Source organism: Gilliamella sp. B14384G10 (assembly GCF_016101685.1).
Classification (GTDB): domain Bacteria; phylum Pseudomonadota; class Gammaproteobacteria; order Enterobacterales; family Orbaceae; genus Gilliamella; species Gilliamella apis_A.
In genome coordinates this window covers 173,015-288,357 of record NZ_JACFQA010000002.1, presented here as the reverse complement: position 1 = coordinate 288,357, position 115,343 = coordinate 173,015, and the positions used below count along the sequence as shown (strand labels likewise).

Annotated in this window: 96 protein-coding genes, 3 tRNA genes, 1 other RNA gene and 3 pseudogenes (2 of these 103 running past the window's edge); 47 read left to right on the top strand and 56 right to left on the bottom strand. The window is 32.5% G+C overall.

Translation table 11 applies throughout. The features are described 5' to 3' along the window. Window positions 1-230, bottom strand: the start of a protein-coding gene (locus H3T54_RS05585; RefSeq protein ID WP_198221366.1) for a hypothetical protein. It extends 349 nt beyond the left edge of the window; 230 of the gene's 579 nt are visible here — the first part of the coding sequence; its start codon is at window positions 228-230; its stop codon lies beyond the left edge, outside the window. Between the two features lie 34 nt (window positions 231-264). After that, window positions 265-1,005, bottom strand: a complete 741-nt coding sequence (locus H3T54_RS05580) for an Imm52 family immunity protein (RefSeq protein ID WP_198221364.1) — start codon at window positions 1,003-1,005, stop codon at window positions 265-267. 518 nt (window positions 1,006-1,523) lie between these two features. On the opposite strand from H3T54_RS05580, the gene H3T54_RS05575 reads away from it, so the two are divergent. From H3T54_RS05575 to H3T54_RS05560, 4 genes are read left to right on the top strand one after another with little or no spacing between them, the layout of a single operon-like run. Beyond that, window positions 1,524-2,411, top strand: coding sequence for a substrate-binding domain-containing protein (locus tag H3T54_RS05575; RefSeq protein WP_198199847.1), 888 nt, complete (start codon window positions 1,524-1,526; stop codon window positions 2,409-2,411). A 51-nt stretch (window positions 2,412-2,462) separates the two neighbouring features. Then, a complete protein-coding gene (locus tag H3T54_RS05570; RefSeq protein WP_198199849.1) occupies window positions 2,463-3,956 on the top strand; it encodes a sugar ABC transporter ATP-binding protein in 1,494 nt (497 codons plus the stop codon). Further along, window positions 3,953-4,936, top strand: coding sequence for an ABC transporter permease (locus H3T54_RS05565; protein ID WP_198221362.1), 984 nt, complete (start codon window positions 3,953-3,955; stop codon window positions 4,934-4,936). Before H3T54_RS05570 ends, H3T54_RS05565 begins: the two co-directional genes overlap by 4 nt. A 16-nt stretch (window positions 4,937-4,952) precedes the next feature. After that, window positions 4,953-5,885, top strand: coding sequence for a sugar kinase (locus tag H3T54_RS05560; RefSeq protein ID WP_198221360.1), 933 nt, complete (start codon window positions 4,953-4,955; stop codon window positions 5,883-5,885). 354 nt (window positions 5,886-6,239) lie between these two features. Here H3T54_RS05560 and H3T54_RS05555 read toward each other — a convergent pair whose 3' ends face one another. Then, on the bottom strand, window positions 6,240-7,061 hold the full coding sequence (locus tag H3T54_RS05555) for a DeoR/GlpR family DNA-binding transcription regulator (protein WP_198221358.1): 822 nt from the start codon (window positions 7,059-7,061) through the stop codon (window positions 6,240-6,242). Between the two features lie 309 nt (window positions 7,062-7,370). Between H3T54_RS05555 and H3T54_RS05550 the strand changes: the two genes are divergently transcribed. Beyond that, window positions 7,371-7,796 (top strand): hypothetical protein, encoded by a 426-nt coding sequence (locus H3T54_RS05550; protein ID WP_198221356.1) that lies wholly within the window; start codon window positions 7,371-7,373, stop codon window positions 7,794-7,796. Window positions 7,797-8,008: 212 nt separating this feature from the next. Here the strand turns inward: H3T54_RS05550 and H3T54_RS05545 are convergent, their stop codons facing one another. Next, on the bottom strand, window positions 8,009-9,217 hold the full coding sequence (locus H3T54_RS05545; RefSeq protein ID WP_110447888.1) for an MFS transporter: 1,209 nt from the start codon (window positions 9,215-9,217) through the stop codon (window positions 8,009-8,011). A gap of 138 nt (window positions 9,218-9,355) precedes the next feature. Between H3T54_RS05545 and H3T54_RS05540 the strand changes: the two genes are divergently transcribed. Beyond that, entirely contained in the window at window positions 9,356-10,267 is a 912-nt protein-coding gene (locus H3T54_RS05540; protein WP_110447887.1) for a helix-turn-helix transcriptional regulator, read from the top strand. A 63-nt stretch (window positions 10,268-10,330) separates the two neighbouring features. Here the strand turns inward: H3T54_RS05540 and H3T54_RS05535 are convergent, their stop codons facing one another. Next, entirely contained in the window at window positions 10,331-12,547 is a 2,217-nt protein-coding gene (locus H3T54_RS05535) for a TonB-dependent receptor (RefSeq protein WP_110447886.1), read from the bottom strand. A gap of 824 nt (window positions 12,548-13,371) precedes the next feature. Between H3T54_RS05535 and H3T54_RS12065 the strand changes: the two are divergent. The 3 genes and pseudogenes from H3T54_RS12065 to H3T54_RS05520 all read left to right on the top strand — a co-directional run. Next, window positions 13,372-13,693 (top strand): annotated as a pseudogene (locus H3T54_RS12065) (carboxymuconolactone decarboxylase family protein); the annotation flags it as partial. Between the two features lie 269 nt (window positions 13,694-13,962). Next, on the top strand, window positions 13,963-15,054 hold the full coding sequence (locus H3T54_RS05525; protein WP_198221354.1) for a hypothetical protein: 1,092 nt from the start codon (window positions 13,963-13,965) through the stop codon (window positions 15,052-15,054). A 207-nt stretch (window positions 15,055-15,261) separates the two neighbouring features. Continuing rightward, entirely contained in the window at window positions 15,262-15,492 is a 231-nt protein-coding gene (locus H3T54_RS05520) for a LysR substrate-binding domain-containing protein (protein WP_110447884.1), read from the top strand. 236 nt (window positions 15,493-15,728) lie between these two features. Here H3T54_RS05520 and H3T54_RS05515 read toward each other — a convergent pair. The 12 genes from H3T54_RS05515 to sbcB all read right to left on the bottom strand — a co-directional run bounded on the left by H3T54_RS05515 (window position 15,729) and on the right by sbcB (window position 25,278). Next, window positions 15,729-15,804, bottom strand: a tRNA-Gly gene (locus H3T54_RS05515). 17 nt (window positions 15,805-15,821) lie between these two features. Continuing rightward, window positions 15,822-15,909 (bottom strand) — tRNA-Leu (locus H3T54_RS05510). A 213-nt stretch (window positions 15,910-16,122) separates the two neighbouring features. Beyond that, window positions 16,123-16,677: a CDP-diacylglycerol--glycerol-3-phosphate 3-phosphatidyltransferase gene (pgsA, locus tag H3T54_RS05505; protein WP_110447883.1), complete on the bottom strand. Its 555-nt coding sequence runs from the start codon at window positions 16,675-16,677 to the stop codon at window positions 16,123-16,125. Between the two features lie 107 nt (window positions 16,678-16,784). Then, entirely contained in the window at window positions 16,785-18,620 is a 1,836-nt protein-coding gene (uvrC, locus tag H3T54_RS05500) for an excinuclease ABC subunit UvrC (RefSeq protein WP_198221352.1), read from the bottom strand. A gap of 1 nt (window position 18,621) precedes the next feature. After that, complete coding sequence (gene artM / locus H3T54_RS05495) at window positions 18,622-19,299, bottom strand: arginine ABC transporter permease ArtM (RefSeq protein ID WP_086354161.1); 678 nt, start codon at window positions 19,297-19,299, stop codon at window positions 18,622-18,624. Between the two features lie 9 nt (window positions 19,300-19,308). After that, window positions 19,309-20,085, bottom strand: a complete 777-nt coding sequence (gene artQ / locus H3T54_RS05490; protein ID WP_216819478.1) for an arginine ABC transporter permease ArtQ — start codon at window positions 20,083-20,085, stop codon at window positions 19,309-19,311. Between the two features lie 83 nt (window positions 20,086-20,168). Then, on the bottom strand, window positions 20,169-20,903 hold the full coding sequence (locus H3T54_RS05485) for a transporter substrate-binding domain-containing protein (RefSeq protein ID WP_086360009.1): 735 nt from the start codon (window positions 20,901-20,903) through the stop codon (window positions 20,169-20,171). A 29-nt stretch (window positions 20,904-20,932) separates the two neighbouring features. Beyond that, window positions 20,933-21,661 carry an arginine ABC transporter ATP-binding protein ArtP gene (artP, locus tag H3T54_RS05480; RefSeq protein WP_086360008.1) on the bottom strand — a complete coding sequence of 243 codons (729 nt, stop codon included), beginning with the start codon at window positions 21,659-21,661 and terminating at the stop codon, window positions 20,933-20,935. A gap of 298 nt (window positions 21,662-21,959) precedes the next feature. Next, window positions 21,960-22,607: a vancomycin high temperature exclusion protein gene (locus H3T54_RS05475; RefSeq protein WP_110447880.1), complete on the bottom strand. Its 648-nt coding sequence runs from the start codon at window positions 22,605-22,607 to the stop codon at window positions 21,960-21,962. 1 nt (window position 22,608) lies between these two features. Then, window positions 22,609-23,298, bottom strand: a complete 690-nt coding sequence (locus H3T54_RS05470; RefSeq protein ID WP_198221350.1) for a CidB/LrgB family autolysis modulator — start codon at window positions 23,296-23,298, stop codon at window positions 22,609-22,611. Beyond that, the gene (locus H3T54_RS05465) at window positions 23,295-23,738 is read right to left on the bottom strand and encodes a CidA/LrgA family protein (RefSeq protein ID WP_110447878.1); all 444 of its coding nucleotides are present in this window, start codon (window positions 23,736-23,738) and stop codon (window positions 23,295-23,297) included. Before H3T54_RS05465 ends, H3T54_RS05470 begins: the two co-directional genes overlap by 4 nt. Window positions 23,739-23,844: 106 nt before the next feature. Beyond that, on the bottom strand, window positions 23,845-25,278 hold the full coding sequence (gene sbcB, locus H3T54_RS05460) for an exodeoxyribonuclease I (RefSeq protein WP_198221348.1): 1,434 nt from the start codon (window positions 25,276-25,278) through the stop codon (window positions 23,845-23,847). A gap of 425 nt (window positions 25,279-25,703) precedes the next feature. Here sbcB and H3T54_RS05455 point away from each other — a divergent pair, with 425 nt between their 5' ends. The 3 genes from H3T54_RS05455 (at window position 25,704) to H3T54_RS05445 (ending at window position 27,930) form a co-directional block, all read left to right on the top strand. Beyond that, a complete protein-coding gene (locus H3T54_RS05455; RefSeq protein WP_110447876.1) occupies window positions 25,704-26,096 on the top strand; it encodes a hypothetical protein in 393 nt (130 codons plus the stop codon). 575 nt (window positions 26,097-26,671) lie between these two features. Further along, on the top strand, window positions 26,672-27,544 hold the full coding sequence (locus tag H3T54_RS05450; RefSeq protein ID WP_198221346.1) for an endonuclease: 873 nt from the start codon (window positions 26,672-26,674) through the stop codon (window positions 27,542-27,544). Further along, the gene (locus tag H3T54_RS05445) at window positions 27,544-27,930 is read left to right on the top strand and encodes a hypothetical protein (RefSeq protein ID WP_198221344.1); all 387 of its coding nucleotides are present in this window, start codon (window positions 27,544-27,546) and stop codon (window positions 27,928-27,930) included. Before H3T54_RS05450 ends, H3T54_RS05445 begins: the two co-directional genes overlap by 1 nt. Before the next feature lie 309 nt (window positions 27,931-28,239). Here the strand turns inward: H3T54_RS05445 and H3T54_RS05440 are convergent, their stop codons facing one another. The 3 genes from H3T54_RS05440 to H3T54_RS05430 all read right to left on the bottom strand — a co-directional run bounded on the left by H3T54_RS05440 (window position 28,240) and on the right by H3T54_RS05430 (window position 31,667). Then, complete coding sequence (locus tag H3T54_RS05440) at window positions 28,240-29,301, bottom strand: alpha/beta fold hydrolase (RefSeq protein WP_198221342.1); 1,062 nt, start codon at window positions 29,299-29,301, stop codon at window positions 28,240-28,242. A gap of 230 nt (window positions 29,302-29,531) precedes the next feature. After that, on the bottom strand, window positions 29,532-30,038 hold the full coding sequence (locus H3T54_RS05435; RefSeq protein WP_110447872.1) for an SCP2 domain-containing protein: 507 nt from the start codon (window positions 30,036-30,038) through the stop codon (window positions 29,532-29,534). Beyond that, window positions 30,039-31,667 (bottom strand): Na+/H+ antiporter, encoded by a 1,629-nt coding sequence (locus tag H3T54_RS05430; protein WP_198192049.1) that lies wholly within the window; start codon window positions 31,665-31,667, stop codon window positions 30,039-30,041. A gap of 150 nt (window positions 31,668-31,817) precedes the next feature. Here H3T54_RS05430 and recO point away from each other — a divergent pair, with 150 nt between their 5' ends. Further along, the gene (recO, locus tag H3T54_RS05425) at window positions 31,818-32,510 is read left to right on the top strand and encodes a DNA repair protein RecO (protein ID WP_198221340.1); all 693 of its coding nucleotides are present in this window, start codon (window positions 31,818-31,820) and stop codon (window positions 32,508-32,510) included. Between the two features lie 73 nt (window positions 32,511-32,583). Here recO and H3T54_RS05420 read toward each other — a convergent pair whose 3' ends face one another. Continuing rightward, window positions 32,584-33,321, bottom strand: coding sequence for a hypothetical protein (locus H3T54_RS05420; RefSeq protein ID WP_198221338.1), 738 nt, complete (start codon window positions 33,319-33,321; stop codon window positions 32,584-32,586). 119 nt (window positions 33,322-33,440) lie between these two features. Beyond that, window positions 33,441-34,535, bottom strand: a complete 1,095-nt coding sequence (locus H3T54_RS05415; protein WP_198221336.1) for a GntR family transcriptional regulator — start codon at window positions 34,533-34,535, stop codon at window positions 33,441-33,443. Between the two features lie 252 nt (window positions 34,536-34,787). Here H3T54_RS05415 and H3T54_RS05410 point away from each other — a divergent pair, with 252 nt between their 5' ends. The 19 genes from H3T54_RS05410 (at window position 34,788) to H3T54_RS05320 (ending at window position 54,836) form a co-directional block, all read left to right on the top strand. Continuing rightward, window positions 34,788-35,732 carry a sugar ABC transporter substrate-binding protein gene (locus H3T54_RS05410; RefSeq protein WP_198221334.1) on the top strand — a complete coding sequence of 315 codons (945 nt, stop codon included), beginning with the start codon at window positions 34,788-34,790 and terminating at the stop codon, window positions 35,730-35,732. Window positions 35,733-35,784: 52 nt separating this feature from the next. Beyond that, window positions 35,785-37,275, top strand: a complete 1,491-nt coding sequence (locus H3T54_RS05405) for a sugar ABC transporter ATP-binding protein (RefSeq protein ID WP_110447866.1) — start codon at window positions 35,785-35,787, stop codon at window positions 37,273-37,275. Window positions 37,276-37,309: 34 nt separating this feature from the next. Continuing rightward, on the top strand, window positions 37,310-38,293 hold the full coding sequence (locus H3T54_RS05400; RefSeq protein WP_370527360.1) for an ABC transporter permease: 984 nt from the start codon (window positions 37,310-37,312) through the stop codon (window positions 38,291-38,293). 61 nt (window positions 38,294-38,354) lie between these two features. Beyond that, window positions 38,355-39,761, top strand: coding sequence for a hypothetical protein (locus tag H3T54_RS05395; protein ID WP_198221330.1), 1,407 nt, complete (start codon window positions 38,355-38,357; stop codon window positions 39,759-39,761). Beyond that, entirely contained in the window at window positions 39,754-40,641 is an 888-nt protein-coding gene (locus tag H3T54_RS05390) for a carbohydrate kinase (protein WP_198221328.1), read from the top strand. The genes H3T54_RS05395 and H3T54_RS05390 overlap by 8 nt, the downstream gene beginning before the upstream one ends. A 320-nt stretch (window positions 40,642-40,961) precedes the next feature. Next, on the top strand, window positions 40,962-42,887 hold the full coding sequence (thrS, locus tag H3T54_RS05385; protein WP_110447863.1) for a threonine--tRNA ligase: 1,926 nt from the start codon (window positions 40,962-40,964) through the stop codon (window positions 42,885-42,887). Between the two features lie 27 nt (window positions 42,888-42,914). Further along, complete coding sequence (gene infC / locus H3T54_RS05380) at window positions 42,915-43,454, top strand: translation initiation factor IF-3 (protein WP_065612958.1); 540 nt, start codon at window positions 42,915-42,917, stop codon at window positions 43,452-43,454. Between the two features lie 84 nt (window positions 43,455-43,538). Continuing rightward, window positions 43,539-43,736 carry a 50S ribosomal protein L35 gene (rpmI, locus tag H3T54_RS05375; protein WP_065557738.1) on the top strand — a complete coding sequence of 66 codons (198 nt, stop codon included), beginning with the start codon at window positions 43,539-43,541 and terminating at the stop codon, window positions 43,734-43,736. Window positions 43,737-43,768: 32 nt separating this feature from the next. Beyond that, window positions 43,769-44,122, top strand: coding sequence for a 50S ribosomal protein L20 (gene rplT / locus H3T54_RS05370; protein ID WP_024496189.1), 354 nt, complete (start codon window positions 43,769-43,771; stop codon window positions 44,120-44,122). 204 nt (window positions 44,123-44,326) lie between these two features. Beyond that, the gene (gene pheS, locus H3T54_RS05365) at window positions 44,327-45,310 is read left to right on the top strand and encodes a phenylalanine--tRNA ligase subunit alpha (RefSeq protein WP_110447862.1); all 984 of its coding nucleotides are present in this window, start codon (window positions 44,327-44,329) and stop codon (window positions 45,308-45,310) included. A gap of 16 nt (window positions 45,311-45,326) precedes the next feature. Continuing rightward, window positions 45,327-47,714, top strand: a complete 2,388-nt coding sequence (gene pheT / locus H3T54_RS05360; protein WP_198221326.1) for a phenylalanine--tRNA ligase subunit beta — start codon at window positions 45,327-45,329, stop codon at window positions 47,712-47,714. A 5-nt stretch (window positions 47,715-47,719) separates the two neighbouring features. Then, a complete protein-coding gene (locus tag H3T54_RS05355; RefSeq protein WP_034882129.1) occupies window positions 47,720-48,013 on the top strand; it encodes an integration host factor subunit alpha in 294 nt (97 codons plus the stop codon). 139 nt (window positions 48,014-48,152) lie between these two features. Beyond that, window positions 48,153-48,248: signal recognition particle sRNA small type (gene ffs, locus H3T54_RS05350), an RNA gene on the top strand. Window positions 48,249-48,449: 201 nt separating this feature from the next. Further along, complete coding sequence (htpX, locus tag H3T54_RS05345) at window positions 48,450-49,319, top strand: protease HtpX (protein ID WP_110447860.1); 870 nt, start codon at window positions 48,450-48,452, stop codon at window positions 49,317-49,319. Between the two features lie 111 nt (window positions 49,320-49,430). Continuing rightward, window positions 49,431-51,365 (top strand): U32 family peptidase, encoded by a 1,935-nt coding sequence (locus H3T54_RS05340; protein WP_198222002.1) that lies wholly within the window; start codon window positions 49,431-49,433, stop codon window positions 51,363-51,365. 411 nt (window positions 51,366-51,776) lie between these two features. After that, window positions 51,777-52,082: a DUF1870 family protein gene (locus tag H3T54_RS05335; RefSeq protein ID WP_198221324.1), complete on the top strand. Its 306-nt coding sequence runs from the start codon at window positions 51,777-51,779 to the stop codon at window positions 52,080-52,082. Between the two features lie 446 nt (window positions 52,083-52,528). Then, window positions 52,529-52,729 carry a phage/plasmid replication protein, II/X family gene (locus H3T54_RS05330; protein ID WP_198223313.1) on the top strand — a complete coding sequence of 67 codons (201 nt, stop codon included), beginning with the start codon at window positions 52,529-52,531 and terminating at the stop codon, window positions 52,727-52,729. 297 nt (window positions 52,730-53,026) lie between these two features. Further along, the gene (locus tag H3T54_RS05325; protein WP_110447856.1) at window positions 53,027-53,740 is read left to right on the top strand and encodes a helix-turn-helix domain-containing protein; all 714 of its coding nucleotides are present in this window, start codon (window positions 53,027-53,029) and stop codon (window positions 53,738-53,740) included. Between the two features lie 46 nt (window positions 53,741-53,786). Continuing rightward, on the top strand, window positions 53,787-54,836 hold the full coding sequence (locus H3T54_RS05320; protein ID WP_198221320.1) for a YdgH/BhsA/McbA-like domain containing protein: 1,050 nt from the start codon (window positions 53,787-53,789) through the stop codon (window positions 54,834-54,836). A 66-nt stretch (window positions 54,837-54,902) separates the two neighbouring features. Here the strand turns inward: H3T54_RS05320 and hrpA are convergent, their stop codons facing one another. Next, window positions 54,903-58,772 carry an ATP-dependent RNA helicase HrpA gene (gene hrpA, locus H3T54_RS05315; RefSeq protein ID WP_198221318.1) on the bottom strand — a complete coding sequence of 1,290 codons (3,870 nt, stop codon included), beginning with the start codon at window positions 58,770-58,772 and terminating at the stop codon, window positions 54,903-54,905. 75 nt (window positions 58,773-58,847) lie between these two features. On the opposite strand from hrpA, the gene H3T54_RS05310 reads away from it, so the two are divergent. The 4 genes from H3T54_RS05310 to H3T54_RS05295 all read left to right on the top strand — a co-directional run bounded on the left by H3T54_RS05310 (window position 58,848) and on the right by H3T54_RS05295 (window position 64,712). Further along, entirely contained in the window at window positions 58,848-59,264 is a 417-nt protein-coding gene (locus tag H3T54_RS05310) for an META domain-containing protein (protein WP_198221316.1), read from the top strand. Between the two features lie 332 nt (window positions 59,265-59,596). Then, window positions 59,597-61,009 (top strand): pyruvate kinase PykF, encoded by a 1,413-nt coding sequence (gene pykF, locus H3T54_RS05305; RefSeq protein ID WP_086358947.1) that lies wholly within the window; start codon window positions 59,597-59,599, stop codon window positions 61,007-61,009. 111 nt (window positions 61,010-61,120) lie between these two features. After that, complete coding sequence (gene ppk1 / locus H3T54_RS05300) at window positions 61,121-63,178, top strand: polyphosphate kinase 1 (RefSeq protein WP_198221314.1); 2,058 nt, start codon at window positions 61,121-61,123, stop codon at window positions 63,176-63,178. Window positions 63,179-63,188: 10 nt separating this feature from the next. Next, the gene (locus H3T54_RS05295; RefSeq protein ID WP_370527348.1) at window positions 63,189-64,712 is read left to right on the top strand and encodes an exopolyphosphatase; all 1,524 of its coding nucleotides are present in this window, start codon (window positions 63,189-63,191) and stop codon (window positions 64,710-64,712) included. Window positions 64,713-64,792: 80 nt separating this feature from the next. Here H3T54_RS05295 and H3T54_RS05290 read toward each other — a convergent pair whose 3' ends face one another. The 3 genes from H3T54_RS05290 to H3T54_RS05280 all read right to left on the bottom strand — a co-directional run bounded on the left by H3T54_RS05290 (window position 64,793) and on the right by H3T54_RS05280 (window position 70,090). Next, on the bottom strand, window positions 64,793-66,253 hold the full coding sequence (locus H3T54_RS05290; protein WP_198199896.1) for a DASS family sodium-coupled anion symporter: 1,461 nt from the start codon (window positions 66,251-66,253) through the stop codon (window positions 64,793-64,795). Window positions 66,254-66,340: 87 nt separating this feature from the next. After that, window positions 66,341-67,303, bottom strand: coding sequence for an FAD:protein FMN transferase (locus tag H3T54_RS05285; protein WP_198221312.1), 963 nt, complete (start codon window positions 67,301-67,303; stop codon window positions 66,341-66,343). A gap of 18 nt (window positions 67,304-67,321) precedes the next feature. After that, window positions 67,322-70,090: a flavocytochrome c gene (locus H3T54_RS05280; RefSeq protein ID WP_198221310.1), complete on the bottom strand. Its 2,769-nt coding sequence runs from the start codon at window positions 70,088-70,090 to the stop codon at window positions 67,322-67,324. Between the two features lie 524 nt (window positions 70,091-70,614). Between H3T54_RS05280 and H3T54_RS05275 the strand changes: the two genes are divergently transcribed. Next, window positions 70,615-71,667 (top strand): hypothetical protein, encoded by a 1,053-nt coding sequence (locus tag H3T54_RS05275; protein WP_198199901.1) that lies wholly within the window; start codon window positions 70,615-70,617, stop codon window positions 71,665-71,667. Window positions 71,668-71,751: 84 nt separating this feature from the next. Here the strand turns inward: H3T54_RS05275 and H3T54_RS05270 are convergent, their stop codons facing one another. The 3 genes from H3T54_RS05270 to dnaQ all read right to left on the bottom strand — a co-directional run bounded on the left by H3T54_RS05270 (window position 71,752) and on the right by dnaQ (window position 73,383). Then, window positions 71,752-72,117, bottom strand: coding sequence for a YbaN family protein (locus H3T54_RS05270; protein ID WP_198221308.1), 366 nt, complete (start codon window positions 72,115-72,117; stop codon window positions 71,752-71,754). 341 nt (window positions 72,118-72,458) lie between these two features. Beyond that, a tRNA-Asp gene (locus tag H3T54_RS05265) sits at window positions 72,459-72,535 on the bottom strand. A 113-nt stretch (window positions 72,536-72,648) separates the two neighbouring features. Then, window positions 72,649-73,383, bottom strand: coding sequence for a DNA polymerase III subunit epsilon (dnaQ, locus tag H3T54_RS05260; RefSeq protein ID WP_198221306.1), 735 nt, complete (start codon window positions 73,381-73,383; stop codon window positions 72,649-72,651). A 196-nt stretch (window positions 73,384-73,579) separates the two neighbouring features. Here dnaQ and rnhA point away from each other — a divergent pair, with 196 nt between their 5' ends. Genes rnhA through H3T54_RS05245 form a run of 3 tightly spaced genes read left to right on the top strand, consistent with a single transcriptional unit; the run spans window position 73,580 to window position 76,101 of the window. Next, window positions 73,580-74,053, top strand: coding sequence for a ribonuclease HI (rnhA, locus tag H3T54_RS05255; RefSeq protein WP_110447845.1), 474 nt, complete (start codon window positions 73,580-73,582; stop codon window positions 74,051-74,053). 26 nt (window positions 74,054-74,079) lie between these two features. After that, window positions 74,080-74,808: a hydroxyacylglutathione hydrolase gene (gloB, locus tag H3T54_RS05250; protein ID WP_198221304.1), complete on the top strand. Its 729-nt coding sequence runs from the start codon at window positions 74,080-74,082 to the stop codon at window positions 74,806-74,808. Between the two features lie 42 nt (window positions 74,809-74,850). Continuing rightward, window positions 74,851-76,101 (top strand): transglycosylase SLT domain-containing protein, encoded by a 1,251-nt coding sequence (locus H3T54_RS05245; protein ID WP_110447843.1) that lies wholly within the window; start codon window positions 74,851-74,853, stop codon window positions 76,099-76,101. Here the strand turns inward: H3T54_RS05245 and H3T54_RS05240 are convergent. The 6 genes from H3T54_RS05240 to rlmC all read right to left on the bottom strand — a co-directional run bounded on the left by H3T54_RS05240 (window position 76,088) and on the right by rlmC (window position 84,639). Continuing rightward, window positions 76,088-76,861: an endonuclease/exonuclease/phosphatase family protein gene (locus H3T54_RS05240; RefSeq protein WP_198221301.1), complete on the bottom strand. Its 774-nt coding sequence runs from the start codon at window positions 76,859-76,861 to the stop codon at window positions 76,088-76,090. The two genes, H3T54_RS05245 and H3T54_RS05240, sit on opposite strands and share 14 nt — an antisense overlap. Before the next feature lies 1 nt (window position 76,862). Continuing rightward, window positions 76,863-78,425 (bottom strand): glutamate--cysteine ligase, encoded by a 1,563-nt coding sequence (gshA, locus tag H3T54_RS05235; protein ID WP_198221299.1) that lies wholly within the window; start codon window positions 78,423-78,425, stop codon window positions 76,863-76,865. A 230-nt stretch (window positions 78,426-78,655) separates the two neighbouring features. Then, entirely contained in the window at window positions 78,656-79,180 is a 525-nt protein-coding gene (locus H3T54_RS05230) for a HugZ family protein (protein WP_110447840.1), read from the bottom strand. Between the two features lie 51 nt (window positions 79,181-79,231). After that, window positions 79,232-80,878, bottom strand: a complete 1,647-nt coding sequence (locus H3T54_RS05225) for an ABC transporter ATP-binding protein/permease (RefSeq protein WP_232351544.1) — start codon at window positions 80,876-80,878, stop codon at window positions 79,232-79,234. Between the two features lie 119 nt (window positions 80,879-80,997). Further along, complete coding sequence (locus H3T54_RS05220; RefSeq protein WP_198221295.1) at window positions 80,998-83,193, bottom strand: TonB-dependent hemoglobin/transferrin/lactoferrin family receptor; 2,196 nt, start codon at window positions 83,191-83,193, stop codon at window positions 80,998-81,000. A gap of 300 nt (window positions 83,194-83,493) precedes the next feature. After that, the gene (rlmC, locus tag H3T54_RS05215; RefSeq protein WP_198221293.1) at window positions 83,494-84,639 is read right to left on the bottom strand and encodes a 23S rRNA (uracil(747)-C(5))-methyltransferase RlmC; all 1,146 of its coding nucleotides are present in this window, start codon (window positions 84,637-84,639) and stop codon (window positions 83,494-83,496) included. Between the two features lie 214 nt (window positions 84,640-84,853). On the opposite strand from rlmC, the gene map reads away from it, so the two are divergent. Next, entirely contained in the window at window positions 84,854-85,642 is a 789-nt protein-coding gene (gene map / locus H3T54_RS05210; RefSeq protein WP_110447836.1) for a type I methionyl aminopeptidase, read from the top strand. A gap of 203 nt (window positions 85,643-85,845) precedes the next feature. On the opposite strand, the gene H3T54_RS05205 is transcribed toward map, so the two are convergent. Next, entirely contained in the window at window positions 85,846-86,715 is an 870-nt protein-coding gene (locus tag H3T54_RS05205; RefSeq protein WP_198199924.1) for a co-chaperone YbbN, read from the bottom strand. Between the two features lie 28 nt (window positions 86,716-86,743). Beyond that, a complete protein-coding gene (locus H3T54_RS05200; protein WP_198221291.1) occupies window positions 86,744-87,514 on the bottom strand; it encodes an SDR family oxidoreductase in 771 nt (256 codons plus the stop codon). Window positions 87,515-87,613: 99 nt separating this feature from the next. On the opposite strand from H3T54_RS05200, the gene H3T54_RS05195 reads away from it, so the two are divergent. Next, window positions 87,614-88,306 (top strand): 5'-methylthioadenosine/adenosylhomocysteine nucleosidase, encoded by a 693-nt coding sequence (locus H3T54_RS05195; protein WP_110447833.1) that lies wholly within the window; start codon window positions 87,614-87,616, stop codon window positions 88,304-88,306. 71 nt (window positions 88,307-88,377) lie between these two features. Here the strand turns inward: H3T54_RS05195 and rnd are convergent, their stop codons facing one another. Both rnd and H3T54_RS05185 read right to left on the bottom strand, forming a co-directional pair. Beyond that, window positions 88,378-89,466 carry a ribonuclease D gene (rnd, locus tag H3T54_RS05190; RefSeq protein ID WP_198221289.1) on the bottom strand — a complete coding sequence of 363 codons (1,089 nt, stop codon included), beginning with the start codon at window positions 89,464-89,466 and terminating at the stop codon, window positions 88,378-88,380. Window positions 89,467-89,490: 24 nt separating this feature from the next. Next, a complete protein-coding gene (locus H3T54_RS05185; protein ID WP_198221287.1) occupies window positions 89,491-90,645 on the bottom strand; it encodes a metallophosphoesterase in 1,155 nt (384 codons plus the stop codon). Window positions 90,646-90,731: 86 nt separating this feature from the next. On the opposite strand from H3T54_RS05185, the pseudogene cmoA reads away from it, so the two are divergent. Next, window positions 90,732-91,448: pseudogene (cmoA, locus tag H3T54_RS05180) on the top strand (carboxy-S-adenosyl-L-methionine synthase CmoA); the annotation flags it as partial. Window positions 91,449-91,483: 35 nt separating this feature from the next. Next, window positions 91,484-92,452, top strand: a complete 969-nt coding sequence (gene cmoB / locus H3T54_RS05175) for a tRNA 5-methoxyuridine(34)/uridine 5-oxyacetic acid(34) synthase CmoB (RefSeq protein ID WP_198221285.1) — start codon at window positions 91,484-91,486, stop codon at window positions 92,450-92,452. Window positions 92,453-92,584: 132 nt separating this feature from the next. On the opposite strand, the gene H3T54_RS05170 is transcribed toward cmoB, so the two are convergent. The 5 genes from H3T54_RS05170 to dsdC all read right to left on the bottom strand — a co-directional run bounded on the left by H3T54_RS05170 (window position 92,585) and on the right by dsdC (window position 97,929). Further along, window positions 92,585-93,484, bottom strand: coding sequence for an endonuclease/exonuclease/phosphatase family protein (locus tag H3T54_RS05170; RefSeq protein WP_198199931.1), 900 nt, complete (start codon window positions 93,482-93,484; stop codon window positions 92,585-92,587). Window positions 93,485-93,723: 239 nt separating this feature from the next. Next, window positions 93,724-94,650 carry a hypothetical protein gene (locus H3T54_RS05165; RefSeq protein WP_146208323.1) on the bottom strand — a complete coding sequence of 309 codons (927 nt, stop codon included), beginning with the start codon at window positions 94,648-94,650 and terminating at the stop codon, window positions 93,724-93,726. A gap of 152 nt (window positions 94,651-94,802) precedes the next feature. After that, window positions 94,803-95,732, bottom strand: a complete 930-nt coding sequence (locus tag H3T54_RS05160) for a hypothetical protein (protein ID WP_198221283.1) — start codon at window positions 95,730-95,732, stop codon at window positions 94,803-94,805. Window positions 95,733-95,979: 247 nt separating this feature from the next. Continuing rightward, window positions 95,980-96,804, bottom strand: coding sequence for a MetQ/NlpA family ABC transporter substrate-binding protein (locus H3T54_RS05155; protein ID WP_198221281.1), 825 nt, complete (start codon window positions 96,802-96,804; stop codon window positions 95,980-95,982). A gap of 162 nt (window positions 96,805-96,966) precedes the next feature. Further along, window positions 96,967-97,929, bottom strand: coding sequence for a DNA-binding transcriptional regulator DsdC (gene dsdC, locus H3T54_RS05150; RefSeq protein WP_198199938.1), 963 nt, complete (start codon window positions 97,927-97,929; stop codon window positions 96,967-96,969). 214 nt (window positions 97,930-98,143) lie between these two features. On the opposite strand from dsdC, the gene dsdX reads away from it, so the two are divergent. Together dsdX and dsdA are read left to right on the top strand one after the other, a co-directional pair. After that, window positions 98,144-99,481 carry a D-serine transporter DsdX gene (dsdX, locus tag H3T54_RS05145; protein WP_198221279.1) on the top strand — a complete coding sequence of 446 codons (1,338 nt, stop codon included), beginning with the start codon at window positions 98,144-98,146 and terminating at the stop codon, window positions 99,479-99,481. 19 nt (window positions 99,482-99,500) lie between these two features. After that, window positions 99,501-100,832 carry a D-serine ammonia-lyase gene (dsdA, locus tag H3T54_RS05140; protein ID WP_198199953.1) on the top strand — a complete coding sequence of 444 codons (1,332 nt, stop codon included), beginning with the start codon at window positions 99,501-99,503 and terminating at the stop codon, window positions 100,830-100,832. A gap of 66 nt (window positions 100,833-100,898) precedes the next feature. Here the strand turns inward: dsdA and H3T54_RS05135 are convergent, their stop codons facing one another. Further along, on the bottom strand, window positions 100,899-101,861 hold the full coding sequence (locus H3T54_RS05135; RefSeq protein WP_198221277.1) for an aldo/keto reductase: 963 nt from the start codon (window positions 101,859-101,861) through the stop codon (window positions 100,899-100,901). Window positions 101,862-102,021: 160 nt separating this feature from the next. Between H3T54_RS05135 and H3T54_RS05130 the strand changes: the two genes are divergently transcribed. Next, a complete protein-coding gene (locus H3T54_RS05130; RefSeq protein WP_198221275.1) occupies window positions 102,022-102,903 on the top strand; it encodes a LysR family transcriptional regulator in 882 nt (293 codons plus the stop codon). Window positions 102,904-103,137: 234 nt separating this feature from the next. Here H3T54_RS05130 and H3T54_RS05125 read toward each other — a convergent pair whose 3' ends face one another. The 11 genes and pseudogenes from H3T54_RS05125 to H3T54_RS05080 form a co-directional block, all read right to left on the bottom strand. Further along, window positions 103,138-104,535, bottom strand: a complete 1,398-nt coding sequence (locus tag H3T54_RS05125) for an FAD-binding oxidoreductase (RefSeq protein WP_110447818.1) — start codon at window positions 104,533-104,535, stop codon at window positions 103,138-103,140. 177 nt (window positions 104,536-104,712) lie between these two features. Continuing rightward, on the bottom strand, window positions 104,713-105,504 hold the full coding sequence (locus H3T54_RS05120) for a phosphatase PAP2 family protein (protein ID WP_198199962.1): 792 nt from the start codon (window positions 105,502-105,504) through the stop codon (window positions 104,713-104,715). 630 nt (window positions 105,505-106,134) lie between these two features. Next, the gene (locus tag H3T54_RS05115; RefSeq protein ID WP_198221273.1) at window positions 106,135-106,449 is read right to left on the bottom strand and encodes a hypothetical protein; all 315 of its coding nucleotides are present in this window, start codon (window positions 106,447-106,449) and stop codon (window positions 106,135-106,137) included. An 80-nt stretch (window positions 106,450-106,529) separates the two neighbouring features. Continuing rightward, window positions 106,530-107,765 carry a M20 family metallo-hydrolase gene (locus tag H3T54_RS05110; protein WP_198221271.1) on the bottom strand — a complete coding sequence of 412 codons (1,236 nt, stop codon included), beginning with the start codon at window positions 107,763-107,765 and terminating at the stop codon, window positions 106,530-106,532. Beyond that, window positions 107,758-108,243 carry an L-2-amino-thiazoline-4-carboxylic acid hydrolase gene (locus H3T54_RS05105; RefSeq protein ID WP_086363667.1) on the bottom strand — a complete coding sequence of 162 codons (486 nt, stop codon included), beginning with the start codon at window positions 108,241-108,243 and terminating at the stop codon, window positions 107,758-107,760. The genes H3T54_RS05110 and H3T54_RS05105 overlap by 8 nt, the downstream gene beginning before the upstream one ends. Window positions 108,244-108,296: 53 nt before the next feature. Next, the gene (locus tag H3T54_RS12060) at window positions 108,297-109,811 is read right to left on the bottom strand and encodes an amino acid ABC transporter permease/ATP-binding protein (protein WP_370527359.1); all 1,515 of its coding nucleotides are present in this window, start codon (window positions 109,809-109,811) and stop codon (window positions 108,297-108,299) included. A gap of 90 nt (window positions 109,812-109,901) precedes the next feature. Continuing rightward, window positions 109,902-110,678, bottom strand: a pseudogene (locus H3T54_RS12055) (transporter substrate-binding domain-containing protein); the annotation flags it as partial. A 1,268-nt stretch (window positions 110,679-111,946) separates the two neighbouring features. Next, a complete protein-coding gene (locus tag H3T54_RS05095) occupies window positions 111,947-112,282 on the bottom strand; it encodes a hypothetical protein (protein ID WP_110422434.1) in 336 nt (111 codons plus the stop codon). Between the two features lie 12 nt (window positions 112,283-112,294). Then, window positions 112,295-113,140, bottom strand: a complete 846-nt coding sequence (locus H3T54_RS05090; RefSeq protein ID WP_198221267.1) for a VENN motif pre-toxin domain-containing protein — start codon at window positions 113,138-113,140, stop codon at window positions 112,295-112,297. A 718-nt stretch (window positions 113,141-113,858) separates the two neighbouring features. Next, window positions 113,859-114,323 carry a hypothetical protein gene (locus H3T54_RS05085; protein WP_086362890.1) on the bottom strand — a complete coding sequence of 155 codons (465 nt, stop codon included), beginning with the start codon at window positions 114,321-114,323 and terminating at the stop codon, window positions 113,859-113,861. Between the two features lies 1 nt (window position 114,324). Next, window positions 114,325-115,343, bottom strand: the end of a protein-coding gene (locus H3T54_RS05080; RefSeq protein ID WP_198223312.1) for a hemagglutinin repeat-containing protein. 10,498 nt of this gene lie beyond the right edge of the window; 1,019 of the gene's 11,517 nt are visible here — the last part of the coding sequence; the start codon falls outside the window, past its right edge; its stop codon occupies window positions 114,325-114,327.

Here is a 115,343-nt window from a genome sequence, read left to right as displayed (position 1 = left end):
GCTAATTTTTCAGCAAAGTCTTGAGTTATTTTAGCTTTTTGTTCTACCGTTAATCTTGAGTTGCTATTAATTGTTTTCTGTCCGTCTTCGATCGCTTTCATCGCTTCAATATCACTGCGTGAAGGGTTGAGATCAGGATCATATTTTATTACAGCAATAATTGCCGCAGTATTAACTAGAATTTTAGTTGCATCTAACAAAGTAGATTTATTGTTTATAATTTTAACCATTTTAATTCTCAAATTTTTATATTAATGTCATAGATTATAAATCGTGTTTCATTGGTAAAAGATCTGCTTCTCGCAATTTCAATTCCACACTATACATAGTTTTAATATCATTAATATTTTGTCTATTAGGAAAATGATCGAATAAAACAATGACAGTACCAACATGGGTATTCTCTTTTATAATTGGTATTAATTGATAAACTTCTGGATAATCCTTATGTTGTAGTGGACTAGGTATGTAAGCCATTAAAGATAAGTTTATGCGTGGAGGAAAGATATAAATTGAACTAGGAATTTCTCTACTATTCATAGTAATAAAGTTATGGCTAAATTTTTGCGCTAATCCAGTTATAAACGATGCCATTTTATCAATAATTTGTTTACTTTCAGGTAAATTAAAATAGAAACCAACGGAAGATTCACCCGCCTGAAAACCTTCGATAGCTTTGTATCCGGAATAGGACATCAGATTACAATTAGATAATTTTTGACTATCGGCAAAAAAAAATAAAACACTGCCTCTTGTGTCGATTTGTTTACAAGCACGCGATAGTTTTTTTAATCCATATTCGGTAAATCCTTCAGGACTATAAATTAAAGCTTTGGGCTTACCTTTGGCTGTACTTCGATCTGGGTACCAATGGGCATTGTCATCTATACAGTATTGATAAATATTTAATATGTCATGTAGTTGTTGATTAAGATCGGTAAATACAATTTGCTGCATTCTGGGAAGATGAATTTTAATATCAAATTGCGTCTTGTTTATTTCCATGTAAACATCCTTATTTTTTATCTTTCATTTTTACAAATTAATCATAACATTATTTATCATTAAAAATGAAAGTAGTTTTACTTATCATTTTTTAAGTTTGATAAGCTAAGATTTGACGATTGAATCGTTTTAATTAGGTTTAGATAGATTGATTTGTCTGTTTCGAATTAAGTTTGTCGTAGTCAATATTGATGTTGCTAGCTTACTTTTAAATCTTCTATAAATAACGATTAACTTTTAAAATGAAAATATATTTTTATATTTTTGCTTTTATTTTGAAAATTTGAGAGCTTCGTCACAATAAAATTTGTTTCAAAAACTATACTAATAATACGTAGCGTAAAGTTACGAATATTGCAGTAAATAGAGAAAAATTATGGTTTCAAATCTTTTTAAAAATATTTTTCTTTGTATTGTATTTTGATAGTTGCATGATGATAAAGAATAAAAGATTGGATGATTTATTCTTTCTTTCCTATAAGGTTAATTATCATGCTTAAAATTAAGGAGCTCTTTCTATGAAAAAAATATCTAAACTCTTTTTTGTGTGTTTTCTATTTTTTTTCACTTTCGGCGCACATGCTAAGCAATATCATATAGGTGTTTCATTATTAACCCAACAACATCCTTTTTATATCTCATTAGCAGATGCTATAAAACAAAAAGCTCAACAGGAAAATGTTGATTTATCACTATCTATCGCTAGCCAAGATCTTAATAAACAAATTTCAGACATTGAAGATTTTATTATTAAAAAAGTGGATTTAATTATTTTATCACCAGTTGATTCAAAAGGTGTACAAGCTGCGATTATGAAAGCTGAAAAGGCGAATATTCCAGTTATTACTGTTGATGTTCCTGCCGTTGGCGTCAAAGTCGTTAGTCATATTGCGACCAACAATTATGCTGGTGGTGTTACTGCCGGTGAGTTAATGGGGCAATTATTAAACGGTAAAGGAACGGTTGGTGTTATTGATTATCCAATGGTGCAATCAGTTGTTGATCGTGTTGATGGATTTAAAGAAGGATTGTCTAAAACTCCAGACGTGAAAATAGTGTCTATTCAAACCGGAATTACCCGTGCAGAAGCGCTTGTTGTTGCACAAAATATGTTACAAGCATACCCAGACTTAAATGGAATTTTTGGTTTTGGTGATGATGCTGCATTATCAGCGGTTATCGCGGCGAAATCTGTTAAAAATAATGATATAAAAATCATTGGTTTTGATGGCATGGATGAAGCAAGAAAAGCTGTAGATAAAGAAAAAACATTCGTAGCTGTAATCCAACAATATCCAAATAAGTTAGGTGAAATCGCTGTAGCTACTGCAATTGACTACTTAAATGGTAAAAAAGTCGATGAAGTAATCCCAGTCACTCCTGGCGTATATACAGGAAAAAAATAATTCACAATAAGGGATAGGGTAATATCTATCCCTTCCACAAGGAATCAACTAATGAATAATATCATATTATCTGTGGATTCTATTGCCAAAAATTTTGGTCCGATTCAAGCTTTGAAAAATGTTAGTTTAGACATCTACCAAGGTAGAGTTCATACGCTATTGGGCGAAAATGGCGCAGGAAAATCTACATTAATGAAAATCCTAGCCGGTATTTATCCGCCAAGTAGTGGAACAATTACCTATCAAGGCAATGTTATCACTATAAAGAATCCAACAGAATCAAGAAAGATAGGGATTGCTATAGTTTTCCAAGAATTGAGTTTAAGTAATAACCTAACGATTGCTCAGAATATTTATGCCAATAATGAACCAAATAAATATGGCATTATTTCTGATAATCAAATGATTAAAAATTGTAATGCATTATTTGCGGAGTATGGAATCAAATTAAATCCAACACAAATTGTCGGAACCATGTCTATGGCGCAACGGCAATTGGTTGAAATTGCAAAAGCACTTAGTTATGACGCGAAAGTATTAATTATGGATGAACCAACTTCGTCATTAAGTGATAATGAAGCAGAACTACTCTTCAATATAATAGAAAAACTTAAACAAAAAGATGTTGCAATTATATATATTTCGCATCGAATGGATGAGATCATGCGTATCTCTGATGATATTTCAGTTATGCGTGATGGCGAGTATATTGCCACCCACCAAAAAAACGAAACCACCATAGATCAGCTGATTGCTGAAATGGTTGGCCGTGAAGTACAAAATATTTATCCACCAAAATTACCACACCAAATTCAGGAAGATCCGCCTTTATTAGAAGTTAGAAACTTAGATCATTTTAGAGAATTCAAGAATATTAGCTTTAAGGTGCATTCTGGTGAAGTAGTTGGTTTTTTTGGTTTAGTTGGTGCTGGTCGGTCAGAAGTGATGAAAGCATTGTTTGGGGTAACTAAATACCAAGGTGAAATTTTTATTTCAGGTAAAAAAGTCAATATTAATTCACCAACTCAAGCCATTGAACATGGCCTTGCTTTTGTTACCGAAAATCGTAAAGAAGAAGGCTTGGTTTTGATGCATGATGTTCATTCAAATATTAATCATATTGCCTTTCAATATGAGCCATCATTTATCATCAATAATAGAAAAGAATTATTAAATTCGACTAAATATATAAAGAAGATGGCTATCAAAACCAATAATCCATTCCAAGTAACCGGTAGTTTAAGTGGTGGTAACCAACAAAAAATCGTTATTGCCAAATGGTTAGTGAAGCCACCTAAAATTTTGATTTTAGACGAACCCACTCGGGGAATTGATATCGGTGCCAAATTGGAAATTTATAAATTAATAAGAGAACTATCATCAAAAGGTACTGCAATCATTATGATCTCATCAGAACTACCCGAGGTGATGTCTATTAGTGATCGTTTATTTGTTATGCGTAATAAAAAAATTGTAAAGGAATTTAATACTGAAGGGTTAACTCAACCAGAAGTAATGAATATAGCAACAGGAGCATGTGCATGAATACAAAAGAAAATACCTCGATGAATAATAGTAATTTTAAAGAATCTATTTTTAAAGTATTCCGTCAATATGGTGGAATTGTTATCGGGCTAATTGCTTTATTCATTCTGTTTTCATTTATGAATAGAAACTTTTTAACTAGTACCAATATTATGAATATCGTCTTGCAAGTATCGATTATTGCGATTACGGCATTTGGTATGACATATGTATTGTTGCTTGGCGATATCGATTTATCCGTCGGTTCAACTATAGCGTTAACTGGCACATTAGCGGCACTTGCTTTACTTTGGGGATTGCCATTTTATCTTGCCATAGTTATAGCTTTGTTACTTTCAATTGCGGTTGGTTTTATCAATGGTAGTTTAACGGCACTTGCTGGTATTCCATCGTTTATTGTGACTGTAGCAACTATGGGGATTTTCCGTGGGATTGCTTATATCATTACAGATGGTAAACCAGAAATGATTATGGATGATGTATTTCTTGAATTAGGTAATGGTGATATTTTTTCAATACCGAATCCAATATGGGTGCTATTAATATTGTTATTAGTCAATCATTTCATCTTATCTAAAACGACATTTGGTCGAAAAATTTATATCACTGGTGGCAACAAAGAAGCCGCTGTATATTCAGGAATTAATGTTAAAAAATTAAAAATACAAGTTTTCATGATAACTGCATTAATGGCAGGGATTAGTGGATTATTGTTAGCATCAAGACTTTATTCAGGCCAACCAAGTACTGCGCAAGGTTATGAATTAGATGCTATTGCTTCAGCTGTTTTGGGAGGAACAAGCTTAAATGGCGGTCACGGCACAATTATTGGAACAATGATAGGCGCTCTAATCATCGGTGTTATTAATAACGGCATGAACTTGATGAACATTCCTTATTTTTATCAACTAGTTGTTAAAGGATTAGTCATTCTATTAGCTGTATATATTGATGTTCGTAATAAGAAAAACAGAGTTTAAATGGAGTTGAATTAATATGAAAAAAATATTTACACTAGGTGAAATTGTTGTCGAAATTATGGCTAACCAAAAAGGGCAATTATTTACACATGATGGACTATGGAAGGGCCCATTTGCCAGTGGTGCTCCAGCAATTTTTATCGATCAAGTGGCGAAATTAGATGAACCAGCAGCGATGATAAGTTGTGTTGGTAATGATGGCTTTGGTGAGTTAAATATAAAAAAACTGGCTGATGATGGTGTTGATATCTCTCATATTAAAGTTATGGATGACCAAACTACGGGAAGCGCATTTGTAACTTATCATGAGGATGGTAGTCGGGATTTTATTTTTAATATAAAAAATGCTGCTTGTGCTCTGATTAATGAAGACATGGTTAGTCAAAAGATTTTAGAAGATTGCGATCATCTACATATAATGGGATCTTCGCTGTTTTCTAAACAAATTCTTGATACCGCTAAGAAAGCTATAGCAATAGTTAAACAAAATAAAGGTATCATTTCCTTTGATCCTAATATCCGTAAGGAAATGTTAAATCTGCCAGGCGTTAAAGAGGCGCTGTTAGCAATATTACAGCAAACCGATATTTACTTACCAAGTGAAAGTGAAGTCACACTGTTAGCCGATACGGATAATGAGAAGCAAGCGATCGATTATTTTTTAAATAATGGTATATCTTCTATTGTTATAAAAAAAGGTAACAAGGGCGCGAGTTATTATTCGGCAAATGAATCTTTTGATGTGCAACCTCATTTAGTTACCGAAATAGATCCGACTGGTGCAGGGGATTGTTTTGGTGGTGCATATGTCGCTTTAATTCATAAAGGGTTTTCAGCCAAAAAAGCCTTAACTTATGCTAATGCTTGCGGTGCGTTGGCGGTGACAAAACAAGGACCAATGCAAGGTACGTCAACATTAGAGCAGATTGAAAAATTCCTACAAAAATAGTTGATTTCAATCATGATTAAGCCCCTAATTAGGGGCTTTTTTTATTAAATTTGCCATAAAAAACATTACATTATTTAAAATTTTCAATAATTTTTTATATATTGTTTTATGCCTTCAGAAATCAATAATATTGAAAATAGCGATTTAAATTTTTGCTTATTTGTGTGACGTTGTCACTAATTTTAAGGCAAATCTTAACTAGAATTAGCTTACAATATTAAATAAAAAATCTAGTTAAATAATAGTTGATATTATACTATTCAAAGTGTTGTTAATTATAGAAAAATCAATAGTATAGTTTTATTCTAACTATTTATTTGGTAAATATTTATAAACATAAATTGTGAATTAATTTTATTTTTTCATTGAGTTTTGATAAATAACGCTATCTTTATTAACACTAGATTGTTTAAATGAACAATTAGTTATCTGCTGATGATATTCTGCCATTGTTGAGTTAGAAAGAATGATGACATCAATTTGCTGAAGTGAAGCAAATCCAAAAGTATCATTTTCTTCCATTCGACTGGGGAGAAGGGCGATGCGACAATTAGCGTTGTTTAATAATAATTGATAACCTTCCATCAATTGACTATTCGATATTGCAATTTCATCATCGGTATTGATTGCCTCTATTTCAAATATTACGGTAGATAACTCATATTTTACTAATAGAGTTTGCACATCATTTTTATCAAAATTAGTATATTTTTGATTAAATACTCCACCAATTAACACGATTTCACCTTGAATATAATCTTTTGCTAACATAGCGAAGCTTAAATCATTAACGATCAAAGTGAGATTTTTTTTATTATATAAATATGGTATGAGTTTTCTGGTTATTTTACCATTTAATAAACATAGCGTATCGCCATCATTGATGAATGATAAACATCGCATAATCAAACTAATATCAGAGTAAGCGTTTTGGGCTTCATTGTTTGATTCTTGATGGGATTTATCAAAACTATCTTTAGGTTGTAAATATATGGCTCCACCAAAGGATCGTTTAAGATAACCTTGTTGTTCTAAATAATTTAAATCTTGTCGTATAGTGACACCAGATACATTTAATAATTCAGATAATTCATCAACTTTCACTTCACCTTGCTTTCTAACTATTTCGGCAATATCTAATCGTCTTTTTAACAGTGAAGTATTTCCTTTAGCCAATTTTATTTACCTCTTTAAAAATTATGTGTTAATGAACTATACAAAAACAGATGATTAAATACTTGTGCAAATAAAATTTAAAGTTGAGATATCTTGCACGTTACTAAATCAGAAATAATCTTTATTAATATCAGTATAATGAATTTGTTGATTATAATGATGCATACATAAAAATAATATAAAGCAGATTATTTCACTTATATTATTACTAAATTGAAAGATTAAATATATATTTAGCTTTATTATCTGCTTTATTTTGTATAAATGGTGAGCTAACATTAGTTAGAAGCTAATAAAAGTGAATGCGTTATGATTAAAAAATTAACCAATATACAAATTCATAACAATACAATCATCATTGATGGCCATGAAAGTAAGATTCATGTTGATGGAACTTGCTTAGAGGCGGCTCTACTAGTAAATGACAATTATATTTTGTTATTTGTTACTTTTGATTGTCCATTTGAAGAAATTTTAGCTATTTATTTATTAGATTTACAACAAAATCGAATAATTGATAAAGCGAAAATATATCAAATGTATTATACAGATTTTTTTAGTGATTTAGTGATTCTTTCAGAAAATAGGATTTCTTTTGATTTTCTGATCAAAGGTGGTTGGACATTAGAATTATTTGATAAACCGAAAAAATCGCTAACGTATTTATTTCCAACATTATTGGTGAAGCGACCATTTTCATTAACGAGATACTTTAGTATAAAAAATAATGTTTAATACGATTCAAAACTTTATATGATTGATATCGTCATTTAACTAATATTTTAATTAAATCAATTTATTAATTATTTTGGTGTAAAAATTAGTAGAGTAAGTTGTAATACATTTTTATCATTAATCAAACAATAATTTAAAGTTATGTATCAATAGATTAAAACGTACTGTTATACTCAAGAGACTGTACAAAGATATCAAAAAATTACAACTTATTATTTATTTCTAATCATTAAGTTAATAACAATTATACTTATTAGCGCCAATAAAAAGGCAATGAGATAATTAAAGTATTCAGCGATTGTCATTGAAATTGAGGAACCGATTATTTCAGAGAATAATAAGCTACTTTGAAAAATAGCATAATCTGTAGCAGTTTGCTTTCCTTGTTTGGCAAAAATCATTGTAATGGTGTAAATACTAACATTAATCGTTCCAATACCAATACCTAAAATAGTCATCATAATGGTAGTCGTAATAGGATTAATATAGTCAGGCATATTGTAAAGTAAACACCAAAACAGAATTAGAAAAAAGAGTAGAGCAAAACCAATTTTTAGTGTTTGATAAGGTTGTTTAGTTTTTAATAAATAGGCTGCAATGGCACAACCTAAAAGCATGGTTAAATAACCACCAATACCTGTATAAATACCAACATCACTCACAGAGAACCCATGATCCAGTAAAATAAATTTAGTTGTGGTTAAAATTACCGAACCAGCAAAAGGTATCATGATCGCAAGAAATAGCATATGGTAAGCATTTTTTCGTTTAAAAAAATTGTGGATTCTTGCTCTGGAATTGGATCGCGAATTGTGGCCTAAATTAGGCTCTGTCCATATAGTGAGTTGTATAATCGATACAAAAATAATTACAACTAACAGTAAAATACTATAGGTTTTTCCTAAATAATCATAACAAACGGTTACTCCAGCCCCGCCAATAAGCATACCAGTAATATTGCCCATTACTTGAATACTATTTATCTGGCTAATAGTGTTGTTTTGCGATAAATCTGCTGCAAGCCCGTCAGTTGCAATATCGAGTGTTGCAGAAACGATACAAGAAAAGATGATTACTATAAGAAGATAAGTAGTGGTTTCTGATGTGAAAGGGGTGAAAGCAATAATGGTTATCAAAATTGCTAATAGACATTGCATTGGTAGTAACCAACTTTTTCGATAACCTATTTTAGTTATCCAGTGATTTTCGACTAACGGAGCCCATATAAATTTGATAACCCAAGGCAAACCCGCTAGTGGAATCATTGCTATCACGGCTAACGAAACACCTGAATCACGTAATAAGATAGGGTAGGCGTCAAAAGCTAATCCAACGGGAATACCTTGTATGATATAGAGTTGCGCAATAATAAATAAAAAATAACTTTTCTGCTTATAATAAGGAATGGTTTTATTATCCATGAAAATTTCTATATGTATATATAATAATTATCTTATTACATATTCTATACTCCTAAGCATTACAACTTATAAATAGTAGCTTTATTATGTTGTAAATGCAAATGATATTTGTTATCTTTTGCATTGTTTGGAGGATGTATGTGTTTTGATAATCAATTAACCAATAAAAATCTAAATTATAGCGGTAAAGGTCTATCATATATTGAGTTACAACCAGGCTTAGCTATATGTATTAACAGTGCTGCAGATCTAAATGCTGTGGATGTTAGTAAAACGTTTTCGAGTAGTGAAAATTGCTTATGCTTTAATTGCCAGTTACAAGGTAAATTGAGTGTACAGATTAAAGATAAGAAATTTGTAAGTAAAGAAGGCGATTTAACCTTTGGTTTCGCTGATGGTGAGATTTTTCATTTACAACATTCCAAGGATTTTTGCAATATTGAGGTTATGATAATGCCAAAATTATTGGATGTTTTAATTGGTGATATGGATTTTCAATTTTCTTGTTTAGATGAAAAGATCAATTTCTTTTTGCAGCATTATCAGATACAGCAAAACAAAAATGTATTATCTTGTGCTCGACAACTATTTTATTTAATGCAAAACACTGATTGTAAAATCACCAACCGTCTATTGTTATATGCCCATGTTTTAAAGTACTTAAATTGGTATTTTAAGTCTTTTGAACAACAATCTACTAAACATGAATTTACGCAATGGGAATATCAACAACTTAACCATGCTCGTAATTGTTTAATAAGTGATTTAACCTGTCCTCCTACTATCAATTGTTTAGCTAAACAAACAGGTCTCAATCAGAGTAAGTTAAAAAAAGGTTTCAAGCAGATTTTTGGTAAAAGTATTTATGCTTATTTTTTGGCAGAAAGGATGCATAAAGCTAAACAGTTATTAGCCGAATATAGTGTTACAGAAACGGCAATTATGATGGGTTATAGCAATATTAGTCATTTTAGTTCAGCATTTAGAAAACAGTTTGGGGTATTACCTAAAGAGATACGCCGCCAGTATTCGTCTAAGTTTCTCGAATAATGACGGCATGGTTAAGCTATTATTTAACTGATTTAAAGTGTATCCCTTTAAAATTAAGTATTGTTAATAGTTATAAATAAAACCAACTCCTAAAGTTCGGCCTCTACCAGGCGAACCAATTGTTGCATCAGGGCCATCATGAGACAGTGCTGGAATATGATATCCCCATAAATCGTAGGATTTATTTAGTAGATTGTCACCCCACACATAAAACTCAGCATTTTCTGTTTTGACAGCAATTCGAGCATCAAGTTTGTTATAAGCTTTTAAGCCAAATTTATTTTGCACATCAGCTTGGCGAGAACCAATATAACGATCAGTTATTTGCGTTTCTAATGATATTCCTGAAGCTAAATTTAGTGGTATAGAGTGTAGAATGGTTAAGTTAGCATTCCAATGAGATGTATCCGGCACTTCGTTATGTTTTTTTACATGAGCTAAACTTTTGTTAGGCGTACCGACTATTTTAGCATTGGTGTAACCTATGCCACCTGAAAAGTCTAAATTTCCTGGTGCCTTCCAAAAACCATCTAGCTCTACACCATAACTTCGGATATCATAATTTTCAACCACAGAAACAAACGTCGCTGGATTATAAGCCATTAGATGTTCACGTTTAGTATCGTTATAAAAGAATGCCGTGTTTAATCCTACCGTATTATTTTCAGTTTTTAACCCTATTTCATAAGCGTTTACATACGCTGATTTATAGGCTTGATCTGAACGACCAATAGTAGCAAAATCCGTACCTTCATCATTGAAACCACCTGTTTTATATCCTCTTGAGTAAAGACCATACAGGGTAGCATAATCATTAAGTAAAAAATTCAAACCTAATCGGCCAGTAGTAAAGTTATCGGTTATCTTTTGCTTATCAAAAGCCATGGTTGGTTTATCTTTATTATTTTCAGCATAAATTGAGTTAGCTAGCCATTTTGCATGATAATTCTTCTTTTCGTAAGATTGACGAAGACCTGCTGTTAATTTGAGTTTTTCGGTAACAGGGTAGGTGACTTCACCAAACACTCCGACATTATCTGTTTCGAACTGTCTTCTAATGTTAGCATTCAATGCATTACTTGGATAAAACACATCCATAACATCATAAGTATTTCTATGACGATCATTGGTATAGTAGTTTATACCTGCTACCCAAAATATTGGTGCTTCAGGTTTAGATGAAATTCTAAATTCTTGAGTGAAAAGATCTTCTTTGGTTAAATAAGACCAATTAGATGGTGGTGACATACCGCTCAAATGGTGGTATAACCTACCTTCATAAATTGGTGATCTTCTGTCACTTTTGCTATACGAATAACCGGTAATAGAACTCAATAAGCTATTATCCAACTCATGTTCCACTTTTAAATTGAAACGATAAATATTTTTGTCATTCTTGTCACTGCTATTTGGAATGTCAATCTTAGGGTGATGTCCATATGGGCGCATCATATACATATCGTCCATACCCATAGCTTCTTCTATTTCGGTAATAAATGAGATAGAAGTGAGTTCTGAAGCTTCCCATAATAATGTGCCTCTAGCGATTTTATTTCTAAGAATACTCACCGGTTTATGGTCATTAACATTTTCTAGAATGCTATCTGCTTCATCATAACGGACAGCAAATCGAGCACTTAATTGATCGGATAAAGGGCCACTGATGACGCCTTCGGTTAATATTTGATTATTTTGTCCGAATTCGGTTCTAAAAGCTGATTCAAAATAGCGAGTTGGTTTTTTCGAAATAACGTTGATAGCACCAGCCTCGCTATTTCGGCCAAATAATGTCCCTTGCGGGCCTTTTAATACTTCGACACGTTGAACATCAAGTAAATTTAAGGTCGTATTACTTTTTGATTGTGGCATCCCATCCACGTTAATACTAACCGAGCTGTCATCGCCACTCATAGGTAATACAGAACCGACACCACGCATTCGAATAGATTTCGCTGCCCCCATATTACTAATTACTTGTACACCGACAGTATCATTTAAAGCTTTTTCTAAAGTGGTCTCCCGCCGGTCAACCAGTTTTTTGTCGTCAACAATATTGACCGTAAATGGAATATCCTTGGCTGACTCTTTTACATGTCTAGCAGTAACTATCAATTGTTCTACTTGATCACTATCGTCTTTTTTTTCAGCTGTATCTGCCATTGTGTTAAACGATAAACATAAAATACCGGCCATTAACCACGGTGAACCAATAATGCTTTTGTTAGAACAAACTAATGCTTTATTAGTTATTTTATTGGTAAAAACTAATTTGTATCTCATATTATTTTCCTAAATTCAACCATAACCTACATAATCAATAGGGAATACTTTTGGTAAATTAATAAATGATTATTAAATGTGCTAGCTAGTAGCATCATTAACATATTTAATTAAGAATGATTATCATTTATAATGTAAATGTTTTGCTAGCAAAGGACTCCCCATATTGGGCAAAAATAACCGAATCAGTTCTAAATTCTTTTAAATTTAATTTTTTTTTAATTAATAAATTAATTTTTAAGGGAAAATATATTTGATACTCTTTAAATATTTAACGATATTAAGAATATTATTTAACTAATTCGTATTAGGTAATATTGTAAAGTAAGTGATTTGTATTCACTATAAATGGCGGATAGTGGATAATTTTGCTAATTAATTTGCAATGAAATTGGTTGGGGAATAAGTTAGTTTGAGTTCTAGTGTTCTATTAGTCTATTTTTATAGAGAGTGGAATATGGCTACCCGTTATTTTCAATTTACTTATAATTGAAGATAATGTTTTAATATTTTTGTGTTAATAAAAAGATGAAAATCCTAACTATGGATAGCGAGAATATAACTTAATTAATCCATAATTTTTTTAAGAAATTAGATATTGATAGTTAGGCAGAATACGAAATTAGGCGATTAAAGACCGAAGAGAGAAAATGAACAAACTGTAATTAACTGAAAAGATTTATTGATAATAATTGTTTTCCTCAGTTATTTCTTCATTAAGATAATTATTCATTATGATTAAAAGAGAACAATATCTTATTGAAATCTCCAAATTTGTTAGATTTTTTAATTTGATTTTTTCATAATACAAAATAAAAGAAAAAATTAAGAACAAAGTAACAGCGGGAAGAGATGTACTAGGCGAATTCGTTCCTAAGTTTGCTGAGCTTAATGATGTTATATTATTTGGCGAAGTTTGGTCTAGAGAAAAAGAGCTCTCAGCAAGAGATAGAAGTTTAGTCACAGTTACGGCATTACTTGCCAGTAGTATCTTAGATAGTTCTTTACAATTTCATTTGCAGATTGCAAAAAAATAACGGTATCACTAAGCAAAAAATAGCAGAAATTTTAACTCATGTAGCATTTTACGTTGGTTGGCCTAAAGCATGGGCTGCGTTTCGTATAGCAAAAGAGATTTGGAAAGATTAGTTTTTACTACAGAATTACAAAGAAATTGTAAAATAAACTTGAATAAGATAATTAAATCCATTTTTTAGAAAAGATAGTGTTGAATTAATATGTATTGAATACTATTCGTATTTATATCATTACTGACCTGTTAAATTTGAAATAAAAGGTTAAAATAGCAAATAATATTTACTATGAAATTATGTAATGCCACAATTTAAACAATGCTGATACATTGATATACCAACGAATAAGTGGATTGCGTTCTAAAAGACTAAGAACACAAAATGAAAGATAATTGCCAATTTATTACTAATAAATTTTATCGATATGACTACATTCCCTATGGACATACTGATTGTTATCGTATTATTACCAATGAGGGAGTTTATTTTTTTTATAAAAACCAATTTATCGATGTAAGTGTCTTAGATAAATTAAATGAAGGCGATGTTATCCATATTGCTTCTCACGCACTTAATGATGGCACTTTTTGGCTCCACTGGTTAGTTTCATGGAAAGGAGACTTGGCTATTCGTAATAAATTACATTGTGCTTTCCCTCATCCTTCTACATTAATTTTACCATTTTTGATCTTGATAGGATTTTGGCTGGATCTTCAATTTATAACACTATTTTTAGCCACTGGGTTGTTTCTAATTTTGATATGGTGTATTTGTTCAACGCTATTTCGTTTAATAAATTTGGTTTTACCTAAACAATTTTTTTTACGTCAGCGATATCATAAATTAAAAAAAGGCGATCTTAGTTTTATGAAAACCTCGTTTTTAGAACATCGTAAAACCGTTAATTGTTCATCAACAGACTTACCTGTATATGAAGGAATTGCAACTAATATAGATAGACAATTAATTTATCGATCGGAACGAAGGAAAATATTATTTGATTTTAGCGGTGTTAGACTATTTTTCGATGAACTTGCTTTAGATAATGATCATATACCGGTTGTTTATTCTTTTTGCCATCCGACGTTTATTGCATCAGGAGATAAACTCAGTTTAATATTTGAAAATAATAAAATACATGGGATTATTAATCATACCGATGGTTCAAGCTATTTAATTCCTCATTGTATTTGGATAAGTAAACAAAAAGCGAAAACGTTATTACGTAATTGGTATTTTTATACTATTTTTGCCCCAATTGCATTTTTATTATTACAGATAATTATATATCCAATTAAAGAGTTTGATTTTATAATGAATGGTTTTTTATGGATAATATCGGGAGCACAAATTATTCCTTTACTCCTGTTACTATTTTATACACTATTTTCATATCTTAATGATCGTTCCTATGCCAAACGAGTTTTAAAATGGTTATATCAAACCACAGGACATTGGCCGAAAGAGCTCTGAATAACAACAACTAAGCCAATATAGTTAAGATGAATTAATCTATAATTTTCGGCATGGTCTACCATTATTCAAAAATTATATACTTCATGTATGCTAAGGTTATAGTCACATCTGTAAAACGCTGTATATGGGCAAAATAATTCTTGAAAACAGTGAATTATAAGAATAAATACTAATGTGGTTCTTTGATTACATAAAACACAGTTGATGATAAATGCTTCTAAGCAGGATTTAGGTATTTGTTTTGTTTCTGAGCAATTTGTTCATGATGAGATTCAGAATGGAGAGTTAATTCCAATTTTAACCGAGTGGGTTGGTATCCCTCGTCCAGTTTATGTGATGGTTAGAGATAGATGCTATATCCCTAATAGAGTAAAAATATTTAAACAATATATAGAGCAATACATTAAAGATGAAAATGTTAATTATCAAATTTAACATCTTAAATATATCCATCTGACACTTTAATTATAAAGGTTAATTGCAGTATGTTATTTATTATCTAGGTGGACATTGTATGCTTTCATAGTATAAAGATATTTATAAATACAATGTCTATAAAGCAATAGATATAACTGTATTTTTTTGTGGCTCTATATGATTTTATACTACTAAGTGAAATATATAGTTTATCATAGATAATAGTATGTTATGAACATCGATTGAATTTAAATTGGAGCGGGAAACGAGGTTCGAACTCGCGACCTCAACCTTGGCAAGGTTGCGCTCTACCAACTGAGCTATTCCCGCATGAGAAGTGTTTTAAATGGTGCCCGGGGCGAGACTTGAACTCGCACGGCCAAAAAGGCCGAGGGATTTTAAATCCCTTGTGTCTACCGATTTCACCACCCGGGCTCAAAACTTAGTACCGAAGGGTAACTGCGCTTTGGATGCTGTGCATTTTACCTATCTTATCATTTCAGTCAATAAAAATTTTAAATTAATCGTTTGATTGCTCAATGTTTGACTGATTCGAGGTTAAATTGCTCTATTTTTTCGTTTTTAACTAAAGTGCAATGCTATTTTTTTAATTTGAATATTTAGACATTACACATCAAATTTATTATGTTAATCGTTATCTAATAAATCGACTTGAGCAACCCATAAATATTGAATCATCGATAATAGGGTTAATACTGTAGCAATAAACAAGGCTGCAAGTCCGGCATAAATAACTAGATCGCAAGGTCTCCAAAGTAACCATGTTAATGCAGTCATTTGAGCAATAGTTTTTATTTTACCAATTGATGAGACGGCAACATTATTTCGTTTACCAATTTCAGCCATCCACTCTCTTAATGCTGAAATGATGATCTCTCGAGAGACGATGATGATTGCTGGAATAGAAATCCACCATGTTTGATAATATTGGGTTATTAAAACTAAAGCGATAGTGACCATAATTTTATCGGCAACAGGATCTAAAAAGGCACCAAATTTAGTAGTTTGGCCTAATCGACGAGCGAGGTAACCATCAAAAACATCTGTTACTGCAGCTATTAAGAATATTAATGATGAAAAAAAGCCAGACCATTCATGAGGAAATAGATAAAATGCCAACACAAAAAAAGGAATAAGTATTACTCGAAATAATGTTAAAAATGTAGGTAAGTTGATTTTCATGTGACATTAGCTCATTTTGTTTTATTAATCAATTGGTTAGTGATAATTAAAAAAACAGTGTTTTCTTACTGATTATGTTGCCTGAAAAATGTTAATTTTTCAATGTGTTATTGCTGTAAATTTAGATAAATTTTTTCAGCTAGCGATTTGGATATGCCTTGTACTTGGGCTATTTCATCTATACTAGCATTTTTTAGCTCTCTAAGTCCGCCAAAATGTTTTAATAATGCTTGGCGTCTTTTTCCGCCAACGCCTTCTATATGTTCTAATGCACTATCAGTTAATTGTTTAACACCTTTTTTACGCTGACCTACAATCGCATGGTCATGTGATGCGTTACGGATTTGTTGAATTAATAATAGAGCAGGGGAATGATCATCTAAATAATAACCTTTACCATGGGCTTCAAAGAAGAGTGTTTCTAAACCTTCTTTACGCTCAGCACCTTTAGCCACCCCGATTAAAATAGGATGATGTTTATCCCAGTTTACCTGTAACTTCTCAAATACTTGTAAAGCTTGATTAAGTTGTCCTTTACCACCATCAATAAAGATAATATCAGGGATTTTATCTTCAGGGAGATCTTTTTTACTATAACGGCGAGTTAATACCTGTTCCATTGCTGCATAGTCATCACCTGGGGTGATACCGCTAATATTATAGCGACGGAATTCAGATTTAACCGGTCCTTTATCATCAAACACAACACAAGAAGCGATAGTGTTTTTGCCCATAAAATGGCTGATATCAAAACATTCCATTCTATTGATTTTCTCAATACCCAAAAAGGCTTTTAAAGCATCATATCTTTGTTTAATGGTTGAGTTTTCTAATAGTTTATTTTTAACTTCCGTTTGAGCGTTAACTGTTGCAATATTTAATAATTTAAGATTATCACCTTTTGGTTCATCAACTAATTTAACGTGATGTTCGGCGACGATGGATAAAGTTTCTTCCATCGCTTGTTTATCTGACAACGAAAAATTCAGAAGAATTTTCTTTGGAATATTCCTGTTTTGATTACCTTGTAGATAAAATTGTCCTAAAAATGTCTCAATAACTTCTTCAAGTTCAGTGTTAGAGGGAACTTTAGGAAAATAAGAACGATGGCCAAATGTTTGTCCATTACGGATAAAAAGTACATAAATACAAGCTAGGCCGAGTTCATAATGAAAACCAATTACATCTAAATTATCATTATTATTGTAGATAGCTTGTTTTTCATTAATGTGTTTGATTGCTTGTAACTGATCACGTAGCGCTGCTGCTTTTTCAAAATTAAGCTCACTACTAGCTTTCAACATATCAGCAGTGATTTTTTTTAAGATTTCATCTGACTGTCCAGATAAAAATAATCTAACATAATTCACTTGTTCATTGTAATCTTCATCGCTGACTAAACCCGGTACACAAGGGCCTAAACAACGCTTAATTTGGTACTGCAAACAAGGACGTGTTCGATTACGATAAGTACTATTAAGACATTGCCTTATCGGAAAGGTTTTTTGTAATAATGCAAGAATTTGTTTAACTGCATAGCCACTAGGGTAAGGGCCAAAAAACTCATCTTTTTTACGATTAACTGCTCCGCGGTATAAAGATAATTGTGGATGGCGTTCTTTACTTAATTTAATAAACGGATAGCTTTTGTCATCTTTAAGTAAAACATTATATCGTGGTTGATATTTTTTGATATAAGTCTGTTCAAGTAAAAGTGCTTCTGTTTCGGTATTGGTGATGGTAAATTCTACGCGATGAATATGACTCACCAATCGATCGGTTTTGATGGTTTTTTTACTACTATTAAAGTAACTTTTTAAACGATTATTGAGGTCTTTCGCTTTTCCCACATAAATGATGGTATCTTTATCATTAAACATTTGATAGATACCTGGTTTATGTGGGACAGTTTTTAAGAAAGATACAGAATCAAATTGGCTCATATTAGTTTTCAAAGGTGAGGGCTTTTTTCTCTATTATCCTCATAATGGTGCTTAAAATACCATTTATCAAGAGGTAGATAAGCCCTGCAACAACAAAAATTGAGAAGTCATAGTATTCACCATTTAGTGTATTACTATATCCCATAAGATCCATAACAGGAATCATTGATGCCAGTGCAGTTCCTTTAACCACGAAGACAACTTCATTAGAGTAAGTAGACAGTGCTCGTTTTAATGCATATGGCATTACAATTTTAAGTGTTTGTCTTTTATTCATGCCTAATGCACTACATGCTTGCCATTGTCCTTGTGGAACAGCTTTTAAAGCACCATAGAAAATTTGAGTAGTGTAAGCTGCACTATTAAGCGTTAATGCTAAATAAGCGCAAAACCATGGCGATGAAATAAATTCATAAAAAGCCGGTACTTTACTTAAAATTTCGCCAAATTGTGAAGGTCCATAATAGATTAAAAAAAGTTGTACCAATAAAGGTGAACCAGTAAAAATAACAATATAACCACGTATCGTTTTAGTTAAAAACTTCGAATTTAAAGATAAAAGACAAGAAAAAACGATAGCTAAAAAACCAGCTGATAATATGCCTGCAATACTTAAGCTTAAAGTATCAGGTAGACCTTGAAGAATGATTTTTAGATAGTAAATAAAATTATCAGACATAAAATGACCTTACTGACTATTAGCTGATGACGGTTGTTCAAATTTGGTAGAGCGTTTTTCAATACGAGAAATAACTCGTTGACTTAAAACTGATATCACTAAATAAACAAGCATAGCAATAAAATACCATAAGAAAGGTTGGTTGGTTCTTGCAACAATTGTTTTGGTTTGCATCATTAAATCATCAATCGCTATCGCAGATACAAGGGCGGTATCTTTTAATAAAATTAACCATTGATTACTCAAACCAGGTAATGCATGGCGCCACATTTGCGGCATTATTATGCGGAAAAAAGTACGAGATTTACTAAGGCCTAATACTTGAGCGGCTTGTTTTTGCCCACTTGGTATCGCTTTAAATGCTCCACGTAAAGTTTGAGATGCATAAACAGCATAAAGTAAGGATAAAGCAAAAACACCGCATAAAAATGGATCTGGCTGAGTATTTTCAATATTCATTTTTACGGTAAATGATGTAAAACCAAGTGGAATGGTAAAACCATCATCTAATGCCATCAATAACAGCGGTAAACCTGTATAGATTGCCACCACAATTAATAATTCAGGTAAAGCTCGAATAGTTAAATTAAATAGTGACATTAACCATGCAACAGGTTTGAAAGGAACTGATTCTAAAATAGTAAAAATGAACGCAAAAAACATGCCGACAATTAACGATACAAAAGCTAGTGATAACGTTATTGTGGTTGCTTTAGTTAGCGGCAAAATATACCCATCCATAGAAGAGAGTAACCAGTCGATACCGTGTGCAAAAAAGTCTGACATAAAAAAACCGTAATTAATTTAAAAAATAAACTCGCCGCAGAGTATGCGGCGAGATCTCAAAATACAGATTTTAGTAAATAATATTATTTACTAAACCATTTTTTATAGATAATATCTAATTCACCATTTGCTTTTAATTTATCAATTGCTTGGTTGAATTGTTCAAGTAATTGATCATTTCCTTGACGTAAAGCGATACCTAAGCCTTCACCAAAAAATTCATGATCGGTAATTTTGTCACCTAAAGCAACAATGTCAGCATCTTTACCTAACCATTCTCCAGCAACAAATGAGCTTGAGACAATGGCATCAATACGTTTTGCTTTTAAATCTAGAAAAGCAAATTGATAGCTGTCATAACTGACTGCTTTAACATCAGGGTACTTTTCATTTAAGTATTTTGAATAGGTCGTACCTTTCTGGATGCCAACTTTTTTACCTTTCAATTGATCAAGACTGGTTAAAGAGTCTTTTAAAGTAATGAATTGGATTGAGCTGTCGTCGTAGTAGATTTTAGTAAATGCGACTTGTTTTTGACGCTCTGGAGTAACATCAATACCTGCAATTGCTGCATCAATTCGGCGAGTTTTAAGGCTAGGAATTAAACCATCGAATGATTGGTTAACAATTTTGCAAGATACTTTCATTTCTTCACAAAGTTTATTCATAACATCGATATCGAAACCAACAATTTCATTTTTATCGTTAGTAAATTCGAATGGCGCATAAGTTGCTTCGGTACCAATAGTTAATGTTTCTGCTGCTTGAGCTGCAAAAGCAGATCCAGCAAATAAAATCGCTAGTAATGTTTTTTTCATATTTCCACCCAATCTGGTTTTAATTAATGTTAGTGTGATAGATAAGCTTTAAACTCTTCGGTTTTTGGATGAGCAAAACACTCAAGTTGTCCCTGCTCAATAATCTTACCTTGTTCCATGTAAATCACTTGTGAAGCAACTTTACGCGCAAAATCAACTTCATGAGTAACAATAATTTGTGTAATTCCGGTTTGTGACAGTTCATTAATAATCTCAGCAATTTGTGATGTAATTGCTGGATCTAATGCCGCTGTTGGTTCATCAAATAACAAAATTTTCGGTTCCATCATTAATGCTCTGGCAATAGCAACACGTTGCTGTTGACCACCAGAAAGATGGAGAGGGTAGCGATGCGCCATTTCATCAATTTGTAAACGAGCTAAAATTGACATTGCTTTATCACTAGCTTCTTTTTTCGATAATTTTAATACTTGGCATGGTGCTTCAATTAAATTTTCCAAAACAGTTAAATGTGGCCATAGGTTGTAATTTTGAAAAACCATGCCAACATTTTTGCGTAATGTCCGAATAGTGGATTCACTTATCTTTTGCGAAAAATCGAAATGTGAATCGGCAATCGTCATTTCACCTGATGTGGGAATTTCAAGTAAATTAAATACTTTCAACAAAGAACTTTTGCCTGCACCACTTTGACCAAGTAAAACAATTGTTTCACCCAAAGGGTAACATAAAGAGACGTCATTCAATGCCTGATGAGTACCATAAAAACAGTTAATATGGCTTAATTCAATATTCATTAGTATTAGGTAAATTATTTAAATTTTAATTGACTAAATATTACTTTTTTTTGCATAAAAATGCAATCTAAATTATTAGACAATCAATTTTATGATAGATTGTTAGCCAAAAAATATTAGTTTTAAATTTTTACTGCTTAGTTTCATATTCAATCAATGAGTTATAATTAAAAATATCTACTAGGCTGATATATTATGGTAGGAAAAGGCGACATTCAGTAATAGCTTAACCAATTCGCATCAATTAATAACTTAAAAAAACCCCTTTCCTCAAAATTTTTATAGGTTTTAAGTAAATTTAATCATTATTACTTATGATAGGGATAATAGGTCCAAGATATTTAGGTTTTTTATTCATTATATACAAATCAATAAAAGCACTAACACGAGCGAACATCTCGCGGATACGAACTAACTTCATGCTCTTTGGGGCAGGAACGGCAAAACACTGTGCTTGAATATCTTGCGCAAGAGCAATAAAAATGGCTCGTTCACAATGGAACTCTTGCGTAATTATAGTAAAATCATCAGCATTAAAAACTTTATTAGCCCGAACAACTGAATCGAAGGTTCTAAAACCAGCATAATCTAATACAATTGATTCTCTAGGAATACCAGCTTTAATCAAATCTTTTTGCATTGTGATTGGTTCATTATAATTTAAATGCGCATTATCACCACTGACTAATAAATAATCTACTTTTCCTTGCCAATATAGATCAATAGCGCCATCGATGCGATTGCGATAAAAGCCGTTTATACCACCACCTTTTACATATTTAGATGTACCTAATACTACACCAATTGTTCGATAGGGAAGTTTATTTTCATCATGATAAATGTAGGGGGCCGTTTTATAGCTTATCCAATAGTCGAGACTGAGTATTACCGTTATTAAAAACAATAGGAAGGTAATTAAATAAGTTATTAACTTTTTTAATATCATGCTAAAACCAATTTAAAATAAGTACCATTATTGGAAATAAAAATGGTGCTGTCAATGAAGTCATAATACCACATAGTACCAGTGATAAAGAGCTATAAGCTCCTTCATTATAATCTACTTCAATACAGCGAGCTGTACCAACAGCGTGTGATACAGCACCGATTGATAAACCTCTGGCAGAGGCTGTTTTGATTTTAGCCCAATTTAGCAATTGATGAGCAAAAATTCCTCCTAAAGTTCCAACAAGTATTACACATAATGCGGCAATAGATGGAACACCACCTTGATTTTCTGCGATAGTTACCGCTATGGCAGTGGTAACTGATTTAGGCAGTACCGAGGCGGCAATTTCATTACTACCTCCTAACCAAAATGCAATACAAACACCTGTCACCATAGAAGCAATTGAAGCGGTAAAGGTGATTATCATGATGGATTTCCAACGGGCTTTTATTTGTGGGATTAATTCATACAAAGGGTAAGCCAAAGCAACAACTGAATAAGGGAGTAAATCATTAATAATTTTGACGTTTTTTACATATTCAATATAACTAGTCTGTGTAATTAATAAAATAGGAATTAAAACAATAACCGAAATCACTAATGGATTAAATAGTGGATTTTTGATTTTAAAGGAAATTTTACGAATCACAAGAAAAACTAAAATAGTTAATGGTAACATCCATATCATGATTGTTTCCCCTTATTATCAGACGATTTTACCGCTGGTTTATGCAAATGCTCTGTAAGATATCCGGTTAAAAATAAGACAATAATTGAACCGCCAACACTGGCAAAAATAATCGGTACCCAATTAGCTAAAAGTAGTGAATAATTATCCATGATCCCCATTGCAGCAGGAATAAATAGCACAGTCATATAGCGCATAAAAAGATTGCAACTGTTTTTGATCCAACGCGTTGGTATAAGTTGAAATGCTAATAAAAAAAACAAGATTAATAGACCAATAATACTACCAGGGATCATGATTGGTAAGATTGCCGAAACAATATTACCAGCCCATAAACAGAGGGTTAAAATAATTAAGCCCCGACCATAACTAAATAGTGTGTAATATAAAGAATAAAGTCGATGCTTAATTGTTGCATGTTTGGCTAAAAAATGTTTCATAGTTTATATACTAATTGTCTTAAAATTAAATATTGACGGTATGTCCGTCGTTTAGAAAGGGCGGAGAACTAAAATCAGAAACATATAATACGCCCCTGTAATTCAATTATCCAACTAAATAATGACAATATTGGTAAAGTTGCTTTAATAAAGTGAGCTTTTCCGGTTTCTGTATATAAATTTCGGCTAGTTGTTCAAGTGATTGTAAATAATTTTGTATCTCAATGGTATTGAGTTTATCTCGACAGTGATCTTGCCAAATGCGTTGTTCTTGTTCGGTTAATGCTTGCGGATAATTTCTCGCTTTGTAGCGAAAGAATAATGTGGTTAATCGTGGATCATCGAAAGTGATTGATAAAGTTTCTAATAAATGAACTGGCGTGGTTCTTATAGTTTCACAACGTAATAGATCTTGACCATTTAAAAATCCACTATAAATTTGTGCATCAACATCACTGTTAACTGGATAATCATTATTGATACTAAATAGCTCACGCATTTTATCCTGTAATTTATTTTGGTTTTGTAGTAGTTTTTGTTGATTAATTAAACATTGTTGTTTATCTAAATTAAAACGCTTTGCGTTATCAGCTAATAATGTGCTTAATGGCGCAATAATTGGACATTTATTTATATGAATCAGTTTTAATGGAATACGCTGTTCGTCTAACTCAAGATCGGTTGTTTTGGTGTAAAGTTTTTCCTGAATAGTCTCGACTGGTAAATCAATAATTGAATCAATATCTCCAGTTAGATCACAGACTATAACTGCATTATTTTGCGTTGGATGCCATGCAATAGGGCAGACTAATGACATATTGCCTCTATGGCTACCTAACATTCCAGATACATGAACAATAGGTGTCATATTTACAACGTCAATAAGCTCGGCAACTCTGTTTTTGTTACGTAATGTATAGAAATAATTGAATAACTTTGGTTGGGTTTGTTTGATAAGTTTTGCCATAGCTATAGTTGCATAAACATCTGACATTGCATCATGGGCATGCTCGTGGGCTATATTATTTGCTTTAGTTAAATCTTCTAAACGAAAACTCGGTAAACCAGCATCATTAGTTGGCCAGTTAATACCTTCGGGTCTTAATGCATAACATGCTCTAACGACATCAAGCAGATCCCACCGTGAATTACCATTACGCCAACTATAAGAGTAAGGATCATAAAAATTACGATATAAAATATTGCGAGTCACTTCATCATCAAAACGAATGTTGTTATAACCTAAGATGCAAGTATTCGGTCGACTAAATTCTTGATGAATTAGTTTGCTGAATTCAGCTTCACATAACCCATTTTGATTTGCTTTTTGTGGTGTGATGCCGGTAATAAGTACAGCTTCAGGATTGGGTAAATAATCTTGCGCAATTTGGCTATAAATGACTAATGGTTTTTCAATAATATTAAAATCGCTATCTGTTCGAATGCCGGCAAATTGTGCTGGACGATCTAAAGCGGGGTTGATACCAAAAGTTTCGTAATCATGGAAGTAAAAAGTAGGCTGTATTTGATCGTTTTTCATTCCGTTATTTTGCTCTTAAGTTTTCATTTTAATTTCAATTGATTATATCATTATTTAGCTAATCTTATTTATGAACATTACAATGATGTAAGAATAGATAAATTCCAATAGTTAATCTTTAAACTGACTTTACTGTGAACTATAAAAATTTATTTTAATTAACTTTATTTATAATAATATTCAAAACAAAGGTTTTGTGATAATTTTATTAGAATAATTAATTTGTTACCCTGTCACAAATATAATGTTTTAATCATTACTAATCGAAAGATTGATAGGTTAATAAATAGCTAATGTGCTTTTTATCTTATTTTATTTTATATAATATTTGTTGTTATTAACTAATCATCTAAATTTATTTTATTTGTATTAGTATTGAACAAAGAGTTTAGAATCGTAAGAACAGTTAATTTGGATGAATAATTATGTTATTAGTTTATCTTCGAGATGATGTAGTGATTGATGGAAATATAAAATTATTTCATTTTATTTTTACCGAGATTAAAGTATCAGATGATGTTGTCAGTATCGAGTTTGTTCCTGATCTTATTGAAAAAAATGAACAAACTTCAGATATTGATAAGCGAAATAAAGGTATAGCTCACTACTTTGGTTTTTATTTCGAAGAAGATGATGATAAGGAATTAATACATACTTATTTTGATTCAGCTATAGAAGCACATGTTGATAGAAGTTTTTATGATATATTTATACGTTTAAGACCGTTTATGATTGAGCACTATAAAGGAAATGATGTTAATCTTGTTGATTTAGCTGAAGATGGATTTAATATAAAAATAACACATATCAAAAAATAGATTTATCATTATTTTATATAAAAATTGTATGAAAACTAAAAGCTAAGGACGACAGCAAGAACAACGTTCGATATTGAATTATCAGGAAAGCCTTTTATAAGGCTTTTTATTGTCTTTAAAGAAATTAGTCGCTTCTACCGATCAGGTCGGCTCCTTATATATTAATATCAATAGCAGTTTGTTTGATCACCGCTATTTTATCGATACTTAATTTAAATCTTTTATTTTTATACTACAATTTTCGCTACTATGTAGATTTATTTCAGCTCTAATTAAAACCAATTAAACCATCTTGATTTTTTAGTTAAATTATTGTTATAATTAAATTAAATTTATAAAAAAACAACCTTTTGGCTATATTGTAAGCTATCAAGCTTACTATTAGTAGCAGTAGTAGCAGTAGTAGCAGTAGTAGCAGTAGTAGCAGAATTAAAATAACTATTTCACTGTAATTCTTCTTAAGTCGTTATCTAAAAAATAGTGTGATGTTATCAGCCATCTTGTTGATGATTATGCTTTTGAGCTAGCTTACATGGAATGTAAATAATTTATTATTTTAACATTGGTATTTTGAAATGGATTTCGCAAAAAAAATTAGTCTAGCTTTAGCTATTTGTTTCGTTTTGACCGCAAATTGTTATGCTAAAAACTGTAAAAAGGGTATACCTTGTGGTAACTCATGTATATCAGCCAACAAAACATGTAGGATTGATTCTTATCCTGTTTCTGGTAGATCGCAACCAAAATCTGCTTCAACTTCAACTTCAACTTCAACTTCAACTTCTGCTGAAGTTGAATCTTCAATAGTTGCAATTAGTAAGCAAAATTTTAACACCGCCAAAACTCATTTAGTTAAAATCTATAAAGAAAATCCTGAGCAAACAACATTTTATTGCGGATGTAACTTTTCATTTGACGGTAAAAAAGGTTCTATAGATTTTAGTCAATGTGGTTATAAACCAAGAAAAAATGAACAAAGAGCATCTCGTATCGAATGGGAGCATGTTATGCCTGCTGAAAATTTTGGTCGTCATTTGCAATGTTGGCAAGAAGGGGGGCGTAAAGGGTGTAAGCAGGATACTATATTTAATGCAATGGAAGGTGATTTGCATAATTTACAACCAGCTATTGGTGAGGTGAATGGTGACCGATCTAATTATAGATATTCACAATTTACCAAAGAATTTAGTCAATATGGCCAATGTCAATCTGCAGTTGATTTTAAAGCACGAGTTTTTCAACCTAGACAACAAATTCGAGGCGTAATAGCACGAACATATTTCTACATGCAGAATAAATACAATATAAATTTATCTGATTCTGATAATAAGTTGATGATAGCGTGGAATGAGATGTATCCACCTAAACAATGGGAATGTGATAGAAATCGACAAATAGAAAAAATTCAGGGTAATGACAACAAGTTTATTAGTGAACAGTGTAAATAATGAAAACAAAAATTATCTTAGTTTTGGTCTTTTTTATTACAGTTATACAAAATGCTTATGGTGCTGCTCATTATAGAACATATGTTCCTCGGGTTCGTACCTATTCTTTTCATACTTTCCATTCTAGTAGAGGAACGGGCAACGAAACACCGTTAGATAATATTTTTTTAAGTATTTTTATCATTTTCTTTCTTGGTATATTTTTTCTATCAGCAATATCGGTAATTCAAGAGTGTAAAGAAGCTAAAGATAAATTATTAGCAGAAGAGAAAGAAAAGCGTAATGAACTTGAGCGAATAAAATTAGAGGAAGCTAGAGCAATTAAAAAAGCGATGGATCCTAAAGTCGAAGTGTATAAACTTAAGAAATATAGAAAAAAAAGATAAAATGTCTTGATTACTATTGATGTTTTAAGGTCATTATTAGCTAATAAATCGCTATATGCTTTTATTCGACATTATGTCTGATAACTATAACTTGAATAAAATCACTTTATATTTTATTTTAAATTATCTATAGCAAAAGGTATTGTTTGATCTTTCAATAAGACTATATTTGATATAGTTAAAACATGATGAAATTTATATTGTTACTTTATTATGTTTGTTTTTGAAAAGTTATACTATCTTTGCATTACTAATCAGAATATTAAAAGTGAATATAGGGATATATTCACCTTTAATCGTTGTTTTAATTTAGTAATAGGTTTCAATTTCTTTTAAGAATATTTTTAATTCCTCAATCCAAAAGTTTGCATTCATCGTTGTACTATGGCCACTTGTTTTGTTACTGGCAGGAATTAGATAATATTTTGCTGCTACAATATCTTTTAACGCTTTCTGCATCACTCCTGTATTTGGAGGATTTCTTTCATCATCTTCTGAATTAATGACTAAAATAAAAGCTTTTATCTTAGTTAAATCTTGAGTTGGATCAAAGTTTCTTGCCGCATCCCATTGATATAAAAAGTCATTAGCATCCATGCTAACACGTTCTTTTAACTTGTCTGATAATATTTCTTCTGTTTTTGCCGTATTATAGGCTTTATTTTGCCAAGCAATATCGCCACCATTAGTTGCTATGTCATAATAATGATAAACAGTTTGAAATTTTTCTGGTTGTTTAGTATAAAAACCATTGTTCCAATCAGGATCTTCTTTAATTGAATTGATAAGCATTTTTCTCATAATCCAATTTCGACTAGACATTGGAGCAGGGGTTGCTGCCATTGGAATTGCAGCTGTCATATAGTCAGGATATTTAGTTATCCATAACCAGGTGTTCATGCCTCCCATTGAGTTACCAATAATAAGTTCAAGGTGATTTATGCCTAATCCATTTTTCAATAGTTGGTATTGAGCATTAACCATGTCACCATAATCATAATGAGGAAAATTTCCTTTTAGTTCATCAGAAGGTTTTGATGATTTTCCCGTACCAATTGCATCAGGTAATATAATAAAATATTTTTCAGCGTCTAACGGTTTTCCTTTATCAAATAATGCATGCCCGAAACTATCATTAAGCATAGAATTACTATCACCAGTTGTACCATGTAAAATTAAAACTGGTTTGCCCTTAGGATTTCCAAGTGTGACATAATGAATTTTTAAATTTTTGACCGTATTACCATCATTAAATCGAAAGTTTTTAATAATATAATCACCTTCATTTCTATTGTAAAAATCAGTACAAAATCCTGGCGGAACAATGATAAAGGAAATAAAAAATAATAGTGCTTTTGTTATATTATTCATAATTGGTTCTCTCCATTATACTTATGCAAAGCTAACATTGTTTTAACGGTAAGAGATGGGGCAGGTAGATAATAATTAACGAAGTATTGATCCATCGTTAATATGCATTATTAATTTAATCAATACTAATTTTTCAATAAAAAAATGATTACTATTTACTCAAAATAATTAATATCTAAATAATATCAGTTAATAAAAAAGGGAATTTATTATTCCCTTTTTAGTGTGATTCAGTTTTTAGGTGCACTTTCAATAATATCTGCTAATTTTTCCAGTGTTATTCTCAAAAACTTTGGCATAGCTTCTATTTCAATTGAATCCATTAGGTTTTTTACATAAAGACCTAATTCTGTATCACCTTCAACAATTAGTCGACGTTGGAAAAATAGTGTGTCAGGATCTTGTCTTCTAGTCGCAATCATAATCAAATCGTTAGCATTACCAATGAAACTAACATCAGGAATTTCTTCACGACTCACAACTAGTTTGTTATCAATTAAACTCACAAACCAAACTAATTGCAGATCTGTTACTTGTATTTTAAGCCAACGATTTTCTAAAAAGTCGAGATCACCATCATCAAGCGAATTTTTGAACTGTAATTGCAACAATTGTTCAATCGTTCGTTTTTTCAAATCGAAAGGTATACAGCGTAAAGTTAAACCTAACACTTGTGGTGCTTTATCGACAAATTGAGAATGAATTTTGCCAAGTAATTGGTGTTTATTGCCAATCATTTATGCATCTCCAGAAATCATCTTCTCATAAATATCTAAATCAGTGTTCAGATGTTCATATGTTTCTTCACTTACTTCATTGCGAATTTTCATTTGAAGTAATGCTGTACGTTCAGCTCCAATCGCCACCAAACGCATACGTCTTTCTAGGTTTTCAGCCTCAAGTGCTTTTTGTTCTAAATCTTTAAGTCCTGTTCTACGTCTTAATGAACCAATTACCCGCGATCCGACTTCATGAATAATCTCTTGATCTAAACCTTCTTCTGAGGTTTCTTGTAAAAGACTGGTTTGCATTTTTTCTAGGCTAACGATAGCTTCTTCTGCCATTTGTCCTTTAACTGTTAAAATCTCATTATCTTGTTCAGAATTGTCCAAAATAACACTACCACGTAATAGGATAGGTAATATGATTACAGCTGAAATTAATGATACTAATATAATCCCTGCAGCAATAAATACTAATTGGTAACGACCACCGATAGTCATTGGAATTGATAATACACCAGCTAAAGTTATTGCCCCACGGACACCAGCAAAGGTGGAAATCCAAAGATCACGATTGGTATAGGCTCTGAATGCTAATGGGCGTTTTGTGCCGAAAGGCATTGTTGGCATATGTTTCATTGCCCATAACCATGCAAATCGAGTACCCATTAAGACTACGAAAACAAATAAAACAATCAAACATAATTGCCATAATTCAATTGAAGCATCGGTCTGATTTTCAGTAAAGGTAGTTGATAAGATACTTGGTAATTGAATACCTAATAAAAGGAATACAAAACCATTAAAAACGAAGGTTAACATTGACCATGTGCTATCAGATTGTAGGCGAGCAGTTAATGGTGCATTGCGCATCATGCCTGATTGGTTTACTGTCATACCTGCACTAACAGCAGCTAAAATTCCAGAACAATGACATTCTTCCGCTATGATATAAGCCGCAAATGGTAGTAAGAATAGTAATACAATTTGAATAGCGGGATCATTATGAGTTAATTGGTTTATTTTACGTAAGATACGTGCATATAACCAGGTAAATAAAACCCCAACCGCAAGTCCACCAATTGCAACAACGAAAAATGAAATACTGATTTGTAATAGGTTAAATTGCAAAGCGCCTGCTGCTATTGCGATGGCAAATTTTAATGAAACGAGGCCAGAAGCATCGTTCATTAATGCTTCTCCTTCAATGATTTCCATTTTTTCTTTTTCAATTCTTCCTTTACCAACAATTCCACTAAGAGCAACGGCATCAGTAGGAGATAGTACTGCTGCTAATGCTAAAGCTGCTGGTAATTCAACATTTGGAAGCATCCAATAAAGCAGATATCCTAATGCAATAATAGAAATTACGACTAACACCAGCGCTAGTCCGACAATTTCTCTAAAATTGTAGACAAAATCTTTCACCGAAGTTTTTCGACCATCAGCAAATAGTAAGGGAGGTATGAATAATACAAGAAAGAGTTCTGGATCGAATTTCAAATACACACCCAAAGCAGCTAAGAGACAACCCAATAGTATTTGCATTAACGGCAAAGGAATTTGGATCGGCAACATTTTTATAACAACACCAGAAAGTGATACAATTAAGACCAGAAGTAATATTGTTGAAAATAGTTCCATAGTTACTCTTTTGTTATTATCCTATAATTAACTATTGATTATATCGGATTTTTAACAAAATTTCAGATTAAAATTGCCTAAATCACACAATTTTTAATCACTCTCGTTTTTTGAATAAAAAACAAGCATTTTAATTGACGGAAATTATTGATGGAAAACTGGCAAAGAGCATTTGTTCTTCATACACGTACCTATAGCGAAAGTAGCTTATTAGTTGACTTATTTGTTGAGAATGTAGGAAAAGTAACTATCCTAGCTAAAGGGGCTAGACGTAAAAAATCAGTATTGAAGGGAATTTTACAACCTTTTACACCATTGATTGTTCAGTATTCAGGTCAAGGGGAAATTAAGAATTTACGTCAGGTTGAAGCAATATCTCTGACATTACCACTTGTATCAGTTTTTCTATACAGCGCTTTTTATTTAAATGAGCTATTACATAGAGTCTTATTGGCTGAAACCGAAACTAACACGCTATTTGATGATTATTTGATAAGCCTACAACAATTGGCACAACAAGTGCCGGCTGAAAATGTGTTGCGTGCATTTGAATTGGCATTACTTGAGAATTTAGGCTATCACGTTGACTTTTTTCATTGCAGTGCAACGGGCGATGATATTGTTGAAACCATGCATTATCAATATCAATCAGAAAAAGGTTTTATTAGTAGTTTGCTACAAAATAGTACCAGTTTCACTGGCGAACAAGTCTTAGCTTTGGGTAAAAGAGAGTTTCTAACTATTGATACACTTAAAGCTGCTAAACGTTTTACTCGAATGGCTTTAAAACCTTATGTAGGTACAAAACCTTTTAAGAGTAGAGAGTTATTCTTGAAAATTTAGCTTTTTTTATTTCACTATTCCACCAATGATTATTGGTGGAATAGTTTATTAACTTTAATTTACTCGATTACACTTAGTATCTTGGTGGTTTAGCATATTTGCTATTATAACTATCGGCAGGAAAAGCGTTAGAATTCGGTGATTTCTTATATTGATTACTATTTTCCAATTGGAAAATTGCTGTACCAATCACCCCAATATTGTTCGCTGAACCTTCATCGGTATGATTCGCATAAGCTTTAGATGCTTGCGAAAATGTAAATGAGGCAACTTCACGCTCATTTTTTCGAAATCCTTTAATTGATAGCGTACTATACGGTCTTAAAATATAACCATTATTGTTCAATGAACCTGCTTTTCCGTTGATAACATCTAGTCCATCAACAGTTGCTACAATTTCATAAGTATTTCTTGAATAATTGACATAATAAAGTTGATAATTTTTGCCCGCTTCACCAGACATATTGATTTCATCATCCTGTTTAAAAAGCGACCATTTATTATTGTTATCATCAATTATTGACATACCAACATCGCCATTAAGCATAAGTTCTTGAACTTTTTTTCCATGCACAAATGCTTTCTTAGAATAATGAATTACTGCAACGTCTATTGGTGTGTTATTAATACGTGCTAATTTAACTTCTCGAACATGAGATTCGACCCCATCGCCCCATTGCGTTCCAATACCTCTATCATTTGAAGTATTATTTAAAGTATTATTTGTATTGATTGCCTGTTGACATCCACTTAAAATTAAACTGATTAAGCCAATCACTAATACATTATATATGTTATAAAATTTATTCATTAAGATTTCCTTTTCTAATTATGTTCAGTAATTATATATATTATTATATATTTGAATATTATATAAATATATAATAATTTTGTAGACTGTATTTTATCGATTGATTAAAGAGTTCTTTATTATGCTCCACTTGATGCACGGATAACTAATTCACCATTTACATATATAGTACGAATTGGTAAGGTTGGATTATTTATCCTTTGGATTAAAGTTTTTACCGCAGTCAAAGCTATACTTGCTAACGGTTGTTTATAAGTAGACAGTGGGGTAGATAGATGACCGGCATAATCAGCATCATCAAAGCTAATGGTAAATAATTTTTGTTTTGGATTTATTCTTTGATTCAATGAGATTAATTGCATTGCTGTAAAGTCATTACCACAAACTACATGTTTAATGTTCAATTTTGCTAATTGATTAATTACTTTCTCATCAATTTGTGGCACTTGAATTATCCAATCGTTAATTTTTGTAATTCCTGCATCATATAATGCTTGTTTATAACCAATTGTTCTTAAAGCAACAGTATTAGCTGAATCACTTTTTGATACAAATGCTATTCGAGTATTTTTCTGTTCAATGAAATGATTTGTGACAACGTAACCTGCGGCAATGTTATCAATACTGACTAAGTCAGCTTTACCTCGTGAAGGGAAAACACAATAGTCTCTCTCTAACAATATACAAGGAATATTGTAGAGTGTCAGATAATCCATTATTCTTTTATTTATGATATTCGCGTAAGGGTGAAACTCTAAAGGCGTGAAAAATATTCCGTTAATATTATTTTTTGTATAATTAATGATGACTCTTTCTACGTCATTTAAAATAGATTGTATATCCTGACTTTTGGTCAGCATCCCAGCCCATAAAAGAGAAAACTGATAATTATTGGCTAAACTTGCTATCTCAGAATATAAACTATCAAGAATCATTCTACTTTCATCTTGTTCTAAACGAGGAGCCAATATTCCAAAAATATATTTGCTTACTTGTTGATCTTTAGGTTGTCTAACATAAAACTTACCACCTTGTTTACCTTCAATGTAACCTTCCGTTTTTAATCTTGAAAATACTTTACTTATTGTTGGTCGGGAAGTCTTATATATTGTGCTTAAATTAGATGAAGAGGGAAGGGCACTATTACAATCTAAAATTCCACTTTTGATCTGCAATAATATTTCCTGATAAATCTGCTCACATTTATTTGCCATCATATTACCTATAGAACATTAATTGAATATTCCTAGTATGACATAACCATCAAACTTGATAAATTAAATTTTACAAGTTTTCAAAAAAAGTGACTTTGATATCATAAATAATAAAAAGAAATAGATTAATATTGTTAAGTTTGGTGCAGATAATTAGACTGAATTTACTCAAAATATATTACAAAATATTTTTGGGTTTTAGTTTTTAAGGAAATTATTATTACAAATCATTTGATTATCTGAGGTGGGTTTATGAAAAAATTCATAACATCGTTTTTAACAATTACATTTATTATCTTTACAAGTTGCTTTCAACTTGTAAATGCTGATGAAAAAAAGCCTATTAAATTTGCTTTTATTACTTCAACTTTAAACAATTCATTTTTTACTGCAATATCCGATACATTTTCTGAAATTGCCAAACAAAATGGTGATCAATACATTCTTGTCGATCCTCAATATGATCAAGCTAAACAAATTTCAATGATGGAAGATGTCATTAATCAAAAAGTTGACATTATTTACTTAATCGCTGTTGATTCAGAAGGTATTCGCCAAGGATTATTGGCAGCAAAACAAAAACAGATTCCAGTGGTAGTGATTGATAATCCTATTAGTGATGATGATTTAGTGGTTAGCACTGTGGCTTCAGATAATTTCTTAGCCGGTAAAATTAATGGCGAACAAATGGCTAAAGATTATCCTAATGGCGCCAAAATTGCTGTTATTGATTGTCCTTTTAATCGTGCTAGTGTTCTAAGAGCTGATGGTTTTTATGCCGGATTAGGTGAAAACAGAAGTAAGTTTGAAGTAGTTTCTCAACAAAATGGTAAATGTGCTTTAGAAGTCACCATGCCAATTGCCGAAGATATTATTCAAGCTCATCCTGATTTACAAGCATTTTTCGCCGTAAATGATCCCTCTGCTTTAGGTGTTGTTGTTGCTTTGAAAGCATCAAATAAACTTAAAAATGTTAAGGTCTATACTGTTGATGGTTCACCTGATGGTAAAAAAGCATTTAGCGATGGCGATATAACATTAACTGTAGCTCAAGCTCCAATTCAATTAGCTAAAGAAACCTATAAAGTCGGTAAACAGGTTCTAGCTGGAGAAAGCGTTGCTAAAGAAATATTAGTGCCAACTTTTCCAATTACCAAAGAAATGATTGATCAATATGGAGTAAAAGTCTGGCAGTAATCATTGACTTTAATCAAGTTATATCTATTGAAATCAATAAGGTGATATTTATATGGAACAAGTTGCATTACAACTATCTCATATAGAAAAAAAATTTGCTGGTGTCCATGCGTTAAAAGATATGCACTTTAATCTTAAACAATGTGAAGTTCATGGATTATTGGGTGAAAATGGTGCTGGCAAATCAACCTTAATCAAAATTATTGGCGGCATCTATAAACCAGATGCCGGTGAAATTAAGATTAATGGTAAGACTGAGATAATTAATGGTATTAAAGATGCTCAAGCAAGAGGAATTAATGTTATTCATCAGGAAATTGTCTTAGTTCCTTATATTAGTGTATATGAAAATATTTTCTTAGGTCGTGAACCGAGAACACGCTTAGGCTTTAAAGATCATCGTCAAATGATCGCCAAAGCCAAAATAATGATGGAAAGTATGGGGTTAACGATCGATGTGTTACGGCCCGTACATGAGTTAACCATTGCACAACAACAACTTATCGAAATCGTCAAAGCTATTTCATTTAACGTTCGAATCTTGATCATGGATGAGCCAACATCTTCTTTAACTGATAAAGAAGTTGAACAGCTTTTTATTATGATTAAAAAACTAACCGAACATAACGTTAGTATTATTTATATTTCTCATCGCATGGATGAGTTATTTACTATCACTGACAGAATAACTGTAATTAGAGATGGTAGTTATATAGATACCGTCAATACTAAACAAACCAATATTGATGAATTAGTTAAATTGATGGTTGGGCGTAACTTAAATAATTATTATCAACGTCATTATCAAGAAAATGGAGAACGTTTATTAGAAGTAAAAAATCTTTCGAAAAAAGGAGTATTTAATAACGTTAATTTTCATTTAAAGAAAGGAGAGATTTTAGGTTTTGCCGGTCTTATGGGGGCTGGTAGGAGCGAAATCATGCAAGCAGTTTTTGGAGCAGACCAATATGATAGTGGTGAAATTTATTTTGACAATCAGCTTGTTAAGCTCAAATCGCCACAAGATGCTATTGATATAGGAATAGCCTTAGTTCCAGAAGATAGGAAAAAACAAGGTCTTATTTTAGGTAATAGTATTGCGTTCAATTTAACATTAACAGTATTGAAACAATTTATGCATGGTTGTTTAGTTAATCAACAAAAACAAAAAGATATCATTCAATACTATATTAATAAGCTCAATATAAAAACGCCAAATGCTGACAAAATTGTTGGTCAGCTTAGTGGTGGAAATCAACAAAAAGTTGTAATAGCTAAGTGGTTAGCAACTAAACCGAAAATCATCATTTTAGATGAGCCTACTCGAGGAATTGATATTGGTGCTAAAGCCGAAATTTATCAAATTATTGATGAACTTTGCGCAAGCGGCATGGCTATTATTATGATTTCCTCAGAATTACCAGAAATTATCAATATGTGTGATCGTGTTTGTGTTGTTGCGAATGGACAAATTCAAGGTGAATTATCGCAATCAGAATTAACACAGGAAAAAATTATGAAATTAGCAACAGGGAGAGCTTAAAATGGCTAGCCAATCTATGAAACAATCAGATGATATGAGCTATCATCATACTACAATAACCAATAATATCATTATTAGAAGTTTCAAAAATTTTATTACTAATAATATAGGGATTTTAATTGCGCTTCTATTAATTAGTATCATTTTAAGTTTTGCCAGTCCGGTATTTCTTTCCCAAGAAAATATGCTCTCAGTGTTAAGACAAGTATCCACTAATATGTGTTTAGCCTTAGGTATGACATTAATTATCATATTGGGAGGAATTGATTTATCTGTTGGATCGATAGTCGCTATGGCGGGTACACTCACAGTTGGATTTATTTCAATTGGTGAAATGGGCATTGTTCCAGCTATTCTGTTAGGTTTGTTTATCGGTACTTTATGCGGTGCGGCAAATGGTGTTGCTATTGCTTATACCGGTATCCCACCATTCATCGTTACATTAGCTATGATGATGATTGCCCGTGGCGTAGGTTATATTTATAGTGGCGGCCAATCAATTCGTATTTTTGATGAGAGTTTTACCAGCATAGGTACTGGTTACTTAGGCATGATTCCATATCCAGTTATCTATATGTTGGTATTTATTGTTGTTATGTTGGTAGTTGTTAATCGAACTCGTTTAGGTACCTATATTTATGCTCTCGGAGGTAACCGTGAGGCTGCAAGGTTATCAGGTATAGCCATTAAACGTGTTGAAATCATTGTATATACCATTGCTGGTTTTTTAGCTGCTTTCGCAGGAATAGTGCTTGCAGCAAGAATGTATTCAGGACAACCATCAGTTGCACAAGGTTATGAAATGGATGCCATAGCTGCTTGTGTGCTTGGAGGTATTTCGATGTCAGGTGGAATAGGTCGCATTAGTGGCACTATTTTAGGCGTGATTGTTATCGGCATTATTAATAATGGTTTGAATTTATTAGGTGTTAATTCATTTTGGCAATTAGTTGCAAAAGGCGTAATCATCTTTTTAGCCGTCTATGTCGATATGCTAAAACGCAAGAAAGCAAACTAATTTAGGCTAATTTGTTTTTTAATATATGAATAATAACCAATTTAATTAATAGGATAATAGAATGAAAAAATGTACTTTGATGTTAAATAACCCAGATGGTATTACTCGATATAATGAACCGGTAATCGCGCGTCTTTTTTTCAAAGAACAGCCAATAGATCCGTCTAAATTAAAACTAGTTAATGAGCAAGGAAAAGTTATACCACATCAATTGTTTGATATCGTTTATGATGATACTAATACATTAATCTCTGCTTGCTCAATCGCCTTTATAGTAACCAATTTAGATCAGTTAGTTGAAAATTATACTTTGTTTCTTGATGAAAAAACGTCAATAAGCAATGTAAGTGGCATAAAACAACTAGCGCCAACTTTAAATGATGGTGTAAAACGACTTGATACAGGGCATTATATTTTAGAATTATGTCGTGGTACTGCTGACGGAACATCATATGGAAAATGGGGTATTCGTTACTTTTCTGCTAAAGCTGAAGGTCGGAATTTGATTAAGGATTGCTCTAATGCTATAGGTGGTTTTTATGGCCCCTTTTTTACTCCTGCTAATGGTTTAATTAATCCACCGGAGCATACCATCGTAGAGTGCCAAACAGAGGTCGAAGGGCCAATCTATTGTCGATATCGTTTCAATGGAAAAATTCCCAATGGCTTAGATCCAGCTTTGCATGATAAATCATTCTCAATTGTGTGGGAATTTTTCTATCAATCACCATGGTTTAGACGTACTTATTATGTTGATGATTTTGAAACTTCTGTTGATGGTATGCCGGTCATAAATAAGATCACCGTTGGTGATGAGTATGAAAGTGGTCAAAATAATGTGGTATTTTCACGTTTTGCTAGTTACGGTGGTACTTATTATCGACAAGGCGATCTTTATGCCAATATTCTAGCTGATGAAGTTAATCGAATTTTATCGCAACCACTAGATCAACTTCCTCTGAATGCAAGACTTTATCGAGAGTCTATTGGTGATAATATTAATGCAGTTTCTTGGGATTTTTTCTGGAGACTATTTTGTGTTAAAGAAGGCATTTTAAGTGATGAAGAAATAAAATCACATGTCAAAACCATTCTGCGTAAAGCTCATCATGTTGTGCATAATAGCTCTCGAAACAAAGAAGTATTATTTGCTAAAGATGTGGATGTTAATAGTGTCCCAGAACAAACGATTTTTCCACTTGCTGCAAATAAAACGGCTGAAATAAATCCCGAATCAGGTTATGCTATGGTTTGGTATACGAGTAATATTGTCGGACGTTATCAAATTGTTCAACGTAAAGATTCAGGTTGGGTTAATTGGGGTACTAATGGTGAAAATGAGTATCCAGAATTACCTACCGGTTCAACGATTTATACTGCATATGGTCAATTTGATGATTGGCAGAAGCAAGCCGATAGTATGGAAAAAAATATTGATGTCAAACAAGGGTTAATCGAAGATGAATGACATAAAGATTGTTGCAATAGGTGAGTTTTTATGGGATTGTTTACCTAATGGGAAAAAGATTGGCGGAGCTGCCGCCAACTTTTGTTATCATGCTAAATCAGCTGGTGCAAATGCAATATTAGTTTCTGCAATTGGCGATGACGACAATGGTAGAGAATTACGTGAACAGATTGAAACACTGCAAATTCCACAACAAATTCAAATATCCGCAAATTATCCAACTGGAACGGTATTGGTTAAATTAGATTCAGCTGGTAAACCCACTTATGATATTGTTAATCCTGTAGCTTGGGATGATATTCAATTAACAGATCAACTATTAGAACTTATCCAGCAAGATGATTTAGATGCAATCTATTTCGGCAGTTTAATTCAACGTAATATACATAATCATAAATTATTGCAAAAGATTATTAACCACAGGTCTCAAAAAAGCAAAATTATTGTTGATATTAATTTACGTCAAAATCATTATAACCACGCAACTTTACTTCTTTGTATTGAACATGCCAATATTTTGAAGTTAAATGATGAAGAATTACCAATTGTTGCTGATTTATTGAACATAAAGGCAGATCCACAAACGCTTTTCAATTATCTAAATCAACATTATCAACTTGAATTATTAATTTATACCTGTGGTAGTGAAGGTAGTCATCTTATTACCCAAAATGAACAGAATCATTGTCCTGCTGAAAAAATCACCCCAATTGATACTGTTGGTGCTGGTGATTCATTTATGGCAATAAGTAGCGTGTTATATTTAAAAGGTAAACAATTACAGGAAATTAATAGTAAAGCAAATCATATTGCTGCATATGTTTGTACTCAAAGCGGACCTATGCCTATTATACCGCAAGCATATATAGCCGAATTATAATCTCTTTTCAGGCCTAGCTTTTTAATTAATGAATAATAGCTAGGTCATAACTATTCTTGTCATATTTGATTACAACATTGTTTTATTAATTCCTAATCAAAAATAACCACTAAAAAAGCTATTAATAATTAAAAATAGGGTACTGTTTGTTTTTAGTGGTTACTAAAACAGGATAAGTTTAATCGCTAGAGATAAATCTATTTTTAAATCAAGTTCAAGCCTATTTAAAATCCTTATGATAAGTGATAGTATACTCCGTCTATTTATTTATGTACGCATGTGCGCTTTCGTGTGGCGCACCACTGTTATAAGGATTTATTATGCCAATTATTACTCTTCCTGATGGAAGTCAACGTCAATTTGATAAACCTGTTACTGTATTAGAAGTTGCACAAAGTATTGGTGCAGGACTTGCTAAAGCCTGTATCGCAGGCCGTGTTAATGGTGAACGTAAAGATGCGTGTGATGTTATCGAGCATGATGCAACGTTAGCTATTATTACCGCCAAAGATGAAGATGGACTTGAAATTATCCGTCATTCTTGTGCTCATTTATTAGGACATGCCATCAAACAATTATGGCCTAATACTCAGATGGCTATCGGGCCTACTATTGATAATGGCTTTTATTATGATGTCGATTTAGATCACTCTTTAACTCAGGAAGATCTTGATGCTTTAGAAAAACGAATGCATGAATTGGCTAAAAAAGATTATGAAGTTAAAAAAGAAGTAGTGAGTTGGGAACGTGCAAGAGAAGTGTTTTGGGAACGTCACGAACCTTATAAAATTGCTATTTTAGATGAAAACATTCCTAAAGATTCTACACCAGCACTTTATCATCATGAAGAATATATTGATATGTGTCGTGGGCCTCATGTTCCTAATATGCGTTTTTGTCACCATTTTAAATTACAAAAAGTTGCTGGCGCTTATTGGCGTGGTAATAGTGATAACAAAATGTTACAACGCATCTATGGAACTGCATGGGCAGATAAAAAACAACTCGACAGTTATTTACAATTTCTAGAAGAAGCGGCAAAACGCGATCATCGTAAAATTGGTAAACAACTTGATCTTTATCATATGCAAGAAGAAGCACCAGGTATGGTATTTTGGCATAATGATGGTTGGATTATTTTCCGTGAATTGGAAGTTTTTGTTCGTACCAAACTGAAAGAATATGATTATCAAGAAGTGAAAGGTCCATTTATGATGGACCGTGTACTTTGGGAGAAAACAGGGCATTGGGGTAACTATAAAGAATTAATGTTTGTTACTTCATCAGAAAACCGAGAATATTGTATTAAGCCAATGAACTGTCCTGGCCATGTGCAAATTTTTAATCAAGGTCTTAAATCTTATCGTGATCTTCCATTACGTATGGCGGAATTTGGTAGTTGTCATCGAAATGAACCTTCAGGTTCTTTGCACGGATTAATGCGTGTGCGTGGTTTTACTCAAGATGATGCGCATATCTTTTGTACCGAAGGGCAAATTCGAAGTGAAGTAAATAGCTGTATCAAAATGGTCTATGATACTTATAGTACGTTTGGCTTTAAAGATATCACGGTTAAATTATCGACTCGTCCAGAAAAACGTATTGGTAAAGATGAAACTTGGGATTTAGCAGAAAAAGATTTAGCTGAATGTTTGCAAGAAAATGGCATTGAATTTGAATATTTACCTGGTGAAGGGGCATTCTATGGTCCAAAAATTGAATTTACTTTACATGATTGCTTAGGTCGAGCATGGCAATGCGGTACAGTTCAACTTGACTTTATGTTACCAGAACGATTAGATGCAACTTATGTTGGTGAAGATAATGAACGCCATGTTCCTGTTATGATTCACCGAGCTATACTTGGTTCAATGGAACGCTTCATGGGTATATTGACCGAAGATTGTGCTGGATTCTTCCCAACTTGGTTAGCGCCGTTACAAGTAGCAGTTATCAATATTACTGATAATCAAGCCGATTATGCCAAACAATTAACCGAGCAACTACAAAAAGTTGGCATTAGAGCAAAAGCGGACTTGAGAAATGAGAAAATAGGGTTTAAAATCCGTGAGCATACTCTAAAACGCGTTCCTTATATGTTTGTCTGTGGAGACAAAGAGATGGAATCAGGAACAATTTCAGTTCGAACTCGCCAAGGTAAAGATCTTGGTAGCTTTGAAGTGAAACATGTTATAGAATTATTGCTAAATGAAATTCATAGTCGTTCATTAGAACAAATGAATTAATGATAAATTAATTTGGAGGAATGAGATATTAAAGTCAGTAAACGAATTCAGTCAACACGCGCGCACAAAATCAACGATGAAATTACCGCTCGCGAGGTGAGGTTAACCGGCGTCGATGGTGAACAGCTCGGCATTGTTAGCTTAGACGAAGCTTTAAAACAAGCTGAGGAAGCAACATTAGATTTAGTTGAAATAAGTCCTAATGCAGAGCCACCTGTTTGTCGAATTATGGATTATGGCAAGTTCCTCTATGAAAAGAGTAAAGCAACAAAAGAACAGAAGAAGAAGCAAAAGGTTGTTCAGGTTAAGGAAATTAAATTCCGACCTGGTACAGACGAAGGCGACTATCAGGTAAAACTCCGCAGCCTGATACGCTTTCTTGAAGATGGCGATAAAGCTAAAGTTACGTTGCGTTTTCGTGGACGTGAAATGGCTCACCAACAGTTAGGTACTGAAATGCTTGATCGCATTAAAGAAGACTTAGCTGATTTGGCTATCATTGAATCTTATCCAACTAAGATTGAAGGTCGTCAAATGATTATGGTGCTAGCGCCGAAGAAGAAATAGTGGTTCAACAAGCTAATTTTTAGTTTACTAATAATTACACCATTATTTTATTTTTATTAACAATGCGAAGTGGAAATTTATAAAATGCCTAAAATTAAAACTGTAAAAGGCGCAGCAAAGCGCTTTAAAAAAACAGCATCTGGTGGCTTTAAGCATAAGCAAGCTAACAAGAGCCATATCCTAACTAAAAAATCAACTAAACGTAAACGTCATTTACGTGGTTTGACTACTGTGTCAAAAGGCGATTTAGGTTTAGTAGTGGCGTGTGTTCCATACGCTTAATTTATTGATTAATTATTTAGAGGATATAGTTTATGGCTCGTGTTAAACGTGGTGTTATTGCTCGTGCACGTCACAAGAAAATTTTAAAACAAGCAAAAGGGTATTATGGTGCTCGTTCACGCGTATATCGTGTTGCTTTCCAAGCAGTAATTAAAGCTGGACAATATGCGTATCGTGACCGTCGTCAACGTAAACGTCAATTCCGTCAATTATGGATTGTTCGTATCAATGCTGCTGCTCGTCAATGTGGTTTATCTTACAGCCGTTTTATCAATGGTTTAAAGAAAGCTTCAATTGAAATCGATCGTAAGATCCTTGCAGATATCGCAGTATTCGATAAAAATGCATTCGCTGCATTAGTTGAAAAAGCAAAAGCTGCACTTTAATAGCTTTATAAGAGCCGAGTTATCTCGGCTTTTATTGTTTTAACAATATTTAAGAGTTGATCGATTATGAATTTAGTTGTTTTTCGTTTCTTTTTTAGCTTCGATAAGCTTATTCGTTTGTGAGGCAAATGAGAAACGAAAAATAATTATAAAAGCCTCAGGAGAGGCTTTTTTTATGTAATAAACAATAAGCAGGAGAACTGTATGTCTCAATTAGTTGAACTGGTAAGCAATGCCAAATCCGCTATTGAAAGTGCTAATGATATTAATACTATCGAACAGATTCGAGTGGAGTATTTTGGTAAAAAGGGCTATTTTACCATGCAAATGGCGTCTTTACGTGATGTTCCAGCTGATCAACGGCCAGCCGTAGGTCAGAAAATTAATGATGCAAAGCAAGAAGTTGTTGAGTTATTAAACCAAAAACGTAACTTTTTAGAGCGTCAGACTCTTAATGCAAAATTAGCCAATGAAACCATTGATATTACTCTTCCTGGTAAATCACTTGAATTAGGTGGATTGCATCCAGTAACTAAAACTATTAACCGTTTGGTTGAGTTTTTTGGGCAATTAGGTTTTGCTGTTGAAACAGGACCCGAAATAGAAGATGATTATCATAACTTCGATGCTTTAAATATTCCTGCACATCATCCTGCTCGTGCTGATCATGATACATTCTGGTTTGATGCAAAACGGTTATTACGTACCCAAACTTCAACAGTTCAAATTCGAACTATGGAAAATCAAAAACCACCAATTCGAATTATTGCTCCAGGCAGAACCTACCGAAACGATTATGATCAAACCCATACTCCGATGTTCCATCAAATGGAAGGGTTGTTGGTAGATAAAGATATTAGTTTTACGCATTTAAAAGGTTTATTACATGATTTTCTTCACTGTTTCTTTGAAGATAATATGGAAATAAGATTTAGACCTGCATATTTTCCATTTACTGAACCTTCAGCAGAAGTTGATATTAAAGCTAAAAATGGTAAATGGTTAGAAGTGTTAGGCTGTGGCATGGTTCATCCTAATGTGCTACGTAACGTAGGTATTGATCCTGAAGAGTATTGTGGTTTTGCATTTGGAATGGGAATCGAAAGATTAACCATGTTGCGTTACGGTGTCACAGATTTACGTTCTTTCTTTGAAAATGATTTACGTTTTTTAAAGCAATTTAATTAGTTCTGGAGATCAAAACATGAAATTTAGTGAAAGTTGGCTACGTGAATGGATCAATCCAGAAATAAGTAGCGATAAATTATCAGATCAGTTAACTATGGCTGGTTTAGAAGTAGATGATATTGAAAAAGTTGCTGGTGATTTTACCGGTGTAGTGGTGGGTAAAGTTGTAGAATGTAAACAACATCCAAATGCTGACAAATTACGAGTGACGAAAGTAGATATTGGTAAACCTGAATTATTGGATATTGTTTGTGGTGCACCTAATTGCCGTCAAGGTTTAACTGTAGCTTGTGCCACAATTGGTGCTGTATTACCTGGTGATTTTAAAATCAAAGCAGCAAAACTTCGTGGTGAACCATCGGAAGGGATGTTGTGTTCTTATTCTGAGTTAGGCATTTCTGACGATCATAATGGAATTATTGAATTACCAGAGGATGCCCCTTTAGGACAAGATATAAGACAATATTTAAATTTAGATGATGTAATGATTGATATTAGCGTTACACCAAATCGTGCCGATTGTTTTGGTATCATTGGTGTCGCGAGAGATATTTCTGCTGTAAACAATATCCCAATGAAAGAACTAAAAGTTGAAAATATCACTCATACAATTAATGATACTTTACCTATTCAGGTTGATGCAGCTAAAGCAGCCCCTCGTTATTTAGGTCGTATTATCAAAAATGTTAAAGTTGATGCTTTAACTCCGCTATGGATGAAAGAGAAGTTACGCAGAGGTGGTATTCGTTCTGTTGATGCCATTGTTGATGTTACTAACTACGTTTTATTAGAACTCGGTCATCCAATGCACGCTTTTGACTTAGCTGAGATTGACAAAGGCATTGTTGTGCGATATGCCAATAAAGATGAAAAGCTTGTCTTACTTAATGGTAATGAGGTTAAGCTTGATGAAAAAACATTAATCATAGCTGATCAGCAAAAAGCATTAGCAATCGCAGGTATTATGGGCGGTGAAAAATCAGGTGTAACGGCATCAACGAAAGATGTTTTCCTTGAATCAGCGTTCTTTTCTCCATTAGTGATAACGGGTAAAGCACGTGAATATGGTTTACATACTGAAGCTTCTCATCGTTATGAAAGAGGTGTTGATCCTTATTTACAATCAGCTGCAATCGAAAGAGCAACTCAATTGATTGTTGAAATCTGTGGCGGTGAAGTAGGACCTATTACTGAAGTTGTGAATGAGAGTGAGCTTCCAGTTCAAGCAACAATTGAATTACGTCGAAACAGAATTGATCGCATTATTGGTTATCATATTGAAACTCAAAAGATTACCGATATTCTTGTAAGATTAGGTTGTGAAGTTATTTATAATGATGATAGTTGGAAGGTTAAATCACCTAGCTGGCGATTTGATTTACAACTCGAAGAAGATCTAGTTGAAGAGGTTGCACGGATTTATGGTTATAACAATATTCCTAATGTGAATATGAAAATTGAATCTGTGATGAAGCCAAAACCGGAAAACAAAATTTCCTTATCTAGAGTAAAAAATCTACTAGTGGACAAAGGTTATCAAGAGGCCGTTACTTATAGTTTTGTTGATCCTAAAATTCAGCAAACATTACATCCACAACAACCACAGATTACATTACCGAACCCAATTTCGAGTGAAATGTCGGTTATGCGTTTGTCATTATGGTCTGGTTTGTTAGAAGCAGTTTTATATAACCAAAATCGCCAACAATCTCGTATGCGATTATTTGAAACTGGATTACGATTTATACCTGATGAAAGCTGTGAATTTGGTGTTCGCCAAGAATTAATGTTATCCGGCGTTATTACAGGAAATTTATATGAAGAGCATTGGACATTACCTAAACAAAATGTCGATTTTTATGATGTAAAAGGGGATTTAGAGCAGTTATTTATTCTTTTAGGTTGTTCTGATGATATTGAATATCAACGTTCGGAACTTGATGCATTACATCCAGGACAAAGTGCAGCAATTCTTTTTAATGGCGAAGTTATCGGCAATTTTGGTGTTTTACACCCTGAAATTGAAAAAAAATTATCTTTAAACAGTAAAACGCTTGTTTTTGAAATAAATTTAGCTAAAATTAATGATAAAAAAGTGCCTGTTGCTCAAGAGCTATCTAAATATCCATCAAATAAACGTGATATAGCTGTCGTCGTATCAAATACAATTCCAGCAGCGGATATTATCTCTGAGTGTAAGCGTGCTGGTGGTGAGCAACTAGTAAAAGTTAACTTGTTTGATGTTTATCAAGGTGATAAAATTGATAAAGATCAAAAAAGTCTTGCTATCAGTTTGATTTTACAAGACAAATCACGTACACTGGAAGAAGAAGATATAACAAACATTGTAAGCAATTGTGTTATTGCTTTACAGAATCGTTTCAATGCCTTATTAAGAGAATGATAATTATGACATTAACTAAAGCTGATATTGCAGATCGTCTTGCCGATAAATTTGATATTGATCGTCAAGAAGCTAAAGTCCTTGTTGAACTCTTTTTTGAAGAGATTCGCGTTGCTTTAGAAAAAGGTGAACCTGTTAAACTTTCTGGATTTGGCAATTTTGCTGTTCGTGATAAAAATTCACGTCCAGGTCGTAATCCTAAAACAGGTGAGAGTGTTGATATCTCAGCTCGACGAGTTGTCACATTTAGACCAGGTATTAAATTTAGAGAACGAATTGAGAAAAATTTAACTTTATAATTAAATTTTTAAAATTTGTTTTTGTAAGTAATAGCCTTTTTGTTGTTATTACAACGCAAAAAGGTTGTTTACTTTTTTGTAAAAAATTATTGTAATTAATTGCTGAATCAAGCATAATACACCTCCTCAATGGAGGCTCTATGGGTCCTCTTGCAACATTTTTTTGCTCATCAGGTCAGGTCCGGAAGGAAGCAGCCAAAGTAAAAAATATGGGTGTGGGATGTGGCTGATAGGGTCTCCTCCAAAATATTTTCCTTCAATATATAAACTCATTAAGTCTATTTCTGTTGATTTATTAATCAATTGAATTTTCTTTTTCTAATTTTTAACGTAAATAAGTTGTAGGAAAACCGCTTATTTGCGATCATATATCAAATTTTATTTAGTTTTTTAAATAAAATTATTTATATTAAGTATAGTAATAAGGAATTTGTATATGATGCGAGTTGGATTATTTCTTCTAACTAACTTAGCGGTTATGTTTGTATTTGGTATAATTCTGAGTATTTTAGGGGTTAACGCCCATAGTACCTTAGGATTACTTATTTTTGCCGCTATTTTTGGTTTTGGTGGTTCATTTATTTCTCTTCTTTTATCTAAACGAACGGCATTACGTTCTGTTGGTGGTGAAGTGATCAAAGAGCCTCGTAATGATCAAGAACAGTGGTTACTTGATGTAGTGCGTCGCCAATCAGATCAACTTAAATTAAAGATGCCGGCGGTAGCTATTTATGAAGCAGATGATATTAATGCTTTTGCAACAGGGGCGACCAAAAACCGTTCTTTAGTTGCGGTAAGTACTGGATTATTATCAGCAATGACTCAAGATGAAGCAGAAGCGGTAATTGGTCATGAAATGAGTCACGTAGCAAATGGTGATATGGTGACCATGGCACTACTACAAGGTGTATTAAATACCTTTGTTATCTTTATTTCACGGATTATAGCGTCAATGTTTGCTAAAGTGATTGAAGATCGTAGTGAAGCATTAGCAGATATAGCCTATTATGTAATAGCAATGATATTCGAAACTATCTTTGGAATCTTAGCTAGTATGGTTGCGATGTGGTTCTCGCGTTACCGCGAATTTCATGCCGATGCAGGTTCTGCAAAATTGGTAGGTTCTGCAAAAATGATTGCCGCATTAGAAAAACTAAAAGTAAGCCATGAACCAAATGAAGAAGCGTCAATTTTAGCTTTTTGCATTAATGGTGAGAAGAAAGCCAGACTTTCGCAACTATTCTTATCACATCCACCTTTAGAAAAACGAATTGAAGCTTTAAAAAACCAATCAATTATTGGTTAATTAAACTTTAAATATTGGCTTAATAAACAAATGAAATTTTAATGGCAAATAGTAATAATATTTGCCATTTATTTTATCAATCGATAATATTCCCAGAGATTTAATATGTACCTGCAAACCAACAATAATAAACTTGAATTACTTAGTCCTGCGAAAAACATAGACATTGCCAAACAAGCAATCTTACATGGGGCTGATGCAGTTTATATTGGAGGCCCGCATTTCGGTGCCCGTCATAATGCCGGTAATTCAGTCAGTGATATAGCCGAATTAGTTGAGTTTGCGCATCGTTTTTATGCCAAAGTTTTTGTCACATTAAATACTATTTTGCACGATAATGAACTTGAGATGGCTCAGCAATTGATCTGGCAATTATATGATGCGGGAGTTGATGCCTTAATTGTTCAAGATATGGGCATATTAGCCATGGATATTCCGCCGATAGATTTACATGCTAGCACGCAAATGGATATTCGAACACCAGAAAAAGCTAAATTTCTTTCTGATGTTGGTTTTTCACAAATAGTTTTAGCTCGAGAATTAAACTTAACTGAAATAGCGAATATTCATCAACAAATAGATGCCAATATAGAATTTTTTATTCATGGGGCTTTATGTGTTGCATTTTCAGGTCAATGTTATATTTCTCATGCTCAAACGGGCAGAAGTGCAAATCGAGGTGATTGTTCGCAAGCATGCCGTTTACCATTTACATTAAAGGATGATCAAGGTCGTGTTGTTGCTTATGAAAAACATCTTTTATCAATGAAAGATAATAATCAATCCGAAAACTTAATCGAATTGATACAAGCTGGAGTTAGGTCATTTAAAATAGAAGGGCGTTATAAAGATTTAAGTTATGTAAAAAATATAACTGCTTTTTACCGTAAAAAACTAGATGAAATTTTAGAAAAATCGGATGATTTTGTAAGTGCATCAAGTGGTAGAACTCAGCACTCATTCACTCCAGACCCAAATAAAACATTTCATCGAGGTGCTACTGATTATTTTGTTCGGGGTAGACAATCCAATATTGGCGCTTTTGATTCACCTAAATTTATTGGCTTACCTATCGGTGAGATGACGAAAGTTACTAACCAAGCAATTGATATTAAATCTGAAAAAGTTTTAACTAATGGTGATGGATTAAACGTTATGGTAAAGCGTGAAATCGTAGGATTCAGGGCTGATAAAGTTGAAAAAATTGCTAATAATCATTATCGAGTGTTTCCTAATGAATTACCTAAGGTATTTCATTCCTTAAAATTACCTTATCAAATTAACCGTAACCTAGATCATAATTGGCAACAAGTTTTATTAAAAGAATCGAGTAATCGTCGAATTGGTGTAGCATTTGAATTGATAAATCAATCAAATGTTGTTCAATTGATAGCAACGAGTGAAGAGGGCTGTCGTGTAAAAATTGCTTTAAAAGGTGAGTTTGAATTAGCTGAACAATCTGATAAAGCTCTCAAAAATATAAAAGATAGCTTATCAAAACTTGGTCAAACGATATATTACCTTACTGATTTAGAGGTTAATTTGACCGAGATATTTTTTATTCCAAGTAGCCAATTAAATCAATTACGACGAGATATTATTGATAAATTAACATTGGAACGGCTAACTCATTACCAAAGAAAGTTACGTAAACCACAAACGGAACCTTCGCCAATTTATCCAGAAGAGCATTTAAGCTTCTTAGCAAATATTTATAATCATAAGGCTAGAGAATTTTATGCGCAGCATGGCGTTAAACTAATTGAAAGTGCTTTTGAAGCACATGAAGTTAAAGATGATGCGCCATTAATGATTACAAAACATTGTTTGAGATTTGCGTTTAATTTATGTCCTAAACAAGCTAAAGGTATTCAAGGTGTGAAAACAAAAGTAACACCAATGAAATTAGTACAAAATAATAATGAAGAATTAATACTGAAATTTAATTGTAAAGCCTGTGAAATGCAAGTTTGGGGTAAAATCAAAAATCACATTTTAAAAATGCCATTACCAGGAAGTGAACTGATTTTATTAACCAATAAATAATTATAGTCAAAGAATCGAAATTTACTGAATAACTCAGTTCTTCTAAAAAAGAATTAAGTTCGTAATAATACATTATATTTAACATAATATACATTATTCTAACTTTAAATATCTGATTTATAATAAAATCACCTAAAAAGAAAAGGGCGGTTATATTACTCCTTTAATAACTCCCAAAATAATAATTTATTTATTATTAATAACAAAAATCATTATAGTAGCACTCAACTAATGATCTTATATTAATAATTGTTTAGAAGCTTATATTTATTAAGGCATTATAAAATAAGCAATATTTGACTTGAATCAATTCTTATTGTGATAAATATTATGGATTTTATTCAATAGTTTTATGACAAAAATTATGATATAGACCCTTTTCATTAGCTAACAGTTGAAAATAGGATTTATATGACTAATATCGAATTGAAAGCGCTTAGGCGTTTATTTTTTCTTGATGTTGCTGATGCCGCAACATATATCGGTAAATGCTCAAAGCGAGCATGGCAATATTGGGAAAGTGGAAGCAGAAAAATTTCAGATGATGTTATAAACATCATGAATAAACTTAAAGAAGAAAGGACAGAATTACTTTTATTGTTACAGACTGATATCTTATTCAGTAGTAATAAAATTGGTAATTTTGTTTATTCAAGGTTAATTGATTCAGTAAAAGCTGTGCTTTATTCTAAAGGTTTTATTGATAAAATAATCTAATAAGTTTATATCATATTTTTTATAGCTTCAGCAAACAACGTCGGTTAAAAATCGAAAAATGTACATTAACATTAATAATGTATAACACTGTTTTTCTCTTTCAATTGAATTCTGAAATTTTTAAAAGATTATACACGTATGATCTATAATCATTATATGAATTGAGTATATTTTTTCCTCTTGATGATCTTATTTTCAATTTATAGCTCTTAAACTCTATATAAGAAAACTTTTTTATAATTAATAATAATAGTTCATCGAAAAATCATGATGCAATTAAAAATATATCAAAAGCGATAGCAATTCAATATAACATTAGATTTTGATTTCGGATGTTTAATGAAACCTGAATTTTATAAATAAAATTCGATAATCGTAAATGAAATTTAAAGAATTTAAATATTGGATTTTTTTAACCGAGCAGGAATAAAATACTACCTAATGAATTGATTGCTCAACAAGTAATTGAATCTATTGGTTTAAGTAAGTTGCAATTACAAAATCTGCAACAACAGAAAAATAATATAATTCCGATGTTTAGAGTTATTGATATTGATTTTAATAAACAACGTCCAGCGTGGTATCAAGAACCGACATCATTTTATGATAACAATGAAAACCTTTTGTTATTTAAATTTGCATCATGATTTAGCACCCCTCTTATAAAACTGTATTGGTGCGCATAATGTATATTATGTTAAATAATATAAGATGAAATATATCTTCTATAATCTCTCTATCCTACTCGACTTATTTTGATTTTTAGTAAATTAAAAATCAAAATAATTTACCAAAAAATGGTAATTTAATTATTTAATAATAATTTTCTATTCCCTTTCTATTTATTGAATAATAGAATGTAAACTATATAGTTAGTTTTTGTTTTATCATAAAATATGGTAATCTTAACAATCAAAATCTTTAACGGTTCTATTTAGGTTTATATGCATACTATTTATAAAACATTGCGCAGCAATAGTTATTCCGTTCCTTGTGAATTATGTAGCATTGGTGGATTGTGTATCCCAATGTTACTTAATAATTCACTAAGTGATGTTTTAGAACGGAAAAAATCATATTTAAAAGATGAAATCGTTGTTAAATCAAAAACTCCATTTAAGAAGTTTTATATTGTTCATTCTGGCGCATTAAAGACGTTTGTCACTACTCCAGAAAATACTGAACAAATTAATGGATTTTATTTACCTGGAGATATCGTTGGTTTAGACTCTATTTCGACTAAAGTCTATAATAGTAATATTCAAACATTAGGTAATACCCTGCTTTGTGAACTTTACTATGATGAATTAATGTCATTAATTGATAGTAACAAAGATGTTCGTGATTTGATATTTAAGTTATTAAGCACAGATATTTATAATTATCAAAAATTAATTCTATGTTATTCGCAAAAAAAATCTGAAGAACGTCTTGCTACTTTTATCTATTCTCTTTATCTTAGATATCAGCAAAGAGGACATACCTCTTTAAATATTAAACTAGCAATGAGTCGTGCTGATATAGCCAATTACTTAGGATTAACGATTGAAACAGTCAGCCGAAATTTAACAAAATTACAAGAACAAAATATTTTAACAGCCAAAGGAAAATTCATATATATTAATAAGTTAGAAGCTTTAATAGAAATATGTAACTAAATTTATCTGTGCTAAATTAATTAAAATTTACTGTAAGGTTTTTTATATGACAAGTTTAAAGAAAACATTTATCGCTGCGACTTTTGCTCTTATTCCCTGTTCTTCATTTGCTGCACAACAATTAACAGAAGAACAAGCTAATAGCATGCAATCTTACAAAAGCATTACTATTCGAGGTGCTTTTTATACTGATAGCGATTACGTTATGGCTATGTCAAAAGCTGCTGATAATGAAGGTGCGGCTTCTTTCTATATTACTACTACCAATATTAGTCCTTCTAATGATACTTTACGAATTGTTTATGCTAAATTGTATAAATCAGACGCTCCTAAAGCTGTTGAAAAAACGGAAAGTTTACGTAAGTTTGAAGGTGTTTATGAGTATCCAAAATCAAAAGCAATTCGTTTAGAACCATTTAATATTGTCCGTATTCGTGGTTATTTCCCAACCGATTATGATATTAATCAAGCAATTGCTAAAGAAGCATCAGCTCAAGGGGCTTATGGATTCTATATTGATTCACGTTCAGAAATAGGTAGTAATTTACAAATTGCAGCTTATATATTCAAAAAAGATGCACCAGAACGTAAATTACAACCAGAAGATGCTATTCCTTATGATTCTGAAGCGGGGCAATTAGCTTTAGCTAAAGGTGGTGATGCTGCAATGCAGGTTGAAAAACCGGGTTATTATTCTCCTTCAGCATTCAATGAAAAATATTATGCCGATAAGTTTAATAATAAAGTTATCGATAAAACGACTACCACTACAACAACTGCTACTACAGCTAAAGTTGCAACATCATCAAGTACTGAAACAACGACTTCTGTTGTTACAGAACCTCAAAGAGTAACTCGTTACACTGTAACATTACCGGATGGAAGAAAAATCCAAGAACTTAATGATGCTACAGCAGCTAAAATGGTTGCATTTGATACATTGAAATTTAGAGGCTATTATGTCACTGATCAAGAAATTTCTTATCAAGCAGGTAAACGTGCGATTGAGGCTGGCGCAAAATATTACCATATTGCTCGTGTAGCACATGATACTAAAGGTCCAAATATTACGGTATTTATTGATCTTTATCGATAATAAAAAATGGGCGCCTAAGCGCCCTTCTTTTTATTATCATAACTTATCAGATTATAGATTCTAAAATTATAACTCTGTCGATACAGTCTCTATTTGTTGTCTTATGCGTTTTGCAGAAATTGGGTATGGCGTTCCTAATTGTTGGGCAAAAAGATTAACTCTTAGTTCTTCAATCATCCATTTAATGTTAGTCACTTTACTTAATGATTTTTGATTTTCTGGCAAACTATTTAGCCAAGTTTGATATTCATTCTTAACTTCTTCTATTATATTCATTGCTTGTCTATCTTTAGCCATATTCGAACCAAGCTTTTCTAAACGTTTTTCAATCGCAGATAAATAGCGATAAATATCAGGAAGCTTGTCATAACCGGTTTGTGCAACAAACCCTTTATAGACTAATTCGCTGACTTGCTGTTTTATATCAGATAAAGCAAAAGCAAGGGATAGATCTACTCGACCTTTTAATTTTTTATTAATATTAAAGTGTAACGTTAATATTGATTCTACTTGTTTAGCAATATCAACAACAGTTTCATTGATATGGCTTTTCGTATAAGTTAGAAGTAGTTGATATTGTTGTTGATTATCAATAAGTTGGTTGTTTTTTTCTATTAAATGATCAACGCCACAAGCAATACAATCATCAATAAGATTAAGTACTGTGCCAAATGAATTAAAATATAAGCCTAACTTAGATTTGTTTGGCAGTTTTTCATGTAAATATTTTATTGGTGATGGAATATTGAGGATTAATAATCGACGAATACCTAATTTACTTAATCGCTTTTGTTCTTCCAACGAATCAACAAGTTTGATACTAACTGAATGTTGATTATCAATAATCGCTGGATAAGCTTTAATTATGTAATTGTTTTGTTTTTCTTCATAGATTGTTGGTAAAGAACCAAAATCCCAATCAATAATGTTGTTCTTTTCTATTTTAACCGATTTTTTCTGGGTTAAAGATGATAACGCTTGTTGAACTTCTGTTTTAAGTTGTTCTTGAATCTTAACTAAATCTTTACCGAAAGCTATTTCACGATTATGATCAACAATACTGAAATTCATCTTTAAGTAACTAGGTACTTGATCAAGTTGCCAATCTGAAGGCTCAATCCTAGTACCTGTCATTTTTCTAAATTCATTTTGTAACGTTTCAAGTAACGGCGATGCTGTTGAATTGGCTCTATTTAAAAAAGCTTCAGCATAATTTGGTGCAGGTACCAAACTTTTACGTAATGATTTAGGTAATGATTTGATTAATGAAATGATTAAATCATAGCGAAAACCAGGAACTTGCCAATCAAAACCACTATTTTTTATCTGATTAAGGATGTTGAGTGGAATAGTAATTGTGACACCGTCACGAGCATTACCAAGATCAAACTGATAACTCAAAGGTAGCTTTAAGTTGTCTTGATACCAAAAATCTGGATAATCATTCACTTTTACCGGTTGTGCAGACTTTTTGATCAACATATTTTTTTCGACATTGAGAAATTCTGGATCAATTTTTTGTTTAGTTTTCCACCATGTATCAAAATGCTTTGCAGAAATCACTGATTTATCTATTCGTTCATCATAAAAATTATATAGGTCATCATCATCAATCAGAATATCTTGACGTCGAGACTTATGCTCAAGCTCTTCAACTTCATTGATTAATTTTTGATTTTGCTTATAAAAACTGTGGTTAGTTTGCCAATCACCTTCCACTAACGCATGGCGTATAAATAAAGAGCGACTTAATATTGGATCAATTTTACTGTAATTAACCGTACGACTAGCAACAATTGGTAATCCGTATAAAGTGACTTTTTCGTTTGCAATGGTTGTGCCTTGTTTTTTAGACCATCTCGGTTCACTGTAACTGTATTTAACTAAATGTTTAGCTATTGGTTCGATCCATTCAGCTTCAATTTTGGCTGCAGTTCTGCCCCACAATCGGCTGGTTTCAACTAATTCACTAGCTATACACCATTTTGGTTGATTTTTAAAAATCGCTGAATTAGGGAAAATAGCAAATTTGATATTACGGGCACCAATATATTCATGTTTTTCGATTTCTTTCATCCCAACATGCGATAATAAACCACTTAATAGTGCAATGTGTAATGAACGATAATCCGGTAATTGGCTATTGATCGGAAATGCTAGTTGTTTAACTGTTTGCCTAATTTGCGTATAAACATCTTGCCATTCACGAATACGCAGATAATTGAGGTATTCTTTTTGACATAAGCGTCTAAATTGATTACCCGATAATTCTGCTTGTTGACTGGCAATATAATTCCATAAATTAATAAAAGAGATAAAGTCTGATTCTTTATCGGCAAATCGTCGATGTTTTTCATCAGAAGCTTGCTGTTTATCAAATGGACGTTCTCTAGGATCTTGTATTGATAATGCTGCTGTAATAATCATCACTTCTTTTATACAACCTAATTGCCTTGCTTCAACTAACATTCTCGCTAATCGAGGATCTATAGGCAACTGAGATAAAATTCGACCTATATTAGTTAAGTGATAATGATGATGTTTAGTATAAATAGCTCCAAGTTCTTCTAATAGTCGTATACCATCACGAATATACCTAGAATCAGGTGATTCCACAAACGGAAAAGCAGCAATATCACCTAATCCTAATGATGTCATTTGTAATATAACTGAAGCTAAATTTGTTCGTAATATTTCTGGTTCTGTAAATTCAGGTCTTGATAAAAAATCTTGTTCATCATAAAGCCGAATACAAATACCGTCCGATGTTCTACCACAACGCCCTTTTCTTTGATTTGCCGATGCTTGAGAAATTGGTTCAATTGGTAATCGTTGTACTTTAGTACGATAGCTATAACGACTAATTCTGGCTAAACCAGGGTCAATAACATATTTAATGCATGGAACAGTTAACGACGTTTCAGCAACATTAGTTGCTAATACAATCCGTCGTCCATTATGCTGTTGGAAAATGCGATTTTGTTCTGATGCCGATAGTCTTGCGTATAAAGGTAGAATTTCAGTATGTTTCAATTCTAATTTTCTTAATGTATCGGCAAGATCTCGTATTTCACGTTCTCCCGTTAGAAAAATGAGTATATCACCAGCACTTTCCAATGAAAGCTCATCAATAGCATTAATGATCGGTTGAAAATCACTGTTTTTATCACTTTCAGAATCCTCACTAAAAATCACTGGCCGATACCTAACTTCAACCGGATAGGTTCTGCCAGATACTTCAATTATCGGAGCATGATTGAAATGATTAGAGAAACGTTCAACATCTATTGTTGCCGAAGTAATAATAACTTTTAAATCAGGACGCTTAGGTAATAGTTGTTTTAAATATCCTAAAATGAAATCTATATTTAAACTACGTTCATGGGCCTCATCAATAATGATAGTATCATATTGCAGTAAGAGCTTATCTTGTTGAATTTCTGCTAATAAAATTCCATCAGTCATCAATTTAACCAATGTACTATCACTTACATGGTCTGAAAATCTAACTTTGTAGCCGACTAATTGCCCTATTTCCGTCTTTAATTCTTCAGCAATACGGTTAGCTACCGAACGAGCGGCTAATCTTCTAGGTTGAGTATGACCAATATAGCCTTTAACACCTAGCCCTAATTCTAGACATATTTTGGGAATTTGTGTGGTCTTACCTGAGCCTGTTTCGCCAGCAATGATGACTACTTGATGATGTTTAATTGCTTCATAAATAGCCTGTTTTTTTTCAACTACAGGTAAATTACTAGGAAAATCAATATGATTAGGTAAAGATTGTAATCGAATATTATAATGTTCAATAGCTAAATTTATTGCTGATTCGATTTCAGCAATATTTTGTTTTTTATTAATAAGCTTTCTTATTTTTAGTTGATCTAAGAAAGTCATTGACGACAATTTGTTTAATTGTTGTTGAGATACCATAAGGCGTTGAGTATATTATTTACAATTATAATTATTATAAATTATAGCAAATATTCTTTATTTATAGGAGATTAAATGAAGAAATCACTATTACTATTGTCAGTTTCGGTAATATTTAACTTAAGTGGGTGTACTTCGTCTAATAGCATCACAGAACAGGATCTTATGCATCATCATTATGTCTTGATGGAATATAATGGTTTGAGTTTACCTGTTTTCAAAAATGTGGATTTAGAATTTGGCGAAAATATGATTATGATTGGAAAAATGTGTAGTGAATTTTCAGCTCAAATCAAACTTGAAAATAATATGATCAAAGGCCAGATAATCAATATGACCAACATTAAATGTCAGAACAAACAATTAGATTTACTCGATAATGTGATTAAAAAACTGATTATTGATGGGGCAAATATTCAATTAATTGACACTAAATTAGTGCTAAAAAATAACCAAGACACACTTATCTTTCAATTAAAAGATTATATGTAACTAAAAAACCCCTTTCCTCAAAATTTTTATAAAATCTATTGTTATTATCCAATCTGTTATCTTTACTAATTGTATAAACTTAAAACAGATTTGATGATAAAAAAACTTTATTTAAAATAGAGTTAAGTCTATAATGAAGCCAGTTTTTTGAGGGTCTATATTTTAATGAAAATAGTCAATTTTTCAGATACTGAAATAAAATTAAGTAACTATTTTTCAGTTACTCGATCCTTCTTATATCCCTTTCAATCCAATAAGAATATTTTGCATTTAGACATATACCCAGTTTATATGAAATTTAAACATTAACCTTAACAAGTAGTGATAATATTATGAAAAAGACAAAAATCGTTTGTACTATAGGACCAAAATCAGAATCAAAAGAGATGTTAACCAAATTATTAAATGCAGGCATGAATGTAATGCGTTTAAACTTCTCTCATGGTGATTATGAAGAACACGGTAATCGAATCAAAAATTTACGTGAAGTAATGCAAGAAACAGGCTTAAAAGCGGCAATTATGTTGGATACTAAAGGTCCAGAAATCCGTACTATTAAGTTAGAAGGCGGTAATGATGTATCACTTGTTGCTGGTCAAACTTTCACTTTTACTACCGATGAAACCGTAGTTGGTAATTCAGAACGTGTTGCGGTTACTTATAAAGGTTTTGCTCAAGATCTTAAACCAGGCAATCGTGTATTAGTTGATGATGGTTTAATCGCTATGGACGTTGTCGAAATTAACGGTAATGAAGTTGTTTGTAAAGTATTAAATAATGGTGATTTAGGTGAAAATAAAGGTATTAACTTACCGGGTGTTTCTATTAAATTACCGGCACTTGCTGAAAAAGATAAAAATGATTTAATTTTTGGTTGTGAGCAAGGCGTTGACTTTATTGCTGCATCTTTTATTCGTAAACGTTCTGACGTTGAAGATATCCGTGCTCATCTTAAAGCTCACGGTGGTGAAGAAATCAAAATTATTTCTAAAATTGAAAACCAAGAAGGTTTAGATAATTTTGATGAAATTTTAGAAGCTTCTGACGGTATCATGGTTGCTCGTGGTGACTTAGGTGTGGAAATCGCTGTTGAAGAAGTTATTTTTGCTCAAAAAATGATGATCAAAAAATGTAATAAAGCGTCAAAACCAGTTATTACTGCAACACAAATGTTAGACTCAATGATTAAAAACCCTCGTCCTACTCGTGCTGAAGCTGGTGACGTTGCTAATGCAATCATTGATGGAACTGACGCAGTTATGTTATCAGGTGAAAGTGCTAAAGGTAAATATCCATTTGAAGCAGTAAATGTGATGGCTACTATCTGTAAACGTACTGATGGTACTATTCCAGCTAAACTTGAATTAACAACCAAAGAAGAAACATTACGTATTACTGCTGCAGTATGTTGTGGTGCAGTTGAAATTGCTGAACGTTTAAATGTGCCATTAATTGTTGTTGCTACTCGTAGTGGTAAATCTGCTCGTGAACTTCGTCATTACTTCCCGACAGCTCGTATTTTAGCGCTATCTTCAAGTCAAAAAACAGTTAATCAATTAGCATTATCTAAAGGTGTTGAACCAATTTTAATTGATGCGATTAATTCAACTGATGATTTCTACCGTTTAGGTAAAGAAATGGCGGTTAAAGTTTGTAACGCAAAACAAGGCGATACTATTGTTATGGTATCAGGTGCATTGGTTCCAAGTGGTACTACTAATACAACTTCGGTACACCGCATCTAATCATTTTAAATTTGTTTAAATGAATGATAAAAAGCTAGCGATATGCTAGCTTTTTTTTTAACTTCCGTTATGCTGTTAGATATTCAATTTGTGGAATGGACCAAATAAGACATGATTATAGAAAAAGTATATTTACCCAAAGAACTCAGTTGGTTATCCTTTAATCAACGTGTACTACAAGAGGCAGCTGACGAAAGTAATCCTCTTATAGAACGAATCCGTTTTTTAGGTATTTACTCCAGTAATCTAGATGAATTTTATAAAGTTCAATTTGCAAACTTAAAAAAATATGTTCTTATTGAGCAAGAACAATCTCAATCTACCTCCAATGCGAAACATTTATTAAGACAAGTTAACCAAAAGGTTATTCAACTTGAGTTACAATTTGATCAGCTCTATAACGAACTCTTATTAGAAATGGCCAGAAACCAGATTTTTCTAATAAATGAAAGGCAACTTACCAGTTATCAAGAAAATTGGATAAAAAATTACTATAAACAAAATTTAAGACAATATATCACCCCTATTCTTCTTGATAGTCATACCGAATTGATCCAATTTCTCAAAGATGATCATGCTTATTTGGCGGTGGAAATTATTTGTAAAGACAATATTAGTTATGCCTTATTGGAGCTACCTACCGACAATGCTCCTCGTTTTGTATTATTACCATCGGAATTCTCAACCAAAAACAAATCAATTATCTTTTTAGATAATATTTTACGTTACTGTTTAGACGATATTTTTAAAGTCTTTTTTGATGCTGTTGAATTAAATGCGTATTCAATCAATATTAATCGTGATGCAGAATATGAATTAAATAGTGAACTAGATAGTTTACTAGAATTAATGTCACAAGGTTTGAAACAACGTTTAACGGCTCAACCAGTACGCTTTACCTATCAAAAAGATATGCCTAAAGCATTATTTGAATTATTGATTAATAAATTAAGATTAACAGAACAAGATGCAATGCCAGGCGGACGTTATCCTAATTTTAAAGATTTAGCTAACTTTCCTGATTTAGGGGTTAAAAATTTACTTAATAAACGTTTACCTAGTCTTGCTTATAATCGATTTAAAAAATTTAGGAATGCTTTTGCGACAATTAAGGATCGTGATGTATTGCTCTACTATCCTTATTATTCATTTGGTCATGTACTTGAGATCATGCGTCAAGCCTCTTTCGATCCAGCTGTGACCCATATTCGTATGAATATTTATCGGGTTGCGAAAGATTCACGATTTATTCACGCCGCCATTAATGCCGCCAATAATGGTAAAAAAGTTACTGTGGTGGTTGAACTTCAGGCTCGCTTTGATGAAGAAGCAAATATAAAATGGGCTAAAAGATTAATTCGTAGTGGTATTAAAGTTATCTATTCACAACCAAAACTCAAGATCCATGCTAAATTGTTTTTAATTGATCGACGTGAAGAAGATAGAATTGTTCGCTATGCACATATTGGCTCAGGTAACTTTAATGAAAAAACAGCACGAGTCTATACTGATTTTTCCCTATTAACTTCTGATCCGGCCATTACCGATGAAGTTATTAAAGTATTTAATTTCATTGAAAATCCATTTAAACCTGTTTCATTTAATCACTTACTGGTATCGCCACAAAATACTCGTCAACGTTTTTATGAGTTTATTGAACGTGAAATTAATAATGCCAAAGCAGGAAAACCTTCTGGTATTTATTTAAAATTGAATGCGATCACCGATAAAGAGATGATTGATCAACTTTATCGAGCTTCATGTTCAGGTGTAAATATTAGAATGATTGTTAGGGGAACTTGTGTGTTAGTTCCTCAAATCCCTAATTTAAGTGAAAACATCTATGTAACGAGTATTGTCGATCAATATTTAGAGCACGCTCGTGTATATATTTTTGAAAACGATGGTAAAAAAGACACTTATATTTCATCAGCAGACTGGATGCCTCGTAACTTAGATAATCGAATTGAAGTAGGCGTTAAAATTTTTGATCCAGTATTAAAATCTACTATACATGATATCTTTAACTTGCAATGCAATGATAATGTCAAAGCAAGAATCATCGATAAAGATAATATGAATAATTATGTACAACGAGGCAATAAGAAAAAAATAAGAGCACAACATGCCATTTATGACTATTTAAAACACATGGAATCATCGGTATAAGGATTTTAACGTGAATAAATTTAATGAATATGCTGTCGTCGATTTAGGCTCTAATAGTTTTCATATGATCATCGCTCGCAATATCGATGGGGCTAGACAAATCATATATAAACATAAAAAGAATATTCATCTTGCTACTGGGTTAAATGAATATAACGAATTAAGTGAATCAAGTATTAATCGCGGTATTGAATGTTTAGCTTTATTTGCTGAACGATTAAATGGATTTCCAACAGAAAATGTAAGAATTGTCGCTACTTATACTTTACGAATTGCGAAAAATAGACTTAAATTTTTAAACGAAGCTGCTAAAATATTACCTTACCCTATTGAAATCATTTCTGGTCAAGAGGAAGCTAGACTTATTTATCTAGGTACAATGACTGCAGAGTCAACCAATGAAAATGATAGCAAATTCGTGGTTGATATTGGTGGTGGCTCTACTGAAATTGCTATTGGTAAAGGTAATGATTTAAAACCAATACTAGTAGCTAGCAGACCAATGGGGTGTGTCACTTATACTAAACAATTCTTTCCGCAAAAGAAAATCGATTACCATTCATTTCAACAAGCAAAACTAGCTGCAGAACAACAAATTGAAAATTTAATTAACTTAATAAAAAAACAGAATATTAGTGCTGCTTTCGGTACCTCCGGTACCATTAAAAGCATTTATAAAATTTTACTCGATATTGGAGTTAGTGACGGAATTATCACCCCTAAACGTTTGGATGATTTAATCAGTTACGTATTAGAATTTAATGATTTTCATGAAATTGATTTCCCATCTCTATCCGAGGAAAGAAAAAATGTTTTTGTAAGTGGGCTAGCCATCTTCAGTGGCGTCTTTAATGCATTAGGTTTAAAAGAATTACAATTTAGTCCGAGTGCTTTACGTGAAGGTGTTCTTTACGAACTTATTGATGGGCCGAACTATCGAGATATCAGACAAACAACAGCTGAATCGCTATCGCAACACTATAATATTGATGAGCGCCATGCTAAACAAATTGTAAAAACGGCAAAATACTTTTTTTCTCAATGGAAAGCACAATCATCCATGATCATACCTCAAAGTGTTGAATCCATTTTATATTGGGCTGCGCAATTGCATGAGGTAGGTTTAAAAATTAACTTTTCTTCTATCCATAAACATTCTAGTTATATTCTAAAGAATAGTAATTTACCTGGATTTAATGAAGAACAACAATTATTGTTATCAACATTGGTTCGTTACCATCGAAAATCGATTAATATAGAAGAGTTTCCTTATTTTAGTTTGTTTGAATTTAAACATATTATTGCCATGTTGCAAATTCTCAGATTATCAATACTCATAAACAATCAACGCAGTACCGATCTAGATCTTGATGCTTTCAAGTTAATTTTGTCGCAAGAAAAGTTCACCAAAGTGACACTAGCAATAGATAAGCTGTTTGTTGAAAATAATAGGCTGATTCTATTAGATTTGGAACAAGAGCAAAAATATTGGAAAGCGGTTAATAATTGGAAATTATCTATTGAAACCTTTTGAGATTTTTCAATTGATTACAATAAAAAAACCGCCTAAAAATGGCGGTTTTTATTTGTCGATAAAAGTAGATTATAGAGGTTTTAACCTAATCCAATAATTTTCCACCATAAAATACCGATGGTGAATACAATAATTAGATTAACTACACTACAAATAAAGCCTACTTTCCACCAAGTTTTTACAGGTACGAAGCCTTCAGCAAATAATAATGGATTTCGAGCATTAGCAAATTGGGTTAGAGAACCAAAGTAATTGGTACAAATGACTAAAGCAAAAATAGCAATTAATTGCGGTACCCCTAAGGCAATAGCAACGGATAAGAACACGGGGAACAGAGCTGCAATATGTGCATTACCACTGGCAAAGAAATAGTGTAAATAAACATAAGCAACGCATAAAATAATGATAACAAAAATCCAACTACTATCCCCTAAATGCCCTTTCACTGCAGAGCCAATGGTATCGCCTAACCATTTAGTGACACCAAGTTTGTTGACTTGACCTGCCATCATTAATAAAGCCGCAAACCAGATTAATGTATCCCAAGCAGCTTTTTCACCTTTAATATCATCCCAACTTAAAACACCAGTTAAAATTAGAATAGTTAAACCAATAAATGCGGTTGTCGTTGAATCGATACCAATATTTTTACCAAAAATCCAAAGTGCTAATAATAAAACGACTGTAGAACCCATAATGATTTCTTTTAAGGTAATTGAACCCATTTTCTTAAGTTCTTCAGCAGCTAATTTTGGTGCTTCAGGTGTTTTTTTCAATTCTGGATTAGTTAAGAAATAAATAACTAAAGGAATAACAACAAATGACACTAAACAAGGAACAATTGCCGCAATAAACCATTGTCCCCAACCCAAAGTGATACCAAGTGATGAAGTCACTAATTTTGCCGCTAATAAATTACCAGTAAAAGCTGTTAAAAACATTGCCGAAGTAATGTCGTTAACGTGGCTGATGGTTAGCATTAAAAAAGTACCAATACGATTTCTTGATTCATCTTTAGGATTTGAATTAAAGTTGATTGCTAATGCTTCAGCAATTGGATAAATTACACCACCAGCTCGAGCCGTAGTACTAGGAATCGCAGGTGCTAAAGCAACATCGGTTACTGATAATCCATAGGCTAAACCTAAGGTGTTTTTACCTAAAATTTTTACTAAAAAATAAGCCATACGTTTACTTAAACCAGTTTTAATAAACCCTCGAGCTATCATAAACGCGATAACAATCAACCAAATTAAACTACTGTTTAATTCACTTAATGATATTTTGACCGATTCGGCGGCGGTTGTCGCTCCTGATGGTCTTAGAACAGCAAATACCGTAATAGCTAATAATCCAATTGCACCTATAGGCATGATTTCTGCCACGATACAAGCGATGGTTGCCACAAATATAATACTTGTTCGCCAACCTTCTAAACTAATACCTTCTGGTGGAGATATAAAAAGCCACAATATTGCCGATATCCCTGCAATAATAATAAGAGGAAGCCATTTAACTGGCGGTTTTTTTACTGTACTCATAATATTTCCTTTTAAATTAAATATCAATTTAATCAAATTGATAATGAAATGATATAATTTGTAAAATCTTTATTTTATTCGCAATATTTAGATTACTTCATATTCTCTATTGAGCAGTTCAAAAGCAAAATTATCAGGATTGACTATCTTTATTGTTTTATCCTTCAATAAAAATATAGCAGATAAATTTTGCTGATTTTTCAATAATTGTTTAGTCTTTTCAATACCAAATCCATATAAGATTGTTGAATAAATATCACCTTCAAGGGATGTATCCGAAATAACGGTAATACTTTCTAACTCATTATCTAAGGGATAACCCGTTTTAGAATCCAGAATGTGATGATAAACATGTTGATTTTCAATAAAGTAACGTTCGTAAATTCCCGATGTAACAACAGATTTATTTTTTACTTTAATAAGACCGACTAACTCATTTTCGACTGAGGAAAAGGGTTTTTTTAACCCTATATGCCAATAACCTTCAGCATCAATGGGTGAGTCGCCTATAGTTAGCACATTACCACCTAAGTTTATTATTGCCTGATAAACTTTGTGCTGTTGCAAAACTAGTTTAATCACATCGGCAATATAACCTTTGGCTATTGCGCCTAAATCAATCTCCATGCCTACTTTTTTTAAAAATACCGAACAAGAATTAGGATCTAATTCAATATCATTAGGATCAATCAAAGATCTTTTTTCAACAATTTGCTCGGGATCGGGGACCTGATGTCCAGAAAAACCAATCTTCCAAAGTTTAACTAATGGGCCAATAGCAACATTAAAGCAACTATCTGGCATTAAACTGACTTTCCAAGCTTGCTCAATAAGCGAATAAACGGCATGACTAACTCTTATCGGATGCTTTCCTGCCGCATTGTTGATTGACATAACTTCCGATACGGGTCTATTAACCGTTAATTTATTTTCAAGTTGATTAATGGTATTAAAAACATGTTGCACAACGGTTTCATTAGGCTCAAAAAGCATTAATGATACCGTTGTTCCCATCATAGCTTGAGTATATTCATAGCGTGAATGATGCATTCAAAAATTGCTATTCAGTTATTGATGAATATAATCTGTAGCTTGTTTACCTGCTTGCATACCAAAAATGATAATATCAGCTACGGCGTTACCACCGATACGATTGGCGCCATGTACACCACCAACAACTTCACCAGCCGCAAATACCCCACTGATAACATTTTTCTCGGTATCAAGAACTTGGGTTTCAGTATTAATCGTTACCCCACCCATAGTATGATGAATACCTGGAGCAATTTTGATCGCATAAAAAGGTGCTTTATCAATTGGATGACGTAAACCAGTAGTTCGGCCAAAATCTTCATCTTGTTTGTTATTAACAAAATGATTATATCGTTCAATGGTTTTATGTAAGGTATTCGCATCAATTGACAGTTTTTGTGCTAACTCATTAATTGAATCAGCTTGTACAGTTAGATCTTGCGATACATATTCCTCAACAGATTTATTTTCATCGCGAATTTGTTGATCAAATAAAATATACGAATAATGTTCAGGCAACTTAATGATTTCGGCAGAAACTTTATCACGTGTATTTAATTCATTAACAAAACGTTCACCTTTTTGTGATACTAAAATCGCACCACCACCACGAATTGATTCAGAAATTAAGTAAGATGTAGTCTGCTCAACAGTCGGATGAATTTGAATTTCTTTCATATCCACTGTTCCGGCACCTAATTTTTCTAAAATCATAATACCAGAGCCAGTTGCTCCTTTGTGATTGGTGGTGACAAATCCTTTAAGATCTGGACGATATTTTTCAACCATTTCATGATTGGCACTAAAACCACCGGTAGCAATTATAACTGCTTTAGCTTTTATGGTTTGTATTGAACCATCTTCTTCAGTCACTTTAACACCAACAACTTTATGATTTTCAGTAATAATTTCAGTAACATTACAATCAAGCATTACTTCAATGCCACGTCGGTTAATATTTTTAACTAAACCACTAATTAAAAAACCGCCGACTGCAGCACCACTTGCAGGACGATGAGTACGATCAATACTCATACCACCAGTAGTTGTAATACCGCTGAGTTCAATGCCATTATTATCTAACCAATCAATAGCATCAGGCGCATTCTCAACAAAATAGCGTAATAGTTCTGGATTATTTTTGTTTTTACCACCAATCATGGTTTCTTGATAAAACAGATCTTTACTATCGACAATACCTTTAAGTTTTTGGAATTTGGTTTCCGCAGCATTCATACCTGCTGAAGCTTTATTGGTATTACCGCCAATAACTGACATTTTTTCAATCACAACAACATTAGCACCAAGGTCATGGGCTTGAATCGCTGCAGCAAGACCGGCACCACCACTACCGACAACAACAACATCATAGGCTTTGGCATTTGGATCACCACCTTCAGCAATAATCGCTTCTTTGTTTGATTGAGCCATCGCCTTAGTAACTGCTTTTTTGAAGGCTTCACTTTGTGATGTAGCACCAGAAATCGCATCTACATGAGGACTATTTGACTCAATAATGCGATGCTTAATTTCTGAAAAATTATTTAATACCTCATTATCAAAATTATTGGCATTAACTAATTGCATATCTTTGATAAAATCTTTACCAAGCTCAACATTAATCACAAATTCATAAGATTCATCATTAACTTTTTCTTGATAATTACCAGGTTTAAACTTTTTAACATTTAAATTCACATCACGAATTAAACTTTCGACAAGTGAAAAATGCCACAAAGGTTCGGGAATATTAAGTTCTTCTCGTTTATCACTATTGATGAATAGTTCTAATTTTTCACCTTTCATGATGCGAGCAGTCCAATCTGGATAAGCAATACACGCTCGGCCAACAGCAACAAAGTCAAATCCATTATCTAAAGCAGCTCTAACATCTCTTTCATTAACAACGTTACCCACCCCAACAACTGGAATTTTAGCTAAAGTTTCTGAACGCATTGCTATATATTTATTAATTAATGGTGTTGGATCTTGAGTATCAACTATCGAAGGTCTTAAAATAGCCCCCATTGAAAAGTGAATATAATCTAAGCCCTTCTCAGCAAGCTTTTCAAGTAAATACATTGAATCATCAAAACGAATTCCTGGCTCTTCTATTTCTTCTGGAGAGAATCGGTAACCAACAATAAAGTCTGAATTTGCATACTGTTTGACCATATTATAGGTGATATCTAAAACCGCTAGTGGAAATCGAGCTCGATTATCGCGACTGCCACCCCATTTATCATTTCGTTGATTTGAATTTGGTGAATAAAATTGTTGAATCAAATAAGTATTAGCACCATGAATTTCCACGCCATCAAAACCAGCTTGAATAGCTCGACGCACTGCTTGACCAAACTTATCAACCATTTGATCAACTTCATCGGCAGTTAATTCTATCGGTGTAGCAGCTCCCGGTCTTGGGGCAGCAATAGCACTTGGACCAACAGGCGTTTGACCACCAATAAGTTTTGGTTCAACCATTCTACCGCCATGATAAACTTGAATAATTGCTTTTGAACCTTTTTCTTTAATAGCTTGAGCTATTTTAGCAAGACCTTCAATTTTATCATCGCTATCTAGACCGATTGCACCAGGAAAAGCTAATCCTTTATTGTCAACAAAGCCACATTCAACAATAATTGTGCCTATTTCTCCGGCTCTTGCTCGATAATATTCGATTAAATCATTGGTAACTGATCCTTCATAAAACCCTGAACAAGTGGTCATAGGCGCCATCATAATGCGATTTTTTAATGCCACTCCATTGGGTAAAGTTACTGACTTGAAAATATCTTTTTTCATTTTTAATACCTAATCATTAATATTCAAATTAAAATTTTGGCGAGCATAATACCATTTCAAATTACTCTTCTCCACTTACATAAGTTTCATTAGTCAAAAAATATCATTTTTTCGACAGAAAAATATCAAATATTTTTAGAGATTTAATGGCAAAAATTGTCAAATCTCAAAAAATGACTGTTCATTTTTTGCGGTATTTGTTGACTTATACAACAACTTCAAAGCTGATAGTCTAAAAAAAAACACTGTAACTATTTCATTTACTTATATATTTTTATCAATATAGCACTTGAACTTTATTTATATTCGGCTAGAATGCTTAGCAATTTTAGAAAAGAGAATTTGATTATGATTGTGATTCAAACACACAGACCAATAGCAAAAATAAAATTGAATTGTCTTTTTCTTTTGAATATTGATCCTCCTTTATGGAGGATTTTTTATGTCTGCAACTTTAACTTTTCGAATTTATATCAAATTTTAAACCAAAATCACATCAAAAATAGCCATAGACAGGAGATAGCATGAAACCTTTGATCCCTTTTTATAATCCAAGCATAAGTTACGAAGATAATTATGCTCAAGGCCCTTTTGGACTTTTTGCTGAATTAGATAAGGCTGAACAGGTCGCAACTAAACCAACAAAATTTTTAAATGTCGATGTTAATCTTCCATTTGGTCAGCCTGCAGGTCCGTTACTAAATGCTAATTATATCAAAGCTGCTTTTGCTTATGGATTTGACTTATGTGTTTATAAAACGGTTAGAACCAAGTTTCACAAATGTCATCCATTACCGAATGTTTTGTCTGTTCATCCTAACGGCAAGTTATCACCTAACCTAGATACTGTGTTGGCTGATAGAAACTACGATCAACCTTTATCCATTACTAATTCTTTTGGTGTGCCATCGTTTGCACCGGATATTTGGCAACCTGATATGGCTGATGCGGTAAATGCGGCTGGCGCTGGACAATGTGTGATAGGTAGTTTCCAAGGTACCCAAGGTAATGGTGAGATAGAAAAAGATTATGCTTTAGCGGCTAAATTAGTGAGAGAAACTAATGCGCCTATATTAGAAGCTAATTTGAGTTGTCCAAACGAAGGAGCAAGTAAACTACTTTGTTTTGATGTCGATAAAGTAGAACGAATTGTGAATGAAATTAAGAATGCGGTACCAGATCGCCCTCTTATATTAAAATTAGCCTATTTTCCTGATGATGAACGCATTATATCTCTATTAACTCGTGTCGGAAAAATCATTGACGGATTAAGTACTATTAATACCCTTTCGGCAAAACCGGTAGATGCAAGTGGACATCCGGCACTAGGTGAAAACCGTAAAGAAGGTGGTATATGTGGTGATGCAATCCGTTGGGCAGGGCTTGATATGGTGAGTCGTTTGGCAAAATATCGTCAACAACTAGATTTAAATTTTGCCATTATTGGCGTTGGTGGTGTCAGCAATAGTGAACATTATCATCAGTTTATTCAAAATGGCGCTGATGCTGTGATGAGTGCTACAGGTGCAATGTGGAACCCATTATTAGCTATTGAGATTAAAAAAAGTCTTAAATAGTTATCAGTTATCTCACTATATTACTAAGTGATTGTTACAGGGTAACTTATTTACCCTGTAATTTTATTCCTACCAACAACTATATTATCTCTTCTTGAGAAAATAATACCCACCATAAATAACATGTGCAAAGAAGACTATTGCTAAAATAATTCTGACATGCAAAGAATCAAATAAAATAAATGGAATAAATAAAATGATGAAAACCATGGTTAACATTTTTATCAATCCTTTTTTTGATACTTTTTTCTCTATAAGCATTTTCTGCACATAGGTCTGATAATAACGAGTTTGGGTAAAATAGTTGTACAGGCGATCAGAACTGTTTAACCATAGATATGCAGTAAGCAAATAAAAAGGTACAGTAGGTAAAATAGGAACAAAAATGCCTACTGTTCCTAATACAAAGGAAAGCCCTCCTAGAAAAATAAATAGCGATTTCTTTAACATATTTAAATCAATTCGAATAATATTAATTTGTGTAAATAATTATTGAAGATAACATAAATAGATAGAGAAAGTTACAACTAAATATCAAATGACAGAACTATTAAGCTCTAGCCATATTCTTTAGAGAAAGACTAGATATAAGTAGCTATAGAAAATTTAAATCAAAAGATTACGGCTAAGCTAGTTTCTTGACGTGATATCTCATATATTTAAAATTGGAACAAAAAAAGGATACAAAAATAGTATTGAAATATAGTTAAAATTAATTCAGAAATGTTATGAGTTTTATATAGAATGAGTGTTTTTGAATTATACTCAAAGTGAGTAAAACTTTTAAGAATTGGCGGAACGGACGGGGCTCGAACCCGCGACCCCCTGCGTGACAGGCAGGTATTCTAACCAACTGAACTACCGCTCCGCTTTTTAGACTCTTTAATGCAGAAGATTAAAGTAGGCGTGATATTAAAGATTATTATTATTTTCGTCAATATAAATTTTAAAAATTATGTTCAATTGAATAGAAAACAATCATCAATGCACTTTCCAAAGCGCTCCACCACTTTTTTTATTAATTTTTTCTAAAATTGAATCATGCGCAGATAATTCTGCTTCATTAGCTTTAATTACTGTTAGCGGTATTCCACTACGTTCAATTTTTTTCACGGCATTATTCGTTATTGATGAAGATAAATTATCGTCTGAACTAAATGCCAAAGTGGTTTGTCCTCCGGTCATTGCTAAATAAACTTCAGCAAGTATTTCAGCATCCAGTAAGGCTCCATGTAAGGTACGATGTGAATTATCAATTTGATAACGCTCGCACAATGCATCCAAATTATTACGTTTACCAGGGAAAAGACGGCGAGCCATAGCTAATGTATCGGTAATAATACAGTGATCAGCTGTTTTATAGTCTAACCCACAAAGACGAAACTCATAGTCCATAAAGCCAACGTCAAACGAGGCGTTATGAATAACTAATTCAGCACCATCTATAAATTTAATAAAATCATGTGCAATATTTTTAAAAATCGGTTTGTCTTTAACAAATTCATCACTGATACCATGAACTTTAAAGGCTTCTTCATCAATTAAACGTTCTGGATTGATGTAAACATGGAAATGATTTCCTGTTAATCGTCGATTTAATACCTCAACTGCACCAATCTCAATAATCTTATGACCTTCATAATGATTATTACCGTCTTGATTCATACCTGTAGTTTCTGTATCTAATACAATTTGGCGGGTTGAATGTGTTATCACAATATACTCTTCTTTATCTATAATTGGGAATTTAACAAATTAGTGGTATAGTCTAACACCAAAACGCTCTGATGTTGATACCTACACTGTTTTAGTCAATGATTGATACAACATTAATAATGGTTTATTAATATTTATATTAAGCCAAAATTTCTTGAAAAATAATCACGATAAAAGTTTATAAATTAGGCCACATATGCAAAAAAGTATTGAAATATTCACTGATGGATCTTGTTTGGGTAATCCAGGACCTGGTGGATATGCAGCGATTTTAAAATACAAACAAAATGAAAAAGTACTAGCTCAAGGTTATTTCAACACCACTAATAATCGTATGGAGTTACTTGCTGCCATTGTTGCGTTAGCATTACTGAAAGAACCCTGTCAAATTAAGCTTTATTCTGACAGCCAATATTTACGTAATGGTATTTCGAATTGGATTCATGGTTGGAAAAAAAACGGCTGGAGAACCGCTAAAAAACAACCCGTGAAAAACGTAGATTTATGGCAACGTTTAGATGAATTAGCTAAGCTACATACTATCGAATGGATTTGGGTAAAAGGCCATGCAGGCCATATTGAGAACGAACGCTGTGATGTTATCGCTAAAACGCAAGCTGAATCACCTACCTTACACGATACTATTTTTGAAGCATCATTAACTGATTAATCCGATAAAATAAAGGTATAATAACAATGTATCAGCTACATATTATCCCTGCTCTAAAAGATAATTATATTTGGTTACTTGAAAATGCTAATAAACAGGTGGTTATTATAGATCCTGGTGAAGCAGCTCCAGTGCTAAGTTATCTAAAAAAATATCACTTAGCACCCCTTGCAATTTTACTCACTCATCACCATATCGATCACACTGGTGGGGTAACTGAGCTAAAAGCAGCTTATCCCGATATTGAAGCTTATGGGCCAAGTGAAATTAATTTGCAGATTAACCATCTCGAAAACATCAATGAATTATTGATTGCTGATTTTCGATATGAGGTTATTTCAGTACCGGGACATACATTAGGACATTTAGCTTATTATTGTCAGCCATATTTATTTTGTGGAGATACATTGTTTTCCGCTGGTTGTGGAAGAATTTTTGAAGGTGATCATAAGCAAATGCTAAGTTCACTGAATAAATTAAAGCAGTTACCTGATGATACCCTTATTTGTGCAGGACATGAATATACCTTAACTAATTTAGATTTTACTCAAATGCTGGTTCCTGGGGATCAAGTTATCCGTGAGTATTATGATTTTACCTGCAGAAAGAAAATTACTTTGCCTTCTATTTTAACCAAAGAAAAACAGATCAACTTATTTTTACGTTGTGAGGAAAAAAACTTACAAAATAAATTTAATTGTAACAATGAGTTAGAGTTGTTTGCTTTTTTTAGGAGCCAAAAGGACATTTTTTAGGTATAATAATCAGCTTAAATTAATGTCCTAACTTATAATCTAATGAAAAAATTATTAATATTTACAGTGTTATGTGCTTTTTTAGTCGGGTGTCAGAATCATGGTTCACGATACAACGCTGGCTCAAAAAAATATAATACTAAATCAATAGTTAATTCTAGCGTTAAAAGTGGTGGTGTTAATTACGCTTCAGTTACGCAAAATCCTTGGCGTTATATGTTAACGCAAATTAACGTTAATGTACCTAATAATAGCCGAGTTGTTGCCGAACGCGAACGTTTATTACGTAATCCAAAAGGATTTGAAAATATTGCGTTACGATCTGAGCCTTATGTGTATTACATCATTAATCAGTTACGAAAAAATAAATTACCGGTCGAACTAGCTTTAATCCCATTAATAGAAAGTGCTTACGATCCTTTAGCCACATCTCCTGCTCAAGCTGCTGGTTTATGGCAATTTGTACCTATCACTGCTAAAGAATATGGTTTAAAACGAAGTAGCAGTTTTGATGGCCGTCGAGATCTAATTGCATCAACTGGTTCAGCAATTTCTTTGTTACAAAACCTTAATAATCGATTTAATGGCGATTGGCTGTTAACATTAGCTGCATATAATGCTGGTGAAGGTAGAATTCAAAGAGCTATTGATAAAAATAAAGCTAAAGGTTTATCAACTGATTATTGGTCGTTAGATTTACCGGCAGAAACAATGCATTATGTGCCGAAAATATTAGCTATCATTGATATTGTTAAAAATAATAAACGATATGGTATTAAATTACCTGATTGTAATTATGAAAATTCATTAGTTAGAATCGATATGTCTAAAAACGTATCACTAGCTAAAATAGCGCAATATTCAGAATTATCACTTAACGATTTAATGACATACAATGCAGGTTATGTACAACAAACAGTAAATGGCCCTTTCCATCTATTGGTACCTTATTCTCATGCAGATAAATTATTTAAAAAGTTAAAATCTGAAAATTTAGTTGTTAATCAAGTGACTGAACTTTTAGAAGATGTTCCACATAACAATATGCCGTTTGAAATAAAATCTACTACTATTCAATATACAGGTACCAATACGAAAGATACCAAATCAATGTTGAATGGTGGCAAAAAACAGATTACTTATCAAGTTAAAGCGGGTGATAACCTTTATACTATCGCTCAAAATTACCGAGTTAAAATCACCGATCTTTTGCAATGGAATAAATTAAAAAATATGCGTGTTAAAGAAGGTGACATCTTAACGATCAATTTGGTCAATTCTAATCCAATTTAAATTTCACAAATAATGGATTATGATCTGATGCGGCTGTATTGACTATATTAGCCGCATTAATCTTCAATCCTCGATAAAATACAAAATCAAGTGGCCTACCTAAAAATGTTTTTCTTATATCATTAGAGAAATTAACTGGTTTAAGATTTATTGAACGAATTAAATGATAAAGTAGGCTTAATCGTTGCCGACTCCAAGCATTAAAGTCCCCCGCCAAAATTACCGGCCCCTGATGTTGTTCGATATAATTCAATAATATATAGATTTGTTGTCGGTAAACTTTCACTCCTAGACTAAAATTAATAGCATGAATATTAGCAACTAAAAGTTGTTGCGTTGAATTTTTTATTGGATAAAGAGTAATTAATGCTGATTTTGGTACGCGAATGAATGGTTCTCTTTCTCTAAAGGATAAAATTTGTGTTGGTGTTGTGTCAGTTATTGTCATAACTCCAGCATAAATATCGTTTAAACTATAGGCTGGTACATGATCAGCAATTTTATTATTTTCAGCAATAAAATTTAATAATTGTGAGGTGGTTTGAGCTTCCTGTAATAATATCAACTTGGTTTGATGAGCATATTGCTCGAGGATATTAATACAATCCGCCCTCTTCTGTTTAAAAATATTCCAAACCAAAACCGAAAAAGGTTGTTGGCCAATTAACGGTTCATTATGCATAATTTTATGGTTTGGTAATATTAATTCAACATCACTTTTTCCTTGATATCGTAATGTATAATCGCGATGTTTAAACATTTTAGCTGTTCATTTTTTCTTTTAAATATTCATCAAAGGACATAGTGTCATTTTGTTCTATTTTCTGTTGTTTTTCAATCGATAACATTCGTTGTTGATTAAAATCATCTTCAGTTAGAACTGATAAAGGTTCTGAGCTAAGTTGTTTTTTATATTGAGTAGCTAAAGCTAAACCAAATTTGGCTGTTCCCAAATCACTAATAGCGGCTAAAGTTCTCGCCGATAATGTCAATTCCGGTTGATCAAACATAAGATCAAGCCGTTCACAAACTTTTCGATATTGTTGTTTGTCGTCTTGATGATCAAGTACATCAGCGACTCGAAGTAAATCTTTGAAAAGTTCATGCCCTACTTTAGCTAACGGTTGTCGATAGCTATCACAACCTAATCCAATTTCTAATCCTGGTTTACGGCCTTCAATAATCACTCTATTCCAATTTAATTTTGCACATTCTAGCTCTGCACTACTCATTTCAGGAGCAGGCGCTAAAGCACACCAAATTAAAAATAGGTCGATAAATCGAATTTGTTCCTCGGTAATACCAATTGGTGAAAATGGATTAACATCAAGTGCTCGAACTTCTATATATTCTATGCCACCACGTAGTAAAGCATCAGATGGTGATTCCCCAGATCTTGGAACTCGTTTCGGTCGAATTGGTGCATAAAATTCATTCTCAATTTGTAATACATTATCATTCAATTGTCGATAATGGCCATCAACCTTAATGCCTAATTTGCCAAAATCGACTGATTTTGTCTTGGTAGCCCGCTTTAAACCTTCAACATAAGTATCTAGATGATTAAAGGTGATCCCTAATTGTTTCTGGGCATTATTAGTATAACCAATATCACTCAATCGTAATGATGTGGCATAAGGTAAATAGCAGTTACCATTAGTTTGTTCGATGAAAGCTTTTGCTTTTTCTGGATCTTGAATAAATGACGAGCACATTGATGGCGATGCACCAAATAGATAAGGGATAACCCAACCAAAACGGTAGTAATTGCGAATTAGAGTGAAATAACCTTCCGAAATAACAGCCTTACCCTCTTCACTGTTTTTAACACCATCTCTTGCTTGCCAAAATGCCATGGGTAATGAAAAGTTATAATGAACCCCTGAAATAGTTTGCATCATGGCACCATAACGATTTTTTAAACCTTCACGATAAACCGTTTTAAAACGTCCTTCATTAGATTTTCCATATTGAGCTAAGATAATGTCATCTTCTTTGGCAACAAAACAAGGCATGCTCAGTGGCCACATTAACTCATCACCAATATTTACACTGGCATAACGGTGTAAATCTCGTAAAAAAGTTAACATATAATCGATATTGGTATTAACTGGAGTAATAAACTCTAATAAAGATTCTGCAAAGTCAGTCGTTATCCATGGATGAGTTAATGCAGCACCAATTTTTTCAGGAAACGACGTTTTTGACAGCGAACCATCAGATAAAATCCGTAATGTCTCACGTTCAAGGCCTCTCTGAATGCCTTGTAAAATAGTATAATGTTTTTCTAACCAACTGAGAGCTTTCGAAACATCAGGAACCATAATATTAACTATCCTAAATTCAGTTTATGTTGGTTTAATTTTAACATAGTTTACTGCTTTAGATAGGCAGTTTTCTTGATTGAGTGAAGCTATTTTAAGAATATGAATCCTCAATCGAAAATAAAAAAACTATTATTTAAAACATTCAAGCAAAAAGTGGAGTGATGAAAAAAGCCATTACTGAGTTAATAAGTAATGGCAATAATATAGATAATGCTTAGATAATGATATTAATTAGTAGATTGTTGTTTTTGCTTAGCGACATAATCTTCATCTACTGGTATTACCGTTTTATTTTGTGGATCGATAATATAGGTTTTACCAAAACCAACTACTAATCTACCCTCTTTTGGGGTTAATTTAAATAAATTAAAATCATTCATTTCAGCTAACATATAAACCATTTTGCTCACTTTTTTAGCTAGCAGATCGACAACAGAATCAAATTGTTCAGATCCTCTTTCAACAATAGTTGCCGAAGCATGGAAAGACAATCTTCTACGAGCATAAATATTCTTAGTATTAGATTCATCATCAATAATTAAAAAAGATATGTTTGAATTAGCTTTGATATTTTTACTATGTGGTGCTAAGTCTGAAATTAAGATGTAATAGTCATTACCGTCAAAGAAATAAGGTGAATAGCTAGTATCAACCTCTCCTGTTTCGGTGATTGTTGAAAGTATGATAGTTTGCATTGTTACATGTAAATCATCTATTGTTTTTTGCACAACATCATTTTTGGACTCAGCCATAATTACTCCTTGATTTGTTTTAATATTTTGTTAAATAATCTGTTTTTAAAATCACGATAAATTTAATTGATAACACTTATTAAAGTAGTTCGATATATCACTATGAGAAATTATAATAAAACTGCTTGTTGGTAAGTTAGTCTGTAACAATTTTAGTAATTGCTTTTCGGCTACTTTATCTAAAGCATTGGTGGTTTCATCCATAAAAATCCAATCCGGTTTATGCATTAAAATTCTCGCAATAACTAAACGTTGTTTTTCGCCACCAGAAAGTGTATTTAAATTATCATTAAGTAAATTTTTATCAATATTTTCAGAAGAAAAACCCACATCTAATAGTAGTTGTTTAATAACGGTAAGATCCTTCTCAAACAATGGTTCTGGATAACTTACTGCATGAGCCAATCCTCCCATAGGAAAGTAAGCATTTTGTGATAAAAAAAGTTTCTTAAATTTAGGAACCTTGACCACTCCATCATAATATGGATAAAGACCAGATATTATTTTAAAAAGTGTTGATTTACCTATACCCGATGCACCAGATAAAACAACTGACTCCCCTTTGTTAATATGGAGATCGGGTAATTTTAGTAAAATCTTTCCATCAGGTTTGTTTATGATTAAATTTTCCAATAATAAACATTCATCTCCATTTTCAACTTGATTAAGTTGTTTAAACTGGTAAGAGACTTTTTCAGACTGTTGAATAAATTGGCTTAAACGATAACTACAGGCAATCAGTTCGGCCAGTTTATTATAATTGAAAATAAACCAAGATAAATTAGTCACTACATTACTAAATGATTTACTAATTTGCATCAATGATCCCAAACTAACTTTACCGATTAAATAGATTGGTAGAGAAAAAAAGGTCGGAATACTTAACACTGTTAAATAGTAAGGACGTGTAAAACAACCTAAAATAAATTGTCGTTTAATCAGTTTATACCAATTTTTTACAATGCTATCAAAATGTTGATCAAATTGTTGTTGTTCAACCTGTTCTCCCTCTAATAATGCAATAGATTCTTTCGCTTCTCTAAATCGAGTTAAAACAAAACGGTAATTTGCTTCTAAATGTTGTTGCTGAATGAGTAAATTTTTTAATGGGCTTCCCAACTTATGAGCAACATATGAAGTTAAAATGACATAAATAGGGGCTAACCAAATTAGATAATGTGAAATGCTTATATCAATATTGAATAGGCTAAATTCTAAAAAAAAATTATCGGTTATTTGCCATAAAATCATAAAATATGAAAAAAGACCTATAAATTGTGTAATAAATGAAAATCCTTCGTTAGTTAATCTTTCGATAAATAAAAGGCAATCTTCAGAAATACGCTGATCTGGATTGTCTATGTTTGCTTGATTATTATTTATAAACCAATAGGCTTTATGATTGAGCCAATGATTTATTATCGTGTCATTTAAAACTTTACGCCAAGTTATAACCAATGTTTTTCTTAAATACTCGATGATCAAATAGGTAATTGCACCAAAAAAAGTTAACATGATAAAAACTAATAATTGCGTTATTACCGCTTGCATATCGTACTTTTCTAATGCGTTATAAAAGTTTTTATTCCAATTAATCATTTCTAGACTGATTCTGATTAGAATAATATTTAAACTTATAATAATAAAAGCATAACCAAAACCTAACTTTCCTTGCTTGGATTTGAAACAGAGCTTCATAAGCAATATGATATTTTTTAATGTTTGCAAAACTTATATTCTCGAAACTAAATATTTTTTCTATTTACTACCATCAATATCGTTATTAAAATTTTGATAGTAGTAATCATCCTTAATTATTAGAAATTTATAACCGCACTTATGGCAAATGTTCTTCCTGGCGCTGTTTGTAACTCGATAGGATTCGTCACTTTTACATTAGTTTGCGGATTTTTATAGTAACTACTAAACATAGGCCATTTAAAATAACGACGATCGAAGATATTTAATACTGAACCCCTAATAGTAATATTCTTGCTTGGATGCCAATTTAAATAAGCATCATAAATGGCATAACCACTTGGCTTAAATACTTCATCTGAAGACGAGCTATCTTTGGATACATGTGAAACCGCTTTAGAAAATGTAGCTAATACTTCAGTATCAAAATCGAAATCAGGAAGATGCCATTTTAGACCTAGATTACCTTGTAATGGCATGGCATCATTAAAATAAGATTTTTTCTGTCCAGGTGATTCTTGTTTTTTACCATATTGATACGAAGTCGACGCATTTAATGTCCAATTTGGATAAAATTGCCATTCAGCCGATGATTCAATACCCCAAAGATTAACTTTGGATAAATTTTTATAGGTATAATCTTTTGGTCCAACACGAATAAAATTCTTTATATAATCACTATAATCAGCTTTAAAAAAGCCTACACTAAACCAGCCTTTAGAAAAATCGCCTCTTAACCCTGTTTCATATGATTTTACTTTTTCTGGCTTCAATTTAGGATTAGGGATTAGATTCATGCTAAATGATGGCAAAGAAGTATATATCTGTTGAGCTGTTGGCATTTTAAAACCTTCAGCATAACGAGCATAAACTGAGTATTGATCGTTAATGTTAAACAAAGCACCTAATTGAGGAATAAAACGATGTGATGTAACCTCACGAGGTTCTTTTCCTTCGATTACCGCATAATGGCTATCTGGATTGGGTTTGATTTTGTAAGTTGCATAGCGGACACCTGGCTTAATTTTAAATCGTTCACTAATCAAATGAAATTCATCTTGAAAATAGATATCAGCTCTTTGTGTTTTAGAATTAGCAAAATTAAACCCTCCACCAATGCTTTTTATACCATTTTTTGTACTTGCATTACGATAGTAACTGCGGGTAATATCGCCCTGAAAACCATAAACTAAATCATGATTACTGTTTAAAAAGTCAAAGTTTGAGTTCAATTGTAAATCCAATTGCCAGAATTTTTCTTTATAATCATTAGTTGTATAGGTATAAATCGGATTTTGTTTTTTATCTTTTTGCTGACGATGTGATTTTAAATAACGTTCTTGAGGAGAATAAGAGAGCATGGTTTTAATTTGATCCACAAACCCTAATGATGGCATCCAACTATCATCGATGGCAAACCTTTTACGAGTTTGTATTTGCGTTCTTCGATAATCACCATTGAAAGATCCATTAGATTGCAAACCGTAATCATATAGCTGTTTTACAAACGAGTTAGATCGAAAATTTTCATATGTTAATTTTGTTTCCCGATTATCATTATGATAAACCAGTTTAGTGAGCATATTTTCTGCTTTCGCATCTAAAGGGTTTAATTTATTACATCGAATGGCATCTTCTCCACGCGGACATCCCCAAATACCACCATTCGCTTTAGCTTTGCTTAATCTCGCCTCTTGATAATCTCGACGACTAAAACTTAATAAACCTTCTAAATTAGACATTAGTTCAACAGCTAACATACCGGTTTTAGTATTTTGTTTATTCAAACTATCATAACCACCATTAACTCTAACTGCATATGATCTGCCTTTAAGTAAATCACTAGGATCTAATATTTTAAATGCCACAACACCACCAACTGCATCGGCTCCCCATAAAACTGATCCTGGTCCACGAATAACTTCCACGGTTTTGATATTTGATAAATCAATAAAATTTCTGTTTCCGTCTTGTATACTTTCAATAACCCTTGAGCCATCTACTTGTAACTGAACACGGTTACCCGACATACCACGTATTCTAATTCCACCGAGATTCCCAAAAGGATCGGTACCAGAAGTTTGTCGATTTACCGATATACCTGGCATATATCTAACTAAATCTTCCATTGTTGACATTTGATGATCATCTATATTTTTCTTAGTCACAACATTAACCGTTTCAGGGATAGCCAATTTAGCTTTCTTTTGTCTGCTCGCCGTAACCGTAATTGTTTCTATATCATCATTATCAGCAAATACAGGGAAAGGTATTGAAGCCGCCAACATCATTAGAAATATCTTATTTATTTTCATTTTTCACCACAAAATTAGATTAATGAACTGCTTTAACCAATGCCACAATATTTGATAATTATCATTTTTGGCTCATTAATCTAGCAAAAATTATAAACACGATCAATGTTAATAATAATTATTAACATTTGCTAATGATTATCATTTAATGTTATTGCTGTAATTATAAAAATTGAATAGAATCAGGATAATAAATCTTTATATGATGAAAATAAAAGGTAAGAACAAAAGAATTCACAAAATTGGTTAGGCTAGATTTATTAATATTTATTATAAAAACTAGCCTATCTTAGTAATGATTTATCTGATTTTTTCTAACAAAACTAACACTTCCATATGAGATGTATGAGGGAACATATCAAATAATTGCACTTTGGTCATTTGGTAATTAGTCAATAATTGTAGATCTTGTGCTAATGATGACAAATTACAACTTGAATACAAAATATAGTTGGGTTGTATATTTTCCAAGTATTCGACCAGTACTCTACCTGCCCCTCGTCTTGGTGGATTAAGTAAAACTAAATCAGGCGTCTGCTTTTGATGGGTTGCATATTTAGTGGCATCTAAGGATTCAAAATTAAGTTTGTCATAACCTAGCTGTTTAGCAGATTTTGATGCACATTCAATAGCATCAGAACTAATTTCAATTCCTGTTAATTGAATATTATCGTTATTAGCATGACGAACACAATGCAAACCAAATCCACCTACACCACAAAAGAGATCCCATATAGAGTTTACATCTAAATTCGCCAGCCAATCACTAGCCGTTTTATATAGTTTTTCAGCAATATAGCTATTTGTTTGAAAGAAGCTTTTTGATTTTATATAAAGTGGTATGCTATTCAACCTAAATTCTAGAAAAGGATTATCTGTTAAAATTAACTCTTCATTACCTTCTAATATAGCGGCATGGTTAGGTTGAATATTAATCGATACGACTTGTAGATTATTTATCTTATCGAGTAAATTTTGCAAACTATTTCTTATTTTCTCGACAAATACATGTGATTTCAACACAAATCGCAGCATAAAGTGGTTTTTATCATCGATAACACTTTCGGTAATAATGACAAATTTTAACTCCCCTTTCCGCTTATTAATATTATAAGGGACCAATCCTTGTTTACGGATATAGGTGCGAACCATTTTTAGGATACTTTGCATATTTACGCTATAAAGCGGGCAATCACACAGATCAATAATTTGGTTATCATTTTGAATACCCAATATGGGTTTTTCAACCGTGCCTAGCACCGCCATTTTAGCTTTATTACGAAAACCTAATTCAGGGCTAGCAGAAGGATCTTTAACTTCTTTAGGATTAAACTTTGCTAAAGTTTCAATTAATTGGTTTTGCTTTTCATTTAGTTGAGACTTATATGGTTGATTTATTTTATGACAAGACAAACATTTATTTTCTTGATAATAGCTACATTGCATTTTATGAAAACCTTTTTTTATAATGCATTATTATATAATTAAATGGTTTTAAGCTGTATTAGTTTTCTTTTTTTATGTCCAAAAACCCCTTTCCTCAAAATTTTTTAACAAAAATCTTAAATTTAATCGTTATACTTGATTTATCAATAGCTATGATTTGACGAAATAGCGGTATATGATAGGATATTGCCATGCAAATTATAGGAACTCATTAATGTCTATTAAGTTAAAAACCCCCGCTGAAATCGAAAAAATGCGAATCGCTGGCAAATTAGCAGCAGAAGTTTTAGAAATGATTGAACCTTATGTCAAACCAGGTATTAGCACTGGTGAGCTAGATAAGATCTGTTATGAACACATTGTTAATGTGCAAAAGGCTATTCCTGCCAACATTGGTTATCATGGTTTTCAGCATACCAGCTGCATTTCAATTAACGATGTAGTATGTCATGGTATTCCAAGTTTTGATAAAAAGTTAAAAGATGGTGATATTCTTAATATTGATGTGACGGTAATTAAAGATGGTTTTCATGGGGATACATCAAAAATGTACATTGCAGGAAAACCAACTGTTGCCGGAGAAAAACTATGTCAAGTCACACAAGAGAGTTTATACGAAGCCATTAAAATAATTAAACCAGGGATCAGATTAAAAGAAATCGGTAAAGCAATTCAAAAATATGTTGATAAATTTGGATTTTCTTCTGTTCGTGAATATTGTGGTCATGGTATAGGTGAAGTATATCATGATGAACCACAAGTTTTACATTATGATGCTGACGATGGTGGTGTGATTTTAAAACCAGGTATGACCTTTACTATTGAACCGATGGTAAATACTGGGGATTGGCGTACTCGTACCATGAAAGATGGTTGGACAGTTAAAACCAAAGATCATGGATTGTCAGCCCAATATGAACACACGATTTTAGTTACAGATAATGGTGTTGAAGTTCTAACCCTTCGCAGTAATGAAAACTTTCCTCGCGTTATCGAACATTAAATAAAAAAGATTCAACAATACTCTATTGTTGAATCTCTTCATTTTATATACCTTAACCTAACTATCTAGAATTCAATTTCCCGCGATTTTTGAATTCATTAACTTTACTGCGACATATATTTCTAGGTTGTGATATTCGTCCCTAATATCCAGTAGCTCATAAAAAAGCGTCCAATATCCTTCAAGCTTTGGTTTTAGAAATTTTAATATAATAACGTATAAAGCTTACGGCGATAGCTACTAGCAAGTGCGTTATTCGTTCCTAAAGCTGCTAATAGATCTAGTAAAGTTTTCTTCACCTGCCCTTCGCCAGCATTCAGATCTTTTGTTAAAGGTTTGAACAACAGTTCTAAGGCTTCTTCGTGCCGGCCTACCTGCATTAATTGCGATGAAAGTTGAATCATTAACTCAACATTATCTGGCTGTTTAGCTAATTCAGCTTGTAATTGCTGTAATTCAGGTGAATTCGCTGCTTGTTCGAGTAACTCAATTTCGGCTTGTAAACCGTGGTATGCTGTATCCTGATCTTGCAATGGAATAGTTGTCAAAACCTCCTTTGCTTCAGCTAGTTGTTTTTGTTCTATTTGGCTTTTCGCTAACATTAACGCAATATCTGATCTTGGTTTGCCTAAATGATCTTTAAGTACAGTCCAAGTTTGTTTTAATAAAGGTAATGCTTGCGCATATTGGCCTTCATTAAATAATTGTTGTGCTTCAATAAGCTTCAGTTCATCTTCATTGGGTAAAATTTTATCTAAAAAAGTTTTAATAGTTTCTTCATTTTGTGGCCCCTGAAAACCATCAACAGGTTGACCATTTTGAAACATATAAACGGTTGGAATTGCTCTAAGCCCAAATTGAGCTGCTAACATTTGTTGTTCATCACAATTTACGCTAGCAAGAATGAATTGTCCGTGATGTTGTGTTGCTAATTTGGTTAACGTATCTGTCATTTCTTGATAATTAGGACTTCTTGGTGACCAAAAATAGAATAACACTGGATTACTGGTTGATTTTTCGATAATTTCTTGAATATTCTGTTCATTAACATCAAAAATAAATTGATTTGACATAATCTATCCTATAAATATGTTTAACTGTTTATTTATTTTGTAAAATTTTATCCATTAATCTATCTGGAAGCAAACGTTTAGCTATTGCCGCCAGTTTAGTTACTTTTGTTACCCTGTAACGTATTTTTGGTTTGTTATGCTCTAATGCGTGATACAAATATGGTAATATCGCTTCAGGAGCTAACGTAAAGTGTTTGGCAATAGGTGGATTTTTTACTATTTTTTCTTTTTCGGTCTGATTTACATTATTTGAAAAATAGGTTTTCAATGGACCAGGTTCGATTAAACAAACTTTAATATTGGTGTTCGCTAACTCTAAACGCAGTACATCAGACCATGCTTCTAAAGCATATTTGCTGGCAGAATATGCGCCTCTTCCTGGTGTTGCGACTATTCCAACAATCGAGCTAGTTTGAATTATTCTACCTTCATTTTGTTCAATCATTGCCGGTAATAGTAATTGAGTCAATTGATGAACACCAAAAAAGTTAGTAGAAAACTGTGATTCTAATTGTGATCGACTAATGGTGTTTAAACGGCCGTAAACGCCAAATCCAGCATTGTTAAATAATGCATATAATTTACCCTCACACAAGGTTAATACTTGTTGTGCAGCTTGATTAATTGAATTGGCATCGTCTAAGTCTAACAAAACGGTTTCAAAACCTTGCTCAATTAATTTTTGTTGGTCTGCTATTTTTCGACATGATGCAATGACACGATAACCTCGTTTTTTCAATGCGATAGCTGAAATCAATCCTATACCGCTTGAACAACCTGTTATAAAAATTGTACGCAAATTTTATCTCCGTTATATTCATTTATTGTCAAGTTAACTTACAGCAATTATGATAGCACATTTAAAATAAATATACGGTTAATAAGCCAAGAGGACCATATGAAAATTGCTATTATCGCTGCTATGGAAGAAGAAGTAGCCATACTAAAGAGTAAAATTACCGATTATCAATTAGAGCGTCATTTAGGATGTGATTTTCATATAGGTAAAATAGCCAATTGTGAAATTGTATTATTACAATCAGGCATAGGTAAAGTTGCTGCTGCATCAGGAACAACATTATTATTAAATAATTATCAAGTTGATGCAGTTATTAATACCGGTTCAGCGGGTGGTCTATCAACGGAACTGAATATCGGAGATATTATTGTATCAAAAGATGTATTTTATCATGATGTTGATTTAACCGCCTTTGGATATAAACCAGGTCAAATGTCAGGTTGTCCTGTTTCGTTTGCTGCTGATATTAATTATCAATCATTAGCTAAGCAATGTATAAAGAAACATGGGGTCAACGCTGTTGATGGCTCAATTGGCAGTGGTGATGCCTTTATAAATGGTAAAAACAATTTAGAACGGATTAAAGAAACTTTTCCTAATGCTATCGCTGTTGAAATGGAAGCCGCCGCTATTGGCCATGTTTGTTGGTTATTTAAAGTACCTTTTGTGGTGGTGAGAGCAATTTCGGATAATGGTGATAATGAATCGGCAGTTGATTTTCAATCATTTTTAAAACTTGCTGCTGCCCAATCATCAAAAATTGTTGAATCGATGCTAAGTGAACTAGCTTAAAATAAAAATTGGTGTCAATCGAATTTGACACCTTTTAACTAAAATTTTGTCATTCTTACATTATGACTTAATCAATTAGGTAGGTCATATTGTTCAAATAATGGTTTACGCCATCCTGACAGAATTTCAGGAATCTCACCTTTCCTATCATTTTGCCATTTTACATACTGATTGATTAATCGTCTTGAAAGTATTAATTCGCTGTTAAGTCCTGTTTTTGATGCTATTGTTTCAGCGATTTGTTTCAATGAATCAGCAATATTTTTATAATTTGGATAACTATTAATACGTTGAATTGCCGGAATAATAGGTATAGGTTGAAGCAATATATCCAAAATTGTTTGGCCATATGAACGGATATCTTTACCTTTCATACCCAATTTATCCAGTTCAGCTAAAGAAGTTGGTTGATAACGAGCTATTTTCCATAAAATCTCTTCATGTACCACAAAATTCAATGCTATATCGTGAGTTTTGGCAAATTGATAACGCCAGCAAGCAAGTTTAGCTAATTGCCCTAAACTATCCCCTTTCAATTGCCAGCTATTTTTAATATTTAAGTAAGCCTTTTGAGGATCAAATGTTTCACATTTACGTGCAATTGCATTTTGACACTCTTGATAAGCAGCCGCTAAATAATCAATCGATATAAGCTGAGATTTTAACCTATTGATTAATGGAAACAAATATAAAACATCATTAATAGCATAATCACACTGTTTTTCTGTCAAAGGACGTTTTAACCAATCAGTCCGTGTTTCGCTTTTATCTAACTCAACATCAAGATATTTATTAACTAAACTTGCATAGCCACTACTAATGGGATTATCCAAAAAAGAAGCTAAAATTTGGCTATCTATTACTGGAGAAGGAACACAATTAAATGTATGAAGAAACACTTCAATATCTTCGCTGCAGGAGTGAAAATATTTTTCAATATTAGGATTGGTTAAAATCGCTAAGAATTCCTGCCAATCGTTAATATTAAGAGGATCAATTAAGGCGGCATGTTTACCATCAAAAACCTGTAACAGCCCTAAATGAGGATAAAAAGTCTTAGTTCGTACAAATTCAGTATCCAATGCTATAGCACTACTATTCTTGATCTTTTGACAATAATTGGATAATTCATCATTACTAATAATAAATTGATAATTCAAAGTACGCTTCCTATTTAAGATAATCTATTGAATGGTAGTTTTGTTGGCAAAAGATACATCGATTACAACGATTTCAGAGCGAGTCATTAATCGAATTGGTGGGCCACCAAATCCGTAACCGCTATTGACTATACTGGTGAAATGATGATCAGTATCGTGATAAATTCCATTGGCATTTTTGTACATCATCGCCACCAATATATTGATAGGAAAGATTTGACCACCATGAGTATGTCCAGATAACATTAAATCTACTTGTTGTTCTGCTACATCTTTAATATCTCGTGGTTGGTGATCTAATAAAATTATTGGTCTATCAGTATCAGAAAACATAATTAAATCGGATAATGAGGCGCGCTTAACATCATACTTATATGATGAAAAGTCATCACGCCCTATCAACGTAATGCCAACCTCATCAAGATAAACAATATCATCTTTCAATACTTTTAAATGCGCCTGTTTGAATGCATTAATGATATCTTCTTCACGATTATTATTATCATGGGTACCTAAATATTCATGATTACCAAAAATAATATAATTGCCGTATTTCGACTTTAATTGTTGAAACTGTTCAATAAATCCATTTTTGACGAAAGGTTTTAATCGTTTATCTAATGTATCGCCAGTTATCACAATAAAATCAGCCTTTAAGCTATTTACCTTGTCAATCATGTTTTGAATCATACTTGCAGAGGTATGCTCATTAATATGAATGTCAGAAAGTTGCACAATTCTTAGACGATCAACGTTGGCTGATTTATTAATTACAACCTGATAATCAACTATTTTAGGATTTATCGCCATTTCATGACCAAAACAAAACAAAGCCACAACCGCAATAATAAAACTGATTTTATGCCAAAGATTGGGCTTAATTTGCTTTTTATAAAACCGATAAACAATTTCAAAAATGAGTGTTATAAAAACACTACAGATCATCAAACCAGAAATCGTTAGCAGAAACAGATGTAATCCCGAGGTTAAAATATCATTTAATACTCTAGCAAGAATAAACGATCCACCGGCCAAACCAATAGTCAGCCAATAAATAATTCGACCATAACCGCTTAACTGAAGGTTAAACCAAAACTGCCAGCGTTTTCCTAATAAAAATGTGACCGAAATACTGATAATAATCGTTGCAAAAATGGCTATAAAATCAACAAAAGTCATAATTACTCGAACAATTGGACTCAAAAAATGGTATGATAACAGAATTAGATTCTATAGTACCAATAACTTTTATGGATACCAAAAAAGACCAGCTATTTGCAACTCCGATCGACAAATTAGGTGATTGGACTTTTGACGAAAAAGTTGCCGAAGTTTTCCCTGATATGGTGCAACGATCGGTACCCGGTTATTCGAATATAATATCAATGATTGGTATGTTAGCTGACCGATTTGTACAACCTAACTCCATGATTTATGATTTAGGCTGCTCGTTAGGCGCTGCCACTCTCGCCATTCGCCGTAATATCAAACACGAAAATTGTCACATTATCGCTATTGATAACTCATTACCTATGGTAGAGCGATGCAAAAAACATATTGATGCTTATAAATCAAATACGCCTGTCGATGTTATCTGTGAAGATATTAGTAATGTAAATATGCAAAATGCATCAATGGTAGTTCTTAATTTTACCTTGCAATTTTTAACTCCCGAAAATCGACAACGGGTTTTAAATAATATTTATCAAGCTTTGCGACCAAATGGCATATTAGTCTTATCGGAAAAGTTTAGTTTTAGTGATGAGACTGTCGACGATTTATTATTTAATATGCATCATGATTTCAAAAGAGCCAATGGCTATAGTGAACTGGAAATAAGCCAAAAACGTAATATGCTAGAAAATGTTATGCTTACAGACACCGTTGCGACCCATAAACAACGTCTGATAACAGCAGGGTTTGAGCATGTTGATACTTGGTTTCAATGTTTTAATTTTGGCTCGATTATTGCTATCAAATAACCTCTAGATTTAATTTGATTATAAAGGAAAAAAGAATGATTGATTTTGGTGATTTTTACCAAATTATCGCAAAAAATAAGCTTAAAAATTGGCTTGAAGTTTTACCAGCGCAATTGTCTAATTGGCAAAAACAAAATTTAGATAACCGTTTTAGTCAATGGATAAATAGTATAAAGCACTTGCCTGCAATTACTCCTTTTCAAGTTGATCTATTACATAGTGTAACTGTAAAAACAGAGCAACCATTATCTTCTGGCGAACAGCAACGTATCACACAATTATTAAAAACCATGATGCCATGGCGTAAAGGCCCTTTTCATATTTATGGCGTTGATATTGATACTGAATGGCGTTCCGATTGGAAATGGCAAAGATTGATTGATCATATCGATAATTTAGAAGGTAAAACAGTTCTCGATGTTGGTTGTAATAGTGGTTATCATTTATGGCGTATGATTGGTGCAGGAGCCAAACTTGCTGTTGGTATTGACCCAATGGCTCTTTACCTTTGCCAATTTGAAGCAATAAGAAAACTATTAGGCAATGATCAGCGAGCTCACTTACTTCCATTAGGCATTGAGGAATTACCAAAATTAAACGCATTTGATACGGTTTTTTCAATGGGAGTATTATATCATCGTCGCTCACCGCTTGATCATCTTTATCAATTGAAAGATCAATTAGTTGATGGTGGCGAATTAGTACTCGAAACATTGGTTATTGAGGGAACCGAACATCAAGCATTAATGCCTGGTGAACGTTATGCTCAAATGCGAAATGTCTATTTTATTCCATCAGTACCAACCATGATAAATTGGTTACATAAATGTGGTTTTAAAGATATAAAAATGGTTGATATATCCAAAACCAGTTTGGATGAACAACGCAAAACAGAATGGATGGAATCAGATTCATTAGCGGAATTTTTAGATCCGAACGATTTATCCAAAACAGTAGAAGGTTATCCTGCGCCAATGCGGGCAGTATTTGTTGCTAGAAAATGATTTTTTAATTTTATTGGGATTAAAAGTAACGATTATTTTTCTAGTCTTTTAAAATAGATAAACACAATAAAAAAACGGGCTTTTGCCCGTTTAATCTATCAATATATTTTATATAAATAAGTTCGATTAATATTAATTATTTTTTATGATCATTTGAACAGGATAATGATCAGAATATTTGTCCGTAAAATCATCTTTTATTACTTCAACATCAATGACATTATTTTTAAGTGGTGGTGAAACATAGATATAATCATAGCGTAATGGAACTGATGCTTGATCATAAAATACTTTAGTTGGTGCAGTTGCAACAAATTCTTTATGCTTAATTTTTAATGCATCAATAAAACCAGCATCCAGAAGATTTTGTTGTACAGTATAACTTAGTTTACCATCAACCAGATTTTCTAAAATTGGCCTTTTCTTTTGCTTTTCTTTAATATCCTCTAAAAGGGTACTTTTATCATAGTCAGATTTATCTGCCGGTGAAAACGAGTTCAAATCTCCGGCAATTATCCATTTCCCTTTAGGATCACGACTATATTTGATTGAATCGATAATTAAATTAATCTCATCAATTCGTTTAGCCGTCCAAAATGGATTCATATGCGTAATTACAAAATGATAATTTCCAATGTCTGCATAGAGTGCCCCATGCCACAAATTATCAACGACTTTGTTAACATTAATTATTGGATACTTTGAAGTAATAGCTACAGGGAAAAAAGCAGCATCTTCTGGTGATTCTTTTAACAGTACCGCATATTTATGACCATAACTAGCTGCAAATTTTTCAAGTTTTTCACGAGTAAAAAAATTCATTTCTTGCCAAGCAATAATATCGGCATCTTGTGCTTTGGCCCAATCAATATATTTCTGTTTCCCTTCACTCTCATCTAACTTCATACCATTATAGACGTTATAACTAATGATTTTTAGTTGTTTAGCATCATCAAGTGAGGCAAAAGCGCTAGAGGTACTAAGAATAATTCCACTAATCAATGCGACAATTTTCAACTTAGTTTTATTCATAAGATATTCCTTTCTATTATTAATATCACATTAATACTATATCGATTTAACTTTAACCAAAAGTTTTTTTGTAATTTATGTGAGTTATATCAATAAAATCATTTACAAATTGTGCTAATTAACTGCTGTCAATCCTGAAAATATTTATCTAAATAATATTTTTTACTTACCAAGAAAAAAGCACCTAATTGTTCAATTAGGTGCCACATATAATATATTATCAATCAATAATTAAATAATCATTCAATAATAATAAGATTTAATTCATCACTATCCTCTAATGCCGATTCAATTTCTCTAGTAGCATACATATATGTGTGTTCTGGATCTATATCTCCAACACATCTTCTCATGATATCGTGTTTTGTTCTGAAAGTTTCATCGGATTTTATTTGATTATATAATTTAGTCAAATCATCTCCTTTTAAGGTGAAAAGGTTATTCCAATCAGCTAAATGTTGTTTTACAAATTCTCGCCCCTCATCACATTTAATTTTATCTAAATTAATATTGGGAACAATATATTTAGTTAAATCAGCATATTTCTTTGGTTGGTTTGGAAATTGTATTGTCTTAAGATCTTCTTCAGATTCAGCTAGATAATCAATAAAATCAGCTTCACGAAACAATTTATCCTTTTTAGTAATACCTTTACTTCTTATTTCATCTGGTAACTTATCATTTATGCCATAATCCCATGCATTCTCATATCTATCGTCATTTCTTTCAATAAATACATCATTAATAATTTTAATAGGAAGTTCTATCTCATGAGGTTCACCATTGATAGTCACTTCGAACGTTTTAAGATGATCTTTAATTCTACTTTCGTAATTTTCTTGGCTATTCGTATAATATGTTCGATACATATAATAATTGGATTGAGTTGGATTGATAAATCCAGTGTTATTAAATGTTGAGGGTTTAGCTAAAAAGTTTAATGATTGGCCATTATAAGTCAACTGATGTTTACCATATTCAAATTCATATTTAACGCTTGATTTAGCGGGAATAGCTAACTCATTACCATCAATTGCTACTTTTATTTCCTTGTCTGTTGGGTTATCAATCAAACGTTTTACAGATTTTCCAGTAGTGCTTGATTCAAAGCAACCAACCAAAGAAAGGCTACATACCAAAAGCAAAGAATATTTAAATCTTTTCATAACATCCATTTATTTAGTTTATATTACAAGAGTACAAATCTTAACATAAAAAAAATGATGTTGTTAATAGAAAAATTAAAAGGCACTAAACCTAATTATAAGATTTAGTGCCTTTTATTTTTTATAATTTGATCTTTAAAATATTTTCAGATTTATTTGATTACAAAAAAGTATATATCACGTCCTTTAGTTAAAGCGTCGTCTAACGGCCTAATAGCTTTGGAATAAGTTTGTTCAGGATCTTTTTCGTTAGGACAAAGTTTTTTAGAACCAAGTAAGGCATGCATACCATCATATCCCCCAAATCCTTCATACTTACTTGCAACGTCACTACCCGTTAAAGTGAAAAGTTGTTGCCATTTATCTAATGTGTCCTGTAAATATTTTTTACCTTCATCACATGTTATGCTTTCTAAATCAAGTTTCGGAAATACATACTGATTAATTTCAGACAATTTTTTAGGTTTATTAGGAAAACTAATTTCATCTTCTATACCATCTTCTTTTAAAAACTTCAAATATTCACTTTCACGATACATTTTAATTTTACGAGATTGATAAGATTGATTTTTATTAATATTTTCAGTAATTTCGTCGGGAATATTTTCATCAATAGAGTAATCCCATCTATTATCTCGATCTTCAATAAAGAAATCGTTAACCACTTTCACAGGAAGATCAATCTCTACTTGCTCACCATCTAAGATAACATCAACTTTATTAAGTGATTTCTCAAATAATTTGTCATACGTTTCATCACTGGTGTTGTCAGTTGCATAGATAAAAGTATGTAACATATAGTTGCTTTGGGTTGGATTAATAAAACCTCGACCATTGAATTTTACAGGTTTTACAACAAAGTTAATTGACTCATTATTATAAGCTAGATTATGTTTACCATATTCAAAAGTATACTTGATATTTGAATTAGCTGGAATGACAACATCTTTACCATCAATAACTAACTTAATTTCATTGGCAGTAGGATTATCAATTAAACGAACTTGTGAGGTTGGACCATTAAAGCAGCTACAAAGCGTTATGCTACAAGCTAATATAAAAGAATATTTTATTTTTTTCATCACATTTAACTATTTTTTTATATAATTTTCACATCGAAGTGCGTAAATATTAACACAACGAATTTTAGAGTAAATCATCAAAATCTAAAACTCTTTATAAAGAAATACTAAAATCAAATTGAGCCTTTGATGCTATAACAACCTACACACTAAATTTATTTTAATTATTTATAAATATGCAATGTTATATACAACAACATAAACTATCCTAATTTATTGCTAGAATAGTTTATAGATAATTGTTTGCTTATTGTTGTGGCCAGATAAAACGACCTTTCGCATCAGGATCTTCACTAATGAATTTTTTAAGTGCATCTGATTGGTAAAGTTGTTTTATCTCTTGAGCCCATTTACTGTTCAAATTTTCTTTTTTTACAACCACCATTAATTCTAGATTAGGTGTTAACTTTTCTTGTGCTAAAACATTATCAGCTGGAACTTTACTTAACCATGCGACACCGCCAGGCATTATCGCATAATCAACTTCACCAAGAGTTCGAGGAATTAATTCCGATAATATCGATTTAAATTTCAAATTATATCTATTGTCAGCAATGTCATTTAAATCTAATGTCCCTGATTTGCTTTCAGGTTTTAAAGTAATCCAATTTAAGCTTTGCAAAAATAATAGTGATCTGGCTTTATTTGAAGGATCATTAGGTATGACAATTGTTTGGTCATTCGCTATTTCATCAACCGAATGATGCAGTTGAGAAAATAGCGCAGCAGAAATCGAAGGAATATGGACTAAAGAAACAAGATCACTTTTAGTTTCTTTATTATATACATCAAGATAAGCTTGATGCTGTGCTGCATTAAGATCAATACTTCCTTCAACTAAAGCGGTATTTGAGTCTCTAAGAGAGCTGAAATTTACCAATTTAACTTTATAACCCTTTTGTTCTAAAGCTGGCTTAACGATTTTCTCCATCATGATGTTATGCATACTTGGCGGTAAACCAACAATGATCTCTTTTTTGTCTTCCTGACTTTCTTTGGCTGATTCTGACTTATTGTCACAGCCAATCAGAGTCAAACCCAACAGCAGAATTAAGTAAATATATTTTTTCATTATCACTCCCTATTTCAATCAGTAAGTTAATCTAATTGAACAACTAATTCTATTATTTAGAGATAACATTATAGATAGTGATTAACTATTGGGATAATACGAAAAAATTATATCTATATTCATAATAGATATATACAATTACTCTTTATTTTTCACTAATTTTTAGATAACATTTTCAACCGGCTGCTCAGCCAGATTTTCTTTTAACCATCTAACAAAAGCCTTCACTTTTGGATTGCGGTGCCTAGTAGCAGATACTACATAGTAACGCTGTTTACATGTTAAAGCCATATTTGGAAATGGTGTGATTAACTCGCCTGAAGCAATATATTTGTTAATTATGTTTTTTCTTCCCATGGCAATACCCGAATGATTAATTGCAGCGACGATAGCTAAATCGGATCGATCAAATAACATCGTCGGCAAATCTTCAAAATCAATATCAATATTAAAGTGCTTGCCCCAAGATTGCCATTCATCGAAGTTAGAATCATATCGCCAAGCTTGATTGTCGTGTAATATTAGACAATGTTTTAGATTTTCAACACATTCATTAAGTTGATAGTGTTCAGCATATGTAGGACTACATATCGGCATAATTGTTTCATTCATTATGTGATAAACATCCAAATCTTCATGTTGCAAATCATCATAATAAATTGCTAAATCAACACAGTGCCGATTAAAATTGACTACCCCATTGCCGGTTAAAATATTCAAGGTAATATAAGGATGTTTTTTATTAAATTCAGATATTTTCGGTACAAGCCATTCTTTTGCAAAGGAAGGACGCGAATAAATGGTTAGTTGTCCCATCAATTCTTGACTCTTTATTTCAAATATTTCTCTATTTAGTATCGCCAAAGATTTTTTTAAAATATTAAATAAATTCTTACCATTTTGAGTTAACTCAATCCGGCGATGAAACCGGTTAAATAACTTAAAATTTAATTCTTCTTCAAGTTTATTAATTTGATGACTAACGGCACTTGGGGTAATACATAACTCTTCGGCTGCACGCATAAAAGAACAATAACGTGCAGCAGCTTCAAAAGTGTGAAATTTTGCTAATTGATATCCTGATACCAATCGATTAGTGGTAATAAAACGATCATCATCCAACATTGCACATCCTTACTTACCTAATTTTTTTAACATTTAACTAAAAATGACAAATCAAATACAATTAATTAAATTAATAACTACTACTTTCTTACAGCTTAATGCTTATTCAACCGAGTATTACTCATGTGAAGATGATTAATTATCATTTGTCAGTTATCTCCCCATAAAATCTAATACGCGCTGATTTTTACTTTCATTGAAATGGGAAAACATTATGGATTCACAGATTTGGGAGTTAGGTGTTTTAATTTCAAGTATTTTATTAATTGTAATAAGTATAATCAAATTTAAACTTCTTCCATTTTTAGCTTTATTATTATCCAGCTTTTATGTTGGTGTATTGATGAAAATGAAGCCATTAAATATGATTGCTTCTATTGAAGATGGTATTGGTGGTACACTCGGTTTTTTAGCTGCAGTAATTGGTTTAGGTACCATTCTGAGTAAAATGATAGAAATATCAGGTGCAGCTGAACGCATTGGTATTACTTTACAAAAATGCCGCTGGTTATCACCAGATGTTATTATGGTATTGATTGGCATGATTTGCGGTATAACATTATTTGTTGAGGTCGGCGTTGTACTCTTGATACCATTAGCCTTTTCAATTGCTAAAAAAACCAAAACATCATTGTTAATGTTAGCAATTCCATTATGTACTGCACTTATGACGGTTCATTGTATTGTTCCACCTCATCCAGCTGCACTGTATGTCACTAATGCTTTAGGCGTTGATATTGGTAGTGTAATTTTATATGGATTAATTATTGGAATAATCGCATCATTAGCCGGAGGTTCTATTTTTTTAAGAATGATCAAAAATAGAATTCCATTTAAAGCAGTACCGGAACAATTTTCCGATTTAAAAATAAGAACTGCAGAAGAATTACCTTCATTAGCTGCAACATTACTTATAATTTTATTACCCATTTTTCTCATGCTGATTAAAACAATTGCGGAGTTAAACATGGATAAAAACACGTCAATTTATACTGTTTTAGAATTTACCGGTAATCCTATTACCGCTATGTTTATTGCTGCATTTGTTGCCTATTATATGCTAGGTCTAAGACGTGAAATGAAAATGGCCGACTTACTCAATAAAACTGAAGATTGTTTTTCAACAATTGGCAATATTTTGTTAATTATCGCCGCTGGTGGTGCATTTAATGGTATTTTAAAAGCGAGTGGCTTGAGTGATAGTTTAGCGAGTATTTTATCTCTCTTAGATATGCATCCAATTTTATTGGCATGGCTAGTAGCAATAATTTTGCATGCGGCAGTAGGTTCAGCAACGGTTGCTATGATGGGCGCCACAGCAATCGTATCACCGATGCTAATCCTTTATCCTGATATCAGTCCGGAAATCATTACACTGGCTATAGGTTCGGGTGCTATTGGTTGTACCATAGTTACTGATTCGTTATTTTGGCTTGTTAAGCAATATTGTGGTGCGACAATGACTGAAATGCTGAAATACTACACCTCTGCAACATTCATTGCTTCAGTAGTGGCATTAATGGTTACTTTTTTATTATCTAATTTTATTTAGATATCTTTCAAGGAGCGATATGAATCAAATAGAGATACAAACACTTATAGCCGATAAACCGTTAGTAAAAAAGTTAATTCAGCTTCAACCATGCAGTTGGTTTAATCCTGATACCACAACTTTAGCAATAGGCCTTCCTTATGTTGGACTTGATCAAATTGATATAAAAAAAGCGAGTGAACGCTTAAATCGTTTTGCACCTTACTTAGCATTAGCTTTCCCTGAAACAGCAACAACCAAGGGTATTATTGAATCACAGTTAGTTGAAATTACTAATATGAAAAAAGCTCTTGAAGCCAGATATAATGTTGCTATCGCCGGTCAACTTTATTTGAAAAAAGATAGTCATTTACCTATTTCTGGCTCAATTAAAGCTCGCGGCGGTATTTATGAAGTCTTAACTTATGCTGAAAAACTAGCTATTGAAAATGGATTATTATCAGAACATGATGATTACAGCAAATTCTATTCTGATAAGTTTAAACAGTTTTTTAGTCAATATCGTATTGCGGTAGGTTCAACAGGTAACCTTGGTTTATCAATTGGCATAATGAGCGCTAAACTCGGGTTTCAAGTTAGCGTACATATGTCGGCAGATGCCCGAGAATGGAAAAAAAAGAAATTACGAGATCATGGTGTTAATGTTATTGAATATGAACAAGACTATGGTGTTGCCGTTGAACAAGGCCGTAAAGCAGCAGAATCTGATCCAAAATGTTTCTTCATCGACGATGAAAATTCTACTACCCTATTTTTAGGCTATTCAGTCGCAGGTGAACGCACGAAACAACAATTCAATGAGTTGGGAATTAAAGTTGATAAAGATCATCCTCTTTTTGTCTATTTACCATGTGGTGTAGGTGGTGGCCCTGGCGGTGTTGCTTTTGGTTTAAAAATGGCATTCGGTGATAACGTACATTGTATTTTTGCTGAACCGACCCATTCACCGTGTATGTTACTAGGGGTTTATACTGGTTTACATGACAAAATTTCGGTACAAGAGATCGGCATTGATAATATTACTGCCGCAGATGGTTTGGCTGTGGGTCGGCCTTCTGGATTTGTTGGACGAGCGATGCAACGTCTCTTAGATGGATATTACACCCTGTCTGATCAGGATATGTATGATTTGTTAGTATTACTGGATAAAACCGAAAACATGCAACTTGAACCTTCTGCTCTAGCAGGTATGCAAGGTCCCGTCATTGTAACTAACAATTCGAAATATTTAGAACGTATGCAATTTACCCATCAGCAACTACAAAATGCAACTCATTTAGTATGGGCAACTGGCGGCGGAATGGTACCGAAAGAGGAGATGCAAAAATATTTAAATTTAGGAAAAATTTAGTAACAGTTACTGACAAATATCCCAATAATATTTGTCAGTAAATTTAATCTTGTTGATTGCAACAAATCAAAGTGCACCGACAATACGATGAGGCAAGTAAAGTTCTTCAAGATAAGCAATATCATCCTTATTTAATGAAACCTTTAATGCCCCTACCGAATCATCCAAATATTGAATTTTAGTTGCCCCAATGATTGGTGAAGCAACGCCTTTGGCAAATTGCCATGCAAGAGCAATTTGAGTCATGGTTACAGTGTATTTTTGCGCAATTTCATTAACTCTTTTCACTATATTCATGTCGATTTGTTGGGTACTATCGTATTTAGCAACAGCCGTTTTATCAGTTTTACTACGTAGTGTATTGGTCTGCCATTCTAATCGGGAGAGTCTACCTGCAGCTAAAGGGCTATAAGGGGTTAATGAAACATTGAATTGCTTACAGATGGGAATTAATTCTCTTTCATCTTCACGATATAATAAATTATAGTGATTCTGCATCGAAACAAACGGCGTCCAACCATTTTGTTTGGCGACTAATTGCATATTATAAAATTGATAACCATACATCGCAGAAGCACCTAATGCTCGTACTTTACCACTCTGAACTAAATGATGTAACGCAGCCATGGTTTCCTCAATTGGTGTACTGTAATCAAAACGATGGATAATATATAAATCAACATAATCAGTACCTAATCGTCTCAGGGATCCATCAATTTCTCGTTCAATTGCTGTTTTAGATAAATGCCCTTCATTAAAATAGACTTTAGTAGCCAGAATTACTTTGTCTCGAGCTATATTTCGTTTAATCGCTCTTCCTACATATTCTTCGCTGGTACCACTAGAGTATGTATTTGCTGTATCAATAAAATTAATTCCTAGATCTAAGGCATGTTTAATAATTGTTTCGCTTTGTTCTGGATTAAGTGTCCAATCATGCATTTTACTAGCAGGATCGCCAAAACTCATACATCCTAAACAAAATCGTGAGACTTCAATATCAGAATTACCTAATTTTATATAATCCATACTTTTTACCTTACTAGTTAATAATAGATTGAATAATTTAATAAATTTTTAAAAATTCAATTTTAATTATGATTATTTTATCGTTAACTTTTATTGAGATAAACGTATTATTCATTTATAGTATCATGAATTAAATTCATTAATTTTCTATTTATATCCGATGTATAACTATAATGAACTAAACTATTTTATTACTATAGCTAAAGCAAAAAGCTTTGTTGGTGCAGCTAAATCTTTAGGTGTTTCGTCATCAGCACTAAGTCATAGCATGCGAAACTTAGAAACACGTCTGAGTTTACGACTATTTAATCGCACGACTCGAAGCCTATCATTGACAGAAGCAGGTGAACAACTTTATACACAAATAGCCCCTCTATATCGACAAATCAATGAAGAAGTTGCTGCTCTTGGCGATTACCTTGATACTCCATCGGGTACCATTAGAATTAATGCATCTAATATTGCTATTGAAAATTTTATATACCCTAAATTAAGTCAATTTTCACTACGCTATCCACAAATTAAAATTGAAATTCAATGTGACAATAACTTAGTCGATATTGTCAAACAAGGTTTCGATATGGGCTGCCGAATCGGAAATGATTTGGCAAAAGAGATGGTAGCAGTAAAAATATCAGAACCTTTGCGAATGGCTTTAGTGGCTAGTCCTGATTATTTGCGTCAGAGAACAAAACCAAAACAGATAAATGATTTAGATCAACATTTATTAATTGGCAAAAAAGTTTCAACCCACTATGGAATGGAATCGATATGGGAGTTTTCCGATAAAGGCAATATTATTCAATATCACCCTATTTCTCACTTCACAATCAATAATCATTTAAGAAAACAAGCTACTCTTGATGGCTTAGGTATTAGTTGGATTGGTTATCCAGATGTAAAAAATGAATTAGCATCAGGACAACTTATAGAATTATTACCGGAATATTCAATTACATATGAACCTTTTTATATTTATTATCCAAGTCGTAAGGGGCATTCAAATGTATTTAGACTAGTATTAGAAGCATTAAAAAACTAGTTTAGTTTCAAATGATTGATAAAAAATGACATGAAAAATTAATATTTAAATCTACAAACAATTTTTATGTCTAATACTCGTTATATAGTACATTAAAATGAAGCTCACATAAGTTTAAAAATAAAATCTTTTCTAATATTAAACAATGTATTGAACTTTATTGATATTATCTAATATCAGCTTAAATAATTAGTTATTTAACAAAAAATAACTAATTATCTTGCTGGCACTATGTTATTGAACGGTTTGAATATGGTAGCGTTTCAATAACATATTACTGAATTTATTGTGTGGATCTAAACGAGCTTTAAGTTTAAAAAATTGCTCAGCCTGTGGATATGCTCTTTGAAATTGTTCTGTTGTCGCATGTAATTGATAAGGTAGATAGTAACTTCCTTGATTTTCCAAAACAGCATCTATTAATTCCCTTGTCCAATTACCAACATGTTGTTTGCTCAATTCATCAGTGTCTTGCTGATAATAGACCACAAAAGCAAATACTTCCGATTTTGCCCAAGCCAGTAATGAACCACTATCTTGGTTGGCATGACGAATAGAAATATTAATAACATTAACTTTATATTTTTTCAAAATAGTGACTAATTTTGGATAAAAGTGATCAAATTGTTCAACCGGTATAAAATATTCTTGCAAAACAAAGCTTTTATTTTTAGTCGCTATCGGTTGTAAATACGAGACATCATAACTAGCCTCATAATTACGCCACATTACTGGTTTTTTTATGTAATAAAAATCATCAAATAATTTACGTAAATTTTTACCAGTAGTCGAGGAAGATACAATTTTGATTGGCTTTTCCAGATTATGCGATTTTTTATCATCAGATCTTAATCGTTGCAAAATCGTTAATGGTTCTTCAGTCTGTTTATAAGTAACGGATCTCACTCTTTTATAATCTGGTGGATAAATTATCGCATTATGGAATATCGATTTTTTATCAGAACGAATATGTTGGGTAAAATATTGATAATAGTTGTTAATTGGCATAGCTTTACTAAAACGTTTGACTTTAACATTATCTGCAAGTTGTAAAGTCACTTCGGTGATTATACCTAAGCCACCATAACCCCCAATAGCACCATAGAATATATCTTGATTTTGCTCAGGACTAGCTATTACTACTTTGCCATCAGCTAACACAATTTTAAATTGTTTTACCGAAAGAATTATAGGTCCTTCACCTATATAACGGCCATGAACATTAACACTTAATGATCCACCAATACTAAAATTAGCATAACTTTGCATTATTTTTACAGATAAATCATAAGGGTCTATAAGCGCTTGGACTTGATGCCATGTGGCACCGGTCTCGATAGTTAGCAACTTTTGTTCAGGTTTAAAATCAATGACATGATTTAATTTGCGAGTATCTATTTGTACGGCGCCCTGAATTGCGGTTTGTCCTCCCATACTATATTTACCACCAGCAATACTAATTGGCCCGCTAGCCTTTTTAACTATATCAACAACTTGTTGAGTAGATTCTGGTTGCACAACTGCAGCAACTTGAACTGGTGTCATTCCAGTTACATCATTAACTTCTACTGCCATGACAGTCAAGGGCAATAAAAAACCAAATACAGATAATAATAAATTTATTTTTTTCATTTTAAATACTAATTGCAAATCAAATATAGCTAGAATGATTATCTTAACTAGTATAAATATATAGTTCCATTATTTTATTGAAAAATATAGAGTTAGATAACTTTAAAAATTCATAATAGTGCTCCCCTAAGCCTATTATAAACTAGATTCTTTATTCACTCAGGGGAGATAGACTACTTATTTTAATAAACTATATTGTTGATTAATTTCTTCGCTAGCTTTGCGAAGGTCTTCTTGAAATTTTGCAATAGTTTGTAATTTTGAGTATTCTACAGCACCGACTATACGACCAGCGTTAACATCTGTCTGCCAATGAGCACCGCAAATCACTCTACTTTGACCAAACTCATAACCACGTTTTATTATTGTTTCGGCATGTGAAGGAGCAATTTGAGCTAAAACTAATGCTAATGTCCAACCATAAGCTGTATGACCTGATGGGAAAGATCCATTTTGACGTAATCGATCTTCTTCCTCAATCGGTTGACAAGAATGATTACCAAAATAGACAAATGGACGTTTTCTCATGTAAAATTCTTTGGCAGTTTTAGTCGCATTGTCTGCTGAATCGACTAATAGATCGCCAAACATTTTATATAAAGTAGGCGTAGTCTCTGGCGAAATTGTGATACCGAGCGATTGAGAAAATATTTTAGCCACATTCGCAATATGCAAATCAGCATCCTGTATCGCTTGTTGCCAACGCTCTGTACCTTTAAGGTTATAACCATGTAAATAAGCTATTTTATCTGCTTCAAATTCAGGTGTCCCTTCTTCTGGATAAACAGGTAAATACTCTTTACTACTCACCGCTTGCTCGGCAGTGTGATAAGTAATCCCTACTTCATGGCCTAAAAAATCCTCTGTTGAACCTTTTTGGAAAGCAAATAACGATGAAGAAAAAAACAAAGAGCAATATAGCGTTGAAATAAAGATAGTTAGTTTTCTGTTCTTAACATTTTTAACCATTATTTACTCCTATTACTTGGTTGATTGATTTAAAAAACAATTAATTAAATTAAGGGAGCTTAAAAAAATTTTTATAAATAAAAAGTGAAAGAAACATCTAACATTGCACAAACATTTCTAGTTTTTTATCAATTGTTTGACTGAAAATGGAAAAACTAATCTAATTGTAATGGGTTATATCTTCGTTAGATTAGTCATCCGAACGTAAATACGAGAAAAGTTCAATTGTATTTAAACTGATATTAAAAGCATTGAAATACTGAATATCGAAGTACGAAAACTTTATTACTTCTTATAAGGTCGAGTATACGACCTTATGAAAATATATTAATTCATTTATTCACTTAAAATAATTAATTGAGATTATTTTTTATTATCTAAGGGAATATTCGTTTTTTGAATAAATTTTTTCCAAATTAGTAATTGAACTAATATTTTTTTAGTTGTAACTTCATCGACTAAATAACGTCTTTCAGACTTAAATAAGCCAAAAATACCGTTATCAATAAGGGTCTGAGATATATAAGGAATATTATTATTTATTAAATATTTTCTACCCAAGACGCCTAATTTTATATTAGCTTCATATTCTTTTTGTTTTAAAGAACGCTCTTGTGCCGGTAAATTTGCCTATTTTAAAAAATTGACAAGTTCTTTTATTGCATCATCAACTTGGGCTGTTTCAATTTTAGGATAAGTTAAAAGTATGTTATTAAAATAAGTATAATATTGCCTATAATCATTTTTTTTACCAACAAAAATATAGAGATCATTTTTACCTATATATTCGTTACATTGATTTTTATCTGTATTAAACACACAATATTTGATTTTTATACCTGTATTGTATCTATCATACTCTTTGGGTGGAACCATTCGAACCGAATCTTTAGGAGCACATCCAATAATGAAAATAGCCAAAACAAAATAAATTATTTTTTTCATTTTTAATCCTTTAATCTTGTAAACAATGGCTCTAATTGAAATAGTCAAATTATGTCTTTATTAGAGGAAAATAATATCGTTTATTGCGATAATTCTAATAAAGTATCCAATAAAACATCTGCTCCGGCTTTGCACCAGGAAGTAGTTATCGATTCAGCTTCATTATGACTTATCCCTTTGATACAAGGAATAAATATCATTGAAGTCGGCGCGATGCTACTCAAATGACAAGCATCATGACCTGCACCAGAAACCATTTCAATTGCCGAATAATTATTTTTTATTGCCGCCTTTCTAACTGACGTTATGCAGTTTAGATCAAAATGGATAGATGGCATGCTAAGCACTTTTTTTATTTCCAGTTTTAAATTTAATTTCTCAGCAATTTCAGATAATTGAGCATAGATAAGCGTTTCAAAGTTTGCCAATAATTCAGAATCATAATGTCGTAGATCTATAGTAAAAAAACAATGATCCGCAACTACATTACGAGAATTTGGGCTGACAGTTATCATACCCACGGTTAACCTAATATCTTTGCTGTCTGGATGTAATGCCAGTCGGTTTAAAGCAGTCACAGATTCAGATAATCCCACCACCGCATCTTGGCGCATATTGACTGGCGTTGTTCCTGCATGGGCAGCTAAACCCGTCAATGTGACTTCATACCAACGCTGGGCAAACGCACCTTTAACAATACCAATTGTTTGATTTTGTTGTTCAAGTATAGGACCTTGTTCAATATGAGCCTCAATAATGGCTTTAATTGATTGATTGGCTATTTTAGCATTACCCAAATAACCAATATCTTCTAATGCTTGTTTAACCGTAATACCATCTTGATCTTTTATCGCATAAGCTTGATCAAGATCCAGCTTGCCAGTAAAAACAGCTGATCCCATCATGGCTGGCGCAAAACGTGAACCTTCTTCATTAGTCCACATCACTAATTCTATAGGGTGATTAGTTTGAATATTATAATCATTTAACGTTAGTAAAACTTCTAAACCAGCTAATACGCCATAGATCCCATCATACCGGCCCCCCTTTGGTTGACTATCACCATGTGAACCGGTCATCACTACTGGTAAATCTTTAAGGCCTTCTCGACGGATAAAAATATTACCTATCGCATCGACTTGAACTTTAAAACCAGCAGATTGACTAATTTGAATAAGTAAATCACGGGCTTGTTTATCTAAACTCGTTAATGTTAAACGTGTCACACCGCCATTTTTAGTCTTGCCTATTTGAGCAAAATCATCAAGCAATTTTTCAAGGCGTGTAATATTAATTTTGGGTTGTAAACTACTCATTATTTTTGCCCCTTAGGCAGTAACGAAAATCACAAATACCATCACCCATCATAATAGTATGAGGACGATCTAATTTAACTTGCGGAGCATAGCCTTCGATAAATTTACTATCGCGATTACAGGATAATAAAAAACCAATTTCAGCTAATCCCATTTGCTGATACATTTCTGCGTATCGACATCGATGGACATTATAGTCATATCGCTCATGACTGTTTTCAACGACAGTAATTATTAAAGCATCATCTTGTTCCCACAGATGTTGTAAGGCTACAAAACTTTCAACGCTAGTACCATTGGGCTCCTTTGCAGCAAACTCTTTTCCAGATTCAACTGCTGCTTGGGCAACCGCTTCGCCAATAACCGCCTTAGCGACCTCTTTACCATAATCGCGTGTTAATATTTCATATATAGGTTTTATTATTTCTGCTTCAATTTTACGACGATGTAAAATACCTATTTCGGGAAATTCTTGCATCACTTATACCTCAATCATTCTAACTATTATTTTTTAAGTTTAAATTTTTATTATCAACGTTCATTCTGATTAAGAAATTGTTGTAAACGTTTATCATCACTATTTTTTAAAACATTAGGCGCATCATCATGAATAATCTGTCCTTCTTCCATAAAGAGGATACGATTGGAAACTTTAAATGCAAAAGACATTTCATGAGTAACAATTAACATAGTCATCCCTTCTGTTGCCAGTTTTGCAATAACTTGTAAAACCTCATTAACCAATTCAGGATCGAGGGCTGATGTAGGTTCATCAAACAACATAATACTTGGCTCCATAACCAAAGCCCTAGCAATTGCTACCCTTTGCTGCTGTCCACCAGATAACTGATGCGGATATTTATAAGCATGGTCTAACATCCCTACTTTATCTAATAAAGCTAAAGCTAATTGTTTCGTTATCGCTAAATCTTTGCCATGATATTCAGGCGCTAAAAGTAGATTATCTAAAACAGTCTTATGGGGAAATAAGTTATAATTTTGAAATACCATTCCTAAATGCACAATTCGATTATAGAATTGTTTATCATGTATTTGTCCGCCATTAATAAAGGGAATTCCTTCAAATTTAATCGTTCCTTCATCTAAGTCGGATAAACCATTAATGGTTCGAATAAGAGTTGTTTTGCCTGAACCTGATGGACCTATAATCGATATAACATCCCCCCAATTGACATCTAAATTAATGTCTTTTAGAACTTTTGTATTACCATAATTTTTAGACAAATGTTGCAACTCTAACACATACTTACTTGGTTTACTTGTTGATAAAAGATTATTCTCTTTATTAGAAATTGACTTAAATTCATTTGCTTCAATTGTCGCAATGTTGGAACGTTTTGTAACATCCAAAGAGACTTCAAAACGCTTGATTAGCCAAGTTACTATAGTCACTATAGCCACATAATAAATCGCAACAATAGTTAGCGTTTCAATAACTAAAAAGTTACGGGTATAAAGCTGTTGACCAACTAATAAAATTTCAGTTAATGAAATAACCGATACTAACGATGTTAATTTTATAATGGTAACAAATTGATTTGTTAGTGGTGGTAAGGCTATTCTTAGTGCTTGAGGGAAAACGATCTTAGCTTGTATTGCCCAGTACCTTAGTCCTAAGGCTCTACCTGCATCAATCTGATCTTTAGAAATTGCTTGTAACGCCCCGCGATGAATTTCAGCCATATAGGCACTTTCACTGAGAATCAATGCAATCAGTCCTGCCCAAAAAGGATTAGATAATACAACACTACTTGCTTGCCAAAATCTAGGTAAACTATAGATATAAATTAACAAAACTAATAATGGTAAACTTCTGAATAACCAGATATAAAATGCGGTTATTTTTACCAACATTAAGCGCTTTGAACGATTACCCAACGCTAATAATAGTCCAAAAACTAAAGCACTTAGCCACGCCAAACCACTTAAAGAAATAACAGTACCACTAGCTTTTGCAAAATTAGGATTAATCAGCTCATTAAAAAAATAATTCCAATTAAAGCCTTTCTGTTCAACATTCTGAATTTGTTTTAAATTACCAGCTAAATCGGTAGCAATAAAATCGATATTATCTTGCAATAATGTTTGATTGGGATAAGCTAAATTATATTTTTTTAACAATTGATCGTATTCGCCCGATTGTCGTACTGATTTTATAAGATCGAGCAAATATTGCTTGAGCTCCGTATCATTCTTGCGCACAGCCAAACCAATCAGAACAGGATTTATCATATTTTTGCTAGTGATTTTCAAACTGTTATTTAATTGTTTGATCACCATATTTGCCACCGCAGCATCTTCATATTGCACATCAACACCATGTGAAAGGAGCGCTTGAGAAGCTTCTGGCGCACTTGGGTACTCTTTTACCATAATGGCCTGAAGATGTTGAGATTTACAATATGTCTCACTGATCTGATTCATGGTTTCAATCCATGCCGCCCCTTTCATTGACGATACACTCTTACCACATAAATCTTCTAAGGTTTGTGGATTAAATTTATCATCTTGCCGTACTAATAGCACACCACCCGTCTGTAAATAAGGAATAAAATCAACTTGTTTAGCTCGTGTACCATTAACATATAGAGCACTAGCTACAACATCATAATGGCCTGATTCCAGTCCAATAATAATATTTTCAATTCGAGTATCATTAAATTTAGCTATCTTATGAGACTTTTGTGCTAACAAACGCATAAAATCAGGGTCAAAACCTTCAGCTTGATTATTTTCCAGATAAGCAAAAGGCGCATAGGTCAAATCAATGCCAATTCTTAGCACATTTGAATCATCATCAATTTTTGCTACCGCTAAAGGGGGTATAAAAAGAAAAACAACGCCAATAACCACGGCAAAAATGTTTTTATAAAAAGACAGGAAAGAGCGCATAATTTTTCCATCCTTGTGTAATTTTCTATTTAAATAGATATATTGAGAAATATCATTAGGATGTACTTGATTATAGTAATAAATAACTATTTGAATAATAATAAATAGTTATATTATTATAGCATTTAAATATAAGCCATCATAAATTATGATGTAAAACATCAACTACTTTCCTTAAAATTTTGAGGAAAAGAGGGATGAGAGGTAAAATAAAAGTAACTACGTTGTGGTTTTAGGAATTTTGCCAGTCCACCAAATTGGTTTCTCGTCCGATTGTAAATTATCGAAAACAGATAAAGGGATCTTCTGTAGCTCATACAATAAAGAATGGTAGAAATTGTTACCATTACTGATTAATATTTATAATTGGGATCTGATTTGAACCATTCATAATTTCTTATAGCACATTCAATACTCTCATAAAATGCTTTAAAATATGCATCAAATATCGCTGTCTGTAACTAATTCAACTATGCGGATGCCACCTGTAAAACCAATTTTTATTGACATCATTTCTTTACCTTATCATTTTTAATGAAAATTCAACATTCTATTAAATATATTGTACTTATATTGGACCATCCCAATTTAGTTTATTTTTCTGTTCGTCAAGTTCGAGTTTACATAACTATTTTCTTTTCGATACCACCCTACTATCAATAAGCAAAGTACTTGTTGTTGCGGTACTTTATAAGATAATAATTGATTTGTATAAGAAGTTTTACCTGTTTTGTTATAAATTTCTATTTATTATTCTTGCTTCATTGTTATGGTCATAAAAATTGGTTGCACCCTAGTCAGTTAAAAAACAGTCATTATTAGTAACAGTTCTAATTGATGATTATATTTCTAGATAATGGTTATTTTGATTTAGTTTATTGAGATTTTTTTGTAAAAATAATTGAGGAGTCTATACCGTTTCTTGACTATTTGAACGCTATGATGAAAAAGGTGCTCATTTGATAGCACCTCTTTATATGAAGACCTTTTGAAATTTTCAGCTCAAGTTAATAAGACAAACTTTATGTCTTATTCTTTGGTAGTGCTAGTAAAGATGAGCATTACTTTTTTATTTTATTGACACTGAATATTCATTAGCAAAAGGAATTTACTGCTGAGTGAAGTCGGATTCATTACAGATAAATTCATCACTATTAACACTAAAAAGATAAGCTAATTTTCTAACTTGTTAAATAGATCACATAATTGAAAAAAACTGATCCAGTTCTGCGATGGAAATCGCAGAACTGAGACTTTAAAGAGAAATTTTATTCACTTAACTCTATAACATTAATATCATTGCATATTAATTTGATCATGTAATCACCATAAATATTTAGGATATGACAGGGATCGCCCGAATTATAACTATATGGATAAATTTCCATATCTTTAGAATCAAGTGCTCTATATTCATGTGAAATATCAATAGTATCTCCAATCTCTTGAATTTCATTATATTGACTCTCTATTGACATAAACAAAATTACATTAAATTCAATTTGAATAATTTTATCCAAAGCAATTGCTTTAACTTTCAACTGATTATTCGATACATTTAATTCACAAATCCAGCTAATTGATAACTTTCCTATATCTAACATAATTTATTAACCTTATTTAAAATTTATTGTTTCTGTTGGATGTAACTCATGAGGTAAATTTCTTGGAATTTCAGAGCCACTTGAATCCAATCTCTGTCCTTTATTTATAGTGGAACCATCCTGACCATATTTTGGTGCTGCAGTTCTAACTACTCGGCCAGTATTCCAGTTAATATCAATCTTAGAGCCATCTTTATACGGCGTTACCAAAATAGCAAGATCTTCTGGAAAACGTTTAAAATCCTCTCTAAAAGGTGCATACATGAACCGTCCTGAGTTCATATCGTCCATTAACTGAATAATTTCTTCCTCTGTCAAATAACCTTGAGCATAGGCATCGAGGTTACTATCTAAATTTGCTCCAGTTTCATATGGAATTCCAATAAAATTACCATCATTACCACCATCAGCCCAACTCAAACCATTATTTTCCACCGCATTTTTACTGCTACTAATAGCCGCACTGGCATCACCAAAATTACCACCACCGGCAGCTACTGCAAGGCCGGAGGCTAGTTGAGATAGTGCACTGATGGTTTCTTTTTCCTCTTCGGTTAAATCTTTGACTTCTTTGCCATACAGTTGTTTGCGGATGATATCTGCTGCTATTTCTCCGACCACAGCACCAGCTCCACCGGCAAGTCCTGAGTTACCTTGTAGTTCCGCAACCACTGCGCCGAGTATGGAATGCGCAATTAACCTTGCTGCTTCATTATCGCCTGTATGCAGTTTTATCTGTTCAGCGAGCCATGGTGCACTGGTACTGGCGCCAGCAAGGCCGCCGGTTATATCGCCAGTGATAATGCTGGTAATAATTGCTACGGCTGAGTCAACGCCTTTACTAAAGTCATTGCCCATTTTGCCATCTTTTGAGTCTTTACCGGCATCTTTATGAATGGTGCGTTCAAGCTCTTTAACCTGTGACGCTAACTCTTGTAAACTCGTGACAATGTTTTGTTTGGTCTGTTCATCCTCTTTATTAAAGATAGGTTTGAGCTTACTATGGGCATTTTCGGTATCACGACTGAGTTCATTAATATCTTGTATTTGCTTATCTTGGTCACGAATGATTAACTCATCGTCACTGATTGCCGAGTGCGTAATATTCGAGGCTTTATCGTTATGGTCATAAACGGTAAGTTGTTCACTTGTCGGTGAAAAAATTTTATTATTAGTAACAGTTCTAATTGGTGATTATATTTCTAGATAATGATTATTTTGATTTAGTTTATTGAGGTTTATTTGTAAAAATAATTGAGGAGTCTATACCGTCTTATTGATATTTGAATTTTATGATGGAAAAGGTGAACATTTGATAGAGAATCTTTCTATATAGATATTTTAAAATTTTTTAGCTCAAATTAATAAAACATACTTCATGTTTTATGATTTCTCCTCTCCACAATTCACCATAAAATGCAACTGGATAAATAAACTTAGATTCACCACAGGACAATTCATCACCATTAGCACTAAAAAAGGTAAGTTAATTGTACAACTTGCGAAGGAGATCGCATTGTTGATAAATGATTAGGTAAATATTGCGACATTTGTCGCAATATTTAAAATGATTTAATTAGATAGGTAGTGTTGTCAATGTTACAGCTGAAAGCCTATCTTTTTGATTAAATTCAAATCGTAATGAATAACTATCATCTATATAATATGCAATCCACTTATTGATATAGCCTAATAACTTATCAGGATAACCTCCCCCGTCGTTAACCGGGAGCCCTAATAAGTTAGTTATTCTATTTTTATCATATGATGGATTTATTCCTGAAGGTAATTCATCATGATATTGCAAATAATCATCGTCATTTATTAAATATAAGTGAATTTGTGTCAGCTTATTATGTCGGAAATTAATTAATATTCCATTTTTAAAAAACTCATAATACTTAGTGCTATTTGGGTCATTGTATTCAATGGGCGTTTCAGATAATTTTGGTTTTTCGCCAATAGATTCTTTCAAAATAAAGAATTCTTCTGAATTTTCAGGTTTCCCTAAGGCATTGATAAGTTTTTGCCACTTGACCATTTTATTTAATTACTCCCATTTGACGATTTCTCTCTATAATTTTATTTATTGCATCTTCAACTTGTTTTGGATCATATCCTCTTTCTATCATATTTTTACGCAACGCATCGGTATCCCGACAAATAGCACCACATAGATCGGCTGCATCTTTTTCGATCTGTTCTGCTGTATTTTTACCACCATATGTTGGTCCCGCTTGATGCACATCTTTAGGAACTTCAACAGCAGTAGACTCTTTGTATAATGCTCGCTCTTCTTTTACTGTTAACTCACGTCCTAATTTTTTTTCTTCAGCTTTTTTTAATGCAGCGAATGATGGAATATGATCATTCTCCAACATATCACCAACTTGTTCTTTAGCTTTTAACTCTCGTTGAGCACCAACATCAAGAGCTTTTACTTTATTCTGAGCTTCTTGAACCAACTCACTGGCTTTTTTTGTATCGCCTAATTTTAATGCGGCTTTTGCTTCTTTTAATACCTTACCAACAGCATCACCTAAACCAGGTATTAATCCAACTGTTGCAATGGCATAATCAATACTATCTTCAGCTTCTGCATAAGCTTTAACATCCCCAACCACTGGCGTAAAATCAACAATTAAACCACCTATCGTTTTCAAATTCTCAATAACTAGTTCTTGTCTTTTCTGAGTACAAGCTGCATCATCAACTCCACCACAATGATTATTGATAAATCCTTGTTTTATCCTTTCTGAAGCTTCTTTTTTCTCTTGTTCTGTCCAATATGGATCTTTATTCAACAAGTTATTCTCAACCGCATTTTTACTGCTACTAATAGCCGCGCTAGCATCACCAAAATTACCTCCTGTAGCGGCAGCAGCAAGACCCGTCGCTAATTGAGATAAAGCACTAACGGTTTGCTTTTCCTCTTCGCTTAACTCACTTATTTTTTTATCACCGTAAAGTATACCAATAATTGCTTTATTTGCTAGTTCACCAGCTACCGCTCCAGCACCACCGGCTAACCCCGAATTACCTTGCAGTTCAGCTACTACCG

Bases quoted from the DNA above. Each gene is read 5' to 3' on its own strand.
- H3T54_RS05560 (WP_198221360.1), top strand. From the start codon at position 4,953: ATGAAAAAAATATTTACACTAGGTGAAATTGTTGTCGAAATTATGGCT.
- H3T54_RS05335 (WP_198221324.1), top strand. From the start codon at position 51,777: ATGACTAATATCGAATTGAAAGCGCTTAGGCGTTTATTTTTTCTTGAT.
- H3T54_RS05310 (WP_198221316.1), top strand. From the start codon at position 58,848: ATGAAGAAATCACTATTACTATTGTCAGTTTCGGTAATATTTAACTTA.
- H3T54_RS05520 (WP_110447884.1), top strand. From the start codon at position 15,262: ATGATAAATGCTTCTAAGCAGGATTTAGGTATTTGTTTTGTTTCTGAG.
- artQ (WP_216819478.1), bottom strand. From the start codon at position 20,085: ATGTCAGACTTTTTTGCACACGGTATCGACTGGTTACTCTCTTCTATG.
- H3T54_RS05535 (WP_110447886.1), bottom strand. From the start codon at position 12,547: ATGAGATACAAATTAGTTTTTACCAATAAAATAACTAATAAAGCATTA.
- H3T54_RS05355 (WP_034882129.1), top strand. From the start codon at position 47,720: ATGACATTAACTAAAGCTGATATTGCAGATCGTCTTGCCGATAAATTT.
- artP (WP_086360008.1), bottom strand. From the start codon at position 21,661: ATGAATATTGAATTAAGCCATATTAACTGTTTTTATGGTACTCATCAG.
- pheS (WP_110447862.1), top strand. From the start codon at position 44,327: ATGTCTCAATTAGTTGAACTGGTAAGCAATGCCAAATCCGCTATTGAA.
- H3T54_RS05550 (WP_198221356.1), top strand. From the start codon at position 7,371: ATGATTAAAAAATTAACCAATATACAAATTCATAACAATACAATCATC.
- H3T54_RS05225 (WP_232351544.1), bottom strand. From the start codon at position 80,878: ATGAAGCTCTGTTTCAAATCCAAGCAAGGAAAGTTAGGTTTTGGTTAT.
- dsdA (WP_198199953.1), top strand. From the start codon at position 99,501: ATGAATCAAATAGAGATACAAACACTTATAGCCGATAAACCGTTAGTA.
- H3T54_RS05390 (WP_198221328.1), top strand. From the start codon at position 39,754: ATGAATGACATAAAGATTGTTGCAATAGGTGAGTTTTTATGGGATTGT.
- H3T54_RS05085 (WP_086362890.1), bottom strand. From the start codon at position 114,323: ATGGTCAAGTGGCAAAAACTTATCAATGCCTTAGGGAAACCTGAAAAT.
- H3T54_RS05475 (WP_110447880.1), bottom strand. From the start codon at position 22,607: ATGATATTAAAAAAGTTAATAACTTATTTAATTACCTTCCTATTGTTT.
- H3T54_RS05465 (WP_110447878.1), bottom strand. From the start codon at position 23,738: ATGAAACATTTTTTAGCCAAACATGCAACAATTAAGCATCGACTTTAT.
- H3T54_RS05580 (WP_198221364.1), bottom strand. From the start codon at position 1,005: ATGGAAATAAACAAGACGCAATTTGATATTAAAATTCATCTTCCCAGA.
- H3T54_RS05240 (WP_198221301.1), bottom strand. From the start codon at position 76,861: ATGTTTAAACATCGCGATTATACATTACGATATCAAGGAAAAAGTGAT.
- H3T54_RS05435 (WP_110447872.1), bottom strand. From the start codon at position 30,038: ATGATTGGCAATAAACACCAATTACTTGGCAAAATTCATTCTCAATTT.
- H3T54_RS05245 (WP_110447843.1), top strand. From the start codon at position 74,851: ATGAAAAAATTATTAATATTTACAGTGTTATGTGCTTTTTTAGTCGGG.
- rpmI (WP_065557738.1), top strand. From the start codon at position 43,539: ATGCCTAAAATTAAAACTGTAAAAGGCGCAGCAAAGCGCTTTAAAAAA.
- rnhA (WP_110447845.1), top strand. From the start codon at position 73,580: ATGCAAAAAAGTATTGAAATATTCACTGATGGATCTTGTTTGGGTAAT.
- rplT (WP_024496189.1), top strand. From the start codon at position 43,769: ATGGCTCGTGTTAAACGTGGTGTTATTGCTCGTGCACGTCACAAGAAA.
- H3T54_RS05205 (WP_198199924.1), bottom strand. From the start codon at position 86,715: ATGTCAAATCAATTTATTTTTGATGTTAATGAACAGAATATTCAAGAA.
- H3T54_RS05160 (WP_198221283.1), bottom strand. From the start codon at position 95,732: ATGAAAAAAATAAAATATTCTTTTATATTAGCTTGTAGCATAACGCTT.
- map (WP_110447836.1), top strand. From the start codon at position 84,854: ATGTCTATTAAGTTAAAAACCCCCGCTGAAATCGAAAAAATGCGAATC.
- H3T54_RS05445 (WP_198221344.1), top strand. From the start codon at position 27,544: ATGAAAACAAAAATTATCTTAGTTTTGGTCTTTTTTATTACAGTTATA.
- uvrC (WP_198221352.1), bottom strand. From the start codon at position 18,620: ATGAGCCAATTTGATTCTGTATCTTTCTTAAAAACTGTCCCACATAAA.
- H3T54_RS05325 (WP_110447856.1), top strand. From the start codon at position 53,027: ATGCATACTATTTATAAAACATTGCGCAGCAATAGTTATTCCGTTCCT.
- H3T54_RS05285 (WP_198221312.1), bottom strand. From the start codon at position 67,303: ATGCATCATTCACGCTATGAATATACTCAAGCTATGATGGGAACAACG.
- H3T54_RS05565 (WP_198221362.1), top strand. From the start codon at position 3,953: ATGAATACAAAAGAAAATACCTCGATGAATAATAGTAATTTTAAAGAA.
- H3T54_RS05090 (WP_198221267.1), bottom strand. From the start codon at position 113,140: ATGGGCAATGACTTTAGTAAAGGCGTTGACTCAGCCGTAGCAATTATT.
- dsdC (WP_198199938.1), bottom strand. From the start codon at position 97,929: ATGTTGGATGATGATCGTTTTATTACCACTAATCGATTGGTATCAGGA.
- H3T54_RS05400 (WP_370527360.1), top strand. From the start codon at position 37,310: ATGAGCTATCATCATACTACAATAACCAATAATATCATTATTAGAAGT.
- rlmC (WP_198221293.1), bottom strand. From the start codon at position 84,639: ATGCAATGTAGCTATTATCAAGAAAATAAATGTTTGTCTTGTCATAAA.
- H3T54_RS05105 (WP_086363667.1), bottom strand. From the start codon at position 108,243: ATGCAAGAATTTCCCGAAATAGGTATTTTACATCGTCGTAAAATTGAA.
- H3T54_RS05270 (WP_198221308.1), bottom strand. From the start codon at position 72,117: ATGTTAAAGAAATCGCTATTTATTTTTCTAGGAGGGCTTTCCTTTGTA.
- H3T54_RS05110 (WP_198221271.1), bottom strand. From the start codon at position 107,765: ATGAGTAGTTTACAACCCAAAATTAATATTACACGCCTTGAAAAATTG.
- H3T54_RS05440 (WP_198221342.1), bottom strand. From the start codon at position 29,301: ATGAATAATATAACAAAAGCACTATTATTTTTTATTTCCTTTATCATT.
- pheT (WP_198221326.1), top strand. From the start codon at position 45,327: ATGAAATTTAGTGAAAGTTGGCTACGTGAATGGATCAATCCAGAAATA.
- H3T54_RS05575 (WP_198199847.1), top strand. From the start codon at position 1,524: ATGAAAAAAATATCTAAACTCTTTTTTGTGTGTTTTCTATTTTTTTTC.
- H3T54_RS05230 (WP_110447840.1), bottom strand. From the start codon at position 79,180: ATGGCTGAGTCCAAAAATGATGTTGTGCAAAAAACAATAGATGATTTA.
- gloB (WP_198221304.1), top strand. From the start codon at position 74,080: ATGTATCAGCTACATATTATCCCTGCTCTAAAAGATAATTATATTTGG.
- thrS (WP_110447863.1), top strand. From the start codon at position 40,962: ATGCCAATTATTACTCTTCCTGATGGAAGTCAACGTCAATTTGATAAA.
- H3T54_RS05120 (WP_198199962.1), bottom strand. From the start codon at position 105,504: ATGGTTAAAAATGTTAAGAACAGAAAACTAACTATCTTTATTTCAACG.
- H3T54_RS05485 (WP_086360009.1), bottom strand. From the start codon at position 20,903: ATGAAAAAAACATTACTAGCGATTTTATTTGCTGGATCTGCTTTTGCA.
- H3T54_RS05155 (WP_198221281.1), bottom strand. From the start codon at position 96,804: ATGAAAAAATATATTTACTTAATTCTGCTGTTGGGTTTGACTCTGATT.
- H3T54_RS05395 (WP_198221330.1), top strand. From the start codon at position 38,355: ATGAAAAAATGTACTTTGATGTTAAATAACCCAGATGGTATTACTCGA.
- hrpA (WP_198221318.1), bottom strand. From the start codon at position 58,772: ATGGTATCTCAACAACAATTAAACAAATTGTCGTCAATGACTTTCTTA.
- H3T54_RS05195 (WP_110447833.1), top strand. From the start codon at position 87,614: ATGAAAATTGCTATTATCGCTGCTATGGAAGAAGAAGTAGCCATACTA.
- H3T54_RS05450 (WP_198221346.1), top strand. From the start codon at position 26,672: ATGGATTTCGCAAAAAAAATTAGTCTAGCTTTAGCTATTTGTTTCGTT.
- H3T54_RS05095 (WP_110422434.1), bottom strand. From the start codon at position 112,282: ATGTTAGATATAGGAAAGTTATCAATTAGCTGGATTTGTGAATTAAAT.
- H3T54_RS05420 (WP_198221338.1), bottom strand. From the start codon at position 33,321: ATGAATAAATTTTATAACATATATAATGTATTAGTGATTGGCTTAATC.
- H3T54_RS05170 (WP_198199931.1), bottom strand. From the start codon at position 93,484: ATGAATAAAACTAAGTTGAAAATTGTCGCATTGATTAGTGGAATTATT.
- dsdX (WP_198221279.1), top strand. From the start codon at position 98,144: ATGGATTCACAGATTTGGGAGTTAGGTGTTTTAATTTCAAGTATTTTA.
- H3T54_RS05430 (WP_198192049.1), bottom strand. From the start codon at position 31,667: ATGGAACTATTTTCAACAATATTACTTCTGGTCTTAATTGTATCACTT.
- H3T54_RS05405 (WP_110447866.1), top strand. From the start codon at position 35,785: ATGGAACAAGTTGCATTACAACTATCTCATATAGAAAAAAAATTTGCT.
- pgsA (WP_110447883.1), bottom strand. From the start codon at position 16,677: ATGAAAATCAACTTACCTACATTTTTAACATTATTTCGAGTAATACTT.
- H3T54_RS05275 (WP_198199901.1), top strand. From the start codon at position 70,615: ATGAAACCTTTGATCCCTTTTTATAATCCAAGCATAAGTTACGAAGAT.
- H3T54_RS05135 (WP_198221277.1), bottom strand. From the start codon at position 101,861: ATGGATTATATAAAATTAGGTAATTCTGATATTGAAGTCTCACGATTT.
- H3T54_RS05470 (WP_198221350.1), bottom strand. From the start codon at position 23,298: ATGATATGGATGTTACCATTAACTATTTTAGTTTTTCTTGTGATTCGT.
- H3T54_RS05220 (WP_198221295.1), bottom strand. From the start codon at position 83,193: ATGAAAATAAATAAGATATTTCTAATGATGTTGGCGGCTTCAATACCT.
- H3T54_RS05410 (WP_198221334.1), top strand. From the start codon at position 34,788: ATGAAAAAATTCATAACATCGTTTTTAACAATTACATTTATTATCTTT.
- pykF (WP_086358947.1), top strand. From the start codon at position 59,597: ATGAAAAAGACAAAAATCGTTTGTACTATAGGACCAAAATCAGAATCA.
- H3T54_RS05320 (WP_198221320.1), top strand. From the start codon at position 53,787: ATGACAAGTTTAAAGAAAACATTTATCGCTGCGACTTTTGCTCTTATT.
- ppk1 (WP_198221314.1), top strand. From the start codon at position 61,121: ATGATTATAGAAAAAGTATATTTACCCAAAGAACTCAGTTGGTTATCC.
- H3T54_RS05115 (WP_198221273.1), bottom strand. From the start codon at position 106,449: ATGAAAAAAATAATTTATTTTGTTTTGGCTATTTTCATTATTGGATGT.
- H3T54_RS05185 (WP_198221287.1), bottom strand. From the start codon at position 90,645: ATGACTTTTGTTGATTTTATAGCCATTTTTGCAACGATTATTATCAGT.
- H3T54_RS05545 (WP_110447888.1), bottom strand. From the start codon at position 9,217: ATGGATAATAAAACCATTCCTTATTATAAGCAGAAAAGTTATTTTTTA.
- cmoB (WP_198221285.1), top strand. From the start codon at position 91,484: ATGATTGATTTTGGTGATTTTTACCAAATTATCGCAAAAAATAAGCTT.
- H3T54_RS05125 (WP_110447818.1), bottom strand. From the start codon at position 104,535: ATGAAAAAAATAAATTTATTATTATCTGTATTTGGTTTTTTATTGCCC.
- H3T54_RS05525 (WP_198221354.1), top strand. From the start codon at position 13,963: ATGAAAGATAATTGCCAATTTATTACTAATAAATTTTATCGATATGAC.
- H3T54_RS05455 (WP_110447876.1), top strand. From the start codon at position 25,704: ATGTTATTAGTTTATCTTCGAGATGATGTAGTGATTGATGGAAATATA.
- H3T54_RS05280 (WP_198221310.1), bottom strand. From the start codon at position 70,090: ATGAAAAAAGATATTTTCAAGTCAGTAACTTTACCCAATGGAGTGGCA.
- htpX (WP_110447860.1), top strand. From the start codon at position 48,450: ATGATGCGAGTTGGATTATTTCTTCTAACTAACTTAGCGGTTATGTTT.
- recO (WP_198221340.1), top strand. From the start codon at position 31,818: ATGGAAAACTGGCAAAGAGCATTTGTTCTTCATACACGTACCTATAGC.
- H3T54_RS05540 (WP_110447887.1), top strand. From the start codon at position 9,356: ATGTGTTTTGATAATCAATTAACCAATAAAAATCTAAATTATAGCGGT.
- H3T54_RS05290 (WP_198199896.1), bottom strand. From the start codon at position 66,253: ATGAGTACAGTAAAAAAACCGCCAGTTAAATGGCTTCCTCTTATTATT.
- H3T54_RS05570 (WP_198199849.1), top strand. From the start codon at position 2,463: ATGAATAATATCATATTATCTGTGGATTCTATTGCCAAAAATTTTGGT.
- H3T54_RS05130 (WP_198221275.1), top strand. From the start codon at position 102,022: ATGTATAACTATAATGAACTAAACTATTTTATTACTATAGCTAAAGCA.
- artM (WP_086354161.1), bottom strand. From the start codon at position 19,299: ATGTCTGATAATTTTATTTACTATCTAAAAATCATTCTTCAAGGTCTA.
- gshA (WP_198221299.1), bottom strand. From the start codon at position 78,425: ATGGTTCCTGATGTTTCGAAAGCTCTCAGTTGGTTAGAAAAACATTAT.
- H3T54_RS05415 (WP_198221336.1), bottom strand. From the start codon at position 34,535: ATGGCAAATAAATGTGAGCAGATTTATCAGGAAATATTATTGCAGATC.
- sbcB (WP_198221348.1), bottom strand. From the start codon at position 25,278: ATGAAAAACGATCAAATACAGCCTACTTTTTACTTCCATGATTACGAA.
- H3T54_RS05165 (WP_146208323.1), bottom strand. From the start codon at position 94,650: ATGAAAAGATTTAAATATTCTTTGCTTTTGGTATGTAGCCTTTCTTTG.